The 88,615-nt window shown below is 71.9% G+C and carries 71 protein-coding genes and 1 riboswitch; of the genes, 37 read left to right on the forward strand and 34 right to left on the reverse strand.

The genetic code is table 11. From position 1 onward, the window contains the following. Positions 1-148: 148 nt before the first annotated feature. The 7 genes from pdhA (ACFXOM_RS15625) to ACFXOM_RS15655 all read left to right on the forward strand — a co-directional run bounded on the left by pdhA (ACFXOM_RS15625) (position 149) and on the right by ACFXOM_RS15655 (position 8,378). Positions 149-1,309 (forward strand): pyruvate dehydrogenase (acetyl-transferring) E1 component subunit alpha, encoded by a 1,161-nt coding sequence (gene pdhA / locus ACFXOM_RS15625; protein ID WP_384929686.1) that lies wholly within the window; start codon positions 149-151, stop codon positions 1,307-1,309. After that, positions 1,306-2,319, forward strand: a complete 1,014-nt coding sequence (locus ACFXOM_RS15630) for an alpha-ketoacid dehydrogenase subunit beta (RefSeq protein WP_384929412.1) — start codon at positions 1,306-1,308, stop codon at positions 2,317-2,319. The genes pdhA (ACFXOM_RS15625) and ACFXOM_RS15630 overlap by 4 nt, the downstream gene beginning before the upstream one ends. Further along, complete coding sequence (locus ACFXOM_RS15635; RefSeq protein WP_385038151.1) at positions 2,319-3,812, forward strand: dihydrolipoamide acetyltransferase family protein; 1,494 nt, start codon at positions 2,319-2,321, stop codon at positions 3,810-3,812. Before ACFXOM_RS15630 ends, ACFXOM_RS15635 begins: the two co-directional genes overlap by 1 nt. A gap of 99 nt (positions 3,813-3,911) precedes the next feature. Then, positions 3,912-4,832: an NTP transferase domain-containing protein gene (locus ACFXOM_RS15640; RefSeq protein ID WP_384929407.1), complete on the forward strand. Its 921-nt coding sequence runs from the start codon at positions 3,912-3,914 to the stop codon at positions 4,830-4,832. Next, entirely contained in the window at positions 4,829-6,289 is a 1,461-nt protein-coding gene (locus ACFXOM_RS15645; RefSeq protein WP_385038154.1) for a molybdopterin molybdotransferase MoeA, read from the forward strand. Before ACFXOM_RS15640 ends, ACFXOM_RS15645 begins: the two co-directional genes overlap by 4 nt. 20 nt (positions 6,290-6,309) lie before the next feature. Then, a complete protein-coding gene (locus ACFXOM_RS15650) occupies positions 6,310-7,365 on the forward strand; it encodes a potassium channel family protein (RefSeq protein ID WP_384929684.1) in 1,056 nt (351 codons plus the stop codon). Positions 7,366-7,388: 23 nt separating this feature from the next. Then, positions 7,389-8,378: an NAD(P)H-quinone oxidoreductase gene (locus ACFXOM_RS15655; protein ID WP_384929402.1), complete on the forward strand. Its 990-nt coding sequence runs from the start codon at positions 7,389-7,391 to the stop codon at positions 8,376-8,378. A 455-nt stretch (positions 8,379-8,833) separates the two neighbouring features. On the opposite strand, the gene ACFXOM_RS15660 is transcribed toward ACFXOM_RS15655, so the two are convergent. The 6 genes from ACFXOM_RS15660 to ACFXOM_RS15685 form a co-directional block, all read right to left on the reverse strand. Then, positions 8,834-9,370, reverse strand: coding sequence for a bacterial proteasome activator family protein (locus ACFXOM_RS15660; protein ID WP_384929399.1), 537 nt, complete (start codon positions 9,368-9,370; stop codon positions 8,834-8,836). A 100-nt stretch (positions 9,371-9,470) separates the two neighbouring features. Further along, the gene (locus tag ACFXOM_RS15665) at positions 9,471-12,332 is read right to left on the reverse strand and encodes an ABC transporter permease (RefSeq protein ID WP_384929396.1); all 2,862 of its coding nucleotides are present in this window, start codon (positions 12,330-12,332) and stop codon (positions 9,471-9,473) included. After that, positions 12,329-13,087 carry an ABC transporter ATP-binding protein gene (locus ACFXOM_RS15670; RefSeq protein ID WP_385038157.1) on the reverse strand — a complete coding sequence of 253 codons (759 nt, stop codon included), beginning with the start codon at positions 13,085-13,087 and terminating at the stop codon, positions 12,329-12,331. The genes ACFXOM_RS15665 and ACFXOM_RS15670 overlap by 4 nt, the downstream gene beginning before the upstream one ends. Before the next feature lie 81 nt (positions 13,088-13,168). After that, positions 13,169-13,783 (reverse strand): PadR family transcriptional regulator, encoded by a 615-nt coding sequence (locus ACFXOM_RS15675; protein ID WP_384929391.1) that lies wholly within the window; start codon positions 13,781-13,783, stop codon positions 13,169-13,171. A 127-nt stretch (positions 13,784-13,910) separates the two neighbouring features. Continuing rightward, positions 13,911-14,798: a hypothetical protein gene (locus ACFXOM_RS15680; protein WP_384929389.1), complete on the reverse strand. Its 888-nt coding sequence runs from the start codon at positions 14,796-14,798 to the stop codon at positions 13,911-13,913. Positions 14,799-15,044: 246 nt separating this feature from the next. Beyond that, positions 15,045-16,676, reverse strand: coding sequence for a protein kinase (locus ACFXOM_RS15685; protein ID WP_384929386.1), 1,632 nt, complete (start codon positions 16,674-16,676; stop codon positions 15,045-15,047). A gap of 310 nt (positions 16,677-16,986) precedes the next feature. Here ACFXOM_RS15685 and ACFXOM_RS15690 point away from each other — a divergent pair, with 310 nt between their 5' ends. Continuing rightward, positions 16,987-18,618 (forward strand): protein kinase, encoded by a 1,632-nt coding sequence (locus ACFXOM_RS15690; RefSeq protein ID WP_384929384.1) that lies wholly within the window; start codon positions 16,987-16,989, stop codon positions 18,616-18,618. Between the two features lie 15 nt (positions 18,619-18,633). On the opposite strand, the gene ACFXOM_RS15695 is transcribed toward ACFXOM_RS15690, so the two are convergent. Together ACFXOM_RS15695 and ACFXOM_RS15700 are read right to left on the reverse strand one after the other, a co-directional pair. After that, positions 18,634-19,677: a phosphotransferase gene (locus ACFXOM_RS15695; RefSeq protein ID WP_384929378.1), complete on the reverse strand. Its 1,044-nt coding sequence runs from the start codon at positions 19,675-19,677 to the stop codon at positions 18,634-18,636. 172 nt (positions 19,678-19,849) lie between these two features. Then, positions 19,850-20,506, reverse strand: coding sequence for a response regulator (locus ACFXOM_RS15700; RefSeq protein ID WP_384929374.1), 657 nt, complete (start codon positions 20,504-20,506; stop codon positions 19,850-19,852). Between the two features lie 326 nt (positions 20,507-20,832). Here ACFXOM_RS15700 and pdhA (ACFXOM_RS15705) point away from each other — a divergent pair, with 326 nt between their 5' ends. Genes pdhA (ACFXOM_RS15705) through ACFXOM_RS15715 form a run of 3 tightly spaced genes read left to right on the forward strand, consistent with a single transcriptional unit; the run spans position 20,833 to position 24,390 of the window. Further along, positions 20,833-21,990 carry a pyruvate dehydrogenase (acetyl-transferring) E1 component subunit alpha gene (gene pdhA, locus ACFXOM_RS15705; protein ID WP_384929371.1) on the forward strand — a complete coding sequence of 386 codons (1,158 nt, stop codon included), beginning with the start codon at positions 20,833-20,835 and terminating at the stop codon, positions 21,988-21,990. Positions 21,991-21,992: 2 nt separating this feature from the next. Continuing rightward, positions 21,993-22,973, forward strand: a complete 981-nt coding sequence (locus tag ACFXOM_RS15710) for an alpha-ketoacid dehydrogenase subunit beta (RefSeq protein WP_384929368.1) — start codon at positions 21,993-21,995, stop codon at positions 22,971-22,973. Between the two features lie 10 nt (positions 22,974-22,983). Beyond that, positions 22,984-24,390, forward strand: coding sequence for a dihydrolipoamide acetyltransferase family protein (locus tag ACFXOM_RS15715; protein WP_384929365.1), 1,407 nt, complete (start codon positions 22,984-22,986; stop codon positions 24,388-24,390). Between the two features lie 150 nt (positions 24,391-24,540). Here ACFXOM_RS15715 and ACFXOM_RS15720 read toward each other — a convergent pair whose 3' ends face one another. Further along, complete coding sequence (locus ACFXOM_RS15720) at positions 24,541-25,407, reverse strand: D-alanyl-D-alanine carboxypeptidase family protein (RefSeq protein WP_384929681.1); 867 nt, start codon at positions 25,405-25,407, stop codon at positions 24,541-24,543. Positions 25,408-25,706: 299 nt separating this feature from the next. Here ACFXOM_RS15720 and ACFXOM_RS15725 point away from each other — a divergent pair, with 299 nt between their 5' ends. After that, positions 25,707-26,357, forward strand: a complete 651-nt coding sequence (locus ACFXOM_RS15725; RefSeq protein WP_384944050.1) for a GntR family transcriptional regulator — start codon at positions 25,707-25,709, stop codon at positions 26,355-26,357. Continuing rightward, positions 26,354-27,655, forward strand: a complete 1,302-nt coding sequence (locus tag ACFXOM_RS15730; RefSeq protein ID WP_384929359.1) for a nitrate/nitrite transporter — start codon at positions 26,354-26,356, stop codon at positions 27,653-27,655. The genes ACFXOM_RS15725 and ACFXOM_RS15730 overlap by 4 nt, the downstream gene beginning before the upstream one ends. A gap of 284 nt (positions 27,656-27,939) precedes the next feature. Here ACFXOM_RS15730 and ACFXOM_RS15735 read toward each other — a convergent pair whose 3' ends face one another. Then, a complete protein-coding gene (locus ACFXOM_RS15735; RefSeq protein ID WP_384929356.1) occupies positions 27,940-28,764 on the reverse strand; it encodes a maleylpyruvate isomerase family mycothiol-dependent enzyme in 825 nt (274 codons plus the stop codon). A 167-nt stretch (positions 28,765-28,931) separates the two neighbouring features. On the opposite strand from ACFXOM_RS15735, the gene ACFXOM_RS15740 reads away from it, so the two are divergent. Further along, positions 28,932-29,759, forward strand: coding sequence for a carbon-nitrogen family hydrolase (locus ACFXOM_RS15740; protein ID WP_384944052.1), 828 nt, complete (start codon positions 28,932-28,934; stop codon positions 29,757-29,759). A 280-nt stretch (positions 29,760-30,039) separates the two neighbouring features. Here the strand turns inward: ACFXOM_RS15740 and ACFXOM_RS15745 are convergent, their stop codons facing one another. From ACFXOM_RS15745 to ACFXOM_RS15755, 3 genes are all read right to left on the reverse strand, one after another. After that, positions 30,040-31,845, reverse strand: a complete 1,806-nt coding sequence (locus ACFXOM_RS15745) for an alpha/beta fold hydrolase (RefSeq protein ID WP_385038160.1) — start codon at positions 31,843-31,845, stop codon at positions 30,040-30,042. A gap of 300 nt (positions 31,846-32,145) precedes the next feature. Then, complete coding sequence (locus ACFXOM_RS15750) at positions 32,146-32,331, reverse strand: hypothetical protein (protein ID WP_384929348.1); 186 nt, start codon at positions 32,329-32,331, stop codon at positions 32,146-32,148. A gap of 241 nt (positions 32,332-32,572) precedes the next feature. Continuing rightward, a complete protein-coding gene (locus ACFXOM_RS15755) occupies positions 32,573-33,472 on the reverse strand; it encodes a CAP domain-containing protein (RefSeq protein ID WP_384929346.1) in 900 nt (299 codons plus the stop codon). 203 nt (positions 33,473-33,675) lie between these two features. Here ACFXOM_RS15755 and ACFXOM_RS15760 point away from each other — a divergent pair, with 203 nt between their 5' ends. Beyond that, positions 33,676-35,490 (forward strand): NHL domain-containing thioredoxin family protein, encoded by a 1,815-nt coding sequence (locus ACFXOM_RS15760; RefSeq protein ID WP_384929343.1) that lies wholly within the window; start codon positions 33,676-33,678, stop codon positions 35,488-35,490. Positions 35,491-35,682: 192 nt separating this feature from the next. Here ACFXOM_RS15760 and ACFXOM_RS15765 read toward each other — a convergent pair whose 3' ends face one another. The 3 genes from ACFXOM_RS15765 to ACFXOM_RS15775 all read right to left on the reverse strand — a co-directional run bounded on the left by ACFXOM_RS15765 (position 35,683) and on the right by ACFXOM_RS15775 (position 39,557). Then, positions 35,683-35,901 carry a DUF6458 family protein gene (locus ACFXOM_RS15765; RefSeq protein WP_384929340.1) on the reverse strand — a complete coding sequence of 73 codons (219 nt, stop codon included), beginning with the start codon at positions 35,899-35,901 and terminating at the stop codon, positions 35,683-35,685. 243 nt (positions 35,902-36,144) lie between these two features. Next, a complete protein-coding gene (locus ACFXOM_RS15770; RefSeq protein ID WP_384929337.1) occupies positions 36,145-37,446 on the reverse strand; it encodes a M18 family aminopeptidase in 1,302 nt (433 codons plus the stop codon). A 284-nt stretch (positions 37,447-37,730) separates the two neighbouring features. After that, positions 37,731-39,557 carry an acyl-CoA dehydrogenase gene (locus ACFXOM_RS15775; RefSeq protein WP_384929334.1) on the reverse strand — a complete coding sequence of 609 codons (1,827 nt, stop codon included), beginning with the start codon at positions 39,555-39,557 and terminating at the stop codon, positions 37,731-37,733. Between the two features lie 258 nt (positions 39,558-39,815). Between ACFXOM_RS15775 and ACFXOM_RS15780 the strand changes: the two genes are divergently transcribed. The 3 genes from ACFXOM_RS15780 to ACFXOM_RS15790 all read left to right on the forward strand — a co-directional run bounded on the left by ACFXOM_RS15780 (position 39,816) and on the right by ACFXOM_RS15790 (position 42,751). After that, positions 39,816-40,316, forward strand: a complete 501-nt coding sequence (locus ACFXOM_RS15780) for an SseB family protein (RefSeq protein WP_384929331.1) — start codon at positions 39,816-39,818, stop codon at positions 40,314-40,316. Between the two features lie 143 nt (positions 40,317-40,459). Beyond that, positions 40,460-41,419: a pirin family protein gene (locus ACFXOM_RS15785; RefSeq protein ID WP_384929328.1), complete on the forward strand. Its 960-nt coding sequence runs from the start codon at positions 40,460-40,462 to the stop codon at positions 41,417-41,419. Between the two features lie 207 nt (positions 41,420-41,626). Beyond that, positions 41,627-42,751, forward strand: a complete 1,125-nt coding sequence (locus tag ACFXOM_RS15790; protein WP_384929325.1) for an AI-2E family transporter — start codon at positions 41,627-41,629, stop codon at positions 42,749-42,751. On the opposite strand, the gene ACFXOM_RS15795 is transcribed toward ACFXOM_RS15790, so the two are convergent. Beyond that, a complete protein-coding gene (locus ACFXOM_RS15795; protein ID WP_385038163.1) occupies positions 42,661-44,832 on the reverse strand; it encodes a SpoIIE family protein phosphatase in 2,172 nt (723 codons plus the stop codon). The genes ACFXOM_RS15790 and ACFXOM_RS15795 overlap by 91 nt on opposite strands. Before the next feature lie 153 nt (positions 44,833-44,985). Between ACFXOM_RS15795 and aspS the strand changes: the two genes are divergently transcribed. Next, positions 44,986-46,791, forward strand: coding sequence for an aspartate--tRNA ligase (gene aspS / locus ACFXOM_RS15800; protein ID WP_384929320.1), 1,806 nt, complete (start codon positions 44,986-44,988; stop codon positions 46,789-46,791). A 353-nt stretch (positions 46,792-47,144) separates the two neighbouring features. Further along, positions 47,145-48,005, forward strand: coding sequence for a hypothetical protein (locus tag ACFXOM_RS15805; RefSeq protein WP_384929317.1), 861 nt, complete (start codon positions 47,145-47,147; stop codon positions 48,003-48,005). 152 nt (positions 48,006-48,157) lie between these two features. Here ACFXOM_RS15805 and metG read toward each other — a convergent pair whose 3' ends face one another. Further along, positions 48,158-49,804, reverse strand: a complete 1,647-nt coding sequence (gene metG, locus ACFXOM_RS15810; RefSeq protein ID WP_384929315.1) for a methionine--tRNA ligase — start codon at positions 49,802-49,804, stop codon at positions 48,158-48,160. Between the two features lie 200 nt (positions 49,805-50,004). Continuing rightward, complete coding sequence (locus ACFXOM_RS15815; RefSeq protein WP_385038165.1) at positions 50,005-50,901, reverse strand: MBL fold metallo-hydrolase; 897 nt, start codon at positions 50,899-50,901, stop codon at positions 50,005-50,007. A 248-nt stretch (positions 50,902-51,149) separates the two neighbouring features. Between ACFXOM_RS15815 and ACFXOM_RS15820 the strand changes: the two genes are divergently transcribed. Then, entirely contained in the window at positions 51,150-51,701 is a 552-nt protein-coding gene (locus ACFXOM_RS15820) for a TetR/AcrR family transcriptional regulator (protein ID WP_384929677.1), read from the forward strand. A 228-nt stretch (positions 51,702-51,929) separates the two neighbouring features. Here the strand turns inward: ACFXOM_RS15820 and ACFXOM_RS15825 are convergent, their stop codons facing one another. Further along, entirely contained in the window at positions 51,930-53,816 is a 1,887-nt protein-coding gene (locus ACFXOM_RS15825) for a VWA domain-containing protein (protein ID WP_384929309.1), read from the reverse strand. 326 nt (positions 53,817-54,142) lie between these two features. Between ACFXOM_RS15825 and ACFXOM_RS15830 the strand changes: the two genes are divergently transcribed. After that, a complete protein-coding gene (locus tag ACFXOM_RS15830) occupies positions 54,143-56,188 on the forward strand; it encodes a PhoX family protein (protein ID WP_385038167.1) in 2,046 nt (681 codons plus the stop codon). A gap of 112 nt (positions 56,189-56,300) precedes the next feature. On the opposite strand, the gene ACFXOM_RS15835 is transcribed toward ACFXOM_RS15830, so the two are convergent. Together ACFXOM_RS15835 and ACFXOM_RS15840 are read right to left on the reverse strand one after the other, a co-directional pair. Further along, positions 56,301-57,260, reverse strand: a complete 960-nt coding sequence (locus tag ACFXOM_RS15835) for a hypothetical protein (protein WP_384929304.1) — start codon at positions 57,258-57,260, stop codon at positions 56,301-56,303. Between the two features lie 18 nt (positions 57,261-57,278). Beyond that, positions 57,279-58,754, reverse strand: a complete 1,476-nt coding sequence (locus ACFXOM_RS15840; RefSeq protein WP_384929301.1) for an APC family permease — start codon at positions 58,752-58,754, stop codon at positions 57,279-57,281. A gap of 121 nt (positions 58,755-58,875) precedes the next feature. Here ACFXOM_RS15840 and ACFXOM_RS15845 point away from each other — a divergent pair, with 121 nt between their 5' ends. After that, on the forward strand, positions 58,876-59,274 hold the full coding sequence (locus ACFXOM_RS15845; RefSeq protein WP_384929300.1) for an RNA-binding S4 domain-containing protein: 399 nt from the start codon (positions 58,876-58,878) through the stop codon (positions 59,272-59,274). Positions 59,275-59,505: 231 nt separating this feature from the next. Here ACFXOM_RS15845 and ACFXOM_RS15850 read toward each other — a convergent pair whose 3' ends face one another. The 4 genes from ACFXOM_RS15850 to ACFXOM_RS15865 all read right to left on the reverse strand — a co-directional run bounded on the left by ACFXOM_RS15850 (position 59,506) and on the right by ACFXOM_RS15865 (position 63,984). Further along, complete coding sequence (locus tag ACFXOM_RS15850; protein ID WP_384929297.1) at positions 59,506-61,443, reverse strand: FUSC family protein; 1,938 nt, start codon at positions 61,441-61,443, stop codon at positions 59,506-59,508. 20 nt (positions 61,444-61,463) lie between these two features. After that, positions 61,464-62,492, reverse strand: a complete 1,029-nt coding sequence (locus tag ACFXOM_RS15855; protein ID WP_385038170.1) for an endonuclease/exonuclease/phosphatase family protein — start codon at positions 62,490-62,492, stop codon at positions 61,464-61,466. Between the two features lie 80 nt (positions 62,493-62,572). Beyond that, positions 62,573-63,079, reverse strand: a complete 507-nt coding sequence (locus ACFXOM_RS15860; RefSeq protein WP_384929292.1) for a hypothetical protein — start codon at positions 63,077-63,079, stop codon at positions 62,573-62,575. Positions 63,080-63,261: 182 nt separating this feature from the next. Then, a complete protein-coding gene (locus ACFXOM_RS15865; RefSeq protein WP_384929289.1) occupies positions 63,262-63,984 on the reverse strand; it encodes a TetR/AcrR family transcriptional regulator C-terminal domain-containing protein in 723 nt (240 codons plus the stop codon). Positions 63,985-64,271: 287 nt separating this feature from the next. On the opposite strand from ACFXOM_RS15865, the gene ACFXOM_RS15870 reads away from it, so the two are divergent. Further along, the gene (locus tag ACFXOM_RS15870; RefSeq protein ID WP_385038173.1) at positions 64,272-65,099 is read left to right on the forward strand and encodes an MBL fold metallo-hydrolase; all 828 of its coding nucleotides are present in this window, start codon (positions 64,272-64,274) and stop codon (positions 65,097-65,099) included. A 235-nt stretch (positions 65,100-65,334) separates the two neighbouring features. Here ACFXOM_RS15870 and ACFXOM_RS15875 read toward each other — a convergent pair whose 3' ends face one another. Together ACFXOM_RS15875 and ACFXOM_RS15880 are read right to left on the reverse strand one after the other, a co-directional pair. Beyond that, positions 65,335-65,763, reverse strand: a complete 429-nt coding sequence (locus ACFXOM_RS15875; protein ID WP_384929282.1) for a hypothetical protein — start codon at positions 65,761-65,763, stop codon at positions 65,335-65,337. A 37-nt stretch (positions 65,764-65,800) separates the two neighbouring features. Next, a complete protein-coding gene (locus tag ACFXOM_RS15880) occupies positions 65,801-66,583 on the reverse strand; it encodes an alpha/beta fold hydrolase (RefSeq protein WP_384929279.1) in 783 nt (260 codons plus the stop codon). 84 nt (positions 66,584-66,667) lie between these two features. Here ACFXOM_RS15880 and ACFXOM_RS15885 point away from each other — a divergent pair, with 84 nt between their 5' ends. Together ACFXOM_RS15885 and ACFXOM_RS15890 are read left to right on the forward strand one after the other, a co-directional pair. After that, a complete protein-coding gene (locus ACFXOM_RS15885) occupies positions 66,668-68,002 on the forward strand; it encodes a PLP-dependent aminotransferase family protein (RefSeq protein WP_385038176.1) in 1,335 nt (444 codons plus the stop codon). Positions 68,003-68,188: 186 nt separating this feature from the next. After that, positions 68,189-68,578: a hypothetical protein gene (locus ACFXOM_RS15890; protein ID WP_384929275.1), complete on the forward strand. Its 390-nt coding sequence runs from the start codon at positions 68,189-68,191 to the stop codon at positions 68,576-68,578. A gap of 326 nt (positions 68,579-68,904) precedes the next feature. Here ACFXOM_RS15890 and ACFXOM_RS15895 read toward each other — a convergent pair whose 3' ends face one another. Next, positions 68,905-69,342 carry a universal stress protein gene (locus ACFXOM_RS15895; protein ID WP_384929273.1) on the reverse strand — a complete coding sequence of 146 codons (438 nt, stop codon included), beginning with the start codon at positions 69,340-69,342 and terminating at the stop codon, positions 68,905-68,907. Between the two features lie 483 nt (positions 69,343-69,825). On the opposite strand from ACFXOM_RS15895, the gene ACFXOM_RS15900 reads away from it, so the two are divergent. The 3 genes from ACFXOM_RS15900 (at position 69,826) to cobM (ending at position 72,114) form a co-directional block, all read left to right on the forward strand. Beyond that, on the forward strand, positions 69,826-69,954 hold the full coding sequence (locus tag ACFXOM_RS15900) for a DUF6126 family protein (protein WP_384929270.1): 129 nt from the start codon (positions 69,826-69,828) through the stop codon (positions 69,952-69,954). A 163-nt stretch (positions 69,955-70,117) separates the two neighbouring features. Continuing rightward, on the forward strand, positions 70,118-71,368 hold the full coding sequence (gene cbiE, locus ACFXOM_RS15905) for a precorrin-6y C5,15-methyltransferase (decarboxylating) subunit CbiE (RefSeq protein WP_384929268.1): 1,251 nt from the start codon (positions 70,118-70,120) through the stop codon (positions 71,366-71,368). After that, complete coding sequence (gene cobM, locus ACFXOM_RS15910) at positions 71,365-72,114, forward strand: precorrin-4 C(11)-methyltransferase (protein WP_384944065.1); 750 nt, start codon at positions 71,365-71,367, stop codon at positions 72,112-72,114. Before cbiE ends, cobM begins: the two co-directional genes overlap by 4 nt. Before the next feature lie 290 nt (positions 72,115-72,404). Here cobM and ACFXOM_RS15915 read toward each other — a convergent pair whose 3' ends face one another. Then, on the reverse strand, positions 72,405-73,547 hold the full coding sequence (locus ACFXOM_RS15915) for a cobalt-precorrin-5B (C(1))-methyltransferase (protein ID WP_384944067.1): 1,143 nt from the start codon (positions 73,545-73,547) through the stop codon (positions 72,405-72,407). A gap of 11 nt (positions 73,548-73,558) precedes the next feature. Here ACFXOM_RS15915 and ACFXOM_RS15920 point away from each other — a divergent pair, with 11 nt between their 5' ends. Then, positions 73,559-74,311 (forward strand): cobalt-precorrin-6A reductase, encoded by a 753-nt coding sequence (locus ACFXOM_RS15920; protein WP_385038179.1) that lies wholly within the window; start codon positions 73,559-73,561, stop codon positions 74,309-74,311. Between the two features lie 49 nt (positions 74,312-74,360). Here the strand turns inward: ACFXOM_RS15920 and ACFXOM_RS15925 are convergent, their stop codons facing one another. The 3 genes from ACFXOM_RS15925 to ACFXOM_RS15935 are packed head-to-tail and all read right to left on the reverse strand — an operon-like array spanning position 74,361 to position 77,973. After that, positions 74,361-75,881, reverse strand: a complete 1,521-nt coding sequence (locus ACFXOM_RS15925; protein ID WP_384929257.1) for a precorrin-2 C(20)-methyltransferase — start codon at positions 75,879-75,881, stop codon at positions 74,361-74,363. Further along, on the reverse strand, positions 75,878-76,519 hold the full coding sequence (locus tag ACFXOM_RS15930) for a precorrin-8X methylmutase (RefSeq protein ID WP_384929254.1): 642 nt from the start codon (positions 76,517-76,519) through the stop codon (positions 75,878-75,880). The genes ACFXOM_RS15925 and ACFXOM_RS15930 overlap by 4 nt, the downstream gene beginning before the upstream one ends. Next, positions 76,516-77,973: a cobalamin biosynthesis protein CobG gene (locus ACFXOM_RS15935; RefSeq protein WP_385038181.1), complete on the reverse strand. Its 1,458-nt coding sequence runs from the start codon at positions 77,971-77,973 to the stop codon at positions 76,516-76,518. Before ACFXOM_RS15935 ends, ACFXOM_RS15930 begins: the two co-directional genes overlap by 4 nt. A gap of 45 nt (positions 77,974-78,018) precedes the next feature. After that, positions 78,019-78,149: riboswitch (cobalamin riboswitch) on the forward strand. Positions 78,150-78,186: 37 nt separating this feature from the next. Here ACFXOM_RS15935 and cobN point away from each other — a divergent pair. The 5 genes from cobN (at position 78,187) to ACFXOM_RS15960 (ending at position 85,756) form a co-directional block, all read left to right on the forward strand. Next, positions 78,187-81,879, forward strand: coding sequence for a cobaltochelatase subunit CobN (gene cobN, locus ACFXOM_RS15940; RefSeq protein ID WP_385038184.1), 3,693 nt, complete (start codon positions 78,187-78,189; stop codon positions 81,877-81,879). A 78-nt stretch (positions 81,880-81,957) separates the two neighbouring features. Next, complete coding sequence (locus tag ACFXOM_RS15945; protein ID WP_384929245.1) at positions 81,958-82,500, forward strand: DM13 domain-containing protein; 543 nt, start codon at positions 81,958-81,960, stop codon at positions 82,498-82,500. Positions 82,501-82,523: 23 nt separating this feature from the next. After that, entirely contained in the window at positions 82,524-83,678 is a 1,155-nt protein-coding gene (locus ACFXOM_RS15950; protein WP_384929243.1) for a methyltransferase, read from the forward strand. Positions 83,679-84,580: 902 nt separating this feature from the next. Next, positions 84,581-84,814: a chaplin gene (locus ACFXOM_RS15955; RefSeq protein ID WP_384929240.1), complete on the forward strand. Its 234-nt coding sequence runs from the start codon at positions 84,581-84,583 to the stop codon at positions 84,812-84,814. Positions 84,815-84,922: 108 nt separating this feature from the next. Next, complete coding sequence (locus tag ACFXOM_RS15960) at positions 84,923-85,756, forward strand: chaplin family protein (protein ID WP_385038186.1); 834 nt, start codon at positions 84,923-84,925, stop codon at positions 85,754-85,756. A gap of 90 nt (positions 85,757-85,846) precedes the next feature. On the opposite strand, the gene ACFXOM_RS15965 is transcribed toward ACFXOM_RS15960, so the two are convergent. Beyond that, positions 85,847-87,058, reverse strand: a complete 1,212-nt coding sequence (locus ACFXOM_RS15965) for a GNAT family N-acetyltransferase (RefSeq protein ID WP_384944075.1) — start codon at positions 87,056-87,058, stop codon at positions 85,847-85,849. 994 nt (positions 87,059-88,052) lie between these two features. Here ACFXOM_RS15965 and ACFXOM_RS15970 point away from each other — a divergent pair. Continuing rightward, complete coding sequence (locus ACFXOM_RS15970) at positions 88,053-88,292, forward strand: chaplin (protein WP_384929232.1); 240 nt, start codon at positions 88,053-88,055, stop codon at positions 88,290-88,292. A 163-nt stretch (positions 88,293-88,455) separates the two neighbouring features. Beyond that, positions 88,456-88,615 (forward strand): chaplin family protein (locus ACFXOM_RS15975; RefSeq protein ID WP_385038255.1); only part of this gene is annotated, 160 nt, incomplete at its 3' end.

Consider the following 88,615-nt stretch of genomic DNA (forward strand, 5'->3'; position numbering starts at 1 on the left):
GGACCGTTTGTCCACAGGCTGGAGGTGCCTGTAGCCAAAATGCGCCCACGACCGAACAATCGGTAGGTGAGGCGCCTCACACTCAGCGCCCTTCATGGGTCCTTATGCCCGCTCCCACGAGGAGGTGCTCGCGTTGAAGAAGAGCAGCATGACGGTCCAGGAGCGGCCGGGCGCGGCCTACCGGCCCACCCCGCCGCCCGCCTGGAAGCCGCGCACCGACCCTGCGCCGCTGCTTCCCGACCCGGAGCCGTACCGGGTCCTCGGCACCGACGCCGCGGCCGGGGCCGACCCCGAGCTGCTGCTTCGGCTCTACGCGGAGCTCGTCCGAGGCCGCAGGTACAACGCGCAGGCCACGGCGCTCACCAAGCAGGGCCGGCTTGCCGTCTACCCGTCGAGCACCGGCCAGGAAGCGTGTGAGGTCGCTGCCGCACTCGCCTTGGAGGAGCGCGACTGGCTCTTCCCCAGCTACCGGGACACCCTTGCGGCGGTGGCCCGTGGTCTCGATCCCGTCCAGGCGCTGACGCTGCTGCGTGGCGACTGGCACACCGGGTACGACCCGCGCGAGCACCGCGTGGCGCCCCTGTGCACGCCGCTCGCCACCCAGCTCCCGCACGCCGTGGGCTTGGCCCACGCCGCCCGGCTGAAGGGTGACGACGTCGTCGCGCTCGCCATGGTCGGCGACGGCGGCACCAGCGAGGGCGATTTCCACGAGGCGCTGAATTTCGCCGCCGTGTGGCAGGCACCGGTCGTCTTCCTCGTGCAGAACAACGGCTTCGCGATCTCAGTGCCGCTGGCCAAGCAGACCGCCGCGCCCTCCCTCGCGCACAAGGCGGTCGGATACGGAATGCCCGGCCGCCTCGTCGACGGCAACGATGCCGCGGCGGTGCACGAGGTGCTGACCGAGGCCGTGGCGAGGGCGCGGCGCGGCGGCGGGCCGACCCTCGTCGAAGCCATCACGTACCGCATCGACGCGCACACCAACGCCGACGACGCCACCCGCTACCGGGGCGACGGCGAGGTCGAGGCATGGCGGGAGCACGACCCGATCCGGCTGCTGGAGCAGGAGCTGACCGGCCTGGGGCTGCTCGACGAGGACGCCGTGCGGTCGGCCCGGGAGGCCGCGGAGGCGATGGCCGCGGAGCTGAGGGGGCGGATGAACGCGGATCCGGTGCTCGATCCTATGGACCTGTTCGCCCACGTCTACGCCGAGCAGACCACTCAACTGCGCGAGCAGGCTGCGCAGTTGCGCGCCGAGCTGGACGCCGAGGGCGCGCGGTGCGCCGAAAGCCCGGAGGATGACGCACGATGAGCACGGCAACCGCCAGGCAGGCCAAGCCGGCCACGATGGCGCAGGCCCTGCAGCGCGCGATGCGTGATGCGATGGCCGAGGACCGGTCCGTCCACGTCATGGGGGAGGACGTCGGTACGCTCGGCGGAGTCTTCCGCGTCACCGACGGGCTCGCGAAGGAATTCGGCGAGGACCGCTGCACGGACACGCCCCTCGCCGAGGCGGGCATCCTCGGCACGGCCGTGGGCATGGCCATGTACGGGCTGCGTCCCGTCGTCGAGATGCAGTTCGATGCCTTCGCCTACCCTGCGTTCGAGCAACTGATCAGCCACGTCGCCCGGATGCGGAACCGTACCCGGGGCACGATGCCGATGCCCCTCACCGTGCGCGTGCCGTACGGCGGCGGGATCGGCGGCGTCGAGCACCACAGCGACTCGTCCGAGGCGTACTACATGGCGACTCCCGGGCTCCACGTCGTCACGCCGGCGACCGTGGAGGACGCGTACGGACTGTTGCGGCAAGCCATCGCTTCCGATGATCCGGTGGTCTTCCTCGAGCCGAAGCGGCTGTACTGGTCGAAGTCCGACTGGTCGCCGGAGACCCCGGCGCCGGTGGAGCCCATAGGGCGCGCAGTGGTGCGCCGCCGCGGCCGCAGCGCCACACTCATCACATACGGCCCGTCCCTGCCGGTCTGCATGGAGGCCGCCGAGGCGGCCCAGGCCGAGGGCTGGGACCTGGAGGTGGTGGATCTGCGCTCGCTGGTGCCCTTCGACGACGAGACGGTGTGCGCATCCGTGCGCCGCACCGGCAGGGCGGTCGTCGTCCACGAATCGACCGGCTTCGGCGGACCGGGCGGGGAGATCGCCGCCCGAGTCACGGAACGCTGTTTCCACCACCTTGAGGCCCCGGTGCTGCGGGTGGCCGGATTCGACATTCCCTATCCACCGCCGATGCTGGAGCGCCACCACCTGCCGGGTGTGGACCGGGTGCTGGACGCCGTGGCCCGGCTGCAGTGGGAGGCGGAGAGCTGATGGCCCAGGTGCTCGAATTCAAGCTGCCTGACCTCGGCGAGGGCCTGACCGAGGCGGAGATCGTCCGCTGGCTGGTCGCCGTGGGCGACGTCGTGACGATCGACCAGCCCGTCGTCGAGGTCGAGACGGCCAAGGCGATGGTCGAGGTGCCCTGCCCCTACGCGGGCGTGGTGACCGCGCGCTTCGGCGAGGAGGGGACGGAGCTGCCCGTGGGCGCACCGCTGCTCACCGTGGCGGTCGGGGTGGACGAGGAGCCCTCGACGTCCACCTCGGAGGACGAGACCTCCGGCAACGTGCTCGTGGGCTACGGGACTGGTGCCCCGGCGGCGCGTCGCCGCCGGATCAGGCCGTCGGCCCTGTCAGGCGGCTCGTCGGGCGCGAGTCCTGCGGGCGCTGCGAACGGGGCTTCGGATCCTGCACCGGGTGAGGCGGCCGTGGATCCCGCCGAGGTGTCGACGTCGTCGGACGGGGCCACCGTGGGCGAGCCGATCTGGGACAGCGCGGTGGAGAGCCCGGCGCCGGACGCTCCGCGCGGGGTGGCCGCACTGGACCCCCCCTACGTCGCGCCACATGCCTCCGAGGGGCCGGTCGCTGTCATCTCCCCGTTGGTGCGGCGGCTGGCCCGACAACACGGGGTCGACCTGCGGGAACTGAAGGGTTCGGGCCCGGACGGGTTGATTCTGCGAGCCGACGTCGAATATGCCGTACAGGGCATCGCGGGTGAGACTCGGACGCAGCACACGGCCGTCCGGCAGGCCGCCCCCGCTTCCGCCGCTGCGCCCACCACCGCGCCCACCCTCACGGGCGGGGAGCGGATCCCACTGCGAGGGGTGCGTGGAGCCGTAGCGGAGAAACTGTCCCGCAGCCGCCGCGAGATTCCGGATGCGACCTGCTGGGTCGATGCCGACGCGACCGAGCTGATGGCCGCGCGCAGGGCGATGAACGCGGCGGGAGGGCCGAAGATCTCGCTCCTGGCACTGCTGGCGCGGATCTGTACGGCCGCGCTCGCCCGCTACCCCGAGCTGAACGCCCAGGTGGACCTGGAAGCGCGGGAGATCGTGCGGCTGCCCGCGGTACACCTCGGCTTCGCGGCCCAGACGGAGCGGGGGCTCGTCGTCCCCGTGGTCAGGGACGCCCACGGCCGCACGGCCGAGTCACTGACCGAGGAGTTCACGCGGCTCACCGAGAAGGCCCGCCAGGGGGTTCTCACCCCGACGGACCTCACCGGGGGCACGTTCACCCTGAACAACTACGGGGTGTTCGGGGTCGACGGCTCCACGCCGATCATCAACCATCCGGAGGCAGCGATGCTCGGCGTCGGCCGGATCATCCCGAAGCCGTGGGTACACGAGGGTGAGCTGGCCGTACGGCAGGTGGTGCAGCTCTCGCTCACCTTCGACCACCGAGTGTGCGACGGGGGTACGGCGGGCGGGTTCCTGCGGTACGTGGCCGACTGCGTGGAGCAGCCGGCGGTGCTGCTGCGCACCCTGTAGCCACGCGGGTACGGGCTCGCGCGGTCCGCCGCGCCCCTCGGGCACCCGCGGACCGCGGCCGTGGTCCGGCGTGTGTGGGCCACGGCCCATACTTCAGGGGTGACTGCGGATGAGGAATTCGACGCGATCGTGCTGGCCGGTGGGGCTGCCAAGCGCCTCGGTGGTGCCGACAAGCCCGGGGTGAGCGTCGGCGGCAGGTCGCTGCTCGACAGGGTGCTCACCGCCTGCCGGGGCGCCGGGCAGACCGTCGTGGTGGGCGGCAGACGGCCCACGATCCGTCCCGTGCAGTGGGTGCGCGAGGACCCGCCGGGCGGCGGGCCGCTCGCCGCGCTCGAAGCCGGTCTACGGAGGGCCCGCGCCTCCACCGTCCTCGTGCTCTCCGCCGATCTCCCGTTCCTCGGCGAGACGACGGCCCGGCAACTGCTCGACGCACTGGCGGCCGGCAGCCGGGAAGCCGTGCTGGCCACCGACGGGCACGGCCGGGACCAGCCGCTCGTCGCGGCCTACCGGGCCGAGCCACTGCGCCGCGAGCTCGCCCTCATCGCCACCGAGCACGGCACCCTCTCGGGACTTCCGCTCCGGTTGCTGACCGAGGAGCTCGACCTCGGCCGGATCCACGCCGGAGCGCTCGCCTCCTTCGACTGCGACACCTGGGAGGACATCGCGGCAGCCCGTGCGCGTATCAGGGAGCATGGGAACGTGCTGGATGAATGGATCACCGCGGTCAAGGAGGAGCTCGGAATCGAGCTCGACGTCGACACCCATGTGCTGCTCGATCTCGCCCGGGACGCCGCGCACGGCGTGGCCAGGCCCGCGGCACCGCTCACCACCTTCCTGGTCGGGTACGCGGCGGCACGGGCAGGCGGTGACGGTGCGGAGGCGGTGGCGGAGGCTGCCCGTAAAGCCTCGGCGTTGGCGGCCCGTTGGGCCGCCGAGTCAGCCGGAGCCACCGACGGGTCGGAGGGTTCCGGTGGGCCTGCGGAGACGGGCCCGGGCGCTGACGGGGCCGGTAGCCGATGACTGCCCAGGACCACGGACTGGAGGGTGCGGCCGCTCCTCGGCACGGTGGCGCGCAGGAGCCCGCGGGCCGTTCGGGAGACGGCCCGGACTCCACGCCATCGCCCTCCCCGGACTCGCCCTCCGCTGGCTCGACCTCCCGGGCGTCCTCCGATGACGGGTTCGAGGACGTCCTCGCACTGGTCGGCCGGCGATCCCCCGGGCCGTCGGGCCCGCGTCACGGAAGCCGTACGCCGTCCGGCCAGAGCGGGCCGCGGCACGCCGCCACCTCCTGGGCGGAGGCACGCGCCCTCGCCGCACGGGCCGCCCGGACCACGCCGCTCGCCACCGGTCGTCAGCCCCTGGACGTGGCGCTCGGGCGGGTGCTCGCCGAGCCGCTCCTCGCCCTCAGTGACCTCCCGTCCTTCGACACGTCGGCCATGGACGGCTGGGCGGTCGCAGGGCCCGGCCCCTGGACCGTCGACACCCGCGGCGGCGGCATCCTCGCCGGACACGGTGAGCCGGAGCCGCTCGCCGATGGTGCCGCGGTGCGGATCGCGACCGGCGCCCGTGTTCCGCCGGGTGCGACCGCAGTGATCCGCAGCGAACACTCCCGCACGGACGCCAACGGTCAACTCCACGCACAGCGCCAGGTGACCCATGGCCAGGACATCAGACCGCGCGGCCAGGAGTGCCGCTCCGGCGACCAACTCCTTGCGTACGGAACGCCGGTGACCCCTGCTGTCCTGGGGCTCGCCGCCGCCGCCGGCTACGACGAACTACCCACGGTTCTCCGTCCGCGCGTCGAAGTCTTCGTGCTGGGAGACGAACTGCTTTCCGAGGGACTGCCGCGCACCGGCCGCATCCGCGATGCGCTCGGCCCGATGATCGGCCCCTGGCTCGCTGCGCTGGGCGCCGACGTCGTGGCGACCCAGCGGATCGGTGATGACGCCGAGGCCCTCCACCGGGCCGTGACGGGGTCCCGCGCCGACGTGGTCGTCACCACCGGCGGTACGGCAGCGGGACCCGTCGACCACGTCCGCCCGATGCTCCACAAGGCGGGCGCGGAGTTGCTCGTCGACGGGGTCGCCGTACGCCCCGGGCACCCGATGCTGTTGGCGGAGCTCGCGCCCGGACGTCACCTCGTCGGACTGCCGGGCAACCCGCTCGCGGCGGTCTCCGGGTTGCTCACGCTTGCCGAGCCCTTGCTGCGCGAGCGATCGGGGCGGTCAACCCCGTCCCTCTGCCGCGCGTCCTTGAGGGACGAGGTGCAGGGGCATCCCTACGACACCCGGTTGGTGCCCGTGGTGTACCGCGGTGAGAGGCTCGTACCGCTGCACTACAGCGGCCCGGCCATGCTGCGGGGCGTGGCGGCGGCCCACGGTCTGGCCGTCGTACCACCCGGCGGGGCACGTGCCGGAGATCAGCTGGAGGTCCTCGACCTCCCCTGGTTGCCGACCTTCGAAGGGTGTTTCACGTGAAACTTCCCGGCCATGACGCCATGGCCCGGCAGGCCGAGGAGCAGCTGATCGCCGCACCGGTGCAGATGCCTCGGCGTCCTCTCGACCGACCCCTGCGCCAGGTCGCCAAGCGGCTGCTGATGGCGTTGTTCGTGCTCGTGCTGACCGTGTTCATCGTGTGGCTCGACCGCGGTGGCTACCACGACAACGCTGACGGCAAGGTCGACCTGCTCGACTCGGTCTACTACGCGACCGTCACCCTCTCCACCACGGGTTACGGCGACATCGTCCCGCACAGCGACAGCGCCCGGCTGGTCAATGTGCTGCTGGTGACGCCGCTGCGCGTGCTCTTCCTGATCATCCTGGTCGGCACCACCCTCGAAGTCCTCACCGAACGGACCCGGGACGAGTGGCGGCTGAACCGTTGGAGGTCCACTTTGCGTGATCACACCGTCATCATCGGCTTCGGCACGAAGGGGCGTTCGGCGCTCCAGACCCTTCGGGCCACAGGGCTGAAGAAGGAGCAGGTCGTCGTCGTCGATCCGAGCTCGAAGGTCATCGAGGCGGCGAACGCGGACGGCCTCGCTGGTGTGGTCGGTGACGCGACCCGTAGTGACGTCCTGCTCAGGGCCGAGCTGCAGAAGGCCCGGCAGATCGTGATCGCGACGCAGCGTGACGACACCGCCGTGCTGGTGGCGCTCACGGCACGGCAGCTCAATCGCGGGGCGAAGATCGTCGCCGCCGTGCGCGAGGAGGAGAACGCACCGCTGCTGCGCCAGTCCGGGGCAGACGCGGTGATCACCAGTGCCAGCGCCGCCGGCCGCCTGCTCGGACTGTCCGTGCTCAGCCCGCACGCCGGCACGGTGATGGAAGACCTGATCCAGCAGGGCAGCGGACTCGACATCATCGAGCGGCCGGTGACCAAGAGCGAGGTCGGAAAGAGCGTGCGGGAGACCGACGACCTGGTGGTGAACGTGCTGCGCGGGCACCGGCTGATCGCCTACGACGCGCCCGAGGCCAGCCCGCTGCAGCTGACGGACCGGCTCATCACCATCGTCCGCGCGAGGAACGGTCTGCCGGTGCCCGGCACGGATTAGCCGCCCGGAGTAGCCTCGCGGCCATGCATGCGATCACGATTCCCGAACCCGGTGGTCCCGAGGCGCTGGTCTGGGCGGAGGTGCCCGATCCCGTTCCCGGCGAGGGGGAAGTCCTCGTCGAGGTGTCCGCGAGTGCCGTGAACCGCGCGGACGTGCTGCAGCGGCAGGGCTTCTACGACCCGCCGCCCGGGGCGCCCCCGTACCCCGGGCTGGAATGTTCGGGACGGATCGTGGAACTCGGATCCGCAGTACCCGGGTGGAACGTGGGCGACCAGGTCTGCGCCCTGCTGTCCGGCGGTGGCTACGCGGAGAAGGCGATCGTGCCGATCGGCCAGTTGCTGCCGCTCCCGGACGGCGTGGACCTGGTCACCGCGGCGGCGCTTCCAGAGGTGACCTGTACGGTCTGGTCGAACGTCTTCATGGTGGCGCATCTGCGCCCCGGCGAGACGCTCCTGGTGCACGGCGGGGCGAGCGGAATCGGCACCATGGCGATCCAGTTGGCGAAGGCCGTGGGCGCCCGGGTGGCGGTCACTGCGGGAGGTCCGGAGAAGCTGGCTCGCTGCGCCGAGCTGGGTGCGGACATTCTGATCGACTACCGAGAGCAGGACTTCGTCGAGGAACTGCGGAAGGCGACGGACGGTGCCGGAGCGGACGTCATCCTCGACATCATCGGTGCGAAGTACCTGGACCGGAACGTACGGGCCCTGGCCGTGAACGGCCGTCTCGCGGTCATCGGGCTGCAGGGCGGCGTGAAGGGCGAGCTCAATCTGGGTGCGCTGCTGGGGAAGCGCGCGGCGGTCACGGCCACCTCACTTCGGGCACGCCCGCTCAACGAGAAGGCCGCCATCGTGGCCGCGGTCCGTGAGCACGTGTGGCCGTTGATCGCCGCGGGGACGGTGCGCCCGGTGGTGGATCGCCTCCTGCCGATGCAGGACGCCGCCGAGGGACACCGCGCCCTCGACTCGGGCAGCCACGTGGGCAAGGTGGTGCTGACGACGCCGGCAGCCGCCTGAGGACGACCGTTGCAGGCCCTGCGCCCCCCGCAGGGCCCGAGGGAGTCAGGGCGCGCAGCGGACCGTGCCGTGGACGTCGCGGCCGACCCGTGGCCGGTGGCCGGTCGTCAGGCACCACCGGTCGAGCAGCCCGTGGGCAGCGACGTTCTGAAAAGCAGCCGGTCAGGTGACGCGGCCGGGCCGGCGCGGGCAGTGTCGATCCTTGCGCCGGGGAATCCGAGGGACGGTACCGCGGACTCCCGTGGTCCCTGTCCCCTGGGTTCCCGCGGCGGCCGGGGCGTTTCACGGGCGCCGGCGAGCGCGCCGGGCCGCAGAGCCGCTCGAGCGCCGGCAGCCGGCTGCGGAGCCTCGTTCGTACCGCCCACGTGGCCCGCGCGGTGGGCGAGAGCGGCCACGGGCCCCGTTCCGGCAGGGAACGGGGCCCGTGGCACATCGGTGCGCGTGCTGTGTGCGGATTACAGGTAGGGGCCCGAGCGAACCGGACCGTGCGGGGTGTCCTCGTCGGTCGGCGCACCCGGGGGGAGCGCGCGGCGCATCTGCTCCAGCTGGGCTCGGGCCGCCATCTGCTGGGCGAAGAGCGCCGTCTGGATGCCGTGGAAAAGGCCCTCCAGCCAGCCGACGAGCTGGGCCTGCGCGATGCGGAGCTCCGCTTCCGAAGGGATCGCTTCGTCGGTGAACGGCAGCGACAGCCGCTCCAGTTCCTCCACCAGTTCGGGTGCGAGACCGTCCTCGAGCTCCTTCACCGAACCCGCGTGGATCTCCTTGAGCCTGACCCGGCTCGCCTCGTCGAGAGGAGCTGCCCGCACTTCTTCAAGCAGCTGCTTGATCATGCTGCCGATGCGCATGACCTTGGCGGGCTGTTCGACCATCTCCGTCACCGGGACCTCGCGCGACTCGTCGTCACCTTGACCGCCGCCGAGCGCCATTCCGTCCTGCCCCAGGACGAGGACGTGGGGGCTCTCCTGCGACCGTTCACTCCTCGGCATCTCCATGCCGTCCATTCTCTCGCACAAGTGGTTCACCAGACGGTGTGCCCCCGTACCGGGGTGATCCACCCTGGTACGAGGGCTCAGGTTCCCCTATACGACCGGCTCAGGTCGCTTCTCGGCGGGCGAGGGCACCGCGGGACCGGGTCACCAGGGCCGCGAGGAGGGCGGCACCGATCGGGACCACGATGAGCAGCCCGGCCAGCGTCTCCCAGGGAATGACGATCGGGACGTGCGGTGCGCCCCCGATGCCCCCGTAGCCCTGGTCGAGTGCCTCCTCGTACCACTTCGTCTGTTGGCGCTGCTCGGTCAGCCGGAGTCCGATCGCAGGCAGGACGCCCGTCGCGGAACCGAGAACCACGCCCATCGCGGCCACCACACCGCACTGGAAACCGCTCAGCGTGCGGCGCACCCGTGGTGGGGCGCCCACGGCGGCCAGTGTCTTGAGGTCGGCTTCGGCATCGGCCTGGGCGAGCCCGGTGGCGATTCCGGCCGCGCCGATGGTGACGAGGCCGGCGAAGATGGTCAGTGCCAGGAGCACGATGCCGTTCTTGCTGGTGTAGCCCTCTTCCAGGTGGAGTCCGAACGCGCTGCCCGTCCTGCCGAGCTCCTCGTCGAGCTGCTGGCGCTGCTCGGTACCGGGGAACCGGTCCGTCGTGAAGTACGCCCCCAGCGGGACCGTGGTGATCCCCGAGGCCTTCACCGCGGCAGGCGGAATGATCATCGACACCCCGTAGCCCTCTGCGTCCTCGGCGAGCTGGTGGGCGGGGAAGACCTTCACCGGACCGGGGGCGTCCTTGCCCTGCTCGGCCGCCCTGTCGGCCGCCTCGGTGTCGGTGATCAAGCGGATGCCGATCGAGCCGCGGCCGTCGACGTTGCGCCGGTCGAACGAGACGACCTTGCCGTCGGCCAGCGCCTTCGCCGCCGTCGGGTCGTCGACCGCCAGGACCTTCAGCAGCTTTTCGTCACCGACGACCACTCCGCCCTCCGTGGGGTTGATGCCGCCCTTGCGGTCCACGCAGCGCCAGTCCTTGGCGAGCGCGCGGCGCTGCGCCGTGCTGAACCTCTCCGCCGGGTCCGCGCCACCGTTCGCCGCCCACAGGGGGCACTGGTTGGCCTTGGGCACGACGACCTCGTACCGGCCGCAGCCGTTTCTTCCACCGTCGTACATCCCGCAGTTGAGGTTGCCGACGGCGACGCGGTCCACATCGGCGCGCACGTCCACCGGGAAGTACTTCTGCACGGCCGCGCGGGCCTGCGGGACGTCCCGGCCGCCGGCCTCCTCCATCGTCAAGGAGACCGCGCCGTACGGCAGGCGCGCCTCGTACTCGGCCTTGCCCTGGCTTTCTCCGCTCGCGGTGTAGGTGGCCACGGCGACCGTGCCGGCGACGGCGGCCAGGACCGCGGCCACGGCCGGTGCCGTGCGCCCGCGGTTGCGCACCGCGTCGCGCAGCGCGAGGCGCGGCGAGAGCGGCAGCCAGCGGCCGGTCCTGCCGAAGAGGCCGACCAGTGCGGGCGTCATGGCCACGACGCCCAGTTCGGCGAGGGCGCTCCCGCCGGCGACGATGATGAACTGGTCGGAGTAGGCGGACCCGTAGAGCGCGATCGCTGTGCCGAGGCCCACGGCGACCAGCCCGACCAGTGGTAGAACCCTGCTGCTGCGCCGGACGCCCCGACGACCGGTGAGCGAGGCCAGGACGGTCTGTCGCGAGGCGGTCACCGCGGGCACGATCGCAGACATCAGACCGGTCACCACGGCGAGCAGCCCGATGCCGAGCAGCTCCAGCGGTCGGACGTCGAAGCTCCCGAAGCGGGCGCCCAGGTACTCCTCGAGCACCGGCCGGAGCGCCAAGGTGAGGATGAGGCCGAGGCTCGTGCCCACCACGGCGGCCGCGAAGCCGATCACCAGTCCGCCGGCCAGGACCACGGCGCGGACGTGACGGCGTTCACCGCCGTTGGCGCCGACCAGGCCGAGCTGCCGGCGGGAGCGTCGGGCACCCACGGCGAAGGCGGGTCCGGCGAGCAGGCAGATCTCCAGCATGGCGAGTCCGACGACGGTACCCGCCGCGGTGAGGGCGGCGGCCTTGGCCGCGGTGCTGTCGCCGTAGGAGTTGTTCCAGTCCTCCTGCTGGTAGAGCGGCACATCGGCGTCGGCCGGCGGGTCGAGCCGGACGGCCCGCGAGATGACCGTCACGCCCTTGGTGTTCGCCTGCTTCACCATGTTCCACGTGAAACCGTCCGGAACGGCCACGAGGTAGTGGGTGGTCTTCCCGGTGCCTGCCAGCCGCTCGGCGGCCAGCGCCTCGTCGAGCGGGGAGAGCAGCGCTCCGGGGAGGGCGTTGACCTGATCGGCCGCCAGAGAGTCGGGGAGTTCGTAGGAACCGGTGATCGTGTACTGCCGGGCGAGCCCGCGCGCCGTGAGTTTCGAGCCCAGGCGCAGTCCGCTCGCCTCCAGGAAGTGCGTGGTCGCGGCTACCTCGTCGGCGGCTCGGGGGAACCGGCCGTTGACCAGGGTCATGAGGCCCGTGGTCATCGGGTCCGCCGCCTTGAGCTCGCGGATCTCGGTGTTCAGCAGCCCGTGCGTGGTCCGCAGCTTGCCGGAACCGGTCGAGTCTTCCAGAACCCTCGCGCCGGGCGGCAGTGCCTTCCGCACGTCCGTGGAGCCTTCGGGCCACGGCGCCTGCTCGAAGTTCCCCACGGGAACGGAGTTGACGCCGTCGGGGCTCTGGTAGACGGGCGCCCCACCGCTCAGCGCGTCGGAGACCATGGCGTCCGCAGCGCCGAGCTTGCGCTCCACCTTCTGCTCGGTGGAGAGCTCGGCACTGCGCAGGGTCAGGTCGGCGGCGCTCACCCCGAGGATCGGCAGGGCGATCATGGCGAGGACGAGGGAGCTGCGTCCCTTGGCACGGACGGCGTCGCGGCGGGCTATGCGGACCGCGGCACGCCAGGAGTGGTACCGGTTCCTCACCGTTCGGCCGCCTGCCCGCTCAGGAGGGAGTCCGCTCCGGAGCGCAGGGTCTGGTCGACGACGGCACCGTCGCGCAAGAACACCACTCGGTCTGCCCAGGCCGCGAAGCGCGGTTCGTGCGTCACGAGGATCCCGGCGGCACCCGCGTCACAGCGGGCGCGCAACAGCGCGAGGACGGACTCACCGGTCTCGGAGTCCAGGGCGCCGGTCGGCTCGTCGGCGAGGACGAGTCGACGGTCGCCGACGAGGGCGCGGGCGATCGCCACACGCTGCTGCTGACCGCCGGACATCTCGTCGGGGAAGCGGTCGGCGAGGTGGCCGAGCCCCATCTCGTCGAGTGCGGTGACCGCCTCGACGCGGGCCTTGCGGGCGGAGACTCCGTCGAGTTCGCGCGGCAGGGCGATGTTCTCGGCGGCGGTCAGGGCGGGAATGAGGTTGTAGTCCTGGAAGACGTAGCCGATGCTGCGGCGCCGCAGGGCGGCGAGCTTCTTGCGGTCCGCGACGGTGATGTCCGTGTTCTCGACGATCACCCTGCCGGAGGTCGGGGTGTCCAGTCCGCCGGCGATGGTCAGAAGGGTGGACTTGCCGGAGCCGGACGGGCCCATGACGGCGACCAGTTCGCCGGGGAACACGTCGAGGTCGACTCCGCGTAGCGCGTGCACTTCGGTGGCACCGTTGCCGTGGACGCGGGTGAGGTTCTGGAGTTGTAGGACGGGGCGTTGTGGCTGACGGGGCTGGTGGGAATCGTCGGACATGAAGGGTCCCCCTAGGGCGTACGTGGGACGCGTACGTGAGCGGATGTGAGAGGTGGGACGGGGCGGGCTGTGAGCCTGGGCTCAGCGCCGCCGCCCCCGGAGGCCGTGGACCGTTGCCGGAGCCCGCTCCGGAGCCGGAGCCGGTTTCGGTTGCGCGGTTGCTGCCGCGGAGAGCCGGATGAGTCGGGCCTCGCAGTGGTCGAGCCAGCGGGCCTCCGCCTCGGTCTGGAAGATCAGCTGTTCCAGTACGAGCAGCCAGGCGACCTCGTCCCGGTCGACGGGACCCGCCTCCATGGCCTGCGCCTTGAGTCGGGTGTAGTCCTGCATCGCCTTCACGGTGTGGTGGCGCTGGGACTGGATGACGTTGCGGATGTCGACCGTCGGTGTGCCGACCGCCATGGCGAGCTTGATGGCCAGTTCGTCGCGGGCCGGGCTGGTCCGGTCCACGGGCCGCGCGAACCAGGCCTCGAGCTCTTGACGTCCTGCGTCGGTGATGACGTACAGCGCGTGCCCGGCCCCGTCCTCGCCGTCCTGCACCACCATGCCGTCGCGCTCCAGCCGGCCGAGCGTCGTGTAGACCTGGCCGACGTTCAGCGGCCAGGTGGCCCCCGTGCGGGACTCGAACTCCGTGCGGAGCTGGGACCCGTAACGCGGGCCGCGTTCGAGGAGTGCGAGGAGACCGTGGCGGATCGACATACTCAGTATGTATACCGAGTATGTCGATGGCGGCAACCATCCTGAGGGGGACCCGGGGGGTCGGTCTGAGGGAGGACCCACCGGGACGGCAGGGGGACGTGGAGTCCCTGGGCCCTTACCGAGTGCCTCAACGGCGACGGAGTCGTAGCCCCATGTATCCCAGTCCGAGCCCCATCAGGGCACAGCCGGCACCGAGCGTCAGCACGGGCCCCTGGCGTTCCAGCGGCGCGGCGACCGACCGGGCTCCGCCCCGGCCTTCGGCAGTTTGCGCGCTGGGGACGGCGGAAAGTGCCGCGGGGGGCGAAGTGCCGGGGCGGAGGGCGGAATCCGTCTCGCCCGCGTCGTCGTCCGGTGTCGCAGAACCGGACGCGGACGCGGGATCCGACGCCAGATCCGGGTCGCCGTCCCGGCGGAGATCGTGTTCCGGGTCCTGCTCCGGTGTGCTGGGGGGCGGCGCGGCCGTCCGCCCCGGTCGGGTACGTCCCTCGCCCGCCTGGCGCCCCGCCAGCGAGGGTGGGGCGGAGGGCGTCGGCTTCGTTGCCGGCTTCGCCGCGCTCTCCCGGCCGTCCCAGACCCAGGGCCACGTCCTGGCGCCGTCCCGGTAGGCGTCCAGCGAGGTGCCGCCGCGCCCCCGGTCGTCGTGTCGGCGCAGGGCGTCCAGCCGTGGATCGTCCGCCTCGGGCCGCTCGGGCCCGGAAGGAATCCCGGACGGGGCGGTGCCGACGTAGCGCCTCGGACCGCCGCGGTGGCCGACGAACGTGCCGCCGACCACCCCGGAACCGTCCTCGTGCCCGCGGTCGTGGCCGCCGCCGTCCTCGCCGCCGTCTGCTCGGTCGTCGGATGGGCCGTCGGACCTGCCGGCGGGCGCGCCGCTCCGTGTGCCGTCGCGTGTTCGGTGGTCCCCGGCGTTCTGTGTGGCGGGGAGGTCGTCGTACGCGTGGGCGGTGCCCGACGGCGCGACCAGCACAAGGGCGGCGACGGCGAGCACGCCGTGCGTACGGAGCTTCGGAGCCACGGGGTGACCCCCTCCCGAGCCGGTCACGGAGATATCGGACTCAGCGTCACATGCGGGGGCGCGGGCGGCATCTCGGGCGGTAAGGCGGTAGCCCGCCCGGGCGACCGACGGGTTCCCGCGGAACGTGGAGACGGTCGGGGCCTGTCCTCGGGCTCCCGGTCCCGGCGGCGTGCCCGGGACCGTTGCCCCTCGGGGCGCACGCCCCCGCAGGCGGAGCGGAAGGCCAGCGCGACGGGTATCCGGAACCTACTCCGGGTCTCCCGTGGAAACCTCCAGGGTGAACTTGAGGTCGTCCGCCGACGCCTCCGTCCCCGGCACGGGGTACTGGGTCATGACCGTGCCCTCGCCGTAGACGGCCTCGTCCACCGGGCGTTCCGTCTGGAGGGTCCAGCCAGCGGCCTGGAGGCACTCCTTGACCGAGGTGATGTTCTTGTAGACGAGGTTCGGCACGACGATCTTTTCCGGGTCCTGGCCCTCCTGCGGAGAAGTGCACTTCTCCTCCTCGATCGTCTTGCTCAGGTCCGGCCCCTTGTGGTCGGCGACCGCCGACGCGCTCGGCCCGGACGTGCCGCCGGCCTCGTCGCCGCCGCCCAGCTGGGCCAGCGCGGCGATCAGCCCGGCGGTCACCACCACTGCTGCGACGGACCAGAGGACGTATCCCCGGCGGCTGCGCTGTCGGCCCGAGGAGGACACGACCGGTGCGTGCTGGTGCGGCATGCCGTACGGGGCCGGCGCCGTCGCCGGCGTCTGGTACCCCGGGGCCGGGTACGTGGGGGCCGGTCCCTGCTGCGGGTAGCCGTAGGCCTGCGGCTGTGGTGTCGGCGGGTGCACGGCGCCCGTCGCCGGTGTTCCGTAGGGACCGGGCTGGTAGGGCTGCTGCACGCTGTGCGGCGCCGGTGCCGGGGCCGTCTGGTCGACCGGTGGGAAGACCGCGGACCCCACGCCGGAACCACTGTTCACCGGGGCGCCCTGCACGATGACCGGGGTGCCCGTCTGTCCCGCACTCGCGACCCGCATGCATGCGTCGCGCATCGTGGCCGCGCTCGGGAAGCGCTCGTTGGGGTTCTTCTTCAGTGCCCGTGCCACCAGCGCGTCCATCGCCGGGGTCACCGAGCGGTTGATGGAGGACGGGGCGACCGGTTCCTCCTGGACGTGCGCGTAGGCGATGGCGAGCGGCGAGTCGGCGTCGAACGGCAGCCGGCCGGTGAGCAGCTGGAAGAGCATGATGCCGACCGAGTACAGGTCGGAGCGGGCGTCGACGCCGCGTCCCAGGGCCTGCTCGGGCGAGAGGTACTGCGGGGTACCGACGACCATGCCGGTCTGCGTCATGGAGGTGACGCCCGACTGCATGGCGCGGGCGATGCCGAAGTCCATGACCTTCACGACGCCGCGCTTGGTCATCATCACGTTGCCCGGCTTGATGTCCCGGTGGACCAGGCCCATTTCGTGGCTCGTCTCCAGGGCCGCCAGGACGTCGGCGGTCACCTTCAGCGCCTTGTCCGCCGGCATTGCCCCGTGGCGCTGGATGTCGGCCTGCAACACGGAGCCGAGCGGCTGGCCCTCGACGTACTCCATGACGATGTACGGCATCAGCGCGCCGTCGAGCTCGTCTTCGCCGGTGTCGAAGACGGACACGATGTTCGTGTGCGAGAGTTTGGCCACAGCCTGCGCCTCGCGCCGGAACCGCTCTCGGAAGGACTGCTCCCTGCCGAGCTCCGTGTGTAGCGTCTTGATGGCGACCTGGCGGTCCAGCGCGCTGTCGTATGCCAGGTACACCGAAGCCATGCCGCCTTCGCCGAGCAGGTCGCGGAGCTGGTAGCGGCCGCCCGCTACCGCGCCACCTGCGTAGCGGCCACTGCGTGCGCCGTCCTGGCTCATGGCTGTGCTTCCCCCCAAGGCGCCCGCCGTCGTGCGGTGGCCACAGTGATCCGGATTACGGGCCCAGTCTGCCCCAGGGCTTCGACACGTCAAGCCGGGTGCCCGTTCCGTGACCCTACGCACAAGAAGAGTCTCGCAAGCGTTACAGGAACCGAACGGAATTTGCATCGGTGTAGCGGCGACGGGTTTGATGGCCGGTCCATCTCGAACCGGAGCGCCACAATAAGCCTGTAGCGTGACGTGGCAGAGCACACGAGGGACGCCGCTCGCGCACCGCGCGCGGCCCGGTAAGAAACGACGGCGAGGACTGATGGCACCCGAACCCGAAGCAAGTGGCGGCGGAGTGTCGGATGCTGCGGACTCCTTTGGTGTGGGCGGACTCGTCGGCGACGGCCGCTACCGCCTGACCCATCGTCTCGGCCGGGGCGGTATGGCCGAGGTGTTCGCAGCGGAGGACGTGCGGCTCGGTCGGACCGTCGCCGTGAAGCTGCTGCGGGCCGACCTCGCGGAGGACCCCGTCGCCAAGGCCCGCTTCACGCGGGAGGCCCAGTCGGTCGCCGGACTCAACCACCACGCCATCGTCGCGGTGTACGACTCCGGCGAGGACGTGGTGAACGGCCAGTCCGTGCCGTACATCGTGATGGAGTTGGTCGAGGGCCGCACCATTCGCGATCTGCTCATCAACGCCGAGGCGCCGCCGCCCGAGCAGGCACTCATCATCGTGTCCGGCGTCCTCGAGGCCCTCGCGTACTCGCACCAGCACGGCATCGTGCACCGCGACATCAAGCCCGCCAACGTCATCATCACCAACAGCGGCGCGGTGAAGGTGATGGACTTCGGCATCGCCCGCGCGCTGCACGGCGCGTCGACAACGATGACCCAGACCGGCATGGTCATGGGCACCCCGCAGTACCTCTCGCCGGAACAGGCCCTCGGCAAGGCGGTCGACCACCGCTCCGACCTGTACGCGACGGGCTGTCTGCTGTACGAACTGCTCGCGCTGCGGCCGCCGTTCACCGGCGAGACTCCGCTGTCCGTGGTCTACCAGCACGTCCAGGACATGCCGGTGCCGCCGTCCGAAGTCTCGGATGTGGCTCCGCCGGAGTTGGACGGACTGGCCATGCGGGCGCTCGCCAAGGACCCGGACGACCGGTTCCAGAGCGCCGAGGAGATGCGCGGCCTGTTGCAGTACGGGCTGCAGATGCTCCAGCAGGCGGGGAGCCACACCGGTACGTGGAACACGGGCCCGGTCGAGATGCACGAGGGTGGCCACACCGCGGCCATGGGTCTCGGTGCGACGACCGTGATCGGCCACGCGCCGCAGGGCGAGACCTCGATGGGCCCCATCCTGCCGCCGCAGAACCCCGATGACGGGGGCTTCCACGGGGGCAACGGAAACGGCAAGGGCGGCGGTCGCGGCAAGGTGCTGCTGTTCGTCGTGCTCGCCATCGTCGCGATCACGGCCGGCGTGGTCTTCGCGCTGGACCGTGCCAACACCGGCGGCGCGCAGCCCAAGAACGACAACAAGGTCACGAACACGCCCTCCACGCCGCAGACTTCGGACACGCCGTCGGAGACGCCGAGCGAGGAGAGCGAGGAGCCCGACACGTCCTCGGGCGGCAACCAGGGGAACTGGCCGCCGTCGGAGAGGCCGCGCCACCGCACGCCGTCCGCGCCGGAGAGCCCGAGCGACGAGCCGTCCTGGAGCCCGTCCGCGACCGACGGGACCACCGATGGCACGACCGAGGGCACGAGCAAGGGCACCGAGAACGGCGGCACGAACGCGGGTACGGACAACGGCGGCACGAACGCGGGTACGGACAACGGCGGCACGAACGCGGGTACGGACAACGGCGGCACCAGCACGGGTACGGACAACGGCGGCACCAGCACGGGTACCGGCACCGACGTCGGCGCCGTGAACGGTGGCACCACCCCGTAGGCGCCGCCTGAGCCGTCAGCCGGCGAAGGCCTCGCACACCGCGTCGTACTCGCGCGTCCACCACACTGCCAGGGCCGACACCGCAGGAAACTGCGGGTCGGCCCTGCGGTCGTGGAGCTGGTAGCGCCAGCGCAGTATCCAGAAGTCGTTGAGCCGCTCCCACCACACCCGGTGCACGGCGGCGGCGAGTTCCGCGTTGCCTGCTCCGGCCGCCCGGCGGTAGGCGCGTGCGTACGCCCGGACCTTGGCGAGTTCCAGGGTGCCCGCGGGCCGGACGAAGAAGATCGCGGCGGCCCGCACCGCCTCCTCGGCGCGCGGTTGCACACCCAACCGGTCCCAGTCGACGATCGCGGCCGGTTCGGCACCCGGGTGGTCGCCGCGGTACAGGACGTTCAGCGGGTGGAAGTCCCCGTGCACCCAGCCGCCCGCGGTGGCGGGCGGTGGCCGCCGGTGGGCGTGGCGCTCCAGCAGGAGGCGCCGCTCGAGAAGCCGGTGTTCGGCGAGCACGTCGAAACTGTCCCGCGGCCGGTGTCCGCGGGACAGACGGAGCAACTCGTCGATGAGCGCGAAGGTCTCCTCGGGGTCGGCGCTGTCGTACGGGTGGTCGGGTGCGTCGCGGCGGCCCTGCTCGGCGTCCATCACCTGTTCCAGCCCGGTGTGGACCAGGCCGAGCAGTGCGCCGAGCCGGCGGGACTCGGCCGTGGTCAGCTGGGCGCCGCGCCGGTGTCTGCCGTCCACCCAGGGGTGCAGCGCGTAGGCCCGGCCGCCGATCACCGCAACGGTGTCACCGGCTGCGTCCTGGACGGGCGGGGCGACCGGGACGCCGAGGGAGTGCAGACGCTGGGTGGCCCGGTGCTGACGGACGATGGTGGCGCGGTCGGCGGTGGGGGCGTCCAGGTGGTGCTTCAGGAAGTAGGTGCCGCGTGTCGTGGCGAGGCGGTAGCCGCGGTTGAGCAGGCCCTGGGTGACGGGTTCGCAGGACAGGGGCTCGCCCGCGTCTTCGTACCGGCGCAGCAGCGCACCGAGCGGAGGCGAGGCGGTATCAAATGAGCGCGGCACTTGCCAGATGTTAGATCACGCAGCGTGTCGGCGATGTCGCCCCTTGACATGACGGGACCTGGGGCCTATGCGGAACGACATCCGCTGCAGGGCGGTGGGTGTCGTCGTGCAGCGTGTGCCTCGCGGCTCCTACGGGGAGTCCCGTCACGTGGTCGACTCCCGGCGGAACACGTCAGCGACGCTCCGCCTGCAGCCTCGCCACGTAGGCCGCGGCCTGCGCACGCCGCTCCATGTCCAGCTTGCCGAGCAGGCTGGACACGTAGTTCTTGATGGTCTTCTCGGCGAGGTGGAGGCGCTCTCCGATGGCCCGGTTGGTGAGGCCCTCCCCGATCAGGTCCAGGATCCTGCGCTCCTGCTCGCTGAGGCTCGCCAACTTGTCGTTCCTCGGCCCTTCGCCGTCGCGAAGCCGTTCCAGGACCCGGGCGGTGGCGGCCGGGTCGAGCAGCGACTTCCCCGCGGCCACCTCCCGCACGGCCGTCAGCAGTTCGGCGCCCCGGATCCCCTTCAGGGCGTATCCCGAAGCCCCGGCCATGATCGCTTCGAACAGGGCCTCGTCGTCCGCGTAGGACGTGAGCATGAGGCACTTGATGTCCTCGTTGCCCGAACGAACTTCCCGGCACACCTCGACACCGCTGCCGTCCGGCAGGCGTACGTCGAGCACTGCCACGTCGGGACGGGTTGCAGGGATCCTGACCAGCGCGTCTGCCGCCGTGCCCGCTTCGCCGACGACCTCGATGTCGCCCTCCGCCGTCAGCAACTCGTAAACGCCGCGGCGGACAATCTCGTGGTCGTCAAGTAGAAATACAGTGATTTTTCCTTCTTCGGGCACGGGGCCAGTCTCACATATTCACTCTTCCAATGCCCGGGGTACCCGGGATAACGTGCCGGTGTTCCGGCAGCCTGCAAGGCTGTGACCAGTGGTTGTTCCCCCGCTTTGCCGATTTACTTGGAAATCCAAGCAAAAATGCAGGTCAAATGGGGTTTCGCAGGAATGCGGCCCACTGGGTAACGTGCCTTTGGCAGGCGCTCGCCGGGGCACCTGTCACGCCTGTTCCCGGCAGAGCCGCACCCCACCCCGTGCAACCGTAGGGATACAGGCGAGCCGCACTGGACCCCGGCGGATCCCGGGGGCCGGACCGACGGAGGAGCACGCACGTGACCGTGGAGAGCACTGCCGCGCGCAAACCGCGCCGCAGCAGTAAGCGCGTCAGCGCCGCGAAGAAGCCAGCGAGCAGCGAACCCCAGCTCGTCCAGCTGCTGACGCCAGAAGGGGAGCGGGTCGAGCACCCGGAGTACAGCATCGACCTCGGCCCCGAAGAGCTCCGCGGGCTCTACCGGGACATGGTCCTCACCCGGCGCTTCGACGCCGAGGCCACCGCGCTCCAGCGCCAGGGCGAGCTGGGCCTGTGGGCTTCGCTGCTCGGCCAGGAGGCGGCTCAGATCGGTTCCGGCCGTGCCCTCCGCGACGACGACTACGTCTTCCCGACCTACCGCGAGCACGGCGTCGCCTGGTGCCGCGGGGTCGACCCGACGAACCTGCTCGGCATGTTCCGTGGCGTGAACCACGGCGGCTGGGACCCCAACAGCAACAATTTCCAGCTGTACACGATCGTGATCGGCTCGCAGACGCTCCACGCGGCCGGCTACGCCATGGGAATCGCCAAGGACGGCGCCGACTCCGCGGTCATCGCGTACTTCGGTGACGGTGCGTCGAGCCAGGGCGACGTCGCCGAGGCGTTCACCTTCTCGGCGGTCTACAACGCGCCGGTCGTGTTCTTCTGCCAGAACAACCAGTGGGCGATCTCCGAGCCCACCGAGCGCCAGACCCGCGTGCCGCTGTACCAGCGCGCCCAGGGCTTCGGCTTCCCGGGCGTCCGGGTCGACGGCAACGACGTGCTCGCCTGCCTCGCGGTGACCCGCTCCGCGCTGGAGCGCGCACGCCGTGGCGAGGGCCCGACCCTGGTCGAGGCGTTCACGTACCGGATGGGCGCCCACACCACCTCCGACGACCCGACCCGGTACCGCCACGACGACGAGCGGGCGGCCTGGGAGGCCAAGGACCCGATCCTGCGGCTGCGCAAGTACCTGGAGTCCGAGGGCCACGCCGACGAGGCGTTCTTCGCCGCCCTCGACGAGGAGAGCGACGCGCTCGCGAAGCGCGTACGCGAGGCCGTACGCGCCATGCCCGACCCGGACGACATGGCGATCTTCGACAACGTCTACGCCGACGGGCACGCCCTGGTCGACGAGGAGCGCGCGCAGTTCGCCGCCTACCAGGCGTCGTTCGCCGATGCACCGCAGGAGGGCAAGTAGCCATGGCCGTAGAGAAGATGTCACTCGCCAAGGCGCTCAACGAGTCGCTGCGCAAGGCCCTCGACACCGACCCCAAGGTCCTCATCATGGGCGAGGACGTGGGCAAGCTCGGCGGGGTCTTCCGCATCACCGACGGGCTGCAGAAGGACTTCGGCGAGGAGCGGGTCATCGACACCCCGCTCGCCGAGTCCGGCATCGTCGGCACCGCGATCGGTCTCGCCCTGCGCGGCTACCGGCCCGTCGTCGAGATCCAGTTCGACGGTTTCGTCTTCCCCGCGTACGACCAGATCGTCACCCAGCTCGCGAAGATGCACGCCCGCGCGCTCGGCAAGATCAAGCTGCCGGTCGTCGTCCGCATCCCGTACGGCGGCGGCATCGGCGCGGTGGAGCACCACTCGGAGTCGCCGGAGGCGCTCTTCGCCCATGTCGCGGGGCTCAAGGTGGTCTCCCCGTCGAACGCCTCGGACGGCTACTGGATGCTCCAGCAGGCGATCCAGAGCGATGACCCGGTGATCTTCTTCGAGCCGAAGCGCCGCTACTGGGACAAGGCCGAGGTCGACACCGAGGCCATCCCGGACCCGCTGCACGTCGCCCGCGTCGCCCGCCAGGGCACGGACGTGACCCTCGCCGCCTACGGCCCGATGGTGAAGGTCTGCCTCGAGGCCGCCGCGGCCGCCCAGGAGGAGGGCAAGTCGATCGAGGTCGTCGACCTGCGGTCGATGTCCCCCATCGACTTCGACACCGTCCAGACGTCGGTGGAGAAGACCGGCCGGCTGGTCGTCGTCCACGAGGCCCCCGTCTTTTACGGCTCGGGCGCGGAGATCGCCGCCCGGATCACCGAGCGGTGCTTCTACCACCTGGAGGCCCCGGTGCTGCGGGTCGGCGGATTCCACGCCCCGTACCCGCCGGCCCGGCTGGAGGAGGAGTACCTGCCGGGACTGGACCGGGTGCTCGACGCCGTCGACCGCTCGCTGGCGTACTGAGGAGAGGTTCGTGACGACGATGACGGACACCCGCTTCCGCGAGTTCAAGATGCCCGACGTGGGCGAGGGACTCACCGAGGCCGAGATCCTCAAGTGGTACGTGCAGCCCGGTGACACGGTCACCGACGGTCAGGTCGTGTGTGAGGTCGAGACCGCGAAGGCGGCCGTCGAGCTGCCGATCCCCTACGACGGTGTGGTGCACGAGCTGCGCTTCGCCGAAGGCACCACGGTGGACGTCGGCACGGCGATCATCACCGTGGACGTGGCGCCGGGCTCAGGACCGGCCGAGGAGCCGCCGCCGGCGGCCACCGAGCCCTCGCTCGCCGCCGCCGAGCCGGAGGCCGACGACGACGCGCCGAAGGGCCGCCAGCCCGTGCTGGTCGGCTACGGCGTGGCCGAGTCGTCCACCAAGCGCCGTCCGCGCAAGGGTGCTTCGACGCCCGAGCAGAAGCAGGCCGTCCAGGCCGCCGTGCAGGCCGAGCTCAACGGGCACGGCGCCGCGGCCCCCGCGGCGCGGCCGCTCGCCAAGCCCCCGGTGCGCAAGCTGGCCAAGGACCTCGGCGTGGATCTCGCGACGGTCGTGCCGAGCGGCCCCGACGGGATCATCACCCGTGAGGACGTCCACGCCGCCGCGGCTCCGGCCGCGCCGGTCGGGGTGCCCGCCCCGGCTGCCGAGCCCGTGCCCGTGGCTCCTGCCGCCGCCCCGGTCGTCGGCGCCCGGGAGACCCGCGTCCCCATCAAGGGCGTACGGAAGGCCACCGCCCAGGCGATGGTGGGCAGCGCCTTCACCGCGCCGCACGTCACCGAGTTCGTGACGGTGGACGTGACGCGCACGATGAAGCTCGTCGAGGAGCTCAAGTCCGACAAGGACATGGCCGGGCTGCGGGTCAACCCGCTGCTGCTGATCGCCAAGGCGCTGATGGTCGCGATCAAGCGCAACCCGGACGTCAACGCCGCCTGGGACGAGGCGAACCAGGAGATCGTGCTCAAGCACTACGTCAACCTGGGCATCGCCGCGGCCACTCCGCGCGGGTTGATCGTGCCGAACATCAAGGACGCGCACGCCTTGACCCTTCCGCAGCTGGCCGAGGCGCTCGGCGAGCTCGTGAGCACGGCGCGCGAGGGCAAGACCACCCCGGCAGCCATGCAGGGCGGCACGGTGACCATCACCAACGTCGGCGTCTTCGGCGTCGACACCGGTACGCCGATCCTCAACCCGGGCGAGTCCGCGATCCTCGCGGTCGGTGCGATCAAGCTCCAGCCATGGGTCCACAAGGGCAAGGTGAAGCCCCGTCAGGTCACCACGCTGGCGCTGTCGTTCGACCACCGGCTGGTCGATGGTGAGTTGGGTTCCAAGGTCCTCGCGGACACCGCCGCGATCCTGGAGAACCCCAAGCGGCTGATCACCTGGGCCTGATCAACGGTCCACGAGCGGTACTGGGGGAGGTCCCGTGACGCCGCGCGCCACGGGACCTCCGTCGTGTCGCCACCGTACTCAGAAGCGGCGGAGGCCCGTCCGCAACGGCGGACGGGCCTCTTCGTCGGGTGCCGTCAGACGGGCGCCGGGTCAGTCGCGCTGCGCGCCGGACGGCAGCGAGCGCAGCTGCATCGTCCGGGCGGAGGTCGAACCGAAGCCGAAGTCCAGCAGCTTGGCCGCGTCCTTGGCGCGCTCGGTGGTGCTGGAGCTGCCGAGGACGACTCCGACGTAGGTCTTGCCGTTGCGGGTGGCGGCGAAGACGAGGCAGGGGCCGGCGGCCGTGCCTGTGCCGGTCTTCACGCCGATGGCACCGCTGTAGGAGCCGAGGAGCGTGTTGGTGTTGTACCAGGTGTACGTGCGGGTGGCGCCCGTGCTGGTCGTCGCGGTGGTCTTGTAGGACTGGGCCTTCACCACGTCACGGAAGGTGGCGCTGCTCATCGCGTGGCGCGCGAGCTTCGCCATGTCCCACGGGGTCGTGTAGTTGTTCCCCGCGGCCGAGATGCCGTCGAACGAATCGAACTTGGTGTTCACCAGGCCGAGCTGCTTGGCCTTCGCGTTCATCTTGCCGATGAACGACTTGGTGCGGGCGGCAGACGTCGTCCCGGTGCCGTAGGCGTCGGCCAGCGCGTAGGCCGCGTCGCAGCCCGACGGGAGCATCATCCCCGACAGCAGTTGGCGGACGGTCAGCTTGTCGCCGGTGCGCAGGTCCGCGGTGCTCGCGCCCTCGCGGACGACGTAGTTCCGGTACTCCTGCTTGACGGTGATCTTCTTGTTGAGGTCCACGCCGGGGATGGTGAGCACCGTTATGGCCGTGACCAGCTTGGTGGTGCTGGCCATCTGTCGGCGCGTGTTGTTGGCCTTGCCGTAGATCGGCTTGGCGTCCGCCTGGTCGAGCAGGAAGCCGCCCTTGGCGCTGATGCTCGGGATCGGTACCGCTGCCTGCGCGGGAGCGGCCATGGGCGAGGCCGTCAGCAGCAGACCGCCGGCGAGAGCAACGGTGGCGGCACGGCGCAGGCCCTTGTGGCTGGATATCAAAGGTAACGCTCCGATGGTCGGGAATGCGTTGAAAGTCGTCGCTTTCACAGTCGAGTGGGGCCCGAGGGAAAGGAGGGTCCCGCTGTGAGACGCGTGAGCATCGCGGATGGATGCACGAGTGGCGCCTGGACCTCCTTGCCCCGACGCCCGGTCCGCACCCCGGCCGTCTGCATGCTGGACATCCGTTCCTGTTGCACCCCTGTTGTATCTAAGCTGTGCGCATGCCCGCCGCTCCCGTTCGACAGCCTGCCGCCGACCGCGTCTACGACCACATCAAGCAGGCCGTTCTCGACCGCCGTTACGAGGGAGGCACGCTCCTCACCGAGGGCGAGCTCGCCGACGCCGTCGGCGTCTCCCGCACGCCCGTCCGCGAAGCGCTGCTCAAGCTCGAGATGGAAGGGCTGCTCAAGCTCTACCCGAAGAAGGGCGCGCTCGTCCTCGCGGTGTCCGCCCAGGAGATCGCCGACGTCGTCGAAACCCGCCTGCTGGTGGAGGAGTTCGCCGTGCGCAAGGCCGTCCCCGCACCCCCACGGCTCATCGCCCGCCTGGAGGAGCTCCTGGAGGAGCACCGGCGGCGCGCGGAGTCGGGCGACCTGGCCGATGTCGCCGTCACCGACCGGTGTTTCCACGCGGAGATCGTCCGTCACGCGGGGAACGAGATCCTCTCGCGCCTCTACGACCAACTCCGCGACCGCCAGCTGCGCATGGGCGTGGCCGTGATGCACGCCCACCCCGACCGGATCGCCAAGAACGTCGCCGAGCACGCCGAACTGCTGGACGTCATCAGGACAGGCGACCCGGAGGCTGCCGCGGAGTGCGTGCGCCGCCACCTGGGCTGGGTCACGGTGCTCGTCCGGGGTGAGGCGCGATGAGCGGAGAGCCCCGCTCCCTTCCCGGCGACCCTCCGGGTGGCCGCCGCGCCCTCGTCGTCTGGGGCATCGGCGTCGCCGTCTACTTCGTCGCCGTCATCTTCCGCACGTCGCTGGGCGTCGCCGGCCTCGACGCCGCAGACCGGTTCGACGTCAACGCCTCTGCGCTCTCCACCTTCTCCATACTCCAACTCCTGGTGTACGCGGGGATGCAGATACCCGTCGGCCTCCTCGTGGACCGCCTGGGCACCAAGAAGGTCCTGGCCATCGGCGTGGTGCTGTTCACCGCGGGACAGCTCGGCTTCGCGCTCTCCCCGTCCTACGGGACGGCCCTCGCGTCCCGCGCCCTGCTCGGCTGCGGCGACGCGATGACCTTCATCAGCGTGCTGAGGCTCGGCTCACGCTGGTTCCCGGCCCGCCGCGGTCCGCTCGTCGCCCAGATCGCCGCGCTCTTCGGCATGGCGGGGAACCTCGTCTCGACCCTCGTCGTCTCCCGGATGCTGCACGGCCTCGGCTGGACGGCGGCCTTCGCGGGCAGCGCGTCGGCCGGTGTGGTCGTCCTGGTGCTGCTCGTGCTCTTCCTCAAGGACCATCCGAAGGGGTACGCGCCGGCACCCGTGGAGCACGCCGGCGCCGTCTTCGTCCGCCGCCAGATCGCCCGGTCCTGGCGCGAGCCCGGTACCCGGCTCGGTATGTGGGTGCACTTCACCACGCAGTTCCCCGCCATGGTGTTCCTGCTGCTGTGGGGCATGCCCTTCCTCGTCGAGGCGCAGGGGCTCTCCCGGGAGAGGGCGGGTGAACTGCTCACCCTGGTGGTGGTGTCGCACATGGTGGTGGGCCTGGTCTACGGCCAGGTCATCGCCCGGCACCGTGCCGCGCGCGCCCCCCTCGCCCTCGGAACCGTCGCGGTGACCGCGGCGTTCTGGGGAGCGACCCTCCTCTGGCCGGGAGACCGGGCCCCCGTGTGGTTGCTGGTCGCGCTCTGCACGACCCTCGGGGCCTGTGGTCCGGCGTCGATGATCGGTTTCGACTTCGCGCGTCCTGCCAATCCCCCGGAACGCCAGGGCACCGCTTCCGGCATCGTCAACATGGGCGGTTTCGTCGCGTCGATGACGACGCTGCTGGCGGTGGGGGTCCTGCTGGACACGACCGGCGGAAACTACCGCCTCGCGTTCTCCTCGGTCTTCGCCCTGGAGGCCTTGGGCGTCTGGCAGATCCTGCGACTGCGGGGGCGCACGGTGCGACTGGAGCAGGAGCGGCTGGTGGCCAGCAGGGTGGAAGCGCTGCACGTCCCCGCGTGACGGACCGGCACGGCGCGATGGTGTCGCCCGGCTCCGGCGGCCACCACGAGGCCGTTTCGGACCGGGGGCGCCCCGTCGCCCGACGCTTGGTCACGGCCGGGCGCCCCACCGGCCCACCGGCCCACCGGGCCACGGGAGGTGGCCGGGAGCGGTGGGCCACCGGCCCGTGCCCGGGACGCCGAAGAGGAACGCGCGGTCCGGTGTCGTGGGCCCGGTGCCAGCAGCCAGGGGCGACGGCGGGGACGCACCCCCGCGCGCGATCCGGACCGCCGTCGGACCACTGGCTACGGCGTCACCGCGAACCGGTCCAGGATGGCCTGCATCAGGTCCGAATCGCCCTCGATCTTGATGCGGTCGGCCACGGCCGCGGGCCTGACCCGCCCCGTGGCGAGCCGCACGTACGTTTCCCAGTCCAGCGCCAGCGTCGCGGCCGGTCCCAGGGACGGCGAACCGTCGATCGAGCCGCGCCCCTCCGCGTCCACCCGTACCGTCCTCAGGAACTCCACGGGCCCGCTCACGTCGAAGACCACTGCCGAGTTCGGCGGCGCGCCCGCGTCCTTGGCAACGACCTTCGGAAGGACCGCGAGGAAGTTGTCCCGCGCGACCAGGGCTCCGGGGGAATCGAGGTTGCCGGGAACCCCCAATGCGGTACGGAGGTCCTGCTCGTGCACCCAGACGTCGAACGCCCGCATCCGGTAGGCGAGCTCGAGCGTCTGCTCGGCGCCGAGCGGGGCGCGGACCATCGTGTCGGGGGCACGGTTCTCGTTCCGCAGCTGCCGGTTCCGACGGATGATCGTGTACTCCAGCTCCGACGTCATCTCCGGCGCGGTGTGGTGCCGACGAACATCGACCTGCATCTCCATGTAGCGCGCGAACTCGTCGCGCACGTGGTAGAGATCGCGCGGCAGGGTGTGGATCGGCCGGGGGTCACCGAGCATCTCGCATTCCATGCCGATGACGTGCGACACGATGTCGCGCACCGACCACCCGGGACACGGTGTCGCGCGGTTCCATTCCCCCTCGACGAGTGGCTGCACCAGCTCGGCTATGGCGTCGATGGAGTGGGTCCAGGCGTCGGCGTAGGTCTGGAGACTGGGATGGGCGGTCACGGAACCCCTCGACGGTCGTGCGCGGGCCAGGTACTGGGCAGCTGCGGGGGGTGCCGGGGGTGGCCCCCCGGGAGAGAACAGTACGCTGCCCTTGGGCACCCCGGCAGTGCTTTCGTGTGACGATCGTAGGCCCGTGTTGACGGCTCGAATGCCAGGACGGTGGTAGTGTGCGCGCCTCGCTCATCCAGTTCGCAGTAGACCCGGACGAATCCATTGATTCCCGCCGCCGGCGGGCGGCTTCCCTCGTACGTGACCAGCAGGGCTCCGACCTGGTGGTCCTCCCCGAGCTGTGGCCCGTCGGAGCGTTCGCCTACGAATCCTTCGAGAAGGAGGCCGAGCCGCTCGACGGGCCGACCCACGCCGTGATGGCCCGGGCCGCGAGCGACACGGGAGTCTGGTTGCACGCGGGCTCCATCGTCGAGCGGGCCCCGTCGCCCGACGGCCGGTCCGCGAGCGTCCTCTACAACACCTCGCTGGTCTTCTCGCCCGAAGGGCGGCTCGTCCGCTCCTACCGGAAGATCCACCGCTTCGGATTCGACGAGGGCGAGGCCGTGATGATGGCCGCCGGCAGGGAACTCGTCACCGTACCGCTCCCGGATGTCACCCTCGGCCTCGCGACCTGCTACGACCTGCGCTTCCCCGAGCTCTTCCGGGGCCTGGTCGACGCGGGCGCCGACGTCCTCGTCGTCTCGGCGGGATGGCCCGAGCGCCGCCGCGCCCACTGGACCCTGCTCAACCAGGCCCGCGCCGTGGAGAACCAGTCGTACGTCCTCGCCTGCGCCTGCTCCGGTACCCACGCGGGGGTCGAACAGTCCGGCCACAGCATCGTCGTCGACCCCTGGGGCCAGGTGCTCGCACAGGCGGGCGCGGGTGAGGAGGTCCTGACCGTCGACCTCGATCCCGCGAAGCCCGCCGAGACCAGGGAGCAGTTCCCGGCCCTCAAGGACCGCCTCCTCGGGCTCGCACCGCCGCCGGAGCGTCCGTCGCAGGCATAGGCCCTGTCTCCTTGGTGGCGTTGGCCGAACCGTGGTGCGACCTGCCGTGCGAAGCTGTGAGCCATGGTGCCTTCGATCGTCCGAGGAAGGCGCGGGCCGCGGCACGCGGTTCACCTGCGTGAACCGGCCGCGATACGAGCCATCGCCTGGTCGAACATCGCCAGCCAACGGGTGGCGTCAATGCCGTGACCCGCGGCCACCGCATGATGGCGACACCCGTACAGCAGCCCGCTGTACACCGATCGGCGGGCTGCTGTACGGGCAGTGGAGCCCTGGGGCATCAGCCCAGCGGCAGTTCCAGCCGGGCCTCGCTCTCGCTCACGGAGCTGACCGTGATGGCGGTGAGGGCGGGGAGGTCCGAGCCCGCGTGGGAGTACAGCGGGTCACGGCTGTTGATCACCAGGGCGAGGCGGTGTCCGACCGGCAGGTCGTAGGAGACGGCCTGGAGGAGCCAGACGATGGTGGTGTCGGCCTTCGAGGTCAGGGCGGTGGTCGTGTACGGCTCGTGGGTGATGATCCGGGCGGTGCCGTCCGGGGCGACGTCGTACAGGTATGCGACCACGGTGGCGGCGTCGACGCTGCTGCGCACGGTGAGCCGCACGGTGGCGGCGCCCCGGATCCGGCGGGCCACCTCACCGGGGCCGGTCAGCGGGTCGGTCGACCAGACCAGCAGCTGATCGCGCTCGAATTCCGCGAACTTGTACCTGTTGGGGTTGCCGAACCACTCCCGCTGCCCGGCCTTGAGCAGCTCGCCAGCGATGGAGGAGGTCAGGGCGCCGGCCTTGAAGTCCCGCGACCACCCGACGGCCGGCTCTTCGGTCAGTGAGGCGTCACCGGTGTCGCCGGCGCCGGTGAGGTACCAGACCTCGCTGCCGGTGGTGGCCTCGTGCCAGGACGCGTACGTCTCGCGGCGCGCCGGCACGGTGATCGGGTTGGTGTCGCCCGGGACGGCGACCGTCTGGTAGGTGAACATGCTCTGGCTGTTCACCGCCGGCCAGTTCGGCACGTCGTTGTCGACGCCGAGCAGATGGTAGTCCAGCCACTCGTAGGCCTCCCGCGTCGGCTCCGCCAGCCCGGGGAACGGCACCCCGGGCACCAGCCCGGCCAGGCCGGGGCCCTCGGGGGCGCCGTGGTCGCCGATCCACAGGTTCAGCCGCTTCGGCACGGTGACCCGCTCGAAGAGGTCGAGCACCGGGTTGACCGGGAACAGCGTCTCGTGCCAGGTGTTCGAGATGAACGTCGGGATGTCGCGCGCGTTGGTGTGGTCGACGTACGTCTCCGGGGAGCGGTCGGTGCCCCACTCGACCACATCGTCGAGGTTCCGGCCGCTCAGGAAGTCCTTGAGGAGCTGCTGGGCTCTCTCGTCGAACTTCTTCTCCAGCGGGCCGCCCGTGAAGTCGATCAGCGCCTGCACGGCCTCCAGGTGCCGGGTGCCGTTGTTGTACAGGCTGGTGGCGAGGTTCCCCCAGGTGCTCAGCGCGACCACGGCGTCGACCCGGTCGGCCGGGTCGTGCGCGGCGACCAGTTGGCTGATCCCGGAGCCGTAGGACTCGCCGAGGAAGCCGATCCGGCTGGGCTCAAGGGTCTGCTGCGCGTAGTCGATCACATGCGAGCCGTCGGCCCAGTCGTTGGGCCCGGCCACATCGACGAAACCCTCGGAGGTCGACAGCCAGCCCTCGATGCCGATGCCGCGCGGCGAGTAGGCGAGCACGTGGTAGCCGCGCTGCGCCAGCTTGAGGTACGCGTAGAGGAAGGGCAGCCAGCCGAACGGGTTCCAGCCGGCTGGCACGATCACCACCGGGTGCGGGGCGTCGTCCTTCAGGTTGATCCTGAACGCCGACAGCCGGACATCGTCGTGCGTGGTGATGCGGGGGAGTGTGATCGTGGCGATCCGCTGCACCTCGGCCACCAGCTCCGAGAGCTCCGGCGGGAGTTCGACGCCCTCCTCACCCTGAAGGGAGGCGAGCAGCGCCCTGGACACATCGACGACGGCCTGACTGACGCTGTGGCCTGGACCCCAGATGCCGTTGGTGGCGATGTCGGTGAGCGTCGCTTCGGTGACCGACGGAGTCGGGTCACTGGTCATGCGTAACCACCTTCTCTGTGAACGGATGCCGATCGGCATCATGATCAGAGCAGAAGGAACCGAACTGATACGTCATCAACATGCGCCAGAACTGGTGATATTGCTGCGATATCCACTCTCGCGCCTCACCTACGCCACGCCCCGCGAAACGTGGCGCCCCACGGCTCCGCCCGCATTATTCGTGGAGCGCGTGCTCCACGAATGGCGACCGTACAGTCCGCTGCACCTACTGCCTCGCCGCGCACAACGTGCTCGCCCACTCGCCCACCGGAACGACGTGCCCCGCCGAGATCACCGACGTCATCCGGGGCGGCCGGCCGATCCCCGACGCCCGCTCGTGCCGTCGCCGCGGTCGAGCAGCGGATCGCCGGGCGTGACCGCGGCGAACAGCGGGACGTCGATCACTGTCCGGGCGGCCGCCCCGGGCAGGGGCACCTCCCCGGCGAGCCCCAGGACGGCGATGTCGAGCTCACCAGCCAGGAGCACGGCGCCTGTATCCGTTCCATGGTGTCCTCGGTAGCGCCACTTCGACCGACGGGTGGGCGTCGTGGAAGTCCGCGAGGAACGCGGCGAGGTCGAAGGCGTGGCCGGTGGCGCCGGAGACCAGGCCGAGCATCACCCGCCCGCGCAGCAGTCGGGCGCCCGACCACGAGTGAAAACACCCCGGACAGCCCCCGTGTCCCGGCTCCGCTGGAGAGTTGGCCCGGCCGCACCCGAGAAGGCCGCGTCAGCCCCTGGAGCCGAAGTTCTCCACCCACCAGGGGCCGTTGGCGCTGAGGTTCACCCCGACGCCCACGTCCTCGAACTCGCAGTCCAGTATGTTCGCGCGGTGTGCCGGGCTCGCCATCCAGTCGCGCATGGCGACGGCAGGGTTCGACGGCCCCCGGTGGAGGTTCTCCCCCCACTTGCCCGCCGGATAACCCGCCGTGCGCATCCGGTCGTTGGCGTGACCGCCCCCCGGGCTCACGTGCGCGTAGTAGCCGTGTGCGGCCATGTCGTCGGCGTGCGCCTGGGCCGCCGCCTGCACCAGGGCGTCCGCTCGCACGGGGGAGCAGCCCGCCTTCGCCCGTTCGAGATTGACCAGTTGGACGATGATGTCGGCGTACTCGGCGGCCGCGCCGGTGAGCTGTGTGCCGGCCGACGGGGAAGGGCTCGTGGGGCCTGCCGCGGCGGGCGGAGCCGTGTTCCGGGCGGGGCCGGTGGAGGGGGCCCCGGTCTGCCGGGTCGGGGCGGTGGGGCTCTTGGTCGCGCCCGCCGCGGGCGTTCCGGCAGGGGGCCGGGGGGTCGGGGCCACGGGTGTGAACCCCGGTAGGACCGTACCCGGCAGCCGGTCCGCTCTCGGGTCCTCCGCGGTCTGTTGGACGGCCGAGGACGCGTCGCCCGTCGTCCCGTCGTCCGTGCCGTTGCCGGTGAGCGCGAACGCGCCGCCCGCAACCACGGCGGCCGCCAGGCCGCCCACGATCATGTTCGTGGAGATCCTGGGGACCTCAGCGAGTCCCGCCTGCCGACGACGACCGTGCCGCCCCTTCCGCACGGCCCGATGCCCACTGCTGCGGCCCACCTGATACCGGCCGGCGCCGCTCCACAGGTCTTCCGTGTGCCAGTCGTGGCCGTCGCCGTGGTGCATCGCAGCTCCGCTCTCCGCACGCGCCGGTCCGTCCGGCAAGAGGGGAGACCGGGGGCGCGGCCCTGCGATAACGGTTTTCCGCCGCGCACCCGGAATCCCTCTCTCCGTATCTTCTTCGCAGCCGGTCCGCAGCCGGTCCGCAGCCGGTCCGCACCCTGAGCGGAGCCATCCGGAGACTACGGGCCGGATGGCAGGCTTGAAGCATGAATGATGCTGCCCCGGCGCCCACCCCCGAGCCCCGCCGACGTGCCCGTGTCCGTGCCCCCGAGCTGATCGGCAAGGGCGGTTGGATCAACACCGGCGGGAAGGACCTGAAGCTCGCCGACTTCCGAGGTCGCACATTGATCTTGGATTTTTGGACGTTCTGCTGCATCAACTGCCTGCACGTCCTGGACGAGCTCCGGGAGTTGGAGGAGAAGCATCGGGACACCGTGGTGATCATCGGCGTGCACTCGCCGAAGTTCGTGCACGAGGCCGATCACCAGGCCGTGGTCGACGCTGTCGAGCGCTACGGCGTGCACCACCCGGTGCTCGACGACCCCGAGCTCGCGACCTGGAAGCAGTACGCCGTGCGGGCCTGGCCCACGCTGGTGGTGATCGACCCCGAAGGGTACGTCGTCGCCCAGCACGCCGGCGAGGGCCACGCCCACGCCATCGAGCGGCTGGTCGAGGAACTGGAGGCGGAGCACCGGGCGAAGGGCACCCTGCGGCGTGGTGACGGCCCGTACGTGCCGCCGGAGCCCGTGCCCACCGATCTGCGCTTCCCGGGCAAAGCCGTGCTGCTCCCGGACGGCAACTTCCTGGTGTCCGACACGACCCGGCACCAACTGGTCGAGTTGGGACCGGACGGTGAGACCGTCGTGCGCCGGATCGGTGACGGGGACTTCCGCGAGCCGCAGGGCCTCGCGCTGCTCCCCCGAGCCTCCGGGGGAGCGCGGGTGATCGTCGCGGACACCGTCAACCACGCGCTGGTGGCGTACGACCCGTCGAGCGGTGCCGTCGAGCGGGTCGCCGGTACCGGGCGCCAGTGGTGGCAGGGCTCGCCGACCTCCGGCCCGGCCCTGGAGGTGGACCTCTCGTCGCCGTGGGACGTCGCGTGGTGGCAGGGCAAGGTGTGGATCGCCATGGCCGGTGTCCACCAGCTCTGGACGTACGACCCGGAGTCCGGGACGGTCGAGGCCGCCGCGGGCACGACGAACGAGGGACTGGTCGACGGACCGGCTGCCGAAGCGTGGTTCGCACAGCCGTCCGGGCTCGCGGCCACCCCGGACCGGCTGTGGATCGCCGATGCGGAGACGTCCGCACTGCGGTGGATCGACACCGACGGGGTGGTCCACACGGCCGTCGGCTCGGGCCTCTTCGACTTCGGGCACCGTGACGGCGAGGCCGGTCAGGCGCTCCTCCAGCACCCGTTGGGCGTCACCGCGCTGCCCGACGGGTCGGTGGCGGTGTCCGACACCTACAACCACGCGCTGCGCCGCTACGATCCGGCGACCAATGAGGTGACGACCCTCGCGACCGATCTCCGCGAGCCGTCCGGTGCCGTGCTCGCGGGCGGGGACATCGTCGTGGTGGAGTCCGCGCGGCACCGGCTGACCCGGCTGAGGCTGCCCGAAGAGGCCGTCCGGGTCGAGGCCGTCGCCCACCGTACGCAGCGGGCCGCGACCGAGGTCGCCCCGGGGACGCTGAGGCTGGACGTGGTGTTCCAGCCGCCGTCGGGGCAGAAGCTGGACACGAGGTACGGGCCGTCGACGCGGCTGCTGGTCTCCTCGACCCCGCCGGAGCTGCTGGCGGGCGGCGGGGGTTCGGGGACCGACCTGTTCCGTGAGCTGCGGTTGGACCCCGAGGTGACGGGGGGCGTGCTGCACGTGTCGGCGATGGCCGCGTCGTGCGACGACGATCCGGACAACGAGTACCCGGCCTGCCACGTGCACCAGCAGGACTGGGGAGTTCCGGTACGGGTGACGGAGGGCGGCGCGGCGCGGCTGCCACTGGTGCTCGCGGGGATGGACGGGTAGCCGGTCCTGCCGGGCTGTTGTGCAGGGCGGCTCCTGGCGCCGGGCCTGCCGTCCCGCCCTGGCGTCCGGGCAACCGGTCACCCGTGCCGAGGGGGTGTGGGTGACCCGGTGGCGCACCGAGTCCGTGGGGTGTTGCAGGAGAAGCACGGGAAACACCGTGCACGGCACGGTGTTTCCCGGATGCCGGCGGCGTCAGATCGGCCTGTTCTCGTCGACGTAGGTGGGTGCGACCGGCGGTACGACCGCCCTCCGCCGTCGTGCGATGCTCGTGAACGTGGCGACGCCGATGATGCCGACCGCCATCATGATCAGTCCGACCAGGTCGAGGTTGACGCTCTCGGTCTTCCAGTCGGTCGCGAAGGTGAGGATCGCCCCCGCACCGATCAGCAGGATGCAGCCTCCCAGGCCCATGATGTACGCCTCCTGAATCCGCGTGGGTGGTACGGGTACCCCGACCCGTAGCACCTACGCAGGGCGCGTTCACGTCAACCGGTACCCGGCGGCGGGCGCCGACCGCCCGGTGCGTGGGGCCGGTTCGTCAGGTGCGGGGCACGGGTGGTGCCGCCGCGTCCCGGCCGATGGGCGGCGGCCGGCGGACGCGCCCCGCGGTACCTGGTCGTGACGGGTTGCGGGGCGCGTCCGGCAGACGGTGCGTCAGCCTTCGAGGAAGGCCACGAGCGCGTTCGCCAGCAGGTACGGGTCGTCCGCTCCGCAGAGCTCGCGCGCGCTGTGCATCGACAGGCACGCCACACCGATGTCGACGGTCTGGATGCCGTGTCGGGCGGCGGTGATCGGCCCGATCGTCGTGCCGCAGGGCATCGCGTTGTTGGAGACGAAGGTCTGCCAGGGCACCCCGGCGCGCTCGCACGCGGCGGCGAACACGGCGCGTCCGCTGCCGTCGGTGGCGTACCGCTGGTTGACGTTGACCTTCAGGATCGGGCCGCCGTTCGCGCGCGGGTGGTGCGTGGGGTCGTGCCGTTCCGCGTAGTTGGGGTGCACGGCGTGCCCGGTGTCGGACGAGAGGCAGATGGTGCCGGCGAGGGCGCGCGCCTTGTCGTCGTAGGACCCGCCGCGGGCGAACACCGAACGCTCCAGTACCGACCCGAGCAGCGGGCCCTCTGCGCCGGTGTCCGCTTGGGAGCCGTTCTCCTCGTGGTCGAAGGCGGCGAGGACCGGGATGTACGGGAGGCCGTCCCGGGCGGACACCGCGGTGAGCGCGGCCGTGCCGGCGTGGACGGAGATGAGGTTGTCCATGCGGGGACCGGCCAGCAGTTCCCGGTCGCGTCCGAGGTACGCGGGAGCCTCCAGCGCGTGCGTCATCAGGTCCCAACCGGCGACCTCCCCCGCCTCGATCCCGGACTCCTCCTCGAGGAACGCGATCAGGTCGCCGTCGTGGACGTCGCCGCCCAGGCCCCAGACCGGTTGCATGTGCCGCTGCTTGTCGAGCTGGAGGCCCTTCTCGTGGACCGAGCGGTCCAGGTGGATGGCGAGCTGTGGGACGCGCAGCAGCGGGCGGTCGATGTTCACCAGGCGGGTCGTGCCGTCGCGCAGCGAGAGCCGTCCGGCGAGGCCCAGGTCGCGGTCGAGCCAGGAGTTGAGCAGTGGTCCGCCGTACACCTCCACGGCGATCTGCCGCCAGCCGTGGGAGCCCATGTCGGGTTCGGGCTTCACCCGGAGGTTCGGCGAGTCCGTGTGCGCACCGACGATCCGGAACGGTGTGTGCGGTGCGGCACCCTCCGGCACGTACCAGGCGATGATCGCTCCGCCCCGTACGACGTACTGTCCGCCCGTGCTGCCGTCCCAGGCGTCGGTCTCCCGGACCTGCCGGAACCCCGCCTTCTCCAGGCGCTCGGCGGCGCCGGCGACGGCGTGGTACGGCGTGGGGCTCGCCGCCAGGAAGGTCATCAGGTCATCGGTGTGTCCGCGGTCGAAGCGGGAAGGTGCGTTGCTGGTCATGGTCCCCAGCCTATGAGGGCCGTCCGGCGGCCGGGCGGCCGTGCGCCGGATCGTGGTGAGCGCGCGGCACGGTGTTGCGGCGCCGCCGTTCCCATCGCCCCCCGGGGGTGCTCTCCGCCGCGTGGGGTTCGACGTCCGGTCGCCCGCAGGGGGTTGGTGGATCGGGACGTCCGAGGGGTGTCCGCACCGATAGGTTCGGCGCGACCGTGTGCGCAAAGGCCCGCCCCAGGTGGGGCGGGCCTTTGCGTGCGGCGTTCCGGGCCCGTGGACCGGGCCGGATCGGCCTAGAACGCCGCCTCGTCCAGCTCCATCAGGTCGTTGTCGACGCCCTCGGCGATCTCGCGGGCCATGGCGACGCCCGGCAGGACGTTGGCGGCGAAGAACTTCGCGGCCGCGATCTTGCCCTGGTAGAAGGCCTTGTCCTTCGAGGAAGCGGTCTCCAGCTTCTCCGCGGCGACGGCCGCGGAGCGCAGCAGCAGGTAGCCGACGACGACATCGCCGGAGGCCATCAGCAGGCGCGTGGTGTTGAGGCCGACCTTGTAGATGTTCTTGACGTCCTCGCCGGTGGCGGTGAGGTCGGTCAGCATGCGGCCGACGATCGCCTCCAGGTCGACGGCGGCCTTGGTGAGCGCGTCGCGGACTCCTGCCAGCTCGTCGCCGCCGGTGCCGACCGCGAGGAACTTCTTGATCTCCTCGGCCAGCAGGTTGAGCGAGGCGCCCTGGTCACGGACGATCTTCCGGAAGAAGTAGTCCTGGCCCTGGATCGCCGTGGTGCCCTCGTAGAGGGTGTCGATCTTGGCGTCGCGGATGTACTGCTCGATCGGGTACTCCTGCAGGTACCCGGAGCCACCGAAGATCTGCAGTGACTGGGCCAGCTGCTCGTAGGCCTTCTCGGAGCCGTAGCCCTTGACGATCGGCAGCAGCAGGTCGTTCAGGCCGTGCAGGGACTTGGCGTCCTCGCCCGCGGCCTCCTTCGTCGCGATGTCGTCCTGGACCGAGGCGGTGTAGAGGACGAGGGAGCGCATGCCCTCCGCGTAGGCCTTCTGCATCATGAGCGAGCGGCGCACGTCGGGGTGGTTGGTGATGGTGACCTTGGGCGCGGTCTTGTCCATGAACTGCGACAGGTCCGAGCCCTGGACGCGCTCCTTGGCGTACTCCAGCGCGTTCAGGTAACCCGTCGACAGGGTGGAGATCGCCTTCGTGCCGACCATCATGCGGGCGAACTCGATGATCATGAACATCTGGCGGATGCCGTCGTGCTTGTCGCCGATCAGCCAGCCCTTGGCGGGGTGCTGGTCGCCGAACGTTATCTCGCACGTGTTGGACGCCTTGAGGCCCATCTTGTGCTCGACGTTGGTCGCGTAGACGCCGTTGCGCTCGCCGAGCTCGCCGGTCTCCCAGTCGAAGTGGAACTTGGGCACGAGGAAGAGGGACAGGCCCTTGGTGCCGGGGCCGTGGCCCTCGGGGCGCGCCAGCACGTAGTGGAGGATGTTCTCCTCCATGTCGTGCTCACCGGAGGTGATGAAGCGCTTCACGCCCTCGATGTGCCAGGAGCCGTCCTCCTGCTGGACGGCCTTGGTGCGACCGGCACCGACGTCCGAGCCGGCGTCCGGCTCGGTGAGGACCATCGTGGAGCCCCACTGCTTCTCGACCGCGATCTGGGCGATCTTCTTCTGTGCCTCGTTGCCCTCCTCGAAGAGGATGCCGGCGAACGCCGGACCCGAGGAGTACATCCATATCGCGGGGTTCGAGCCCAGCAGCAGCTCGGCGTAGGACCACACGAGCGAGCGGGGCGCGGTGGTGCCGCCGATCTCCTCCGGCAGGCCGAGGCGCCAGTACTCGGAGTCCATGAAGGCCTTGTAGCTCTTCTTGAAGGACGCCGGGACCGGAGCGGTGTTGGTCTCGGGGTCGAACACCGGCGGGTTGCGGTCGGCGTCGGCGAAGGACTCGGCGAGCTCGTTCTCCGCGAGGCGGGCGATCTCCTCGAGGATGCTCTTTGCGGTCTCGACGTCCATCTCCGCGAACGGGCCGGTGCCGTACAGCTTGTCGCGGCCGAGCACCTCGAAGAGGTTGAACTCGATGTCGCGGAGATTCGACTTGTAGTGCCCCATGGCGACGGCTCCGTAACGGATCGGGAGGGGTTCCTCGTGCGGCAGTACACAGGTCTACCAGTTGGTAGTCCCGATGATGCTACCCGTCGGTAATAAGAAGCAACCCCTATCCGGGCAAGTGTGACGTGCGGCGCACGCGGTGGTGCGGGCTGCGCGCGCCCGGAGCCCCCGGACCCCGGTCGGGTCGGCGGCGGGAGGTGTGGGAGCGGACCGGGCGGTCGGGCCCGGCGGCCGTGCCGGCTCGGTAGGCTTGCGCCCATGTACGGCTACGACCAGAACCCCGGTGCCCAGCAGCACTACGGTGTCCCGCCGCAGCAGCCGATGGCTGGCGGCATGCCGGGTGGCGGTTACGGCGAGCAGCCGCCCGGATACGGAGGTCAGCCGCTGTATCCGGAGCCGTCGCCGCCGTCGCTCGCGGACGCGGTGCGGGCGTTCACGACCGGGTCGCTGTCGGCCGAGGACTTCCAGCAGGTCTTCGCCACGTCGAAGGTCTACTGCCCGCGGGGCGACAACCCCGGCTTCCTGGCCCTGCACAACACCCAGCAGCCGGTGATCCCGATGTTCACGTCGTTGAAGGAGCTGCGGCGGTACGCGGGCAAGGAGTCGAAGTACTTCGTCATCACGGGGGCCGAGGTGATCGACCTGCTGCCGACCGGGTACGGGTTCGTCCTGGACATGGAGGGGGAGCATCGCATGGTGTTCGACGCCAAGGCGGTGGAGCAGATGGTCGACTTCGCGATGCGCCGTATGTACGGCTGATGCGCGTGCCGGCCGGCGCGTGTGCGTCGGTGCGGGTGGAATCGTGGTGGGCGCCCGGGAGGAATTCCTCCCGGGCGTTCTGCGTTCCGGGTGGCAAGAAGTTCACTCTTCAACTAATCTGGGCGTACAAGGAGGTCACCCCCATGCCTGCAGTGACTGTCGAGAACACGCTGACCCTGCCGCGCGTCACCGCACCCGCCGACGCGCCGTCGCGTCCCGTGCTCGCCGTGACCACGGCGCCGAGCGGGTTCGAGGGGGAGGGCTTCCCGGTGCGCCGCGCGTTCGCCGGGATCGACTACAGCCACCTCGACCCGTTCATCATGATGGACCAGATGGGCGAGGTGGACTACGGAGCGGGCGAGCCGAAGGGAACCCCCTGGCACCCGCACCGAGGCTTCGAAACCGTCACCTACATGATCGACGGGACGTTCGTCCACCAGGACAGCAACGGCGGCGGCGGGACCATCCGGAACGGCGACACCCAGTGGATGACCGCCGGGTCCGGTCTGCTGCACATCGAGGCCCCGCCGGAGTCGCTCGTCATGTCCGGCGGGTTGTTCCACGGGCTGCAGCTGTGGGTCAACCTCCCTGCCGCCGACAAGATGATGGACCCGCGCTACCAGGACATCCGCGGCGGCCAGGTGCAACTGCTGACCTCCCCGGACGGCGGTGCGCTGCTGCGGGTCATCGCGGGCGAGCTCGACGGCCACCAGGGTCCCGGGATCACCCACACCCCCATCACCATGATCCACGCGACCCTGCGGCCCGGCGCCCGGATCGCCCTCCCCTGGCGCGAGGACTTCAACGGGCTCGCGTACGTCCTGGCCGGCCGGGGCGCGGTCGGCACCGAGCGGCGGCCGATCCACATGGGCCAGACCGCGGTGTTCGGGGACGGCGGTGCGCTGACCGTGTGGGCCGACGACACCCAGAACGGCTCGCACACCGGTGACCTGGAGATCGTCCTGCTCGGAGGACGGCCCATCCGCGAGCCGATGGCGCACTACGGACCCTTCGTGATGAACACCCGCGAGGAACTGCGCCAGGCCTTCGAGGACTTCCAGAAGGGCAGGCTCGGCACCATCCCCGCCGTACACGGGATGTGACGGCGCGTCGCACCTCAGGCGGGCGGGGCGGGCGGGCGGCGCAACCGCAGGACGGGTGGCGCACCGGCGCTTGGTGCGCCGGCCGCCGCTTCCCCCGGGACCCGTGCCCCGAACACCACCCACCCGGAGGCGCTCACCTGATGAGCCGTCACCCAGCCGGTCCCCATGGAGGGGTGCGCCCGTCCGCGGCGTGATCGGCTGGGTGCCGTGCAGACCGGTCCCGTGCAACCCCTCCTGCCCCAACCCGTTCGACGCGTCGCCGCCTGGTGCGTGGTCGTCCTGCTGGTGGCCGGGGTCGTCGCGGTCGGCGTGTGGCTGGTCACCACCTTCAAGACGGCCGTCATCCCCGTGCTGCTCGCCCTGCTCGGTACGGCACTGCTCGGACCGCTCTACCGGTGGCTCGTCCGGATGAAGGTGCAGCGGAGCCTCGCCGCCGGGCTGACCTGTGCCGCAGTGGTCGCCGTGGTCGGCGGGGCGCTGTACATCGTGGTCAATGCGCTGGTCGAGAGCGGCGACCAGATCATCTCTTCGCTCCGGCAGGCCGCCAGGGACCTCACGAGGCACTTCGGCGCCGCGGGAACCTCGCTGGACGACCTGGCGTCGAACTCCAAGGACCTGCTCGCCAAGTTCGGCGGTACCGCGGCCTCCGGAGTGATCTCCGGGATCAGCGTGGTCGCCCAGATGATCGCCATCGCCGTGCTGTCCCTGTTGCTGATCTTCTTCTTCCTACGGGACTCCGACCGGGCCCTGCGCGCCCTGCGCACCCTCGCGCCCCGGTCCACCGGCGACACCCTGGAGTCCATGGCGCAGCGCGCCTTCGGCGCCGTCGAAGGCTTCATGCGCGGCACCACCTTCATCGCCCTGATCGACGCCGTGTGCATCACCGTCGGCCTGCTGGTCCTCCGGGTGCCGGGAGCGGCCGGGCTCGGTGCGCTCGTCTTCGTCTTCGCCTACATCCCGTACCTGGGGGCGTTCATCTCGGGATCGCTAGCCGTGCTGGTGGCGCTCGCCGACCGGGGGTTCGTGATCGCACTCTGGGCGCTCGGCGTCGTCCTCGCCGTCCAGGCGCTGGAGGGGCACGTCCTGCAGCCGGTGATCCAGAGCCGCACGGTGCAGATGCACCCGGCGGTCGTGATGCTGGCGATCACTGCGGGAGCCGGCATCGCCGGGATCCTCGGGATGCTGCTCGCCGTACCCGTGACCGCCGCCGCCTTCGGGGTCCTGGGCGAGCTGCGCAGGCGCTACGCACCGGTCGGTGAACCCACCGACGGTCCGACCGGCGGAGCGGACGGCGGTGGCGCCGCTGAACCGTCCGGCGGCCCCGGCTCGTAGAGCTCGAACCAGATCGACTTGCCCTCGCCACGGGGATCCACCCCCCAGGCGTCCGCGAGGATCTCCATCAGCACCAGACCGCGGCCGGACGACGCCAGCTCGCCGGGCCGCCGTATGTGCGGCAGCTCGTCGCTGGCGTCCGAGACCTCCACGCGCAGCCTCCGGCTGCCGTGCTCCCCCTCCGCCTCCGCCACCATCAGCGCGTCGCCGTCGGTGTGGACGAGGACGTTGGTGACCATCTCGGACACCATCAGCACCGCCGAGTCGACCTGCTCCGCGTCCAACCAGTCGTGGAGCAGGTCCCGCAGCTGGCCGCGGGCCCCGGCGATCCGCTCCGGCTCGGCCTGGGCGACGGTGAGGACCGTGCGGCGCGGCGCCCGGCGGGCCGGTGCGCCGTGCCGGGAGAGCAGCACGACCGCGACGTCGTCCTCGCGCCGGTCGGCGAGCGGACCGGTGGTGTGGTGCGACGCGGGCCCGTGGACGGCCTGGACGAGCGCGTCGGCCAGCTTCTCCAACGTGCCGGTCTCGTCCTGGTGCTCCTCCAGTACCGTGCGGATCCGCTCCCAGCCGCTGTCCATGTCGTGTCCGCCGGTCTCCAGCAGCCCGTCCGTGCAGATCATGATCGTCTCGCCGGGTTCCAGGACGACCTGGGTGGTCGGGTAGTCGCTGTCCGGGTCGATCCCGAGCGGCAGGCCCCCTGCGGTGGGTCGCATGATCACGGTGCCGTCCGCCATCCGGATCGCGGGGTCGGGATGACCGGCGCGTGCGATCTCGAGGCTGCCGCTCGCCGGATCGCACTCCAGGTAGAGGCAGGTGGCGAAGCGCGGACCGCTGTAGGGGCCGACCGGGTCGCCGTCGTCGAACGCCTCGCTCTCCGTGTAGTCGTGCAGCCCGGTGAGGAACCGGGAGGCGCGGGACAACACGGCGTCGGGGCGGTGGCCCTCCGAGGCGTACGCGCGCAGTGCGATCCGCAGCTGCCCCATCAACCCGGCGGCCCGCACGTCGTGCCCCTGCACGTCGCCGATGACAAGGGCGATCTTCCCGTTCGGCAAGGGGATCAGGTCGTACCAGTCACCGCCGACCTGCAGACCACCGCCGGTCGGGACGTACCGCGCCGCCACCGACATCCCGGGGATGCCGGAGCCGAGGGAGGGCATCATCGAACGCTGCAGCCCCTTCGAGAGCTCGCGCTCGCTCTCGGCGACCCCGGCCCGGGCCAGGGCCTGCGCCAGCATCCTGGCCACGGTGGTCAGGACCGACCGTTCGTCGGGGGTGAACGCCACGGGGTGCTTGAACGCCGCCATCCAGGCGCCCATGGTGCGGCCCGCGACGGTGAGGGGGAGGAAAGCCCAGGACTGCCGGCCGAACGATTCGATCAGCGGCCAGAAGGTCGGGTAGCGGCTGCGGTAGTCCTCGGGCGCGGGCAAGTACAGGGCGCGGCCGGTGCGTATGACCTCGGCCGCCGGGTACTCCGTGTCCAGCGGCATGTCGGCGAGCGGACCCCGGTCGGTGCGGTGGAAACCCTGGTGGCCCATGACCCTGAGCCGGTCGCCGTCGACGCCGAAGACGGCGAGACCGTCCGGGGAGAACCCCGGCATCGACAGCGAGGCGGCCACCCGGAGCACCTCGGCCGTGGAGCGCGCCTCGGCCAGCGCCCGGCCCGCGTCCAGGAGGAACGCCTCGCGGGAGCGGCGCCAGTCACCGGTGACGGGGGTCCGGGCGCTCGTGCCCGGCTGGGGTTCGGCGACCTGTTGGATCGTCCCCGTCAGCTGGTACGTCCCGTTCTCCTGGACCGGCCTGCAACGGCCCCGCACGGTGCGCAGCACCCGGCCCCGCCCGTCCACGATCCGCATGCGGGCCTCTGCGAGGGTCTCCTCCACCAGGGCGAGACCGACGATGCCGCTGACCTCGTTCCAATCCACCGGGTGGAAGCGGGAGCGTACGGCCGACTCGCTGTGGGTGCCGGGCCCGGCCAGCCCGAGCAGCCGGGCGGCCTCGGCGTCGAGGGTGACCGTCCCGGAGGCGTCGTCCCAGCTCCATACACCGGTCGCGATCGCGGCCAGGACGTCCTCGGTGCGCATTTCCCCACTGTATTCGCGATGTCGTCGCCGTCACCTGCTGGGTGGCGGCGGCCTCCGGCCCGCCCCGGGGGTAATCCGGGAAGGGGATCTTTGCCCGGACGGTAACCTGGGTGGGTCTGCCCACCTCCCATCGCGAAGACTGGATGAACGACGATGCATCGGTACAGGTCCCACACCTGCGGCGAGCTCCGCTCCTCTGACGTCGGCACCGACGTCCGGCTGAGCGGCTGGCTGCACAATCGCCGAGACCTGGGCGGCATCCTCTTCATCGATCTCCGCGACCACTACGGTCTGGTCCAGCTCGTCGCCCGTCCCGGCACCGCCGCCAACGAGGCCCTGAGTCACCTCTCCAAGGAGAGCGTCGTCCGCATCGACGGCAAGGTCTCCGCCCGTGGCGCCGAGAACGTCAACCCCGACCTGCCGACCGGTGAGGTCGAGGTCGAGGTCACCGACGTCGAGGTGCTCGGCGCCTCCGCCCAGGTCCCCTTCACGATCAACACGGACGACGGCGTCAACGAGGAGCGGCGCCTGGAGTACCGCTTCCTGGACCTGCGCCGCGAGCGCATGCACCGCAACATCATGCTGCGCACCGCCGTCATCTCCGCCATCCGGCACAAGATGACCGCGCTCGGCTTCAACGAGATGGCGACCCCGATCCTCACCGCGACCTCTCCCGAGGGTGCCCGTGACTTCCTGGTGCCGTCCCGACTGAACCCGGGCAAGTTCTACGCGCTGCCGCAGGCGCCGCAGCAGTTCAAGCAGCTGTTGATGATCGCGGGCTTCGACCGCTACTTCCAGATCGCGCCCTGCTTCCGTGACGAGGACGCCCGCGCCGACCGCTCGCCCGGCGAGTTCTACCAGCTCGACGTGGAGATGAGCTTCGTCGAGCAGGAGGACGTCTTCCGGCCGATCGAGCAGCTCATGACCGAACTCTTCGAGGAGTTCGGCGGCGGTCGCCACGTCACCTCCCCGTTCCCGCGGATCCCGTTCCGCGAGGCGATGCTGAAGTACGGCAACGACAAGCCCGACTTGCGCGCCCGGCTGGAGCTCGTCGACATCACCGATGTCTTCGAGGGCTCCGAGTTCAAGGCGTTCGCGGGCAAGCACGTGCGAGCCCTGCCGGTGCCGGCGGTGCAGGACCAGCCGCGGAAGTTCTTCGACCAGCTCGGCGAGTACGCGGTCGAGCAGGGCGCGAAGGGCCTGGCCTGGGTGCGCGTCGGAGACGACGTCCCGCACGGCCCCGAGGGCCTGGGAGGTACTCCCACGCTGTCCGGCCCGATCGCCAAGTTCCTCACCGAGGAGAACGTCAAGGTCCTCACCGAGCGCCTCGGCCTGCAGCCGGGCCACGCGGTCTTCTTCGGCGCCGGCGAGTTCGACGAGGTCTCCAAGATCATGGGGGCCGTGCGGGTCGAGGCCGCGCGCCGCTCGGGCCACTTCGAGGAGGACGTCTTCCGGTTCTGCTGGATCGTCGACTTCCCGATGTTCGAGAAGGACCCGGACACCAACAAGATCGACTTCTCGCACAACCCGTTCTCCATGCCGCAGGGGGGCTTGGAGGCCCTGGAGACCAAGGACCCGCTGGACATCCTCGGCTGGCAGTACGACATCGTCTGCAACGGCGTCGAGCTGTCCTCCGGAGCGATCCGGAACCACGAGCCCGACATCATGTTCAAGGCGTTCGAGATCGCGGGCTACGACCGGGAGACCGTGGAGCGGGAGTTCTCCGGCATGCTCCGCGCCTTCCAGTACGGCGCCCCGCCGCACGGCGGCATCGCGCCGGGCGTCGACCGCATCGTGATGCTGCTGGCCGACGAGCCGAACATCCGCGAGACGATCGCCTTCCCGCTGAACCAGAACGCGCAGGACCTGCTGATGGGCGCGCCCGCGGAGGTCGAGGAAGCACGACTGCGCGAGCTGAACATCGCGCTGCGCAAGCCGCCGGCGAAGCCCGGCGAGTAGCCGAACGACCGAAGGGGCCCGGAACCGTGCTGGTTCCGGGCCCCTTCGTCATCCACGGCCACGCGCGTGGGACGGGCCCCGGGCACGCCCCGCGACACCGTGGCCCCGTCAGCCCGCCGGGGCTCGCGCGGAGCTCGGGGCGGACGCGTCAGCCCCGGCCGCCGATCTGCGCACGGCGATCCGTCCGTCCGGGCACGGGAGGGCCACGGGACCCCGCCCCCCGCGTGGATTTCGTGCTCCTTCTGAGTCGTTCGCGCCGTCCGTGTCGCCCGGCCGCGTCCCGAGCGGGAAGGGTGCGGAAGGCAGCACGCACGACCCCGAGAAGCGGTCGCACCACGAGAGGACATCGCGCAGTGCCCAGCACCGTACTGACCAGAGCGGCGCCGCTGCTCGCCGCCGGGCTGTTGCTCGCTGGCTGCGCGGACGCTGCGCCGCCACCCCCGGCCGACGGCGCCCCCCATCCGCGTGTCTCGCGGTCGCGTCCCGCCCCGGAGGCGCACGGCACGACCGGGCGGGGGACGGGTGGGAGCGGCACGGCGGCCCAGGGAGGCGCGTCGGCGCAGGCCGGCGGCGGGGGGAACCGACCCGGACCGGGGACGGCCGACGGTAGCTCCGGGCGCGTTTCTCAGCTCCCCGGATTGGGGCCGAAGACCCGGGCCCTGGTCCCTGCGGGCGCGTCCCAGGCCGTCGTCGTCACCGGGGCCGGCCGTGACTCCAGTTCGTCCCGCGCCGTCCTGTACGAGCGCGACCCGGTGACCGGCTGGAAGGCCCTCACCGAGCCCTGGCCGGCGCACAACGCCCTGAAAGGCTGGACCGACGAGCACTGGGGCGGGGACGTCCGTTCCCCGATCGGAGTCTTCGGGCTCACCGACGCGGGCGGACTACTGCCGAACCCGGGGACGAGGCTCCCGTACGAGGAGTCGGACCTGTTCAACGCGGAGGGCACGGGTTTCCTCGGCGAACCGCTCGCCGGCTCCTTCGACTACGTCGTGGCGATCAACTACAACCGCGAAGCGGGTACGTCACCGATGGACCGGCGCCGTCCGCTGGGCGCGGCCCGAGGCGGCGGAGTGTGGCTGCACGTCGACCACGGAGGCCCGACCCAGGCGTGCGTCTCGCTGCCCCTGGCCCGGATGCGGGTGCTGCTGCGCTGGCTTGATCCCGCGAAGTACCCGGTCATCGTGATGGGGGACGGGCGTTCGCTGGCGCGCTGACACGCAGCGGGGAGGGCCCGGAACCACACGGTTCAGGGCCCTCCCCGCTGCATTCGGGACTCGCGCTCCGGCGTCCCGTGGTGGTCGCTCCGGGACTCCCCGGTGGCCGCGCAGGACGACGGGCACGGCACGTGCGGCCCGGCCGGACCGGCTCAGTCCTTCTTGGGCTCCTCGAGGCGCGGGAACAGCACCGCGCCCTTCGTCACCGTCGAGCCCGCCGGCAACCCGCCCCAGTCGCCCGCGTCCTGGACCCGCTGGTCCGCGAGGGCTCCGAGGGACGCCTCGGCGCCCAGCGAGTCCCACAGCTTCTGCGACGTCTCCGGCATGATCGGGTTCAGCAGTACCGCGACCGCGCGGAGCGACTCGGCCGCCGTGTACAGGATGGTCGCGAGCCGGGCCCTGCCCTCGTCGCTGCCCGCCGTGCCAGCAGCATCGGGGAAGGCAGTCTTGGCGACCTTCCACGGCTCCTGCTCCGTGATGTAGCCGTTGACCTGCTTGACGAAATCGAAGACCGCCAGGATGCCGCCCTGGAAGTCCAGTTCCTCACCGATCTTCCGGTCGGCCTCGGCCACGGCCTTCGCCAGGCCCTCGTGGACGGCCTTCTCCGCGTCACCGGGCGCGGTCGCCTCCGGCAGTGCACCGTCGAAGTACTTGCCGACCATCGCCGCGACGCGCGAGGCGAGGTTGCCGTAGTCGTTGGCGAGTTCGCTGGTGTAGCGGGCGGTGAAGTCCTCCCACGAGAACGAGCCGTCCTGCCCGAACGTGATCGCCCGCAGGAAGTACCAGCGGTAGGCGTCCACGCCGAAGTGGGAGGTGAGGTCCTGCGGCTTGATGCCGGTCAGGTTCGACTTCGACATCTTCTCGCCGCCGACCATCAGCCAGCCGTTGGCCGCGACCCTGCCGGGCACCGGCAGGCCCTGGGCCATGAGCATCGCGGGCCAGATGATCGCGTGGAAGCGGAGGATGTCCTTGCCGATCAGGTGCACGTTCGCCGGGAACGTCTCCTGGAACTTGTCCGGGTTCTCGTTGTAGCCGACTGCGGTGGCGTAGTTCAGCAGGGCGTCGATCCACACGTAGATGACGTGCGCCGCGTCCCACGGAACCTTGACGCCCCAGTCGAACGTCGAGCGGGAGATCGACAGGTCCTGCATGCCCTGCTTGACGAAGTTCACGACCTCGTTGCGGGCCGACTCGGGCTGGATGAAACCGGGGTTCGCCTCGTAGAACTCCAGCAGCTTCGGGCCGTACTCGCTGAGCTTGAAGAAGTAGTTCTCCTCCTTGAGGATCTCCACCGGCTTCTTGTGCACCGGGCACAGCTTCTGCCCGGCGTACTCGCCCCCGTCGCCGTCGATCAGGTCGCCGGGGAGCTTGTACTCCTCGCAGCCCACGCAGTAGGGGCCCTCGTACCCACCCTTGTAGATCTCGCCCTTGTCGTAGAGGTCCTGGACGAACTCCTGGACGCGGTCGGTGTGCCGCCTCTCGGTGGTCCGGATGAAGTCGTCGTTCGCGATCTCAAGGTGTTCCCAGAGGGGCTTCCACGCCTCCTCCACGAGCTTGTCGCACCATTCCTGCGGGGTGACGCCGTTCGCCTCCGCGGTGCGCATGATCTTCTGACCGTGCTCGTCCGTGCCGGTGAGGAACCACACCTTCTCGCCGCGCTGACGGTGCCAGCGCGTGAGCACGTCGCCTGCGACGGTCGTGTAGGCGTGGCCCAGGTGAGGAGCGTCGTTGACGTAGTAGATGGGAGTCGTGACGTAGAACGCCTTCGCTCCCTGCTTCTCGGATCCAGTGGCCGCCATGGTCGAAATCCTATCGGCCCCGCGAAGATCCACTGACCCGCGCGATTCCCGGGCTCGTGGGTATCCGCGGCGCCCCGCGGCAGGTGGAGTGGGAGCCGCGCGGGCGGGGCGGCGCCCCACCGTCCCCGTGCAGCGCCGCTGCCGCCCGGAGCGGTCGCCCCCGTAGCGCCGGCCGATGGAGGAGGCGGACGACGGATCGGCTAGTGCCGGTCGGCGGGGACGGGGGAGAGCCGGTAGCCGCCTCCGTGGGAGACGACACGGCCGGCGGTGGGCGGCGCGAAGTGAGTGCCCAGGACGAGGGTGTCCGTGTCGGCGAGGGAGCCGAGCAGCGCGCGCCGCGAGGCCTCGGACTGTTCGGGGTCGATGTCGACGCACGCGCCGATGGCGGGATGGGCGAGTTGTACGGGGTGGTGGATGCAGTCGCCGGTGATCAGCGCCGTCCGGCCGTGGGCGGCCAGCTCGACCGCGACGTGGCCGGGGGTGTGGCCGGGAGTGGGGAGCAGCCGCAGGTCCGGGGCGACCTCGACGCCCTCGGCGGGGACGTCGACGAGGTCGAACAACCCTGCCTCCTCCACCGGGAGTACGGAGTCCCGGAACATCTGCGCGCGAGCCTCCTCCATCTCGTACCCGGCCCAGAACTCCCGCTCGGTGCGGGAGGTGACGTAGCGGGCGTTGGGGAAGGTCGGCACCCACTGGCCGTTCATCGCACGCGTGTTCCAGCCGACGTGGTCGGCGTGCAGATGGGTGAGGATCACCAGGTCGATCGACTCCGGGGGGAATCCGGCGTCGGTGAGGCACCGGAGGTAGTCGGTGTTCAGGTCGTGCCAGGCTGCGTTGGCCCGCTCCTTGCCGTTGCCGATGCCGGTGTCCACCAGGATGCGCAGCTCACCGAGGGCGAACGCGAAGCTGTGGCTGTGGATGTGGAGGATGCCCTCCTCGTCGGCGAAGTGAGGACGCAGCCAGTCCTGTCCGGCGACGACGGTGGGGGTGGCGTCCGGCAGCAGCCACGGCCCGGTGGTGGGGGGCAGGAGGATCTCGTCGATGCGGTGGACGGTGACGTCGCCCACGGCCCAGGTGGGGACGGAGGTCGGGTGCATGGGCAGACTCCCTCTTAATGCAATCGGTTTGCTTTAAGTCACCGTAGGGTTCGGTGGACCACTAACGCAAACCTTTAGCTTTAGATCTTCGGGGTGCCTGCTCGGGGCCGTGGGGGTGCTCGCCGGGGTGCCTGGCGGCGTCCGGGTGTGCGTACGCGTGCGTATCGGGGCCCGGCAGGCTCGCCCGATCGGACATGACCCCTCTAGAAGCAATTTCTTTGCGTTAAGGTGTCCGGGTGAGCAGGCAGATGGTGCGCCCCGGTGGACGCAGCGCCCGGGTCCAGGCGTCGGTGCACGCCGCGGTGCGTGAACTCGCCGCGGAGGTGGGTCGGGATGCCATGACCGTGCCGTTGATCGCTCAGCGGGCGGGCGTGACGCCGTCGACGATCTACCGTCGCTGGGGTGACCTTCAGGAGCTGCTGTCGGACGTGGCGGTCGAGCGTCTGAGGCCCGACTCCGTGCCCACGGACCACGGCGACCTGCGGTCCGACCTGGCGGCCTGGGCCGAGCAGTTCTTCGACGAGATGTCCTCGCCGACCGGCCGTGCCTACATCCGCGACGCCCTCCTCGGCGATCCGGACGGCGGCAACCCCGGCCGGTGCTCCGCCTATGCCGCCGAGCAGATCGGAGTCATGCTCACCCGAGCGGCCGAACGCGATGAGGAGGCGCCGGCCGTCGAAACGGTCATCGATGGCGTCGTCGCGCCCCTGATGTACCGCATCCTCTTCCGCCCGCACGGGCTCGACGCCGGGTACGCGCGCCGGATCGTGGCGGCGGTCCTCGGCTCGACCGACAGCTGACCGGCCGACGCAGGGTGCCGTGCCGGGCGAAGGCGGCCCCGAGGCTCCGTCGCAACGCCGTTCGAGCGTCGGGGCCCGCGCCGACGACTGCCGACGCGCCCGATGTGCACGAGCGGGGGCGGCGGGGCGGACGGGGCCGAGGGGCAGCCGACGAGTGGCGACCGCGTCACCCGCGACCTCGCCCCCCGGGAGGCCGGCCGCCCCGCCCAGGACGGCCGACCGGCCGGATCACCGGCTCCGCGAAGGCGACGGGGCGCGCCGGCCGAACTTGGCCAGCCAGTCGGGGAAGGCTCCCAGCAGACCCTGGTAGAGCTCCTCGTCGGTCAGCTCCCGGGGGTCGGGGCCGGCGTGGAAGAACGCGGCGTTGTCCGCCTGGAGCTTGCGGAGGAAGTCGAAGCCCTTGGCCTCGTACTCCCCGAATGCCACGAACTGCCAGAAGAGCGGCTTGTCGGCGGCGTCCACGAGGGCCTGCTTGGCGGGCTGCCTGGCGTCGGGGGCGCCGTCCGTCTGGAAGACGACCAGTGCGGGGTCCTCGGAGCCGGACTTCGCATAGTGCTCGAGCACCTGCTCGACGGCACGGTGGTAGCTGGTCCTGCCCATGTGGCCGAAGCCGGCGTGCAGTTCGTCCACGCGCCCTTCGTAGTCGGTCAGGGAGAGCTCGCCGGTCCCGTCGACGTCGGTCGAGAAGAACACGACGTGGACGGACGCGGCCTCGTCCAGGTGTGCGGCGAGCGCCAGCGTCTGCTCGCCGAGCTGCTGTGCGCTGCCGTCCTTGTAGTACGGGCGCATGGAGCCCGACCGGTCCAGCACGAGGTACACACTGGCCCGGGCCCCGGTGGCGTTCGCGCCCTTCAGCGCGGCCCCGGCGGCCTTGTAGGCCCCGACGAGCCCGGCGGCGCGGGCCTTGAGGCGGGCGAGGGAATAGGCCGGCTTCCCCTCGGCGGCCGCCGGGGTGGGGGCGTCCCCACCCCCGGTGCTGTCGACCTCGACCTCGACCTCGACCGCGGCCGGCTCGGTCTCGGCCCCCCTCGAAGGGGCGTCCGGCTTCTCAGCCGGTGCAGCCGGGGTCTCCGGCGCCGCTCCGGCCCCGCCGGTGGTGGTCGTGGCGCCGGCAGCGGGCGGCTCCGCGGCGGCGTGGGCCGGGACGGCCTCGTCCCCGGACGGGGCGGAGTCGGCCTCTCCGGGGGCGGCGGCGTCCTCGGCTGCCGCTTCGGCTTCCGCCGCGGCGGGCGCCGGCTCCGCGTCGATCGTGGGGCCGGGCGGGGCGTCCGTCTCCGCCACGGGTTCCGCCGGGGCGGCGGAACCGGCGGCGTCCCCACCCCGGGCGGCCGTCGCCGTGGATTCGGCGGCGGGTTCCGTCCCGGGCGTGTCGGCGGGGGTCGGCTGGGCCTCCTCGGTGGCCGGCTGCGGGGCTTCTTCCGCGGCCGGGGCGGGGACTACCCCGGTCTCCGCCGGCGCTTCCCGGTTCTTCTCGTCCGTCGACGCGGAGGGTGTTTCGGCCTCCGGCAGGGTTCCGGCCCCCGGGGCGCCCGGCGTGGCGGAGGCGCCCGGAGTCTCCGTGGCGACGGCCTCTTCAGCGTCGGCCGGGACGTCCGCGCCCTCGGGCTGCGGCGGGGTGGGGGCGCCGGTGGCCGGTGTGTCGTCCCCGACGTGCGCGACGTCCTCGGTCGTCCCCGCGTGCTCGGACGCCGGTGCCTTTGCCGCCGGGGTGCCCGGCGCGTCCTCGACGGCGGCTTCCGACGTACCGCCCGCTGCCTCCGTTGCCTGAGCGGATCCGGGTGCGACCTGCTCGTCGGTGTCCGCGGCTGCCGCGGTGTCCGCCGTGGTCCCCGCGTCGCCCCCGCTCCCGGCTCCGGCTCCCTCGGACGCCTCGGGCGACCTCGGCGACGGCGCGGCCGTCGGGGACTTCGCCCCCGTCGCCGGGGCCTCCGGCTCGGTGGCGGTCTCGTGGGTGCGCGCCGACGGGATCGTCGGGCGGGGCGCCGGGGTGTCGAAGGCCGCCGACACCAGGTCGGCCGCCCGGTCCTCCGTGGAGGCGGGTGTGGCGCCGGGTGCCTCGGCCTGGGGCGGGACAGAGGTGGGCGCCGTCGTCGTCGTGGCCGATGACGATTCCATGCGCTCGCGTCCAAACACCTTGCGCAGCAAGCTCCGAATGCCCATGGGCGAGGCCTTTCGCGTGAATTGGGTGCGACTATTGTCCGGCAATGTCCGGTCCGGAGGCGGCAGCGCCGCATCCCTGGCCAGGGTTGGGACGTAAGGTTAGCGGCCGTCCGTTCTGCACAACCGGAACCCCCTCCCCCGTCAAGCCCACCTCCGTCGCCGCCCATTCACTCCGTGTTCATTCGCCGGCCGTCGCACGGAGCGGGTGCGCCCCTAGCGTCACGGCCGGAGACATTCCGACACCGTGTCGGCGCGGGCGCGCCGGGGAGGACGAGGAAGAAGTGCGCAAACTGCTTCCGCTGCTGGGGTCGAATCACGCGGGCGGTCGATCCGCCCTCACCTGCCGCTACCGCTGCGGCGATGCCTGCTTCCACGAGGTGCCGAACACCAGCGACAACGCGTACGTCGGCGACGTCATCGCCGGTGCGCTGTCGCGCCGTTCGGTGATGCGCGCCGCCGCGGTCGTGACCGTGGCCACGGCCGCGGGCGGCGCGGTCGTCGCCCAGGGCGCACCCGCCGCCCAGGCCGCCACCGCGGCCCGGCACGGCCACGGCAGCACCGGCGGCGGCGCCCGCGGCCTCCGCTACACGCCGGTTGCCCCCAACACCGCCGACCGGGTCAGCGTCCCCGACGGCTACACCCAGAACGTCGTGATCCGCTGGGGCGAGCCGATACTCCGCGGGGCTCCCGCCTTCGACGCCGACAGACAGACCGCTGCGGCACAGGCCGGGCAGTTCGGCTACAACAACGACTTCCTCAGCCTGCTCCCGCTGGCGGAGCACGGCCGCCAGCTCCTCGTGGCCAACCACGAGTACACGGACGAAGTCCTGATGTTCAAGGGGTACGACCCGGCCAACCCCACCCGTGAGCAGGTCGAGATCGCCTGGGCCGCGCACGGCCTCGGCGTCGTCGTGGTCCAGGAGGAGCGCAGGAGCGGCAAGCTCACCCCTGTCACCCGGCACCACCTCAACCGGCGTCTGACGGCGACGTCCGAGTTCAGGCTCACCGGCCCGGCCGCAGGCAGTGCGCTGCTGAAGACCTCGGCCGACCCGACCGGCACCAAGGTCCTCGGCACCCTCAACAACTGCTCCGGCGGCACCACTCCCTGGGGTACCACGTTGCACGGCGAGGAGAACTTCAACCAGTACTTCGCGAACGGCTCCAGCCCGACCGACAAGCGCTACGGCATCGGCAGCGGTGCCTCCGAGCGCAAGTGGGAGCGTTTCGACAAGCGCTTCGACGTGGCGCAGGAGCCGAACGAGCCGCACCGCTTCGGCTGGGTCGTCGAGCTCGACCCGTACGACCCCGACTCGACCCCCCGCAAGCGCACGGCCCTCGGGCGCTTCAAGCACGAGGCCGCGCAGCCGCGACTCACCCGTGACGGACGGCCCGTCGTCTACATGGGTGACGACGAGCGCTTCGACTACTTCTACAAGTTCGTCTCGTCGAAGCGGATGAAGAAGGGCAACTCGCGCGCGGCCCACGCGCACAACCTCACCCTCCTCGACGAGGGCACCCTCTACGTCGCCAAGCTCACCGGTGACAGCTCGGCCGAGATCGACGGCACCGGCAAGCTCCCGAACGACGGGGAGTTCGACGGCTCCGGTGTGTGGATCCCGCTGGCCACCGGCGACGTCTCGCATGTCGCGGGCATGACCGCCGACGAGGTGTACGTCTTCACCCGCCTCGCCGCGGACAAGGCCGGCGCGACCAAGATGGACCGGCCCGAGGACATCGAACCGAGTCCCCGCTCCGGTCGGGTCTACGTCGCGCTGACGAACAACACCGACCGCGGCAAGCCGGGCAAGGCACCCGCGGACGAGGCCAACCCGCGCAACCTCAACAAGCACGGCCAGATCCTGGAGCTCGCCGAGCACTGGGACGACCCGGCGAGCGACGGGTTCGCCTGGCGGCTGTTCCTCGTCGCCGGCGACCCGAGCGACCCGGCCACCTACTTCGCGGGCTTCCCGAAGGACAAGGTCAGCCCGATCTCCTGCCCGGACAATGTGGCCTTCGACCCGCACGGCAACCTGTGGATCTCCACCGACGGTTCCCAACTCGGCTCGCACGACGGCCTGTTCGGTGTGGCGACGCATGGCGATCGCCGCGGTGAGCTGAAGCAGTTCCTGACGGTTCCGACGGGCGCCGAGACCTGTGGACCGATCATCCAGGACCGAAGGGTGCTCGTCGCCGTCCAGCACCCCGGCGAGGTCGACGGCGCGTCCGTCGAGAAGCCCGCTTCGGTGTGGCCCGACGGGCCTGGCAAGATCGTCCGCCCGGCGGTTGTCGCCGTCTACCGCAAGGACGGACGCGACATCGGCGTCTGATGCCCGTGGGGGGCGGGCTTCACCGTGCGGGCCGGTGCCGCCGGCGCGCACGCCAACTGCTCCAGAGAACCCCACGGGCCCGGGCGCTCCCACCGGGCCCGTGGGGAGGGGCTCAGCCGGCGCCCACGGAGCCGCGGAACCGCAGGAACTGCTCGGCCGGATCGCCCGTGTACGACCACGGCGCCCGGGCGGCCCGGTCGCCCAGCATGAGGAACAGCCGACGGGCCACCTCGTGCTCCTCGGCGTAACAGGCGGCATGGACCAGGTAGTTGAGCTCGGCGACCTCCTCCGGAAGCACCGGTCCGCCCGCACGTCCGCCGATCCACCGGTCCCACGTGCGACGCACCTCGGTCACCGCGAGCTCGTGCTTCCAGTGCTGGCCGAAGTCACGGACCGGAGCCCGGCCCCGGGCCGCCTCGGCGACGTAGCGGAACTCCTCCACACGGGCGATCTGGACGAGCACCGGCAGCGGGGAGCCGGGCGGCGCCGCGCCCGCCGCGTCGCGGGCCAGGTCGTACATCGCGCCGTGCGTGCCGTGCCAGCGCGCCGACCAGTAGCGCAGCAGTTGTACGTGTCCTTCGATGTTGTCCGGGTCGCGGCGGCGCAACTCGTCCCACCAGCCGCGTAGTTCGCGGCGTCGGACGCCACCTTCGTAGAGCCGGGCCACCGTCAGCAGGGACACCCAGGGCATCGGGTCCCTCGGTGCGGCCTCCGCCGCTCCGAGACAACTCATCACCGCCACGTCGATCCGGCCGCGGTCGAGCGGTGCCCCCCGGCCCGCTGCGATGGCGCGGTCGAAGACGCGGACCACCTCGGTGGCGGCGCGCAGCACCGCGGCGTCCGGGTTGTCCGGCTCGGCGGCCCGCCAGGCCTCGACCGCCGACGAGCCCGCCGAGGCGTGCGAGAGCTGGCGCAGTCGGTGGGTGCGCCGCGGCCAGTCGGAACCCGTGGCGTGCAGCAGGTCCCGGACTCCCTGCCAGCGCCCGATCACGATGTCCTGGCGGGCCTCCGTGAGTGCGCGGTCCCCGAAGTCCGGGTCGAAGTCCGGCTCGAAACGGCGGCGAGCAGCCATGTCTGCCTGCTTTCTCGGTCAGAAGTCGGTGGCCATGGAGTCGCGGCTGGCGCCCGGCCGCGCTGCGGAGGCACCGGCGTACGGTTCCTCCACCTCCATCGCCCGGGACGCGTCGAGCTTCGCGGGACGGTAGTAGGCGCTGCCCTGCCGCCAGTACCAGAGCATCGGCACCAGCCCGACCGCCAGCCCGCCGAGGCCGATCGTGATGGCGGCGCGGCTCAAGTCGCCCAGTGAGGCGAAGAACGTCCAGAACATGAAGGCGGAGCCCAGCAGCGGCCACAGCCCGCCGAGAACGAAGTTCCCCACCGACGTCAGCAGCACCTTGCGGTAGGCGACGACCGCGGCGATCCCCGCCAGCCCGTAGTAGACCGCGATCTGCAGGCCGATCGCGCTGACCGCGTCCGCGACGATCTGCCCGACCGATCCGAGGGCGTTGGCGGCGACGAACATGACGAGGGCCACCGCGCCGACCACGGCGATCGCGACCCAGGGAGTGTTCCAGCGCCGGTGCACCGCACCGAGGGCGGGTGGCATCGTGCGGTCTCTGCCCATCGCGAACAGCGAGCGCGTGACTTGGAGCAGGGTGGTTTCCAGGGTGGCGACCGTCGACAGCAATACCGCGACGATCAGCAGCTTCCCGCCGACGCCCGGCCAGATCGCCTCGCCCAGCAAGCCGAGGACGTTGGCGTTGCCCGCCTCGATCTGCTCGGAGGTAAGGATGACGTTGACGGCGACCGTGAACGCCTCGAAGAGGAGGAAGACGACGCCCACGCCGACGAGGGCGGCGATTCCGGCGGTCCTGCGGCTGTTGCGGGTCTCTTCGCTGAGGTTGCTGGTGACGTCCCAGCCCCAGTAGTAGAACGCGGCGACCAAGGCGCCCGAGGCGAATCCGGAGGTTCCGTCGAAGTGTTCGAAGCCGAACCAGGACCAGTCGAAGGCTGCCGCGGCCCCCTTGTGCAGCAGTGCGGCGAGCAGGAAGAGCACCAGTAGCAGGACCTCCAGGCACGTCATCAAGAGCTGTGCCCGCACGGTCAGCCGGGCACCGCCGAGCACCACGAGGAGCATCAGGACGAACCAGCAGGCGCCCACGGCCGTGGCGAGCGCCGTGTTCGCCGCGAGGTCCGTGTCGAACAGAGCGAGCGTCATGGAGCCGGCCGGGAGCGAGCCGGCCACCATGAAGATGGTGGCGGAGACGACGAGGGCCCATCCGGAGAGAAAGCCCAGGAAGGGGTGGATGGTGCGGCCCACCCACGAGTAGCTGGCCCCGGCGTTCACGTCGATCCGGCCGAGGCGGCCGAAGGCCAGGACGATGCCCAGCATGGGTATCGCGCAGTAGAGCAACGCCGCGGGGCTGGCCAAACCGACGGCGCCCACCAGCACGGCGGTGGTCGCGGCGAGGGAGTAGGCCGGGGCGCTGCCCGCGACGGCCATCACGATCGTGTCGAAGGTGCCGAGGACGCCTGGCTGGAGCCCTCTGCCGGAGTTGCTGCTCATCGAAAGTCCTTGGGGGGCGGGGCAGGTGGCGATGGTTCACGGATCGTCCGCCGAGCTGAAGCGGTGCCTCCACACGCGGGAGACGGAGCGCATCGTAGTCGTCCCCCGTACTCTCGGTGGTATGGCGGATGACGAAGTGACCGTGGGGACGGCTGAGGGGACCGTGCGGGTCGACAGCTGGATCTGGTCGGTGCGGCTCACCAAGACCCGCTCGCAGGCGGCGTCGGCCTGCCGTGCCGGTCATGTGCGGGTCAACGGAGAGCGGGTCAAGCCGGCGCACGCGGTGAAGGCCGGGGACGAAGTGCGGCTGTTCCACGCGGGGCGGGAGCGGGTCGTGGTCGTCTCCCGCGTGCTGCGCAAGCGGGTGGGCGCACCGGCGGCCGTGCAGGCGTACGTGGACAACAGCCCGCCGCCCCCACCGCGCGAGTTCACGGCACCGACGGGAGTACGGGACCGGGGCGCCGGACGACCGACGAAGCGGGAGCGCCGGGAGTTGGACCGCCTGCACGGCAGGGGGTGATGGTTCGTCCGGGGCTCCGGGCACCCCCGGTGCGCAGGGCCGGCGGCAGGGTGCTCGGTCTTCCCCGGATGGCTGGGGCCGTGTCCGTCCCGGCTGCTCGCCGGGCGAAGCCCTCGCCCCCGCCGTCCGGCGGATGCCTCGTGGGGAGTGCCGCGGGCCGGTCTCCCGGGCAGGGTGTCGCCGAACGGTCCCCGCGGGAGGTCCGGTCCGGGTGGGGCCGGACAGCGGTTCTCAGGGGCCCGGCGAGGCGATGGCCCGGGCCGCCGCGACTTCCTGGCGCAGCGGTTCCAGGACGCCGGTCTCGTCGCCGCCCAGGTCCACCCGTACCCCGACGAGTTCCTCGCTCGAGCGGATGCCCTCGGCGAGGGCGTGCAACTGGCCGACGATCGCGGTCACCTCGCTGCGCGCCGGCGGTGCGGCACCGTGGTCGACGCGCACGCGGGCGGCGGTCGTCGCGTCCGCGATCCGCTCGACCGCAACGACGAGCGGCCACCACGCCGCGGCGCGCGTGCCGGTGGGCGGCGGTTCGGTGAGGGCCCGCTGGAATTCGGAGCGCACGGCCGACAGGTCCCGGTACAGCCGCCGCCTGGAGCGCACCCGCTCTCCTTGGTCGTCGAACGGACCGCGCTGCGTCCGCCCGTCCGTCCCGAAGGCGAGGGCGAGGTACCGCGCCGTGTCGTCCACGCTGTCCGCGAGCCGGTCACCGATCCGGCTGTGCCAACTCTCCGGCCAGAGCAGGTAGCCCGCCACCAGCACGATCGCGCACCCGATCAAACTGTCGACGAGCCGTGGCCGGATCAGGGCCGTGCCCCGCCCGCTCAGCAGATCGGACAGCAGCAGGATGACGGGGGTGATCGCCGCGGTCTGGAAGGCGTACCCCTTCGCGGAGAACGCCGGCACCAGCGCCGCCAGCACCATCATCACGGGCACGTCCCACCAGCCACGAGGCACCTCCGAGAGCACGGCGGCCGCCACGACCAGGCCCGCTACCGTGCCCAGGGCCCGCAGCACTGCCCGGGAGAAGACCGAGCCGAAGTCCGGCTTGAGGACGAAGGTCACGGTGAGCGCGACCCAGTACGAGCGGTCCACCACCACCAGTGAGACGAATGCCTGGGCGATGCCGATGCAGAGTGCGAGCCGCAGGCCGTAGCGCCAGGACGCCGCCGAGAGCAGCGCGTCACGGGTGGTGCGGCGGGCCCGGACGCGCAGGGCGGCGGGGCGGCCGAGCCGGTCGTCCAGGGTGTCGGGGCCGGGGTCCGCCTCCCGGACGACCACCGCCGCGTGCCGCAGGGCCTGGTCGACGGCCCGTCCGGAGGGGGTGTCCGCGGGCGGCAGGGGCGGGACGGCGGCGTCCGTTCGGGCCGCTTCCACGGCATCCGCCAGAACCCGCACCGCCGCCGGTACCGCGGCGGGCAGCGGGCGGCCCTGCTGGTGTGCGGCCGGGGCCGCCTCGACGAGCGGGATCACCACGTTGAGCTGGGCCAGCAGCCGCACGAGCGACGGATTGCGGCCGTGGTCACGGGTCCGGCGGGCCAGCACCAGGTCGTAGGAGGTGTTCAGGGAGTGGGTGACAGCCTGCCGTCGCTCGTCGTACGCGTCGCTGCCCGCCGCCGCCAGCAGGTCGGCCACCGCCCGGTAGGTGGCGGCCACCGCGGACCGTTCGGCCGCGCCGCCGCGCAGCGGCCAGCCCACGAGCGCCAGGGCGAGCACGACGAGACCACCGAGACCGAGCAGCAGCGGCGCCTTCCACCAGGGGCTGGGCATCGGCAGACCGGCGCCGACCACCGCGTTCAGCAGGAGCAGCAGCCCCGACACGGAGGCGACCGCGCCGATCGACGAGATCATCCCGGACACGAGTGCCACGAGGGTGAGCACGCCGACGGCGATCCAGCCCTCCCCGTACACGAGGGTGCCGAGGGTGACGCCGACGGCACCGAAGAGCTGCGGTACGGCGATGGTGAAGAACCGCATCCGGTACGCGTCGGCCGTGTCGCTGATGACACCCGACAGCGCACCCATCGACACCAGTGCCCCGTACTGCGGTTGGTGGACGGCGAAGCCGACCGCGAGCGGTGCGGACAGGGCGACGGAGGCGCGCACCACCGCGGCCCAGGGGATCGGCGCGGACTGCGGACGCAGCCCGGACACCAGCCAGGGCGGCGGCGTCATCCGTACACGGTCCACGAGGGTCACCCACTGTGCAGTGCGAGCTCGACGATCAGTGCGCGGTGGTCGGTACCCGTGAAGTCCAGGAACCGGACGCCGCGTACGGCGAAATCATCGCTCACGAGCACGTGGTCGATCTGCGTGCCCAGGGGGCGGGGGGCGGCGGAGGGCCATGACGGGGCCCGGGAGGCCCCGGCGAGCCGTGCGCTGTCGTGCAGTCCTCCGGCGTCGAGGACGCGGCGGAAGGCGGCGTGATCCTGGCCCGCGTTGAAGTCCCCGGCGAGGAGCGTCGGGACGCCCTCGGCACGGGCGGCGTACGCGCGTACTCCGGCCAGTTCCGTGCGCCAGGCCCCGATGCGACCGGGCACCGGCGGCAGCGGGTGGACCAGTTGCAGCCGGACGGTGCGCCCGCCGATCCGTGCTTCGGCCCCGGGCATGGCCAGCGCGCTCCGGATCCCCGCCGTGTTGCTCATCGGGTGCACCGAGAGGATCGCGGAGCCGACTGCGAGGTTCCCCTCGACGACGTTGCGGTACGGGTAGTCCCGCTGCGGCACCTGGGAGACCAGCGCGGCCGAACAGGTGCGGTCACATTCCTCGACGAAGACCAGATCGGGCTTCTCGCGCCGGATCGCGGCGACCAGGTCCCCCGTGGCACGCCCGAACTCCACGTTGGAGGTGAGCACTTCGAGGTGGGCGACGACGGGCCCGCGGTGGTCCGTGCGGTCCGGTCCGTACGGGCGGACGTACCAGGTGGTGACCGTCGCCGCGACGACCGCCCAGACCAGCAGGAAGCGGTTGCGGGCGACGGCCGCGAGTCCCAGGCCGACGGCGGCCGGTACCAGGAACCACGGCAGGAAGGCGAGGAACTGCGGGAACGGGGTGGGCCCGTCCGCGTCGGCGGCCCGGAAGCCGACGACGAGCGACACCGCGGCGAGTGCGGTGCCCGCCCCGCAGGCCGCGGCCCGCCGTCGGAACGGGGGCCGGCGGACCCGGGTGCCGGTGGTGTGGGCGTCCCCAAACGCGTGGTCGGGGGGTGGGGTGTAGGGCTCCATACCGGCGCAAACGGTCGGAGAGAGGGGAGAGTTCGTGGGAGTGGGGCGGCACTCGGCCGCGCCGGGTCCCCGGTCGGGTGTCAGTGGCGCACCGCCTGGCCGATCTCGGCCACGGGGGTGCCGGACAGATCGCGGTTGCTGTTCGCCGTGGCGGACTTGGTGCCGCCCGCGGGGACGTCGTCGACGTTCACGACGGTGGCGTCGAGGATGTTGCCGCTGCTGTCCTTCCAGTTGACCAGCACGGTGTAGTCCGCGGTATCCCCGGTGCTGTTGGTCGCCGTGATCTCGGTGGCGACGTGGTCGCCGTCGTCCTTCGTGGCACCGACCTTGACGTCGGCCTTGGCGTTGATGCCGCCCTTGATCTCGTTCACCTTGGCCGATGCGGAAGCCTTGATCTTGTCCACCTCGGCCGACGCCGATGCCACGAGCTCACCGGCCTTGGAGGTTGCCGAGTCCACGGCCTCCCCGGCCTTCGACGCGACCGACGCCGGTGTCTCATCACTGTTGGAGCAAGCCGTCATGCCGGCGGCGACCACGACGGCGGTCGCCGCACCCAGGACGGCTCTTCGTATGCCAGCAGGGCTCATAGGCCCAGCGTGCGCCCCGTTCCCGATTCCGGCCACTCGACGGGTCTGACCTGCTCGTTCCTGTGCAGGGGGTGCTCCTGGTCGGCCTTTGTGTGGATTTGTCCCCGCTCGTCCTCGCCCGGTCCCGTCCGGTTCCCGTCCCGCGAGGGGCGCAGGAGGCGGCCGTGGGCCAGGAAACAGGGTCAGGCGCGGACCTGCGAACCCGCCGGCGACGGGGCCAGTCCGCGCAGTGCCGTGATCAGCAGCTCGATGCCGAAGGCGAACTCCGCGTCGTGGTCCTGCACCGCGAGGATCGGCGCCACCTTGGCCACTGCCGGGAACCCCGAACCGGCGAAGTACGCGGTGCGCGCTTCCCGCGCGGCCTCCACCCCGGCCTCCTCTCCGTCGGAGGCGCCGGCAGCGGACGCGTGGGCCGTAGGGCCGTGGAACTCGCGCAGCAGCGAACCGATTTGGAAGGAGATGAAGAGCCGCAGGGCGTGCACGGCGGTCTCCTCGTCGAAGCCGTGGTCCAGCATCATCGCGAGCATGGTGTCGACCGGTGCGAGGGCCGTGGGCGTGGAGAGCTGACGCATGAGGACGAGCTCGCACGCCCGCGGATGGCGCAGCGACGCCTGCCGGAACGCATGGGAGATCGTGCGGATCCCGTCCTCCCACCCGCCCGTCATCCGCCGGGGCATCTTCATGTCGGTGGTGACGAACTCGGTGACCCCGTCGAGGATGTCGTCCTTGCTCCGCACGTGGTTGTAGAGGGACATGGCCTGGACCCCGAGGCGGGCGGCGATCCGCCGCATGGAGAGTCCGTCCACGCCGTCCTCGTCGATGATCACCAGTGCTGCCTCGACGATGCGCTGCCGGTTCAACGGTGCGCGAGGTCGGGGAAGTTCACGTCGTGATCGGTCGGCCATGGATGGCGGCTCCTCTTTCGGGTGGCTACGCGCGGTAACGCTTGACGACTTACAGCGTAGGTGCTTCTCTCCTGTTTCGTACTTACGGTGTAAGTGGCGTAACTGCTGTGGAGCAAGGGCGAGATGAGGGACGGGCGGCCCCGTACCACGAGGCCGCCCGCGTGGCCGCCCCCACGGAACGGAGCCAAGAGCTCCCGGACCGCCGGCGCCTCCACTCAGCACGGCCACCATCCTCTCCCAGCTCGGCCGCCTCGCGCCGGGTATCCCCCTGTGAGCAGAAGGCGCAGATGCCTGTGCGAACCATTCCCGTCCCCCAGCGGCGTTCCGCCATCACCATCCACCACCTTGACTGCGCCCCCATGCGCCCGCTCGGTTGCGACCCGCTCGTGGCGCACTGCCTGCTGGTCGTGACCGGGAGGGGGCTCGTGCTGGTCGACACCGGGCTGGGCGCGGCGGAAGTGTCCGATCCGCGGCGGCTCGGAGTGCTGTTCCGGCATGCGGTGCGGCCGGTTCTCGACCTGTCGCGCACGGCCGCCCACCAGGTCCGGGCCCTGGGCTACGACCCGTACGACGTCCGGGACATCGTGCTCACCCACCTCGACCTGGACCACGCGGGCGGCCTCGCCGACTTCCCGCACGCGCGGGTGCACGTGATGGCCGACGAGTACCGGGCGGCGATGCGCCGGGACACCCGGCTCGACGCGAGCCGCTACCTGCCCGCCCAGTGGGCCCACGGCGTCGACTGGGTCGTCCACGACACCGCGGACCACGACTGGATGGGATTCCCCGCCGCCCGGGTGCTGCGCGCCCCCGACATCCTGCTGGTCCCGATGCCCGGGCACACCCGAGGCCACAGCGCGGTCGCCGTCCAGGAGCCGGACCGTTGGCTGTTGCACGCGGGGGACGCCTACTTCTTCCGCGCCGAGGTCGACCTGCGGCGCCCCCGGTGCCCCCGGGCGCTGGCGTTCCACCAGCGACTGGTGGCGGACGACCACCACCAGCGGCTCCACCAGGTGGACCTGCTGAGGGACCTCCGGCGGGCGCACCCCCGAACGATCCGGATCTTCTCGTCCCACGACGCCCAGGAGTTCGAGCTGTTGGTGCACGGCGGCTGAGCGGGGCCGCCCGTACCGCGCGCGCCGCACCCGCGGGTGCCGTTCATCCACGTCGCCGGGGAAGGCGCCGGCGAGCGGCGCCTCGCACGTCCCGCCGCGCGTCGGAGCCGCCGAACGGTTCGGTCGTGTCCGACCGGGACGCGGCGTCTCGACCGGACGGGGCGTAGGGGGACGCCGTCGGTCCCGGGTGCGGTGCCCCGGGGCCGACGGCGTCCGCGGGACGCCGCCCCGCGGATCAGACCCTCGCCGTGGACCTCGTGATCGACAGCGCCCAGATGATGAACACCGAGACGGCCATCGAGAAGATCGCCCACACCGGTGCGTAGGGCAGGAACAGGAACTGGACGATGATGTTGAGTGCCGCCAGCGCGATACCCGTGTACCGGCCCCACACCATGTCCTTGAGGATCCCCCAGCCGGCGAACAGGGCGATGATCCCGATGATCAGGTGGATCCAGCCCCACGCCGTGAGGTTCATGGAGTAGACGTACGTGCCGACGCGCACGTAGACGTTGTCCTCGATGATCGCGGCGATGCCCTCGAAGATGCCGATCACGCCGACGACTATCAGCAGGATGCCGGCGAAGAGCGTGCCGCCTTCCGCCCAACTGCTCGCACTCGTTCCGGTACTCCGGGGTGCCTGCGGTGCTGTGTTCTGGCTCATGCAGCCAGCATGGGGCGAACGGTGCGCATCGGATATTTCAGTTGAGCCGTTCGAGGTACGCCCGCAGCGCTGCGTCGAACGCGTCGGGACGCTCCATGTTCGGCAGGTGCGCTGCGCCTTCGACGACGCACAGCGTCGAGTCGGGGAGTGCCGCGTGCATCGCCTCGGCGTCCGCGACCGGCGTGAAGGCGTCGTCCCGCCCGACGACCACGAGGGTCGGCACCGCCACCGTGGTGAGCAACTCCCGGTAGTCCGGACGCTCGGCCCGCCCGCGCAGGGCGGCCGCCGCGCCCTCGGGGGGCGCGGCCAGCATCATCCGGTGCACGGTCGCGGAGACCTCGGGGTTGTACGGGGCGACCATCATGTCCCGCACCTCGTCGGCGTACCCGCGCATGCCCTCCGCCAGCAGCCGGTCCGCCGCAGCGTTGCGTGCGGCCCTGCCCTCCGCGGTCTCGGCGGCGGGGAAGGTGTCGGCGAGGACGAGCCCGGTGATCCGCTCCGGGAAGAGGCGGTAGCACTCCATCGCGATCTGCCCGCCCATGGAGAGTCCGCCGAGGACGAACCGCTGCACCCCCAGGTGGTCGAGGAGGGCGAGCAGGTCGGTGGCGAAGTCGGCCAGGAGCGTGGTGCCCGGGACGACGGACGAGGCGCCGTAGCCCCGCAGGTCCGGGGCGATGACCCGGTGTGTCCGGGAGAGGGACGCGAGCTGCGGTGCCCACATCGTGCGGTCGAAGGGGTGGCCGTGGACGAGGACCAGGGCGGGACCGTGTCCCTCGTCCTCGTAGCCGGTGGTCAGGGAGTCGATGCGTGCTGTGGGCATGGCTCCGAGGCTAGGCACGCCAACTCCTCGGTGCAATAAGATCTTTGCTCTCGGTGCAATCGTGGGCGCGACGGGAGCGGGCGGGTGGCACAGGACTACAGGCGGTTGGCGGACGAGATCGCGGCCGCGGTCGCGGACGGGCGGCTGAAGCCCGGCGACCGGCTGCCGCCGCAGCGCACCTACGCCCGGCGCCGCCGGATCGCCGTCTCCACGGCGATCCGGGTGTACGGAGAGTTGGTGCGGCGCGGACTGGTCGTGGGAGAGGTGGGGCGGGGCACGTTCGTACGGGCGGCACCCCCGCCGCCCGGGTCCGCACTGATCGAATCGGCCGGTGGGGCGACGGTCGACCTACAGCTCAACTACCCGGTGGCAGAAGGCCAGTCAGAACTGATGGCCCGCGAACTCCGCTCCCTGGCACGCCCCGACGTGCTGGGTGGGACGACCGGACCCGCGGCTCCGGAAGGGACCGACGGGGCGCGCCGCGCCGCGGCCGGCGTGCTCGCCAGGAGCGGCTGGTCCCCGGACCCCGACCGGTTGCTCTTCGCCGGCAACGGCCGCCAGGCACTCGCGGGTGCGATCGCCTCGCTGGTGCCGCCCGGAGGCCGGCTCGGAGTCGAGGCTCTGACGTACCCGCTGGTCAAGATGGTCGCGGAGCGGTTGGGGGCCCGCCTGGTCCCGATCGCCCTGGACGAGGAGGGCGTCCGACCGGAAGCGCTGGTCGCCGCACACCGGGCGACCCCGCTCGCTGCCCTCTACGTGCAGCCGACCCTGCACAATCCGTTGACCCTGACGGCGGGTGACGCCCGGCGGGCACAGTTGGCGGAGGCGATCCACACGTGCGGGCTGACCGCGATCGAAGACACCACCTGGGCCTTCCTCGCACCGGATGCGCCCGCCCCGCTGGCCGCGTACGCCCCTGAGCGGACGCTGCTGGTGGACAGCCTCTCCAAGCGGCTGGCACCAGGACTGACCGTGGGATACCTCGTCCCGCCCGCCGGGCACCGGGAAACCCTGGCGCAGGCCCTGCGATCGGGTGCCTGGACGGCAGCGGGATTCGCCTCGGCAGCGGCGCTGCGGTGGAGCGAGAGCGGAGTCGTGGCCGAAGTGGCCGGGTGGAAGCGCACCGACGCGGAGCTGCGGCAAGAGCTGGTGCGCCGGGCTCTGGACGGTTTCGACGTCCGCACCGATCCCCGCTCCTACTTCTGCTGGTGGCGGCTGCCCAAGTGCTGGCGGGCGGAGGCGTTCGTCGCTGCCGCGGCGCAGGAGGGGGTGGCGGTGACTCCCGGTTCGGCCTTCGCGGTCGGTGCGCACGCCGCACCGGACGCCGTCCGCGTGGGCCTGGCCTCACCGTCGCACCGGGAGCTGGCGCAGGCCCTGGACCGGCTCGCGGCACTGGCGGCCCGTCCGCGCACCGGCTGACGGCGGACGCACGGTCGGCGGACCCGAGTGTGCGCCGCGGCCCGGGCGAGTCGACCCGCGCGCCCCACCGACCGTGCTCGTGGCCGCGCAGCCCTCCCCCGTGGGCCTCCTGATCCATTTGACCGCTCGGCCGTACGGGTGTCCGCTGGGGGAACGGAGTAGCGGAGGAGCGGAAGGAGCTCTGCCATGGCTGCCCACGCCGCCGTGCCCGCACGGCACCACGGATCCCTCGGCATCGCGGTACCTGTCGTACTCGGTGCGGTCTACGGCCTCTACACGTCCTTCATGGCCCGGACGGCCGGGGATTCGGCCGGTGCGCAGTTCGCCATCGGACTCATCTCCTGCGTCGCCCTGGCCGGGCTCTGCTTCGCCCTCGGACGCTTCCAGCACATCCTGCCCAAAGAGCTCCGCGCGGCGGCGTACGCGGCTCTGGTCGGGATAGCGGTCGGCTATCTGAACAGTCTGTCCGGAGACAGCATCCTCACCTCGATCGTGCTGTCCGTGATCATCGCGGCGGCGACCTTCTGCGTGGTGTTCTACGCCGTCTACGTCCACGAGGAGCCGGCCAGGGACTGACCCGGCGCTCTCCCCTTCCACGGCCACCGCCCTTCCACGGCCACCGCGCCGCAAGGTGGTCCGCCACCTGCTCGACGTGCTCTTGCCGTCCGCCCGCCTCCTCGCCCTCCACGCGCACTCCTTGCGCGTCCGTACCGGCGGGAGGCCCGGCGTCGTCGGGGACGGCCCGACCGCGCCGGTCCGGACGGGAAGCGCGATCCACGTGGGCCCGCGGTACCGGAGTCGGAGTGCCGGCCCGAGCCCCGCGGTTCTCCTCCGGCGTGCCCGTGGGCGCCCTTCGCCCTCGCGGCTCGACGGACGTCAGGCGGACCCGGACCCGGCCGTGCTCACTCGTCGGGGACCGTGCCCCGCACGACCACCACCGGGCACGGCGCGTGCAGGGTGACGTGCAGCCCGACCGACCCCAGCATCGCCGCCTTGAAACCGCTGTAGCCGCGATCGCCGATGACCAGCAGGGAGGCGCCCTCCGCACGGTCCAGCAGCACCTGGGCGGCGTTCCCGACGAGGACCGTGCGGGTGACGGCGGCCGCGGCCTCGGTGCCCAGGACCCTCTCCAGGGCGTCGGCCTGGTGCTGCCGGGCGGCCTGCGCCGGGTCGAAATCGGTGGGCATGCCCGGAACCATGGAGCCCCAGCCCGACTTGGGGTACTCCCAGGTGGTGACGGCCTCCAACGAGTCGCCGGTCAGCTGCGCCTGCCGGGCTGCCCAGCCCAGCGCGTTGAGCGAGCTGTCCGAGCCGTCGACGCCCACGACGATCCTGCCCATCCTGCCTCCCGGTCCTAGGGGCTCCGTAGCTGACACAAACCCTACGCACAAAGAGGGGGAACGGACCGGGTGGGCGGTGGCCGGACGGAACCGGCGGTCGGGCGCGCGGGGGACGGGGCGCCGCCCGGTCGCAGGGCCGCCGGCTGCTGCTCGAACGGCACGACTCCGACGGGCGCCTCGGCGGTGGCCGGCCGGGCGGACATCACATCGGCGGGCTCGCTCCCGCCTGCGGATGCGCGACGGCGGGCCGTCCGCGTGTACGTCGCCGCCCGACATCGCGGCGAGGTGCGGACTGCCCTCCCGGTCGACACCGTCCTCCCTCCACGGCTCGCTGAGGAGCGCGTCGTCCTCGACGGCGAGCGGGGTGCCCCGGCGGATGCCCTGCCCGAACCACGGGTCACCTCCCGTGGAGGGCCGCGCCCACTCCTCTTCCGCCCTTACGCTGGAGCGGTCCCACCCACCCCACCAGCCCGAGGAGTGCCGATGAGCGAGAGCGAGCGCTGGAAGGAGCGCGGTGTCGCCCTGCGCGTCTTCGTCTACGTCTTCGCCACCCACGCCTTCGCGGGCTTCGTCTGGCTGCTCTTCTACGTGGGGGAGCACGCGGGTAAGTGAGCGCGCGGGTGCCCCGCGGTTCACCGGTGTCCGGGCCCGGGGCGGGCTGGCGGCCGGAGCACTGCAGGGGGCGGCCACGCGTCCCGTCCCGTGTGACCGTCCCCACGTGACCGGGTGCAGGTGGGAACGCATGTGCGGAGGTGCGAACAGTAGAGTTCCCGCCGTGAGCCCCGACCCCCGCCCGACCAGGCCCCCCGTCACCGTCGCCGGGATCGGTGCCGACGGCTGGGACGGGCTGCCCGAAGCGACTCGTGCCGCCCTCCTCGACGCGGAGGTGCTCATCGGTGGCGAGCGCCAGCTCGCTCTGCTGCCCCCCGAGTGCGCGGGCGACCGGATCCCCTGGCCGTCGCCGCTGCGCCCCGCCGTACCCCGGCTCCTTCGGGCCCACCGGGGACGCCGCCTCGCAGTGCTCGCGAGTGGCGACCCCATGTTCTACGGCATCGGGCGCACCCTCACTGAGGTGGCGGGGCCGGAGGTCTTGCGGATCCTGCCGCATCCGTCGTCCGTGTCGTACGCCTGCGCACGGCTCGGCTGGCCGCTGGAGGACACCGATACCGTCACCCTCGTCGGTCGGCCGCTCGACGTGCTCACCGCCGCGCTGCACCAGGGGCGACGGCTGCTGGTACTCAGCGCGGGCGCGGACACCCCGGGCCGGGTGGCGGGCCTGCTCACCGCACGGGGGTTCGGCCCGAGCCGGATGCGCGTCCTGGAACAGCTCGGGGCCCCGCACGAACGCACCCTGGACGGCACCGCCGACGCCTGGGACCACGGGCCGGGCGACCCGCTCAATGTGATCGCCGTCGAATGCGCCCGCGAGCCCGGAGCGCCTCGGCTGGCCGCCGTACCCGGGCTCCCGGACGACGCGTACGAGCACGACGGCCAGCTCACCAAGCGCCACGTCCGCGCCGCGACCCTGGCCGCCCTCGCCCCTGCACCGGGGGAGCTGCTGTGGGACGTGGGCGGGGGCTCCGGGTCGATCGCGATCGAGTGGATGCGGACGCACCGGACGTGCCGTGCGGTCAGCGTCGAGCGCGACGCGGTGCGCGCGGACCGCATCGCCCGCAACGCACGGGCCCTCGGTGTGCCCGGCCTGCGGGTCGTCACCGCCGCCGCCCCCGGCGGACTCGCCGGACTCCCCGTTCCCGACGCGGTGTTCATCGGCGGTGGCCTCACCGCGCCGGGCCTCCTGGACGCGTGCTGGGACGCCCTGCCCCCGGCCGGACGGTTGGTCGCCAACACGGTCACCCTGGAGTCCGAGGCCCTGCTCGCCGAGCGCCACCGGCGGCACGGCGGCGAGCTGGTGCGGCTCGCGGTGGCGCACGCCGTCCCGGTCGGCGGCTTCACCGGCTGGCGCCAGGCGATGCCGGTCACCCAATGGTCCGTCACCAAGTCCCCTGCAGGAGATCCCTCATGACCGTGTACTTCATCGGCGCGGGCCCCGGCGCCGCCGACCTGATCACTGTGCGCGGGGCACGGACCCTCGCGAGGTGCGGGGTCTGTCTCTACGCGGGCTCGCTCGTCCCGCGGGACCTGCTGGCCGAATGCCCGCCGGGCGCCCGCCTCATCGACACGGCCCCGCTCGACCTGGACCGGATCATCGCGGAGATCGTCCGTGCCCACGAGGCCGGCGACGACGTGGCCCGGCTCCACTCCGGTGACCCGTCGGTCTTCAGCGCGGTGGCGGAGCAGATGCGACGGTTGGACGCGGTCGGGATCCCGTACGAGGTGGTGCCGGGGGTCCCGGCCTTCGCGGCGGCCGCGGCGGCGCTCAAGCGGGAACTGACGGTGCCGACCGTCGGCCAGACGGTGATCCTCACACGCATCGCGCAGCAGGCCACCCCCATGCCCGAGGGCGAGGAGCTCGCCACGCTGGGACGCAGTGGCGCGCTGCTCGTGCTGCACCTGGCAGCCCGCTACGTCGACCGGGTCGTCGGGGAACTGCTGCCGCACTACGGGGCGGACTGCCCCGCGGCCGTGGTGGCCATGGCCAGTAGGCCGGACGAGGTGGTCCTCAGGGGCACGCTCGAGGACATCGCGGAGCAGACGAAGGCCGCCGGGATCACGAAGACGGCGGTGATCATCGTGGGCCGCACGCTGGCGGCGTCGCAGTTCCGGGACAGCCACCTGTACGACCCGGCGCGCGAGCGACACCTGTGTTGAGCTGCTGGTCGCGACCGGCTTCCGTGCGGGGCGGGTGCGGGGCACGCCGGTAACCGCGCGGGAGGCCGGTACGCGCCGGTTCGGACGGGGTGACGCCCGGCGTCCGCTCCGCACACCACGCCCGCCCACCCGCACGCACTCCGAGTACGCTCCCTCGCACGACCGGCCATGGGCGTAACCCCGCGCACGTCGGTGCCGGGCCCGCACCACCGGCCGGTCCGGCGGTCGAGGACCAACACCCCGGGCACCCGTGCGGTGCGGGCACCGCACGGCGCGCGGCCAGCGGCTGCTCAGCGGACCGGCGTCGTACGGTCCGGGCCGCGGGGCTCCGAGCGACCCACCACCGTCCCCGCGCGGTCGATGCACACCACGTCCACCGTGACCGGCGCGCCCCGCAGCACCTCCAGCGCCTGGTCGCGGGCGGTTGCAGCCACCAGGTCGCCCAGCGGGACCGAGCGTGCGGCGCACAGCTGCAGGGCGGCCAACCCCGTGTTGGCCGCCGCCACGTCCGCCGCCAGTGCCTCGTCCGCCCCGCCGGCGCGCGCCAGCTCCGCGAGGAAGCCCTTGTCCACCTGAGACCGCGCCGAGTGCAGGTCCATGTGCCCCGCGGCGAGCTTGGACAGCTTGGCGAAGCCGCCGCAGATGGTGAGCCGATCCACCGGGTGCCTGCGGACGTACTTGAGCACGGCGCCTGCGAAGTCCCCCATGTCGAGCAGGGAATCCTCGGGCAGGCCGTACAGCGCGACCGCGGTCTTCTCGGACGTCGAGCCCGTGCATCCGGCCACGTGCGTGCGGCCCGCCGCACGCGCCACGTCCACGCCCCGGCGGATCGAGTCGATCCACGCTGAGCAGGAGTAGGGCACGACGACCCCGGTCGTGCCGAGGATGGACAGCCCGCCGAGGATGCCGAGGCGGGGGTTCCACGTGGAGCGGGCGATCTCCTCCCCGTCGTCGACGGAGACGGTGATTTCGACGTCGCCGGTGCCGCCGTGCCGGGTTGCGACCTCCGCGACGTGGTCGCGCATCAGCGTGCGCGGCACCGGGTTGATCGCGGGCTCGCCGACGTCCAGCGGCAGGCCGGGGCGGGTGACCGTGCCCACGCCCCGCCCGGCCCGGAACACCACGCCGGATCCCGCGGGCAGCAGCCGAACCGTGGAGCGGACCAGCGCACCGTGGGTGACGTCCGGGTCGTCGCCCGCGTCCTTCACCACGCCGGCCATCGCGAAGACGTCCGTCAGCTCCTCCGCGGCCAGCGCGAACGCCGGGGTGTGCCCCTTGGGCAGCGTGATCGTCACGGGGTCGGGGAAGTCGCCGGTGAGCAGGGCGGTGTACGCGGCGGTCGTCGCGGCCGTCGCGCAGGCACCGGTCGTCCAGCCGGACCGGAGGCCGGTGTGCTTCAGTTGGGCGGCACGACCGCCCCCGGCCTCACTCATCGAAGGACCCCATGCACATCCTCATCCTCGGCGGTACGACCGAGGCCCGCGGCCTCGCCGAGTCCCTGCACACGGGCGGGTGGCGGGTGACGACGTCGCTCGCGGGGCGCGTCGCCGCCCCGCGGCTGCCCGTGGGCGAGGTGCGAACCGGCGGCTTCGGCGGTTCGGAGGGCCTTGCCGCCTGGCTGCGCGAGCACCGGGTGGATGCGCTCATCGACGCCACCCATCCTTTCGCCGGGACGATCAGTTTCAACGCGGCGCGGGCCGCCGCCCTCGCCCATGTTCCCCTGTTGGCGCTCCGCAGGCCCGGGTGGGCCCCGTCGGAAGGCGACGACTGGCACCACGTGGGCTCGCTGCAGGAAGCGGCGCAGGCGCTGCCGACCCTGGGACGGCGGGTGTTCCTGACGACCGGCCGCATGGGGCTGGCGACCTTCGCGCACCTCGACGACCTCTGGTTCCTCGTCCGCTCGGTCGACCCCCCACAGGCCCCGTACCCGGCGCGGACGGAGGTCCTCCTGGACCGTGGCCCCTTCGGCCTCGACGGCGAGCGGGAACTGCTGCGCCGCCACCGCATCGACGTGGTCGTCACGAAGGACAGCGGAGGTGCGGCGACCGCCCCCAAGCTCACTGCCGCCCGCGAGGCGGGCGTCCCGGTGATCGTGGTCCGTCGCCCCCCGGCCCCGGGTGGCGTTCCGGTCGCGACGGCGCCGGAGGAGGCCCTGGCGTGGGTGGCGAAGCTCGCCCCCGGGGGCTCTGCGGACTGACGGGGCGGACGCCCGCCCCGCCGCCGATGCCCCCGCCGCCGACGCCCGCTCAGCCGCCGGCCGGCTCCGTGCCGGCCTCCGGGTACGAGCGCGGGGTCCAGACGATCTCCTCGCCGGAGCCCCGCGTGACGGTGCGGGTCTGCGAGGACCCCACCAACAGCAGGGTCCGCATGTCGACGACCGCCGGATCCAGGTCGCCCAGACGCACGATCCGTACGCTCTCCTCCGCACCGCCCACGTCTCGCGCCACCACCACGGGCGTGTGGGGCGCACGGTGCTCCAGCAGCAGTTCGCGGGCCTTGCCCACCTGCCAGGTGCGGCTGCGCGAGCCCGGGTTGTAGAGAGCCAGGACGAGATCGGCCGCCGCCGCGGCCCGTAGCCGCTCGGCGATGACCTCCCACGGCTTGAGCCGGTCGGAGAGCGAGATCGTCGCGTAGTCGTGGCCGAGCGGGGCGCCGGCCCGGGCCGCCGCTGCGTTCGCCGCGGTGACGCCCGGCAGGACGGAGACGGACACGTCCGCGTACGGCTCCTTCGACGCCACCTCCAGCACCGCCGTCGCCATGGCGAAGACGCCCGGGTCGCCGCCCGACACCACCGCCACCTTCCGTCCGCGGCGTGCGAGGTCGAGCGCGAACTCCGCTCGTTCCGTCTCCACCTTGTTGTCGGATCCGTGCCGTCGCTGGCCCGGTCGTACCGGCACCCGGTCCAGGTAGGTCGTGTAGCCGACCAGGTCGTCGGCGGAGGCCAGCGCGCCGCGCGTTTCGGGGGTGAGCCACAGCGGACCGGCGGGCCCCGTACCCACCACGACCACCTCGCCCCGCTCACGCACCGGGGGTGCCGTGTCGATACGGCTCGGCAGCACCGCGACCGAGAAGTACGGAACGGACGCGGGATCCACCCCGGCGAGTGGCTCCACGCGCTCGCCCGGCATCGTCGCGCGCTCCACGTACTGCGCGTCGTCCAGCCGTCCGGCGCGCTCCAGAGCGCTTCGCACAGCGGGGAAGGTCCGCCCCAACTTCATCACGACCGCCGAGTCGGTCGCCGCCAGACGGGCCGTCAGCTCCTCCTCGGGCAGCGTGCCCGGGATGATCGTCAGGGTCTCCTCGGCTTCCACCAGCGGTTTGCCGATGCGGGCGGCGGCGGCGCTCACCGAGGTGACCCCCGGCACCACCTCGGTGGGGTAGCGGTGCGCCAGCCGCTTGTGCATGTGCTGGTACGAGCCGTAGAAGAACGGGTCGCCCTCCGCGAGCACGGCGACGGTCCGTCCGGCGTCGAGGTGCGCCGCCAGCCGCTCGGCCGCCTCCTCGTAGAAGTCGTTGAGGGCGCCCCGGTAGCCGCCGGGGTGATCGGTGGTCTCGACGGTGATGGGGTACATCAGCCGTTCCTCGACCTGGTCCGGTCGGAGGTGCTCGGCCACGATGGAACGCGCGATGGACCGGCCGTGCCGGGCGCAGTGGTACGCGACCACGTCGGCCTCGGCGATGACCTGGACGGCCCGCAGGGTCATCAGGGACGGGTCGCCGGGGCCGAGCCCCACGCCGTACAGCCGTCCGGGGGTCTTCGTGGTCATTCCGCCTCACTCGCCATCGCGTTGATCGCTGCCGCGGCCATGGCACTGCCGCCGCGCCGTCCGCGCACCACCAGGTGCTCCAGGCCCGACGCGTGGGCGGCGAGCGCCTCCTTGGACTCGGCGGCGCCGATGAAGCCGACCGGTACGCCGATGACGGCCGCCGGGCGGGGCGCCCCTCCCTCGATCATCTCCAGGAGCCGGAACAGCGCCGTGGGCGCGTTGCCGACGGCGACGACCGCACCGTCGAGCCGGTCACGCCACAGCTCCAGCGCCGCGGCGCTCCGCGTGGTGCCGAGGTCGACGGCCAGCGCGGGCACGGACGGGTCGGAGAGGGTGCATATCACCTCGTTGTCGGCGGGCAGCCGCTTGCGGGTGACACCGCTCGCCACCATCTGGGCGTCGCAGAGGATCGGTGCGCCGGCGCGCAGGGCCGTGCGGGCGCGGGCCACCACGTCGGGGGAGTAGGCAAGGTCGCGGACGAGGTCGACCATGCCGCAGGCGTGGATCATCCGTACCGCGACCCGGCTGACGTCGGCGGGCAGCGGGGCGAGGTCGGCTTCCGCCCGGATCGTGGCAAAGGACCGGCGGTAGATCTCCGCACCGTCCTTCTCGTAGTCGAACACGGTCTTCTCGCTCATTTCGTCGGTGTGGTCGTCGATGTGGATCTGCGGGCCGCCGCGACCGCGTCGGCTAGCCGAGCGGTGGTCGCGACGGCTACGGAGGCGCCGCCTGCGGTCACCCGGTACGTGCCGTCCGGCAGGGCGAGGGCGTCGACGTGCTCCCCGTGCGGATGGCCGCAGCGGCGCTCGCAGCCGGAGAAGTACACGGGCAGGAGGGCCTGCGGAGGGGAGTCGGAGGGCTGCGGACCCGTGGGGTCGGGACCCGTCGGCGGGGCGTCCTCGCCGGGGCGGTCCCGACCGGTCGCCGCATCGGCGCGTACGTCCGCGAATGCCTTGCCGCACCCGGGCCGACCGGTGCAGGCGCCTACGCCGTACCAGGGGGACCCGGTGCCGGTGATCAGGCCGGCCTCGTCCAGGGCGCGGAGCCGTGCGCGGGCTTCGTCCGGGTCCGTGAAGCCGGGCACGACGACCCCGCGCCAGGGAGTGAGGCGGACCTCGTCCGACGGCGCGGGCAGCAGCGCGCGGGCCTGGGCGGCGGTGAGTCGGCCGAGGGGGGCGGCGACGGACACGGCCCACCGGCCGGGACCTTCGACGAGCCCGGGGCGGGGGCCGGCGCCCTGCGGGCCGGGACCGGCTCCGGGCCCAGAGCCGTGCTCCGTGCCGGCGCCGGCTGCCCGAGGGCCGTCCGTGGCCGCCCCGGTGGGGTCCGTCCGCTCCCCTGCGTCCGCGCGCACCCGCGTCGCCGCGATGCCCGCCGCCTCCAGTTGCGCACCCACGGCCGGTGCCTGCCCGGCCGGTAGTTCCCGCACCCGCCAGGCTCCCGTGCCGGAGTCTTCCGCCGCCGTGAGGAAGGCCTCGGCAGCCGCGAGGGCGGCCCGCGGTGCGTCCCCCGCCGCGATGCGGAAGGCCTGTGCTCCGACGTGCACGACGGCCGAACCGCCGTCCGCTGCGAGCAAGGTCACATCCGCCCCGAGCCCCGCCACGTCGCCCCGCCCGTCGTCCAGGGCGAACAGGAAACGACCGGAGAGCCGGGCCGCCCGCCCGCTCGCGCACAGCAGCGCGTCCAGCTGTCGTGCCCACAACTGCACGGTGCCGCAGCCGAGTCCGTCGAGTCCGGCGAGCGGTGAGGACACGACGTTCCGGACCCGTTCATGGGTGTCGGAGGGCAGCAGTCCGGCGTCCCGCAGGAAGTCCGCCAGCTGTGCACCGCACTCCTCGCCCAGTCCGCGCAGCTCGACGTTCCCGCGCGACGTGACACTCAGCATGCCGTCGCCCAGCTCCTCGGCGGCCCGCGCCAGGGTGGTGAGCTGATGTGACGTCAGAAGCCCTCCGGGTAGCCGGAGTCGGGCCAGGTGCCCGTCGTCGGCCGGATGTAGCCGCAGTGCGCCCGGGCATGCATCGGACCGTTCCCGTATGCGAGGTTCGCCCCGGTTCGGGGGTGTTGCGGGTGTGGGCGGCATGGCGGCGAGCATACCCACGTCCTTCCAGGTGACCGCCCTGCCGGTGAGGGCAGCCTCTACTATGCAGACGGCACGGGGTCCCAGGACCCTAGGGAGGAAGCCCGGTGAGAATCCGGCGCGGTCCCGCCACTGTGAGCCGGCCCCCCGGGGCCCGGCGAGCCAGGAACTCCCGCCGTCCTACGACCACCCGGGGCGCGGACACCCCGAGGAAGGCCTGCGCACGCCATGATCCTGCTGCTGTCGACCTCCGACACCGACCTGCTCAGCGCCCGTGCGGCCGCGGGCCCGGTCGAGTACCGCCTCGCCAACCCCTCCCGGCTCCCGGCTGCGGGTACCCCCCAGGCCGAAGGCCCTGGCGGACTGCGCGATCTGCTGGAGGGCACCGAGCTCGTCGTCGTACGGCTGCTCGGTGGTCTGCGCGCCTGGCCGGAAGGTCTCGACGTGCTGCTCGCCGCCGACCAGACCCGCCCGGTCGTGGTCCTGACCGGCGAACAGGCCCCCGACGCCCAGCTGATGGAGGCGTCAACGGTGCCCATCGGCATCGCGGCCGAGGCCCACGCCTACCTGGCGCACGGCGGCCCGGACAACCTGGAGCAGTTGGCGCGCTTCCTGTCGGACACCGTCCTGCTCACCGGCCACGGCTTCGAGCCCCCGGCCGCAGCCCCGAGCTGGGGTCCGCTCGACCGCACCCCGCGCGTCACCGACGGCCCCACCATCGCGGTGCTGTACTACCGGGCCCACCACATGAGCGGCAACACCGCGTTCGTCGGAGCCCTCTGCGACGCCGTCGAGGACGCGGGCGGCCGGGCCCTCCCGCTCTACGTCGCCTCACTGCGCACCCCCGAGCCGGAGCTGCTCGACCGGCTGCGCGGCGCGGACGCCGTCGTCACCACCGTCCTCGCCGCCGGTGGCACCCGGCCGGCCGAGGCGCAGGCGGCCGAGATGGACCTCTCGCCGCAGAGCGCCCCCGCTGAAGGCGGCGGGGAGCCACGGGCGGGCGGGGACGACGAGTCCTGGGACGCCGGAGAGCTCGCCGCGCTCGACGTACCGGTGCTCCAGGCCCTGTGCCTGACCGGTTCGCGCAGCGCCTGGGAGGAGAACGACGAGGGCCTCTCGCCGCTGGACGCCGCGAGCCAGGTCGCGGTCCCCGAGTTCGACGGCCGCCTGATCACCGTTCCGTTCTCCTTCAAGGAGATCGACGAGGACGGCCTGCCCGCGTACGTCGCCGATCCCGAGCGCGCCGCCCGCGTCGCCGGCATCGCAGTGCGCCACGCCCGGCTGCGCCACATCGCCAACGCGGACAAGCGCATCGCGCTCGTCCTCTCCGCGTACCCGACCAAGCACTCCCGCATCGGCAACGCGGTCGGCCTCGACACGCCCGCCTCCGCCGTCGCCCTGCTGCGCCGACTCGTCGACGAGGGATACGACTTCGGCGCGGAGGAGATCCCCGGCCTCGCGTCCGGTGACGGCGACGAGCTGATCCGTGCGCTCATCGACGCCGGCGGCCACGACCAGGACTGGCTCACCGAGGAGCAGCTGGCCCGCAACCCCGTCCGCATCCCGGCCGCCGACTACGAGCGCTGGTACGCGACGCTGCCCGCCGAGCTGCGCGCGGGCGTCGAGGAGCACTGGGGCCCGGCGCCCGGCGAGATGTTCCTGGACCGCTCCCGCAACCCCGAGGGCGACATCGTGCTGGCCGCCCTGCGCCGCGGGAACCTGCTGATCATCATCCAGCCGCCGCGCGGCTTCGGCGAGAACCCGATCGCGATCTACCACGACCCTGATCTGCCGCCCTCGCACCACTACCTCGCCGCCTACCGCTGGATCGCGGCCCGGCAGGACGACGGGGGCTTCGGAGCAGACGCGATGATCCACCTCGGCAAGCACGGCAACCTGGAGTGGCTGCCGGGCAAGAACGCCGGACTGTCCGCGGCCTGCGCCCCCGACGCCGCGCTCGGCGACCTGCCGCTGGTCTACCCGTTCCTGGTCAACGACCCGGGCGAGGGCACCCAGGCCAAGCGCCGGGTGCACGCCACCCTCGTCGACCACCTCATCCCGCCGATGGCGCGCGCCGACTCCTACGGTGACATCGCACGCCTGGAACAGCTGCTCGACGAGTACGCGCAGATCTCCTCCATGGACCCGGCGAAGCTGCCCGCCATCCGCGCCCAGATCTGGACGCTGATCCAGGCGGCCAAGCTCGACCACGACCTGGGGATGGAGGACCGTCCGGACGACGACGGCTTCGACGACTTCCTGCTGCACGTCGACGGCTGGCTGTGCGAGGTGAAGGACGCGCAGATCCGTGACGGCCTGCACGTCCTCGGTGGCGCGCCCACCGGTCCGGAGCGGGTCAACCTCGTCCTGTCGATCCTGCGCGCCCGGCAGATCTGGGGCGGGACGACCGCGCTGCCCGGACTGCGCGAAGCCCTCGGCCTCGACGAGTCGGCCGCGACCCGCACGGGCGCCGACGAGGCGGAGGCCACCGCCCGCGCCCTCGTCGAGGCGATGGAGGAGGCGGACTGGAACCCGGCCGCAGTTCCGGCGGTGGCCGGGGGGCACGGCCGCAAGGTCGCCGACATCCTCGACTTCGCGGCCCGCCAGGTCGTTCCCCGCCTCGCCGCCACGACCGATGAACTCGACCACGCCGTCCATGCGTTGAACGGCGGCTTCGTGCCCGCGGGTCCATCCGGTTCGCCGTTGCGCGGGCTGGTCAACGTCCTTCCGACCGGGCGCAACTTCTACTCCGTCGACCCCAAGGCCGTACCGTCGCGCCTCGCCTGGGAGACCGGCCAGGCCCTCGCAGAGTCGCTGCTCACGCGCTACTTCGACGACAACGGCGAGTGGCCGACGTCCGTCGGCCTCTCCCTGTGGGGCACCAGCGCGATGCGCACCGCGGGCGACGACGTCGCCGAAGCGCTGGCCCTGCTCGGCATCCGCCCCGTCTGGGACGACGCCTCGCGCCGGGTCACCGGACTGGAACCGGTCCCGGCCGAGGAGCTGGGCCGCCCCCGTGTCGACGTCACGCTGCGCATCTCCGGCTTCTTCCGCGACGCGTTCCCGCACACGATCGGGCTACTCGACGACGCGGTGCGCCTCGCGGCCTCGCTCGACGAGCCGGCGGACGTCAACCACGTGCGCGCGCACACCCAGGCCGACCTCGCGGTCCACGGTGACGAGCGACGTGCCACCACCCGGATCTTCGGCTCCCGCCCCGGCACGTACGGCGCGGGCCTCCTCCAGCTCATCGACTCCCGCGACTGGCGCACCGACGCCGACCTCGCGGAGGTCTACACGGTGTGGGGCGGCTACGCCTACGGTCGGGGCCTCGAAGGCCGTGCCGCCCGGGAGGAGATGGAGACGGCGTACAAGCGGATCGCGGTCGCGGCGAAGAACACCGACACCCGAGAGCACGACATCGCCGACTCCGACGACTACTTCCAGTACCACGGGGGAATGGTCGCCACCGTGCGTGCGCTGCGCGGCACGGCCCCCGAGGCGTACATCGGCGACTCGACCCGTCCCGAGACGGTCCGCACCCGCACGCTCGTCGAGGAGACCTCCCGGGTCTTCCGCGCCCGCGTGGTCAACCCCAAGTGGATCGAGGCGATGCGCCGCCACGGCTACAAGGGCGCGTTCGAGCTCGCCGCGACCGTGGACTACCTCTTCGGGTACGACGCCACGACGGGCGTGATCGCCGACTGGATGTACGACAAGCTGACCCAGGCGTACGTCCTCGACCCGGAGAACCGCACGTTCCTCCGGCAGGCCAACCCGTGGGCCCTGCACGGCATCGCGGAGCGGCTGTTGGAGGCGGAGTCGCGCGGTATGTGGGAGAAGCCCGACCCGGCGGTCCTCGCCGAGCTGCGCGAGGTCTTCCTGGAGACGGAGGGCGACCTGGAGGGCGGCGACGCCTGATGCCGGGCGCATGACGTAAGACTTCCGTCACCACGCGGAGCGGTCCGCCGGCGGTCCCGGGCCGCTTCAATGGGGATCATGAAGACAGCAGTCTTGAGGAAGCCGGGGGTCGTCGTCGGCCTCGCCGTGGTCGCCGTGCTGGTCGCGGCAGGTCTGTACTGGTTCCAGCCGTGGAAGCTGTGGGCGGACCAGACCGTGCGCGAGGAGCTTCCGGTGACGGCGACGCCGCCGTCGCCCGGTGCCACGGCCGGGACCGGTACGCCGAAGACCCTCGCCACCGGCACGTTCATCAGCCACGAGCACCACACGTCCGGAACCGTGAAGATCGTCGAGCTGCCCGACGGCAGCAGGACCCTGCGGCTGGAGGACCTGGACACCAGCAACGGACCGGCCCTGCGCGTCTGGCTCACCGACCAGCCGGTGAAGGCGGGCAAGGACGGCTGGCACGTCTTCGACGACGGCGCGTACGTCAGCCTCGGCGAGCTCAAGGGCAACAAGGGCGACCAGAACTATCCGCTGCCCGCCGGCCTGGACCTCGACCGCTACCGGAGCATCTCCATCTGGTGCGACCGCTTCGACGTCTCCTTCGGGGCCGCGGAGCTCTCCGGGAAAGCCGGCTAGCAGCCGCGTAGCCTGGGAGGACGATGAAGACCTTCTCCACGTCACGGGGTGACCTCGGGCTCACCCGCTTCCCCGAGGACTCCCGTGACCAGCTCCGTGCCTGGGACGCTTCCGACGAGTACCTGCTGCGCCACCTGGAGGACCGGGAGCCGTCCGGCACCCTCGTCCTCCTCGGGGACCGCTGGGGCGCCCTCGCCACCGCACTGGCCGCACACCGTCCCGTGCAGATCAGCGACTCGTACCTGGCCCAGTCGGCGACCCGGGCGAACCTCGCGCGAAACCGCACGGCAGCCGAGGCGGCCGGGGTCGCACTGCTGACGACGCAGGACGCACCGCCGGACCGCATCGACGTCCTGCTCGTCCGGATCCCCAAGAGCCTCGCTCTCCTGGAGGACCAGCTGCAGCGGCTCGCTCCGGGCCTTCACGCGGACACCCTCGTCGTCGGTACGGGCATGGTGACCGAGATCCACACGTCGACGCTGAAGCTCTTCGAGCGGATCGTCGGCCCGACCAGGACCTCCCTGGCGGTGAAGAAGGCGCGGCTGATCTTCTGCACCCCGGACCCGGCGCGGACCGGGGCCCCGGTGACCGAGCCGTGGCCGCGTACCTACACCCTGCCCACCGGCATCGGGGCCATGTCGGGCCGACCCGTGGTGAACCACGCGGGAATCTTCTGCGCGGAGCGCCTCGACATCGGCACCCGCTTCTTCCTGCAGCACCTGCCGCGCCCCCGGGGTCGGGCCCGCGTCGTGGACCTGGGCTGTGGGAACGGCGTGGTCGGCACGGCCGTGGCGGTCGCGCACCCCCAGGCCGAAGTCGTCTTCACGGACGAGTCGTTCCAGGCCGTCGCGTCGGCGGAGGCGACGTTCCGAGCGAACGTCGGGCGGGACGTCGAGGCGGCGTTCCTCGCGGGCGACGCACTCTCCGGGGTGGAACGGGAGTCGGCGGACCTGGTGTTGAACAACCCGCCGTTCCACACCCACCGCGCGCTGACCGACCGCACGGCGTGGCGCATGTTCACCGGCGCGCGCGCCGCGTTGCGCCCCGGCGGTGAGCTGTGGGTGGTCGGTAACCGCCACCTCGGCTACCACGTGCGTCTCCGTCGTCTCTTCGGCACCTGCGAGACCGTGGCGAGCAACCCGAAGTTCGTCGTCCTGAGGGCGGTCAAGCCGGCGTGAGCCGGCGGGTCCGGGGGAGTTGCCGGGCCGTGTGAACCCTCTGCCGTGCGCCCGGCGTGCTGTCGTACGCCGGCCGTTGTCCTGCGCCGGCCGTTGTCCTGCGCGTGCCGTAACGGTCGGCGCAGCTCGTGGGGCTCCGCCGGGGCCCGCGCCGCGGAGGAACCGTCGGTACCCCACTCGAACGGTCGAGCGCGCCGGGCGCCCGCCGGAGCGTTCGCCGCTTTCGCACCAAGACCTCTGCCCATACGGGATATTGGGGGCATGACGGAGTTCAAGGGCCGTTGGGAACGGCACACGCTGATTCCCGCGAGCCGCAGGGATCCGGCGGATCGGCCGGCAGAGCCCATCTACGCGTCACTCGCGGCCCAGTGGTCGCGGCAGGGCAGAGCGGTCCCCGGTGTTCCCGACCGGGAGTGGACGGCTCTTGTCACGCGCTCCTGCTGGCCTCGCTGGTGATGCTCATCCGCCTTTCCCGACGCACCTGATACGCATATTCACAGTTGGTCATACAGGATTCCTGATATCCCGCACAGGGCCATTTGGGTGACGCCCCGGAACCAAACCCCTCGTTCCGAGTTGAACCGACGCGCGGACAAGCCGGCGGGTTCGGCGGGAAGACAGGTGGTGGTGATCGAAAGAGCTGTGGTGGTGAGGGAGCCGCAAGCCCCGCGCGTCGGCGATGACGTCGACGGGGGCAAGGGTTGAGCTCGGTCGCAGCACGGGTGGTCGCACTCCTGACGACACGACAGCTCCCGTGCGAATTGGCGGAGCGGTGCACCCCGCTTCCGAGTGAAACGTGCGGAATTGATTACCAAAGGGTTTCCTCGTCCCTCGCTGCTCGTTGGTAGTGCGTAAGTGGCATTGCCGCGGCGACTACCTGACCGCAAGAGGAGGAATCCACAATGAAGTACGGGAAGACCGCCACCCTGTTCGTCGGAGCGGTACTGGCTACGGGCATGGCGTCGCCCGCCCTCGCGGACTCCGGTGCCGAAGGCTCGGCCGGCGGCTCACCGGGCGTCCTCTCCGGCAACGTCGTCCAGGTTCCGCTGCACGTGCCGGTGAATCTCTGCGGTAACGGCATCAATGCCATCGCCCTGCTGAACCCGGCGTTCGGCAACACCTGCGTGAACGGCTGACGGTAGTCGTCACGCAGGCCTGAAGGGTCGTTCTATGCCGGTCGTGGGGTGCCCACCGCGTGCACCCCGGGGCTGGCTCTCGAATCGAGAGTCGGGAAGTACATCGAGATGCGACAGGTCATCAGCAAGGGAATCCTGACGGCCGCGGCGGCCACCAGCATTCTGTCTCTGAGCGGTGCGTACGCCAGCGCCGCATCCCAGGCGGACGGCGAGGCCACGGGCTCCCCGGGCGTGCTGTCGGGCAACGTCGTCCAGCTGCCCGTGGACGCCCCCGTCAACGCATGCGGCAACTCCGTGAACGTCGTCGGGCTGCTGAACCCGGCGTTCGGCAACGCCTGCAGCAACGAGTCGGACGGTGCGACGGCGGCGTCCGGTTCCATGGCCAGCGGCACCGCGGAGGGCTCCCCGGGCGTGCTGTCGGGCAATGTCGTCCAGGCCCCGGTCCACGTGCCGGTCAACGCCTGCGGCAACACGATCGACGTGGTCGGCGCGCTCAACCCGGCGAGTGGCAACGCCTGTGGTGGCGGGCTGCCGGCCGCCACCACTCCGGAGGAGCCCACCACTCCCGAGGTGCCGGTGACGCCGGAGATTCCGGTCACCCCCGAGATTCCGGTGACGCCGGAGATTCCGGTCATCCCCGAGATCCCCGAGATCCCCGAGATCCCCGAGGTGCCGGTGACGCCCGAGGTCCCGGTCACCCCCGAGGTCCCCGTGACCACGGAGATCCCGGTCACCCCCGAGGTGCCCGTGAAGCCTGAGGTCCCGGCCACCCCGGTGGACGGCTCGTCAACCTCCGAAGAGGTCGCCACGCCCGCCGTCGGTGCTCCGCAGCTGGCCCACACCGGCAGCGCCGGAACCCTCGCGGCTGCGGGCGTCGCCGCCGCCCTGCTGGCCGGCGGTGGCGTGCTCTACCGCCGCGGTGCGGTGGCAGCCCGGCGCTGACGCGCCTGCACGTCCCGTGCGGCACGGCCGGGAGGGTCGCCCCCTCGATCCTCCCGGCCGGCCGCCGTGCTCCGAGGGCCGTGCCCCCCGTCAGGGGATCCGCGCTCCGCCGCCGTGGCGGGGACGTCGTGCGGACCGTTCACCCCCCGCGGGTCGCCCGTCCACGGAGGCGCGCAGCGCCCGTAGCCACAACAGCACCACGCTGCGCCGACACCCCAGCAGATAGCGGTGGTTGGTGCGGACCTCGGGGCGCCAGCGGTAGGGGTTCGTCCCGTCCTGGCGCGGCAGGCTCAGTACGGTCCGGCCCGTTCCCTGCCCGGCACAGGTGTGCAGCATCATCATCGCCACGTCCGCTTCGCTCTCCCGCAGGTCAGGGTGCGTGCCGTACAGGTATCCGCAGGTCAGCCCGGGTGAGATCAAGACCAGCACGACCGCGATGACGCTTTCGTCCAGCACGAACTCCGTCATCCGGGCCTGCCCGTTGCGTGCCATCTCCCGCACGGCACGGGCCAGATGCATCGAGAACCGCAGCTGCACGTGCTCGGGTGCCGCCTTCCGTCCCTTGCGGTGCAGCCTGACCAGCGTCCGCACCGCAACGGGGACGTCCTCCCAAGGGACCGGCCGTTGGTCGATGCCGAGCGCGTTGAGAACCCCGAGACCGGCACGCGCCTGCCGGGCCTGCGGAGCCGGCAGCCTGGCGAACAGGTCGTCCAACGGAACGCCGGGCAGTTCGAGACACGCTGAGTCGGCCCGCCGCAGACGCGGCCCGTGCCAGTGTGCGTACAGCCGCTCCGCGGCCCCTCCCGTTCGCACCTCCCGCAGGTCGATCACCGCGTGGCCGGCCGTCTCCGCCAGCGCTCCGGCCAGCGCCCGAGCCGCCTCCTCCGCGCAGTGGTCGTCGAGCAGGACGTCTCCGTAGTCGGTGATGTCGGCGCCGAGCGGCACGAGTGCCGGGAACGGCTTGCGGACCAGCATCAGCGGCGCCGCCGCCACGAGTACCGGCCCCCGTCGGACGAGCACGATCCGCAGCCGCCCCGGAACGCCGTACGACAGCCACCAGGAGTACAACCAGGCGTGGCTCTGGAAGGCGGTGGCGGTGCGGCAGTGGCGGTGCAACCGCTGCCAGGCGTCGGCGACACGGGCGAACTGCCGCTCGTTCCTGCAGATCTCGACGGTGAATCCGCCTCGGTCCTGGTAGCGGTGGCGGGCCTGCGGCAGGCCCGGATCCCGGCGCCGCGCGCGACGCCTTCCTGCCGTCGCACCGTCTGGTCTGCCGTCTGGTCTGCCGTCCGGTTCGGTCATGGGGACTCACCTCCGTGGTGCGGATGGGGCGTTCGGCGCGGACACCGTCGCGGTCGCGGCACAGCTCCGCGACCGCGCGCTCGGCGTGCCGTACGTCGTGGCCGGAAAGGGCGCGCTGGTGACCCTCGCGGCCGAGCGCGGCGCGCGGGGGCGCGTCGAGCAGGAGGTCCCCGTCGGCTGTGGCCAGGGCACGGAGACCCCGGAGGGGCGCCGGACAGAACGGCGCGTGCCCGGGCGGCGGGCTCTCGCCCGCCCGGTACGCGGCCGTCACCGCGGCGGGTCGACCGTATGGCGTGGCCTCCGACCGGCCCGAGGTCCTGCCTTCCCGACGGGGCGGCGGGATGAGGAGGTCGGCCGTCCTGCGCCAGGGCGCGGCGTCCTCCGCGGCACCGGCGAACCACGCTGCTCCTGGCGCGTCCGCAGGCAGTTGCTCGTCGTCTGGGCCGTCGTCGACCGGGCCGAGCACGGAGCCGGGCAGGCACGGCTCGGTGTCCACGCCGGTGCGGATGAGGGCCCATCGTGCGTCGGTCCCGGCGCGCCACGGGCGGACGACGTGGAGCGCGGCGGGGCGGCGGCCGTTCGTGGGGGAGGACAGCGGCACGGGCAGGTCTCCGCTCGTGGACTGGCTCGGATGCGGGGTGGTGCCGGGTGCGGCTCGTCGGCCGCAGGGGAAGGGACGTGCTGTCGCCGGGGCCCGGGCGCGCCCGAGGCGCGTCACCTGAGCGGGGCCGAGGCCCCACCCCGAACGGTTGTTCTTGTCGTGGGGGAGTTCAGGCAGACGGGTGTCGGACCGGCCGTGGTCGGTAATCCCTGCGAAACCTGTTTTCGTGTGTTCTTCGTGTTTCGAGGGATCGGAGTGACTCTAACCCCTACGTTGCGCAGAACCGCGCAGGATGGCGTGCCGCGAATTAACCCTTTTGGTGTTCCCGCGTATCCGGAGTTCGGTTGCCGTCGTTGATGGTGTGCCTCATCGGTTAACCGGAAGGAAGAAATGATGAAGCGAATCGCCAAGTCGCTCGCCCTCGCAGGCACCGGCGCCGCACTGGTCATGGGCGGTGCCGGCATGGCTGCCGCCGACAGTGGTGCGGCCGGCGCTGCGGAGGGCTCGCCCGGCGTCCTGTCCGGCAATGTCGTCCAGGCCCCGGTCCACGTGCCGGTCAACGCCTGCGGCAACACGGTTTCCGTCATCGGCCTGCTGAACCCGGCCATGGCGAACGCCTGCGGCAACGGCTGACGAACGTCCCGCCCGGCAGCACCGCGCTGCCGGGCACGGCGCGCTCGTGTGCCGGGCTGCGTCACCCCTTTGGCCGCACAACCTCACGGCCGCTACTTCCGTTGACCTTTTGGCCGAGCATTCACGTTCGGCACTGAAACACATGAACAAGGAGTGCTTCTCCATGTCGCGTACCGCGAAGGCTTTTGCCCTGTCCACCGTTGTCGCCGCCGCCGTTGCGGGCTCGGCCGGCCTCGCCGTCGCCGACAGCGGTGCGACGGGCACCGCTGCGGGTTCGCCGGGCGTCCTCTCGGGCAACGAGGCCCAGGTTCCGGTCCACGTGC

This window comes from Streptomyces sp. NPDC059169 (assembly GCF_042755225.1).
Taxonomy (GTDB): Bacteria; Actinomycetota; Actinomycetes; order Streptomycetales; family Streptomycetaceae; genus Streptomyces.

What these genes read in the sequence shown, in the direction of transcription:
- ACFXOM_RS15675 (WP_384929391.1), bottom strand. Translation starts at nt 13,783, where the DNA reads ATGTCGATCCGCCACGGTCTCCTCGCACTCCTCGAACGCGGCCCGCGT.
- ACFXOM_RS15645 (WP_385038154.1), top strand. Translation starts at nt 4,829, where the DNA reads ATGACTGCCCAGGACCACGGACTGGAGGGTGCGGCCGCTCCTCGGCAC.
- ACFXOM_RS15630 (WP_384929412.1), top strand. Translation starts at nt 1,306, where the DNA reads ATGAGCACGGCAACCGCCAGGCAGGCCAAGCCGGCCACGATGGCGCAG.
- ACFXOM_RS15635 (WP_385038151.1), top strand. Translation starts at nt 2,319, where the DNA reads ATGGCCCAGGTGCTCGAATTCAAGCTGCCTGACCTCGGCGAGGGCCTG.
- ACFXOM_RS15900 (WP_384929270.1), top strand. Translation starts at nt 69,826, where the DNA reads ATGAGCGAGAGCGAGCGCTGGAAGGAGCGCGGTGTCGCCCTGCGCGTC.
- ACFXOM_RS15925 (WP_384929257.1), bottom strand. Translation starts at nt 75,881, where the DNA reads ATGACCACGAAGACCCCCGGACGGCTGTACGGCGTGGGGCTCGGCCCC.
- ACFXOM_RS15970 (WP_384929232.1), top strand. Translation starts at nt 88,053, where the DNA reads ATGAAGCGAATCGCCAAGTCGCTCGCCCTCGCAGGCACCGGCGCCGCA.
- ACFXOM_RS15960 (WP_385038186.1), top strand. Translation starts at nt 84,923, where the DNA reads ATGCGACAGGTCATCAGCAAGGGAATCCTGACGGCCGCGGCGGCCACC.
- ACFXOM_RS15935 (WP_385038181.1), bottom strand. Translation starts at nt 77,973, where the DNA reads ATGCTCGCCGCCATGCCGCCCACACCCGCAACACCCCCGAACCGGGGC.
- ACFXOM_RS15670 (WP_385038157.1), bottom strand. Translation starts at nt 13,087, where the DNA reads ATGTCCGACGATTCCCACCAGCCCCGTCAGCCACAACGCCCCGTCCTA.
- metG (WP_384929315.1), bottom strand. Translation starts at nt 49,804, where the DNA reads ATGGCGGCCACTGGATCCGAGAAGCAGGGAGCGAAGGCGTTCTACGTC.
- ACFXOM_RS15955 (WP_384929240.1), top strand. Translation starts at nt 84,581, where the DNA reads ATGAAGTACGGGAAGACCGCCACCCTGTTCGTCGGAGCGGTACTGGCT.
- ACFXOM_RS15730 (WP_384929359.1), top strand. Translation starts at nt 26,354, where the DNA reads ATGAGCGGAGAGCCCCGCTCCCTTCCCGGCGACCCTCCGGGTGGCCGC.
- ACFXOM_RS15795 (WP_385038163.1), bottom strand. Translation starts at nt 44,832, where the DNA reads ATGCGCACCGAGGACGTCCTGGCCGCGATCGCGACCGGTGTATGGAGC.
- ACFXOM_RS15760 (WP_384929343.1), top strand. Translation starts at nt 33,676, where the DNA reads ATGAATGATGCTGCCCCGGCGCCCACCCCCGAGCCCCGCCGACGTGCC.
- ACFXOM_RS15755 (WP_384929346.1), bottom strand. Translation starts at nt 33,472, where the DNA reads ATGCACCACGGCGACGGCCACGACTGGCACACGGAAGACCTGTGGAGC.
- cobN (WP_385038184.1), top strand. Translation starts at nt 78,187, where the DNA reads ATGATCCTGCTGCTGTCGACCTCCGACACCGACCTGCTCAGCGCCCGT.
- pdhA (WP_384929686.1), top strand. Translation starts at nt 149, where the DNA reads ATGACGGTCCAGGAGCGGCCGGGCGCGGCCTACCGGCCCACCCCGCCG.
- ACFXOM_RS15835 (WP_384929304.1), bottom strand. Translation starts at nt 57,260, where the DNA reads ATGGCTGCTCGCCGCCGTTTCGAGCCGGACTTCGACCCGGACTTCGGG.
- ACFXOM_RS15685 (WP_384929386.1), bottom strand. Translation starts at nt 16,676, where the DNA reads ATGAGCCAGGACGGCGCACGCAGTGGCCGCTACGCAGGTGGCGCGGTA.
- ACFXOM_RS15820 (WP_384929677.1), top strand. Translation starts at nt 51,150, where the DNA reads ATGGTGCGCCCCGGTGGACGCAGCGCCCGGGTCCAGGCGTCGGTGCAC.
- ACFXOM_RS15865 (WP_384929289.1), bottom strand. Translation starts at nt 63,984, where the DNA reads ATGGCCGACCGATCACGACGTGAACTTCCCCGACCTCGCGCACCGTTG.
- ACFXOM_RS15945 (WP_384929245.1), top strand. Translation starts at nt 81,958, where the DNA reads ATGAAGACAGCAGTCTTGAGGAAGCCGGGGGTCGTCGTCGGCCTCGCC.
- ACFXOM_RS15850 (WP_384929297.1), bottom strand. Translation starts at nt 61,443, where the DNA reads ATGACGCCGCCGCCCTGGCTGGTGTCCGGGCTGCGTCCGCAGTCCGCG.
- ACFXOM_RS15785 (WP_384929328.1), top strand. Translation starts at nt 40,460, where the DNA reads ATGCCTGCAGTGACTGTCGAGAACACGCTGACCCTGCCGCGCGTCACC.
- aspS (WP_384929320.1), top strand. Translation starts at nt 44,986, where the DNA reads ATGCATCGGTACAGGTCCCACACCTGCGGCGAGCTCCGCTCCTCTGAC.
- ACFXOM_RS15765 (WP_384929340.1), bottom strand. Translation starts at nt 35,901, where the DNA reads ATGGGCCTGGGAGGCTGCATCCTGCTGATCGGTGCGGGGGCGATCCTC.
- ACFXOM_RS15845 (WP_384929300.1), top strand. Translation starts at nt 58,876, where the DNA reads ATGGCGGATGACGAAGTGACCGTGGGGACGGCTGAGGGGACCGTGCGG.
- ACFXOM_RS15930 (WP_384929254.1), bottom strand. Translation starts at nt 76,519, where the DNA reads ATGAGCGAGAAGACCGTGTTCGACTACGAGAAGGACGGTGCGGAGATC.
- ACFXOM_RS15655 (WP_384929402.1), top strand. Translation starts at nt 7,389, where the DNA reads ATGCATGCGATCACGATTCCCGAACCCGGTGGTCCCGAGGCGCTGGTC.
- ACFXOM_RS15780 (WP_384929331.1), top strand. Translation starts at nt 39,816, where the DNA reads ATGTACGGCTACGACCAGAACCCCGGTGCCCAGCAGCACTACGGTGTC.
- ACFXOM_RS15710 (WP_384929368.1), top strand. Translation starts at nt 21,993, where the DNA reads ATGGCCGTAGAGAAGATGTCACTCGCCAAGGCGCTCAACGAGTCGCTG.
- ACFXOM_RS15815 (WP_385038165.1), bottom strand. Translation starts at nt 50,901, where the DNA reads ATGCACCCGACCTCCGTCCCCACCTGGGCCGTGGGCGACGTCACCGTC.
- ACFXOM_RS15650 (WP_384929684.1), top strand. Translation starts at nt 6,310, where the DNA reads ATGGCCCGGCAGGCCGAGGAGCAGCTGATCGCCGCACCGGTGCAGATG.
- ACFXOM_RS15840 (WP_384929301.1), bottom strand. Translation starts at nt 58,754, where the DNA reads ATGAGCAGCAACTCCGGCAGAGGGCTCCAGCCAGGCGTCCTCGGCACC.
- ACFXOM_RS15855 (WP_385038170.1), bottom strand. Translation starts at nt 62,492, where the DNA reads ATGGAGCCCTACACCCCACCCCCCGACCACGCGTTTGGGGACGCCCAC.
- ACFXOM_RS15745 (WP_385038160.1), bottom strand. Translation starts at nt 31,845, where the DNA reads ATGACCAGTGACCCGACTCCGTCGGTCACCGAAGCGACGCTCACCGAC.
- ACFXOM_RS15725 (WP_384944050.1), top strand. Translation starts at nt 25,707, where the DNA reads ATGCCCGCCGCTCCCGTTCGACAGCCTGCCGCCGACCGCGTCTACGAC.
- ACFXOM_RS15895 (WP_384929273.1), bottom strand. Translation starts at nt 69,342, where the DNA reads ATGGGCAGGATCGTCGTGGGCGTCGACGGCTCGGACAGCTCGCTCAAC.
- ACFXOM_RS15825 (WP_384929309.1), bottom strand. Translation starts at nt 53,816, where the DNA reads ATGGAATCGTCATCGGCCACGACGACGACGGCGCCCACCTCTGTCCCG.
- ACFXOM_RS15965 (WP_384944075.1), bottom strand. Translation starts at nt 87,058, where the DNA reads ATGACCGAACCGGACGGCAGACCAGACGGCAGACCAGACGGTGCGACG.
- ACFXOM_RS15915 (WP_384944067.1), bottom strand. Translation starts at nt 73,547, where the DNA reads ATGAGTGAGGCCGGGGGCGGTCGTGCCGCCCAACTGAAGCACACCGGC.
- cobM (WP_384944065.1), top strand. Translation starts at nt 71,365, where the DNA reads ATGACCGTGTACTTCATCGGCGCGGGCCCCGGCGCCGCCGACCTGATC.
- ACFXOM_RS15775 (WP_384929334.1), bottom strand. Translation starts at nt 39,557, where the DNA reads ATGGGGCACTACAAGTCGAATCTCCGCGACATCGAGTTCAACCTCTTC.
- ACFXOM_RS15860 (WP_384929292.1), bottom strand. Translation starts at nt 63,079, where the DNA reads ATGAGCCCTGCTGGCATACGAAGAGCCGTCCTGGGTGCGGCGACCGCC.
- ACFXOM_RS15770 (WP_384929337.1), bottom strand. Translation starts at nt 37,446, where the DNA reads ATGACCAGCAACGCACCTTCCCGCTTCGACCGCGGACACACCGATGAC.
- ACFXOM_RS15920 (WP_385038179.1), top strand. Translation starts at nt 73,559, where the DNA reads ATGCACATCCTCATCCTCGGCGGTACGACCGAGGCCCGCGGCCTCGCC.
- ACFXOM_RS15880 (WP_384929279.1), bottom strand. Translation starts at nt 66,583, where the DNA reads ATGCCCACAGCACGCATCGACTCCCTGACCACCGGCTACGAGGACGAG.
- ACFXOM_RS15890 (WP_384929275.1), top strand. Translation starts at nt 68,189, where the DNA reads ATGGCTGCCCACGCCGCCGTGCCCGCACGGCACCACGGATCCCTCGGC.
- ACFXOM_RS15660 (WP_384929399.1), bottom strand. Translation starts at nt 9,370, where the DNA reads ATGGAGATGCCGAGGAGTGAACGGTCGCAGGAGAGCCCCCACGTCCTC.
- ACFXOM_RS15950 (WP_384929243.1), top strand. Translation starts at nt 82,524, where the DNA reads ATGAAGACCTTCTCCACGTCACGGGGTGACCTCGGGCTCACCCGCTTC.
- ACFXOM_RS15875 (WP_384929282.1), bottom strand. Translation starts at nt 65,763, where the DNA reads ATGAGCCAGAACACAGCACCGCAGGCACCCCGGAGTACCGGAACGAGT.
- ACFXOM_RS15870 (WP_385038173.1), top strand. Translation starts at nt 64,272, where the DNA reads ATGCCTGTGCGAACCATTCCCGTCCCCCAGCGGCGTTCCGCCATCACC.
- ACFXOM_RS15690 (WP_384929384.1), top strand. Translation starts at nt 16,987, where the DNA reads ATGGCACCCGAACCCGAAGCAAGTGGCGGCGGAGTGTCGGATGCTGCG.
- ACFXOM_RS15720 (WP_384929681.1), bottom strand. Translation starts at nt 25,407, where the DNA reads ATGGCCGCTCCCGCGCAGGCAGCGGTACCGATCCCGAGCATCAGCGCC.